This is a genomic window from Streptomyces corchorusii (assembly GCF_001514055.1).
GTDB lineage: Bacteria > Actinomycetota > Actinomycetes > Streptomycetales > Streptomycetaceae > Streptomyces > Streptomyces olivaceoviridis.
The window spans coordinates 111,369-222,671 of record NZ_KQ948364.1; the positions used below are offsets into that span (position 1 = coordinate 111,369).

The following is a 111,303-nucleotide window of genomic DNA, read 5'->3' on the forward strand; positions in this document are numbered from 1 at the left end:
CCGGCGCTGGCCGTCGGGTTGCTCACCGGGTTCGTCACGCTCCTGGTGGGCCGGGCGGCGCTCGGCGGGTCCGCTCCCGGCTGGGTCGAGGGCGTGCGCGGCGCCGTCGGCTGCGGCCTGCACCTGACGCTGATGACCCTGTTCGCCGCCGGACTCGCGGCCGTGCTGCGCAGCGCCGTCGCGACCCTCTCCGTGCTGATCCCGTTCCTGCTGATCGTCTCCTTCGTCGTCGGCGATCTCTCCGGCGGTGCCGCCGACTTCCTCCCCGACCGGGCCGGCCAGGTCGCCCTGCACAGCACCTGGGACGGCGCCCTCGGCCCGTGGAGCGGGCTCGCGGTGACCGCGCTGTGGACGGCCTCGGCCCTGGTGGCGGGCGGGTGGAGCGTGCGGCGCAGGGACGCCTGACTGACGCACCGCCAATTGTCAGTGCCCCCCGCTTTACTGGATCCCATGGACATCGCGAAGTGCCTGACCCTCGTCGACCTGCTGTGCGCCCGGGAGTTCCCGTCGGCATACGGCAGGACGGAGCACGGCGAGAGCGGGCCCGGCTATCACATAGCCGCTTTACAGACGAGCGAGGAGTTCTGGGAGGGCGACGGCAGCGAACGGGAGGAGACGCAGGCGCAGTACGAGGCCGACCGGGACGGCCTCGCGGAGCGGCTCGGGGAGCGGTGGGGCCCACCGCAGCACATCAGCCTGTACAGCGTGCTCGACCGGACGATGGGGGGCGAGGACATCGCGGAGCCCTGGGCCGGGCTCAGCGGACACGTCCCCGACGTCCACCTGTGGCGGGTGCCGGAGACGGGCCGCTGGATCGCCCTCGGGGTGTCCCAGTGGGACAAGGAACTGCCGTTTCAGCTGCTCGGGATAGTGACGGAGACCGACCCGCCGTGACCGGGCGCGCCCGCCGCCTCCCGCAGCCGGGCGAACTCCTGTGCCATCGTCGCCGCCGTCCAGTGCGCGTTCAGCCCGCTGGGGTTGGGCAGCACCCACACCCGGGTGCCCCCGATCGTCCGCTCCTGCGGACCGACCCGGGCCGTGCGGTCACCGAAGGCGGCCCGGTACGCGGTCACACCGACCACGGCCAGCCACCCCGGCCGCAGCCGCGTCACCTTCTCGGTCAGCAGCCGCCCGCCCTCGACGTACTCCTCGGCGGTCAGCTCGTCGGCCCGCGCGGTCGCCCGCGCCACCACGTTGGTGATGCCGAGGCCGTACGAGAGCAACTCCCGCTGCTCGGCCGGCTTCAGCAGCCGGGGCGTGAAGCCGGACAGGTGCAGCACCGGCCAGAACCGGTTGCCGGGACGGGCGAAGTGGTGACCGGTCGCGGCCGTCATCAGCCCCGGGTTGATACCGCAGAACAGTACCCGGAGACCGTCCGCGACCACGTCAGGGACGAGACGGTCGCGGGCGGCCTCCAGCTCCGCCTTGGTGAAGCGCGGTGAGCGCGGTGTGCGGGGCGCGCCGGTCAGAGGATCGCTCCGGGGGTGTAGCCGGCGGCCTCGGGGTGCCGCTTGACGATCTCCTCGATCCGGCCGAGGACCACACCGACCTGGTCGGCGGCGGCGCCGGTGAACGAGAGCTTGTCGGCCATCAGCGCGGCCAGCTGCGCGCGGTCGAGCGGCAGCCGCTCGTCGGCGGCGAGCTTGTCGAGCAGGTCGTTGCGCTCGGCGCCCTGCTCACGCATCGCGAGCGCGGTGGCCACGGCGTTCTCCTTGATCGCCTCGTGCGCGACCTCGCGGCCGACCCCGGCGCGCACAGCGCCCATGAGCACCTTGGTGGTGGCCAGGAACGGCAGGTAGCGGTCCAGCTCACGGGCGATGACGGCCGGGAAGGCACCGAACTCGTCGAGGACGGTCAGGAAGGTCTCCAGCAGGCCGTCCAGGGCGAAGAAGGCGTCCGGCAGCGCGACGCGGCGCACCACCGAGCAGGACACGTCGCCCTCGTTCCACTGGTCGCCCGCCAGCTCGCCGGTCATCGAGGCGTAGCCGCGCAGGATGACCATGAGGCCGTTGACGCGCTCGCAGGAGCGGGTGTTCATCTTGTGCGGCATCGCCGAGGAGCCGACCTGGCCCGGCTTGAAGCCCTCGGTGACCAGCTCGTGCCCGGCCATCAGCCGGATCGTCTTGGCCAGCGAGGAGGGCCCCGCCGCCAGCTGCACCAGCGCGGTGACGACCTCGTAGTCCAGCGAGCGCGGGTAGACCTGGCCGACGGAGGTGAACGCCTGCGAGAAGCCCAGGTGCCGTGCGATCCGGTTCTCCAGCTCGGCCAGCTTCGCCGCGTCCCCGCCCAGCAGGTCCAGCATGTCCTGCGCGGTGCCGACCGGGCCCTTGATGCCGCGCAGCGGGTAGCGGGCCAGCAGCTCCTCCACCCGGCCGAAGGCGACGAACAGCTCGTCGGCGGCGGTCGCGAACCGCTTGCCGAGGGTGGTGGCCTGCGCGGCCACGTTGTGCGAGCGGCCGGCCATGACCAGCTCGGCGTACTCGCCCGCGAGCTTGCCGAGACGCGCCAGCACGGCCACCGTACGGTCGCGCATCAGCTCCAGCGAGAGCCGGACCTGGAGCTGCTCGACGTTCTCCGTGAGGTCGCGGGAGGTCATGCCCTTGTGCACGTGCTCGTGCCCGGCGAGGGCGTTGAACTCCTCGATCCGCGCCTTCACGTCGTGCCGGGTGACCTTCTCGCGCTCGGCGATCGAGGCCAGGTCGACGGTGTCGAGCACGCGCTCGTAGTCGGCGATCGCCTCGTCGGGCACCTCGATGCCGAGGTCCTTCTGGGCCCGCAGCACGGCGAGCCAGAGCTGACGCTCCAGCTTCACCTTCTGCTCGGGGGACCAGAGCGTGGCGAGCTCGGCGGAGGCGTAGCGTCCGGCGAGGACGTTCGGGATGCGGGGTTTGGCGGGCGCAGAAGTCACGTGTCCAGAGTCTACTGGCGGTTCGTGCAGGCCAGCGCCATGGGTGGGTTCGGCGGAAGCTACGAGACCCAGGTCACCTCGCCGGTGCCGGCCCGTGTGCCGTCCCGGTTCCTTTCCGGGGAGCGGCCGACGCGGACCGCGTCGGCGGGCGCGTGTTCCGGCCGGGGACCGAGCGCCTGGATCCGGCCCCGGACACCGACGACAGACGAGGTCATGCCGGGGAGGCTACGCCTGGCCCTCGTACGGCAGCAGCTCCGCCCGCTTCGGCGGGAGGCCGTCGCCCGAGGAGCGGCCGGTCAGGCGCCGGCCTATCCACGGCAGCAGGTGCTGCCGGGCGAACCGGACGTCCGCGACCCGGCGCGTGACCCAGCCCGGCGGGGCCGTCGCCGCCATCGGCACGTGCCACTCGGTGTCCTCGGCGTCGTACCCGAGCGTCTGCCACACCGCCTCGGCGACCCGGCGGTGTCCCTCCGCCGTCAGATGCAGCCGGTCCACGTCCCACAGCCGCGGGTCGGCCAGCGCGGGCGCCCCGTACAGGTCGACCACCAGGGCGCCGTGCTTCTCGGCCAGCTCGTCCACGCAGGCGAACAGCTCCTCCATGCGCGGCCGGAACCGCTCCAGCACCGGGCCCTGGCGGCCGGGGCTGCGCATCAGCACCAGCTGCTTGCAGGACGGCGCCAGCCGTTCCACGGCCTCGGTGAGCAGGCCCCGGACCCGGCCCATGTCGCACTTGGGGCGCAGGGTGTCGTTCAGCCCGCCGACCAGGGTGACGACGTCGGCGTTCATGGCCGCGGCCACCGGCACCTGCTCGTCGACGATCTGCCCGATCAGCTTCCCGCGCACGGCCAGGTTGGCGTACCGGAACCCGGGCGTGCGGGCGGCCAACCGCGCGGCGAGCACGTCGGCCCAGCCGCGGTAGGAGCCGTCGGGCAGCAGATCCGACATGCCCTCGGTGAAGGAGTCGCCGACCGCGACGAGGCTGGTGTACGGCGGAGGTGTGGGGTTCGTCTGCATGGCGACAGAGATGGTATCCCGAGGCCAATACCTGCCGGTCGGTCGGCCCGCCCCGCCCGAACCGCCCAGCGGCCTCGGGCAGCCGCGGCACCGGCGCGCCCCGGGCCACCGCGGCCGACCCGCGTCAGCGCCCCCTCACCCCTGCACCGGCTGGCCGAACAGTTCCCGGAGGACGTCCTCCATCGTCACCAGGCCCGCCAGCCGGCCGTCCTCGCCCAGGACGGCCGCCAGGTGGGTGCGGCTGCCGCGCATCGCGGTGAGGACGTCGTCCAGCGGGGTGCTCTCGCGGACGCGGGCGATGGGCCGCATGTCGCCCAGGCGGAACGCCAGGTCTCGCGGCGAGGCGTCCAGCGCGTCCTTGACGTGCAGGTAGCCCACGATCCGGCGGCCGGTGTCGACCACCGGGAAGCGGGAGAACCCCGACTCGGCCGACAGCCGCTCCAACTGCTCCGGCGTGACGCCCACGCGCGCGTAGACGACGCGTTGCAGCGGTACGACCACGTCCCGCACCGGCCGGCTGCCCAGCTCCAGCGCGTCGTGCAACCGCTCCTGCGCCCGGTCGTCGATCAGGCCGGCCTCGCTGGCGTCCTTGACGATCTCGGCCAGCTCGGCGTCCGTGAAGGTCGCCGCGACCTCGTCCTTCGCCTCCACGCGCAGCAGTTTCAGCAGCCCGTTCGCGAAGGCGTTGATCGCGAAGATCACCGGACGCAGCGTCCGGGACAGCGCGACCAGCGGCGGGCCGAGCAGCAGCGCGCTGCGCACCGGTTCGGCGAGTGCGATGTTCTTGGGCACCATCTCGCCCAGCAGCATGTGCAGATAGGTCGCGAGGGTCAGCGCGATCACGAAGGACACGGCGTGACCCGCGCTCGCGGGCACGCCCACCGCGTGGAACACCGGTTCCAGCAGATGCGCGATGGCCGGCTCGGCGACCACGCCCAGGACCAGCGTGCACAGCGTGATGCCGAGCTGGGCGGCGGCCAGCAGCGCGGACACGTGCTCCAGACCCCACAGCACGCTCCGCGCGCGCCGGTCGCCCTCCTGGGCCAGCGGCTCGATCTGCGAGCGGCGCACGGAGATCAGCGCGAACTCGGCGCCGACGAAGAAGGCGTTGACGACGAGGGTCGCCAGACCGATCAGCAGCTGTACGGCGGTCATCGCGTCCCCTCCCGCGTCCCGCGGTGCCCCTCGGTCCCACGGCGTCCTTCGTTCCCGCGTCGCTCCTCGGTTCCGCGGCGTCCCCCGGCGCGCTCGGTCCGGTCGGGTCCGACGGGGCGTTCGTCGTCCAGCGGCGCGTGCATCAGCACGCGGGCGGCCCGGCGGCCCGAGGCGTCGACGACGTCCAGCAGCCAGCCGGCCACCTCGACGCTGTCCCCGGCGGCGGGTATCCGGCCCAGCTCTGTGGCGACCAGTCCGGCCAGGGTCTCGTACGGACCCTCGGGCACGCGCAGTCCCACGCGCGCGAGCTGGTCGGTGCGGGCGGCGCCGTCCGCCGCGTACAGGGCCCGGCCCCGCTCGTCCGCGCCGGCGGGGGCGAGGTCGGGCGTCTCGTGCGGGTCGTGCTCGTCCCGCACCTCGCCGACGACCTCCTCCACGATGTCCTCCAGGGTGGCGACCCCGGCCGTACCGCCGTACTCGTCGATGACGACGGCCATGGTGCGCTTGCCGCCGAGCCGGTCCAGCAGCCGGTCGACGGTCAGGGACTCGGGCACCAGCAGCGGCTCGCGCATCACCTGGGCGACGGTGCGGTGGCGCCGCTGGTCGGCGGGGACGGCCAGCACGTCCTTGATGTGGGCGATGCCGACGACCGAGTCCAGGCTGCCCCGGTACACCGGGAACCGGCTCAGGCCGGTCGCCCGGGTGGCGTTGGCCACGTCCTCGCAGGTCGCCTGGGTGTCCAGGGCGATGACCTGGACGCGCGGGGTCATCACGTTCTCGGCGGTGAGGCCGGCCAGGTTCAGCGTCCGGACGAACAGCTCGGCGGTGTCCGCCTCCAGGGCGCCCTCCTTGGCGGAGTGCCGGGCGAGAGCGGCCAGCTCCTGCGGCCCGCGCGCGGAGGCCAGCTCTTCGGCGGGCTCGATGCCGAGCCGGCGCACGAAGCGGTTGGCGGTGTTGTTCAGGTGGGTGATGAAGGGACGGAAGGCGGCGCTGAACAGGCGCTGGGCATTGCCGACCCGCCTGGCCATGGTCAGGGGCGAGGAGATCGCCCAGTTCTTGGGCACCAGCTCGCCGACGACCATCAGGACCACCGTCGACAGGGCCGTGCCCAGCACCAGCGCGGCCGAGCTCGCCGTGGTCCGTGACAGACCCATCGCCTGGAACGGCCCGGCGAGCAGCTTGGCGACCGACGGCTCGGCGAGCATGCCGACCACCAGGTTGGTGACGGTGATGCCGAGCTGCGCGCCGGACAGCTGGAAGGTGAGGTTCCGTACGGCCTTCAGGGCGCCGGCGGCACCCCGCTCGCCACGCGCGGCGGCCCGCTCCAGCTCGCCGCGTTCCACCGTGGTCAGCGAGAACTCCGCCGCCACGAAGGCCCCGCAGGCCAGCGACAGCAGGATCGCCACCAGAAGGAGGAGCACTTCGGTCATCGGGTCACCCCCGTCCCAGGATCGGACAGGGTTCGAAAGAACGCGCGGTATCGCGGACTGGGAGGCTCGCCCATGGGCGGACGCTCACAACCTTTCATAGAGGGCCGAGTGCTCCCTCAAGCGTAAAGGATGGGCAAAGAAGCCTTTCGGTCTCAGTCCGTGAGCGGCTTCACCCAGCGCCGCCAGTGCTCCTCCGGCCCGTACCCGGCCGCACCCCAGGCGTGCTGCGCGGTCGCGTTGCGGACCAGCACCATCGCGTCCGCGCGCCGCCCACCGAGCCGTACGAACCGCTCCTCGGCGGCGGCCAGCAGCGCCGAGGCGATGCCCTGCCGCCGCCGCTCCGGGTGCACCGCGAGCCGGTACAGATGGCACCGCCAGCCGTCGAAGCCGGCGATCACCGTGCCGACCAGCTCGCCGTCCTGTTCGGCGAGGATCAGGGCCTCCGGGTCGCGGTCGGTCAGCCGCTCCACCCCGGCGCGGTCGTCGCTGATGCTGGTGCCCTCGGCGGCCGTCCTCCAGAACGCGAGGACGGCGTCGAGATCGTCGGACCCGGCGGTGCGCAGACGCAGATCAGTCATGCGCTCATCATGATCGGGACCGTCCGCGCACCGCCCCGGATTCCGTCATGCGGACTCCGCGCGCAGCCGCTGCATCACCGGCGCGAACGCCTCCATGAAGGGCTCCAGCACGGTCAGGTACGAGAACCCGAACCGCTCCCGCTGGGCCCGCGCCTTCGCCACGACCTCCTCCAGAGGGCCGACCAGCACGAGGGGCAGCGCCAGTACCTGGTCCAGGGTCAGGTCGGGCCGCCGCTCCAGCAGCGGCCCCAGCACCGGCTCGGGGTCGTCGGTGACGGCCACGGCCTGGACCAGCAGGTTCAGCTCGGCGGGCGTTGCCCGGTCCGCCGCCAGCGCGCGGTAGCGGGCCACCCGCTCGTCCAGTTCCTCGGCACCCAGCGGATCCAGCGTGCCGGGCGTCCTGCCCGGCCGGGCCCCGGTGAAGGCCGCGATGTCCGCGTGGGCGGCGGTCAGGCGCAGCATCCGGTCGCCGTTGGCGCCGATCAGCACCGGCACCCGGGACTGCGCGGGCCGCGGCTCGTGTTCCGCGGAACCGAGCAGCCGCCCCAGCTCCGCCACCGTGCGCTCCAGGTGGTCCACCCGCTCGCGCGGGGAGCCGTACGGCAGCCCGGCCGCCTCGTGCTCCGCCTGTACGTACCCGGTGCCGAGGCCGAGTTCGAGCCGGCCGCCGGTCAGCGTGTCGGTGGTCGCCACCTCCCGGGCCAGCAGCGCCGGGTTCCAGAAGCCCGCGTTGAGCACGAACGTGCCGAGTCGCGGCCGTTCCGTCGCCTGTGCCGCCGCGACCAGCGCCGGGAAGGGCGCGACCATGCCGAGGTGGTCCGGGACGAGGATCACGTCGTACCCCAGCTCCTCGGCGCGGCGGCACTTGGCGCGCCACTCGTCGGCGGGCGCGGAGGCGAGCAGGTTGACTCCGAAGCGGAACGGACGCGGCATGAACTCTCCCAGGGCAGCGCTGACTTGAGTCGCTTCCATCATGTCCGACCCCGGCCCCCCGCCGATCGGAAACACCCCGGGCCCCGGACCGGTCGCGCGCGGCGGCCCGCGGGAGGCGCGGGCCCGGCGCCGTGCCTCCGTGCGCCCTTGCCGCCGCTAGCGTTCCGGCGCTAGCGTCGAGGCATGGCGAAGACCCAGCTGAACGTGCGCGTGGACGAGGGCACCGCCCGTGCCGCCCGCGAGCGCGCCCTGGCCCGCGGCATGAGCGTCAACCGCTACATCGAGGAGCTGGTCAGACAGGACACCGGCGAGGCGGGCCGCACCTTCGTCGAGGCCGCCGCCGACTTCATGAAGCAGTACGAGTCCGTGTTCGCCGAGGAGTTCACCGAGACCCGCGGCTCGGACGCCGGTGAAGGCCGCCGCTGATCCCTTGAACGGTCTCAGCATCGACCTCGCCTGGCTGCTCATGCTCGCCGAACAGAAGACCCCGGGGGATCCGCAGGTCACCGACTGGGGCGCCCTGGTCGCCGCCGTCGCCCGGCACCGGGCCGAGATATTCGGCGTGCCCGTGTACGACACCCCGCACGCCCGCGCCGCCTCCCTGCTCCAGCTGCTCATCCACGTCCCGGCGCTGGAACGGGCCAACGCGCTGTTCGCCTCGGCGGTCGCCTACGCCTATCTGGTCGCCAGCGGCGAGAAGGTCGCCACCACGCCCGAGCAGGTCCGGGACCTGGCACGACTGGTCAAGGACGGCTCCGCGAGCGTCGACGACATCGCGCGGGAGCTGCGCGGCTGGAGCCTGTGATCAGCGGACCTCCGGTTCGTCCGGCCGCCAGGCGACGCCGAGCGCGCAGTAGGAGGTCGGCAGCGTGGGGCCCTTCTCCGGCAGCAGTACCCGTCGGTGCGGGCCGAGGCGGAACCCCGCGGCGCGCAGCGCGGCGACCGGCTCCCGGGAGAGATGGCAGCCGCCGTTCAGCACCGGCCACAGGGTGCGGTCCAGGGCCTGCTGGGTCGCCGTCATCAGCCGGCCGCCGCCCCGCCCGTGCTCGAAGAACCGCACCTCGCCGCCGGGCCGGAGCACCCGTCGTACCTCTCCGAGCGTCCGCGCGACATCCCGCACGCTGCACAGGACCAGCGACAGTACGGCCGCGTCGAACGCCTCGCTCTTGACCGGCAGGGCCTCCGCCGCTCCCGGCACCACGTCGACCGGCACCTCGGCGCGCAGCGCGGACTCCAGTGCCATCTGCCTGAGCAGGGGTTCCGGTTCGATCGCGACGACCTCCGCGACGGTGCCGGGGTAGTGCCGGAAGTTCAGCCCGTTGCCCGCGCCGATCTCGATCACCCGCCCGGCCATCCCGGCGAGCAGCCGTTCCCGTATCGCGGCCATGCCGAGCCGGGACTCCGCGCCGACGCTGATCCGGGCGTAGTAACGGGCGAACAGCGGATGGTGGACGGGACCCCGCGCCACCTGGCCGGAACGGGTGGACAGCAGCCGCATGGCAACCTCCCTGGACAGCACGCCCCTGGGAAGAGTGTCCCCCGGCCCGCCCCGGCGCACCCACGGAGCAGCCCGCGGCACGGCCGGCCGGGCACCGGGCCGGCTACCGCGTCGTTCGTGTCACCGCGGGCAGGCCCCGCGCCCGACGCGGCGCCGATCGGCCGCCGCCGGTAAGCCGGCCGGGTCACCTGGGCGCCGCCGCCGGCGGCCCGGTACCGCTACGGTGCCTCGCGCACCCGGAACGCCTCCGCGTCCCAGGTGCCGTCCAGGCGGGGGGACAGCCAGGTCGGGGCCGCTGCGCGGAACTCGGTGGGGGACAGGGCGCCGGCGCCGGCGGGCAGCGCGCCGAGCAGGGGGGCGGCGGCGACCTCCGGCAGGTCGGCGACGTTGCAGCGGGTGGCGAGATCGGGCGCGGCGGGCCAGCTGCCGATCACCACACCGGCCGGCTCCAGGCCCCGCCGCCGTAGTTCGCGTGCCGTCAGCTCCGTCACGTTGAGCGTGCCGAGCCCGGCCTGGGCGACGACCAGCACCGGCGCCCCCAGCAGCTTGGCCGCGTCGGCCAGCGTGCCGCCGGCCGCGTCGAACCGCACGAGCAGCCCGCCCGCTCCCTCGACCAGCACCAGATCGTGCTCGGTGGCCAGCTTGGCGGCCCGCTCGGCCACCTCGTGCGGATGCACCGGCGCCATCCCGGCCCGCCGGGCCGCGGTACCCGGCGCCAACGGCTCGGGGAATCGGGCGAGTTCACCGGCCGTGACCGGCCCGGCGAGGCGCGCGACCTCGTCGGCGTCCCCGCGCTCGTCCGGCCCCACCCCCGTCTGGGCGGCCTTCAGCACGGCCACCGAACGTCCGGCCGCGAGCGCCGCGGCGGCGACGGCGGCGGTGGTGACGGTCTTGCCGATCTCCGTGCCCGTCCCCGTGATCACCAGTACCGGCATGTCATCCCTCCCGCGCGGCGGCGCACACCGCACGCGCGATCCGTGCCACGTCCTCGTCCGAGGTGACGTACGGCGGCATCGTATAGACCAGGTCGCGGAACGGGCGCAGCCACACGCCCGCCCGTACGGCGGCGTCGGTCGCGGCCTTCATGTCCACCGCGTGGTCGAGCTGGACGACCCCGATCGCGCCGAGGACGCGGACGTCCCGCACCCCGGGCACGTCGAGCGCGGGCGCCAGGCCCTCCCGCAGGCCCGTCTCGATCCGCTTGACCTCCGCGAGCCAGTCCTGTCCCCGCAGCAGCTCGACGGAGGCGCAGGCCACCGCCGCGGCCAGCGGGTTGCCCATGAACGTCGGCCCGTGCGCGAGCACCGGCACCTCGCCCCGCGAGATGCCGTCGGCGACCCGTGAGGTGCACAGGGTGGCCGCCATCGTCAGATAGCCGCCGGTCAGCGCCTTGCCCACGCACATCACGTCCGGACTGACGGACGCGTGGTCCGCCGCGAACAGCGCGCCGGTGCGGCCGAAGCCGGTGGCGATCTCGTCGAACACCAGCAGCACGTCGTGCGCGTCGCACGCCTCGCGCAGCACCCGCAGATAGGCGGGGGAGTGGAAGCGCATCCCGCCCGCCCCCTGGACCACCGGCTCCACGATCACCGCGGCCAGCTCGTCGGCGTGCCGCGCGATCAGCTCGCGCAACTGGTCCGCGTACGCCTCCTCGTACCCGACGGGCGGTGCGTCCGCGAACACCTGGCGGGGCAGCACACCGGTCCACAACCGGTGCATCCCGCCCTCGGGGTCGCACACGGACATCGGGTTCCAGGTGTCGCCGTGGTAGCCGCCGCGCCAGGTCAGGAGCCGCTGCTTGCCCGGACGGCCGAGCGAGCGCCAGTACTGGAGGCACATCTTTACCGCCACCTCGACCGACACGGACCCCGAGTCGGCCAGGAAGACATGCTCCAAACCGTCAGGCGACATGTCGACAAGGAGCTTCGCGAGCCGGACGGCGGGCTCGTGCGTGAGCCCGCCGAACATGACATGGCTCATCCGCCCGAGCTGCTCGCGCACGGCCTCGTCGAGGACCGGGTGGCGGTATCCGTGGATGGCCGACCACCACGACGACATGCCGTCGACCAGTTCGCCGGCCCCGTCCGCCAGCCGCAGCCGGACCCCGCTCGCCGCCTCCACGACGAGCGGTTCCGCGCGCCCGGGCATCGGGCCGTACGGATGCCACACATGCCGCCGGTCCAGTTCCAGCAGCTCCGGCACGCCGAGCTCAGGCATTGGGCGCGAGGTCCGTCCCGGCGCCCCGGCGGCGGACCGCGACCAGGTCGGTCCGCGGCTCGCCCGCCACCGCCACCGCCGACCCGCAGACACCGCCGCCCTCGTGGCAGCCCCCGGTGTCCCCGCAAGCCCCGGCCTGCGACCGGTGCTCCGGCAGCGTCACCTGGTCGGCGCCCTCCACCTCGAACCCGGCGTCCGCGATCATCTCCAGGTCGGCCTTGCCGGCCTGGCCCTCGCTGGTCAGGTAGTCGCCGAGGAAGATGGAGTTGGCCAGGTGCAGTGCCAGCGGCTGCATCGTGCGCAGGTGGACCTCACGGCCGCCCGCGATCCGGACCTCCACGTCCGGGCAGACGAACCGGACCATCGCGAGGATCCGCAGGCAGCGCTGCGGGGTGAGGTTCCACTCCTCGGCCAGCGGGGTGCCCTCGAACGGGATCAGGAAGTTCACCGGGACCGAGTCCGGGTCCAGCTCGCGCAGCGAGAACACCACGTCCACCAGGTCCTCGTCGCTCTCGCCCATGCCCGCGATCAGGCCCGAGCAGGCGGACAGACCGGCCGCGTGCGCCTTGCGCACCGTGTCCACCCGATCGGCGTACGTGTGGGTGGTGGTGATGTCCCCGTACGTGGACTCCGAGGTGTTGAGGTTGTGGTTGTAGGCGTCCGCGCCGGCCTCGCGCAGCCGTTCGGCCTGGCCGTCGGAGAGCAGACCGAGGCAGGCGCACACCTCGACGCCCTCGTTCTGCTCCTTGATGGCCTTGATGGTCTGCGAGACCCGGTCCACGTCCCGGTCCGTCGGGCCGCGCCCGCTGGCCACCAGGCAGACCCGCTTGGCGCCGCCCGCGAGGCCCGCCGCGGCGGCCTGCGAGGCCTCGTCCGGCTTGAGCCAGGTGTACTTCAGGATGTCGGCCTTGGAACCGAGCCGCTGGGAGCAGTACGAGCAGTCCTCCGGGCACAGGCCCGACTTGAGGTTCACCAGATAGTTGAGTTTCACCCGGCGCCCGAACCACTGCCGGCGCACCTTGCCGGCCGCGGCCACCACGTCGAGCAGGTCGTCATCGGAGGTGGCCAGCACGGCGAGCGCTTCCTCGCGGGTCGGCAGCTCGCGCCGAAGCCCCTTGTCCACCAGCGTGTTCAGCAGGTCCATGGGGCCTGATCCTGTCCTACGGGACCGCCCCGGGCCAAGGAGACTTCACACAACGGAGCACGTTCACCGTGTGGGTATTGCCACACCCTGGGCGGCTGGTCGTACCGCTAGGGTCTGTCCGCTACCTACAAAAGCACCGGAGGACCCATGGCGTTCGGCTGGATCGATGAGCAGGCCCGGGCGCGCCGCCGCGCCGGACTCGTGCGCACCCTGCGTCCGCGCCCCGCCGACACGCCGCTGCTGGATCTGGCGAGCAACGACTACCTGGGTCTGACCCGCCATCCGGAGGTCGTTGAGGGAGCGACCGAGGCCGCCCGGACCTGGGGCGGCGGCTCCACCGGCTCCCGGCTGGTCACCGGCACCACCGCCCTGCACACCGAACTGGAGCGGGCGCTGGCCGCGTTCTGCGGGTTCGAGGCGGCCCTGGTGTTCTCCTCCGGGTACGCCGCCAACCTCGCCGCGGTCACCGCGCTCGGCCCGCACGGCTCGCTGATCGTGTCCGACGCGGGCAACCACGCTTCCCTCATCGACGGCTGCCGGCTCGCCCGGGGCGAGACGCAGGTCGTCGGGCACGCCGATCCGGAGGCCGTGCGCAAGGCCCTGGCCGCGCACGCGGGCGCCGCGATCGTCGTCTCCGACACGGTGTTCTCCGTCGACGGGGACCGGGCACCGCTGACCGCGCTGGCCGAGGCGTGCCGGGAGCACGGCGCGGGACTGGTCGTGGACGACGCGCACGGGCTCGGCGTGCTGGGCGACGGCGGCCGGGGCGCGCCGTACGCGGCCGGGCTGGCGGGCGCCGAGGACGTGGTCGTCACGGCCACCCTGTCCAAGTCGCTGGGCAGCCAGGGCGGGGTGGTGCTCGGCCCGGCCCGGGTGATCGACCACCTGGTCAACGCGGCCCGGACGTTCATCTTCGACACCGGCCTGGCGCCGGCGGCGGCCGGTGCCGCGCTGGCCGCGCTGCGGCTGCTGGAGCGTGCGCCCGAACGGGCGGCGCGGGCCCGTGAGGTGGCCGCGGAACTGTACGCACGGCTGACCGCCGCGGGTCTGGACGCGGTGCGTCCGGACGCCGCGGTGGTCTCCGTGCGGGCTCCGTCCCCGGAGCGGGCGGTGCGCTGGGCGGCCGACTGCCGTACGGCAGGCCTGGCCGTGGGCTGTTTCCGTCCTCCCTCCGTGCCCGACGGCATCTCACGGCTGAGGCTGACCGCCCGGGCGGACCTCTCCGGGGCGGAGATCGAACGCGCTGTACGAGTCATCGGCGAAACGCGACCATGAGTCGGCGTACACGGCCGTGTGCCGCACGAGGGTGACGAATGGGTGAGGGGGTCCGGTCAGGGGAAGACGCCCTCTGATCAGAGTGCGGTGACGAACTCCGCCCAACTGCCGGCGGAGAAGAGGAGCGCGGGTCCGGCGGGGTTCTTCGAGTCGCGCACGGCGAGCAGTCCGGCCGCGGGGCCGGAGCGCGGCCGGGCCGTCTCCACGCAGTTGTTCGCGCCCGTGCTGTAGCTGCTGCGCAGCCAGCGCACGGCGTGCAGGTCGGTACTGGCAGGGACGTTCCGAGGCAGAGCTGACATGGTGCCTCCTTACGCGCCGTCACCTATCCCGGCGATGTAGTCCAACGATTCCTCGGGGGAAAGGGCGTGGAACTGAAGGGTGTGGAAGGCCTCGGAGTAGGCCATGAGGTCTTCTTTCCGTTCCAGGTAGAGGCTACTCGTCAACTGGTCGAGAACAACCACGTCCAGATCAGAAGTGCTCGGAAAGGAGAAGATAACGAAAGGACCGGTGAGTCCGACATGCGCCCCCGCCGCGAACGGCAGCACCTGGAGCCGTACCTGGGGCAGCCGGGCCGCCTCCATCAGCCGTTCGAGCTGCCGGGCCATCACCTTCGGACCCCCGACCTCCCGGCGCAGCACCGCCTCGTCCAGTACGGCGCTCAGCACCAGCGGCGGATCGGAACGCAGCACGTCCTGCCGCGCCAGACGCACCTCCACCAGCGTGTCCAGGCGGTCCTCGTCCAGGTCCTTCACGGCGGCCCGGGTCACCGCGCGCGCGTACTCCGGTGTCTGGAGCAGCCCCGGCACCACGGTCGTCTCCAGGGTGCGCATCGCGCTCGCCTGCGACTCCAGACTGATGAAGTCGCGGTAGGTGGGCGGCAGCACCCCGCGGTAGGCGTGCCACCAGCCGTGCCGGCCGCCCGCGTCCTCCGACCCCGCCAGCATCAGCAGCAACTCGCGCAGATGCGTGTCCCGCACCTGGTAGGCGTCGAGCAGTAACCCCAGATCGGCCGGTTTCACACCGCTGGCGCCGGTCTCGATGCGGCTCACCTTCGACTGGTGCCAGCCGACCAGCCGGGCGGCCTCACCGCTCGTGAGCCCCGCACCGGTACGCAGCATGCGCAGTTCGGCGCCCAGTTTGCGGCGGCGCACTGCCGGACCGTTCTGCATGGGCTCCTCCTTACTCCTTCCGGGCCGCCCGCATACGGTCTCGCGTCGCAGAGTTCACCGCTTCGAGCGACAGATATATGCATATCCTGGTGGATCGCCCCCCGTGACCGCCCGTTGGTGGCAGTCTGGCGAACAAGCACCAGTCCGGGACCGTACTCGAACCCTCCGCCACATGTCGGACCACGGCCCCGTGGGAAAGGGACGACGCCGCCATGGCAGACCACCTGGAAGCATCCGTCACTCTGCCGAGCGATCCGGCCTCGGTCTCGGCCGCCCGCTCCTACGTCGTGGGCACCCTGGCGGAGTGGGGCCTGCCGTCCGACACCGACGTCGCCGACACCGTGCGGCTCATCGTCTCCGAACTCGCCACGAACGCCGTACAGCACACCTTCGGCCAGTCACCCACCTTCACGGTCGACATCGCGCTGCACCATGACGAACACCTGCGCATCGGCGTCACGGACAGCCATCCCCGCTTTCCGAAGAGACTGCCCGCCGCGGTCCAGCAGGACAACGGCCGCGGCATGGTCATCATCCGCTGGCTCACCGCCGAGTGCGGCGGCAGACTCCGCATCCGCCCCACGCGAGAGGGCGGCAAGACGGTCTCCATCGAACTCCCCTGGACGCTCCCGACGGCCCCGGTAGCGGCGGGCCAGCAGGAGCCGTAGCCCTTCGGGCAGGGCGGAGGCGTTGTCAGATGGGCGCCCCCACGTCCGGTACGACGGTCACCGCGGCCCGGCACCGGCCGACGCGCACCCCGCGGCTCACCCGGCGGCCGTCGCCGTGCGCGCCGAGCGGTGCGCGCGGTGCGCGCTACGGTGGCCCGGCGGCGGGGCAGCCGACGGACACCGCCGGCACCAGCGGCGCCGGTGCGGTCCCGCCTCGGCGCGCGGGGCTCCGATCTCCCGCCGGGTCGGAGGGCACGGCGCCACGCTGATCAGCGGCTGCCCGGCGAGCTCCGCCAGGCGGCAGCCGGGACGAGATGTCGGCGAACGCGTGCCCCGGGCCGGCCGGTCCTGGTCCACGGCCGGGACGCGTACGCCGGGATGCGCCCGACGGAACGCGTTCGGCGCGGGCGGCAGCGGATGCCCTCGGCGGCCGGGAAGGCGCCGGGCCGCGACGCGTCCCCGGCGAGCCCGGTCAGCCACGTCAGTTCGTGCCGGGCCCGCTCCGGCTCGGCCGGCCGCTGGGCGAGGACGGTGGGCGTGTGACCGAGCCGGGGGATGCCCCTGTGCTCCAACTCGGGCCGCGTACCCTGCGGGCGCTTCGGGGGCACGCTCGGGCGTCGGAGGGAGCCGTGGCCGGGACCGCCCGTCCGTGTGTCGGCCCCGGGCCGCCCGCGAAGGGCCGCGGGCGGCGCTGGGAGCGGCCCTGCTGCTGGAGCCGCTCCCTGGCACGGGGCGGGTCAGCTGACCCGGCCGTACCAGACGCTCCTCGTCCAGATCTTCTCCAGCTTCACCACGTCCCCGGTCTTCGGGGCGTGCCAGATCTTGCCGTGACCCGCGTAGATGCCGACGTGGTAGACGTACGAACCCGAGTGGAAGAAGACCAGGTCGCCCGCCTTGCGGCTCCTGGAGGAGATGTGGTGCGTCTTGTTGTACTGCTGGGCGGCGGTGCGCGGCAGCTTCTTGCCGGCCTTCTTGTAGGAGTAGAGCGTCAGCCCCGAGCAGTCGAACCGGCGCGGCCCGGTGGCTCCCCAGGCGTAGGGGGCGCCCTTCTTCGAGGCCGCGACCTTGAGCGCTTTCGTCGCCATGGTCGCGGCGGAGGCGTCGGTGGCGAGGCCGGGCACCGCGATCGAGCCGCCCACGGCGGCGAGGGTCAGAGCCGAGGCCGTGCCGGCCCGGGCCATCAGCGACGGGACACGATTGAGCGCAGTCATGCGCAACCCTTCGTCAGCCGCCTGTGAAGGATGACCTGTCGGATTCGGGCTGGCGAAGTTGCCCGGCCGCGTTGCCGCGGCTTCACCCCAAGGGTTGCCCGGAGCCGACGACCGTCCGTGTCGTACGGACGAACATCTGTTCCGGCGACCCGCCTTGCTTGGGTCCTCCACTCCTGCCGATCCACTCCGTCGACCGGTCATCCGGGCGGCGGCAGGACTCGGCGTCCGCCCGGATCGCCCCGCCGCGGTGGCGGGGGCTTGTCGTCAGACACGGATCTTGGCTCACAACTGTCGGAAAATCCCAACGGAATCGGGGATTTGTGGTGTTACTCACCACTCACCCGTTCGGGTGGACACTGCTCTGTTCGAGCCTCCGTCAGATCCCGGACGTAGCCCCCGACCTGGGGCGAAGCGCCTCCCGGCGGCTCGTGCCGTGGCGCTTGGCGCAACTCGGGAGGCCCGGAAAACGATCTGGATGTACACCGGTCGGCGGTACGTCGTTCGGGCCGTTTCAAGTCCCGTCCGAACGACGCGTGTCGACGCGCGGACCCGCCGAGCCGGCGGAGCGTCCGCGTCAGCCGACGCCGTCCGGCGGGAGCGCGACGCGAGCGGCCCGGCGCTCACCGTCCAGCACCCGCAACGCCCGTGCCAGCGTGTCCCCGTGCAGCTCCGTCTCGCCCCGCTGGTGCATCAGCGCGAGCGCGTCCCGCAGCTCTGCCGCCTTGCGCACCAGGGCCTGGGCCGCGCGCAGCCCGCGGTAGGTGTCCCCGGGCCGGGCCGGGTTGATGCGGCCCAGCAGGTCGACGGCCTCCAGGTAACGGTCGATCAACTCACCCTCGGCGCGGGTCAGCGCGGGCAGTGGTGGGAGGTCCGGCAGCATGGGCGGCTCACCTCGCGTCCGGTGCGCCGGGCGTGTCCCGGCGGCTCGGCACGATGCCGTCCACCAGACCGTAGGCGACCGCCCCGGCGGCGTCCAGGATCAGGTCACGCTCCAGGTCCTCGTGGACCTGCCCGGCCGTGCGCCCCGTGTGCCGCGCGAGCATCTCCGCGAGGGTCGCGCGGATCCGGGTCAACTCCTCCGCCTGGATGAGCAGGTCGCTGGGCTGTCCGCGCACCGGCTCGGGCAGCGCGGGCTGCTCGATCGCCATGCGGGCGCCGGGCAGGGTGAACCTCTTGCCCGGGGTGCCGGCCGCGAGCAGCACCGCGGCCGAGGCGGAGGCCTGGCCCAGGCAGTAGGTCGCCACGTCGCAGCCGACGTACCGCATCACGTCGTAGATCGCCGTCATGGCGTCGAACGAGCCGCCCGGCGAGTTGACGTACAGCGTGATGTCCCGGTCCGGCGCCGCGTGCTCCAGGTACATGAGCTGCGCCGTCACGTCGTTCGCCGCCGCCGTGTTGACCGGTGTGCCGAGGAAGACGATCCGGTCCTCGAAGAGCTTGGCGTACGGATCGAGGGTGCGTACGGCGCTCCCGGTGCGCTCGGTGAACTCGGGCAGGACATGACGGGCGGACGGTCGGGACATGGACGTACCCCTCCTCATGACGAGGCCCCGATGGGCTCGGCTTCTGTAAAAAATGTACAGGATGTACGTGACGTTATGATGGGGGTATGGCCTACGAGATTCCGGTGACGCAAGCCAGGGCTGAACTCGCCGACCTGATCAACCGCGTGGTGTACGGCGGTGAGCGCGTCGTCGTCACCCGGCACGGCAAGCCGCTGGTGGCGCTGGTCTCGGCCGCCGACCTGGAACGGCTCGACGCCCTGGACGAGCCGGCCGAGGAGCAGATCATCAGCTCGGTCTCCGGGGTCCACGAGGCCGGTTCCGTCTCCCGCGAACAGCGGCGCTTCGGGATCGCGGCGGAGCACCGGAGGCCGGGCGCCTCCTGACCGCCTCGTCTCCAGGGGAGCCCATCGGCCGGTCATGGGCCGGCCAAGGTCTGGTTAACGTCGTTGAAACTCCGGCGTTCTAGCCTGCCGATCCACGCCACCAGGGGTTTTTCTGCCCGGATTGACGAAGCTCCGGGGATTTGTCTGTGTGTTACATCTGTCCCCGTCGTGGTGGCCGCGGCAACCGGACCCCGCACGGTCCGGAGCGAGGACTGTGAGGTGGGACGTGCAACTGACCCCGCATGAGCAAGAGAGGCTGCTGATCCACGTGGCGGCCGACGTGGCCGAGAAGCGCAGGGCCCGCGGTCTCAAGCTCAACCACCCGGAAGCGGTCGCCCTCATCACGTCGCACATCCTGGAGGGCGCGCGGGACGGCCGCACCGTCGCCGAGCTGATGTCCTCCGGCCGCAAGATCCTGACCAGGGACGACGTGATGGACGGGGTCGCCGAGATGATCCATGACGTCCAGGTCGAGGCCACCTTCCCGGACGGCACCAAGCTCGTCACCGTCCACGAACCGATCATCTGAGGGGCCGCGATGATTCCCGGAGAGATCCTGTTCGCGGACGACCCCGTCGTCTGCAACGCGGGCCGCGAGGTCACCCGGCTGACCGTCCTCAACGCCGCCGACCGGCCGGTCCAGGTCGGCTCCCACTACCACTTCGCCGAGGCCAACCCCGGCCTGGAGTTCGACCGCGCCGCCGCCCGCGGCAAGCGGCTGAACGTCGCCGCGGGCACCGCCGTCCGCTTCGAGCCCGGCATCCCCGTGGCGGTCGAGCTCGTGCCCCTGACCGGCGCCCGGATCGTGCCGGGGCTGCGCGGGGAGACCGGAGGTGCCCTCGATGCCTGAGATCTCCCGCGCCGCCTACGCCGACCTGTTCGGCCCCACCACCGGCGACCGGATCCGGCTCGCCGACACCGATCTGCTCGTCGAGATCGAGGAGGACCGCTCCGCCGGCCCCGGAGGCTCCGGGGACGAGGCGGTCTTCGGCGGCGGCAAGGTCATCCGCGAGTCCATGGGCCAGTCCCGCGCCACCCGCGCCGAGGGCACCCCCGACACCGTGATCACCGGCGCCGTCGTCGTCGACCACTGGGGCGTCGTCAAGGCCGACGTCGGCATCCGCGACGGACGGATCACCGCCCTCGGCAAGGCGGGCAACCCGGACACCATGGACGGGGTCCACCCCGACCTGGTCATCGGCCCCGAGACCGAGATCATCGCCGGCAACGGGCGCATCCTGACCGCCGGCGCCATCGACGCGCACGTCCACTTCATCTGCCCGCAGGTGGCCGACGAGGCGCTGGCCTCCGGCGTCACCACCCTGGTCGGCGGCGGCACCGGACCCGCCGAGGGCTCCAAGGCCACCACGGTCACCCCCGGACCCTGGCACCTGGCCCGGATGCTGGAGGCGATGGAGGCCTACCCCGTCAACGTGGGCTTCCTCGGCAAGGGCAACACCGTCAGCCACGAGGCGATGCTCTCCCAGATCCGCGGCGGCGCCGTCGGTCTCAAGCTGCACGAGGACTGGGGCTCCACGCCCGCCGTCATCGACGCGGCGCTCACGGTCGCCGACCGCACCGGCATCCAGGTCGCCATCCACACCGACACCCTGAACGAGGCCGGGTTCGTCGGCGACACCCTCGCCGCCATCGCGGGCCGGGGCATCCACTCGTACCACACCGAGGGCGCCGGCGGCGGCCACGCCCCGGACATCATGACGGTCGTCTCGCAGCCGAACGTCCTGCCCAGCTCCACCAACCCGACCCGGCCCTTCACCGTCAACACGACCGAGGAACACCTCGACATGTTGATGGTGTGCCACCACCTCAACCCGGCCGTCCCGGAGGACCTGGCGTTCGCCGAGTCCCGGATCCGCCCCTCCACCATCGGCGCGGAGGACATCCTCCACGACCTCGGCGCGATCTCGATCATCTCCTCCGACTCCCAGGCGATGGGGCGGGTGGGCGAGGTGATCCTGCGCACCTGGCAGACGGCCCACGTCATGAAGCGCCGGCGCGGTGCCCTGCCGGGCGACGGCCGCGCCGACAACCACCGGGTCCGGCGCTATGTCGCCAAGTACACGATCAACCCGGCGCTCGCCCAGGGCCTCGCCGCCGAGATCGGCTCCGTCGAGACCGGCAAGCTCGCCGACCTGGTGCTGTGGGAACCCGCGTTCTTCGGGGTCAAGCCGCTCCTCGTCATCAAGGGCGGGCAGATCGCGTACGCGCAGATGGGCGACGCCAACGCCTCCATCCCCACCCCGCAGCCGATCCTCCCCCGCCCGATGTACGGCGCCATCGGCCGGGCCCCCGCCGCCAACTCCGTCAACTTCGTCGCGGACCTGGCGATCGAGGACGGGCTGCCGGAACGGCTGGGACTCGGCAAGCGGTTCGCGGCGATCGAGTCGACGCGTGCGGTCACCAAGGCCGACATGCGCGAGAACGACGCCCGGCCGGACGTCCGGATCGACCCCGACAGCTTCGCCGTGCACATCGACGGCGAACTCGTCGAGGCCACCCCGGCCGCCGAACTGCCCATGGCCCAGCGTTACTTCCTCTTCTAGTGTCCAGGGCAGCACTGCTCGTCCTGGCCGATGGCCGCTTCCCCGCCGGAGGGCACGCGCACTCCGGCGGGGCGGAGGCCGCCGTCAAGGCGGGCCGCATCACCGACGCGCCGAGCCTGGAGGAGTTCTGCCGGGGCCGGCTGCACACCTCCGGGCTGGTCGCGGCGGCACTGGCGGCGGCGGCCGTCCTCGGCGCCGACCCGGGCGAACTGGACGCGGCGGCCGACGCGCGTACGCCGTCCCCGGCCCTGCGGGCCGCCGCGCGACGCCTCGGCCGGCAGTTGCTGCGGGCCGCGCGGGTGACCTGGCCGTCCGCCGAACTGGACGCCGTGGCACGCCGGTTCCCCAAGGGCGCCCATCAGCCCGTCGTGCTCGGCCTCGCCGCCCGGGCGGCCGGGCTCGCACCCGAGGACGCGGCCCACTGCGCGGTGTACGAGAGCGTGAGCGGGCCGGCGACGGCCACCGTGCGGTTGCTGAGCCTCGACCCGTTCGACGCGACCGGGGTCCTCGCCCGGCTGGCCCCTGAACTGGACCGCGTGGCGGACTGTGCCGTGGAGGCGGCGCGGCGGGTGGCCGACGAGGGGGTCGACGCGCTGCCCGCGGCGTCCGCGCCCCTGCTGGAGGTGGGTGCGCAGTGGCACGCCGACTGGCCCGTGCGGCTGTTCGCGTCATGAGTCCGCCCAGCCGCACACCCGACGCGCTCGGCTGAGAACCGACCGACCACAGGAGCCGTACATGCACCTCGACCACACCCACCCCGCCCCCGCCGCCCTCAGCGCGGACGCGCGCCGCCCCGACGGGACCCGCCGGGCCCTGCGGATCGGGCTCGGCGGCCCGGTCGGGTCGGGCAAGACCGCCACCGTCGCCGCCCTCTGCCGGACGCTGCGCGACGAGTTGTCCCTCGCCGTCGTCACCAACGACATCTACACCCGCGAGGACGCCGAGTTCCTGCTCCGGGAGGCCGTGCTGCCGCCCGAGCGGATCACCGCCGTCGAGACGGGCGCCTGCCCGCACACCGCGATCCGCGACGACATCTCCGCCAACCTCGAAGCCGTCGAGGACCTGGAGGACGCGGTCGGCCCCCTGGACCTGATCCTCGTCGAGTCCGGCGGCGACAACCTCACCGCCACCTTCTCCAAGGGGCTCGTGGACGCCCAGATCTTCGTGATCGACGTGGCCGGCGGTGACGACATCCCGCGCAAGGGCGGACCCGGCGTCACCACCGCCGACCTCCTCGTCGTCAACAAGACCGACCTCGCCCCGCACGTCGGCTCCGACCTCGCCCGGATGGCCGCCGACGCCAAGGCGCAGCGGGCGGAACTCCCCGTCGTCTTCCAGTCGTTGCGCGGTGAGACCGGTGTCGCCGACGTGGCCGCCTGGGTCCGGCAGCGGCTCGCCGTATGGACGGCGTGACCGTCAACGGGGTCCGGGGGAGCGCCCGGATCGTCGCCCGCGCCGACGGCCGCGGCGGTACGGCCCTGCCCGTCCTGGACGGCGAGGGCCCACTGGCGCCGCGCCGCACCCGGTCGGCCGGAGCCGAGGCGAGGGTCATGGTCGTCGGCGCCATGAGCGGGCCGCTCGGCGGTGACCGCTTCACGCTGGCCGCACGGGTGGAGGAGGGCGCCCGGCTGCACGTGGGGTCGGCCGCCGCCACCCTCGCCCTGCCGGGCCAGGCCAAGGGCGAGGCCCGGTACGACGTCCGGCTCGACGTGGCCGCCGGTGCCGAACTGCATTGGCTGCCCGAGCAGTTGATCTCCGCGAGCGGCAGCGACCTGCGCGTCACCACCCGGGCCGACCTCGCCGCCGGCGCCCGGTTCGTGTTGCGCGAGGAGCAGGTCCTGGGGCGGGCCGGGGAACCGCCCGGACGCCTCACCAGCCGGCTCACCGTGCGGGTCGCGGGCCGCACCGTACTGGACCAGGAACTGGCCTGCGGTCCCGGCGCGCCGGGCGGCTGGGACGGGCCGGCCGTGCTGTCGGGGTGTCGCGCGGTGGGGCAACTCGTCGTCGTACGGCCGGAGTTCGCCCAGGCTCCGGTGGCCGAGCGGATGCTGGGGGAGTGCGCCTCGCTGGTGCCCCTGGCGGGCCCCGCCGCCCTCGTCACCGCCGTCGCGCCGGACGCCCTGCGACTGCGCGGACTCCTGGACGAGGCACTGGCGGGGCTCGGCTGAAGCAGCCGGGCCGTCCGAGGAACCGAACATGATCGTCCGGTTATCGGATTGGTAAAGATAGGTGGCGACCCCTGTTCTCAGCCGACTCACAGCCGAGAGGATCCCCGCCTGACAACTCACAGCGAGGTACGGGGAGGGGCCCACTTGAGGGAGAACAGACCGAAGAGCCGCCTGATGGCACTCGGTTCCGCTGGAGCACTCGTCACCGCCACCCTGATCGCCGGCGCGGTCTCGGCTCCCACGGCCGGTGCCGCAGGCCGGCCCGCACAGGACCGGGAGGCCAAGGGCGTCGGGATCGCCGCCGCCCGAGCCGCCGAGGCGGGCGTCGACTGGCAGGACTGCCCGGCCGACTGGGGGCTGGAGAAGCCCATCCAGTGCGGCTGGGTCAGCGTGCCGCTCGACTACGCCCACCCCTACGGCAAGCAGATCAAACTCGCCGTGGACCGCATCGGCAACACCGGCACCAAGAAGGAGCGCCAGGGTGCGCTCGTCTACAACCCGGGCGGCCCCGGCGGCTCCGGTCTGCGCTTCCCGCGCCGGGTCACCACGAAGGCCCCGGTCTGGGCGAACGTGGCCAAGGCCTACGACTTCGTCGGCTTCGACCCGCGCGGCGTCGGCCACTCGGCGCCCATCTCCTGCATCGACCCGCAGGAGTTCGTCAAGGCGCCCAAGATGGACCCGGTGCCCGACAGCGAGGCCGACAAGACCGCTCAGCGCAAGCTGGCCCGTGAGTACGCGGAGGGCTGCGCCGAACACAGCGGCGCGATGCTGCCGCACATGACCACGCCGAACACCGCCCGCGACCTCGACGTCATCCGCGCCGCGCTGGGCGAGAAGAAGCTCAACTACCTCGGCGTCTCCTACGGCACCTACCTCGGCGCCGTCTACGGCACGCTCTTCCCGGGCCACGTCCGCCGCATGATCGTGGACAGCGTGGTCAACCCCTCCCGCGAGAAGATCTGGTACGAGGCCAACCTCGACCAGGACGTCGCCTTCGAGGGCCGCTGGAAGGACTGGCAGGACTGGGTCGCCGCCAACGACGCCGCCTTCCACCTCGGCACCACCCGCGCCGCCGTCCAGGACAAGTGGCTCCAACTGCGCGCCACCGCCAAGAAGAACCCGATCGGCGGGGTCGTCGGCCCGGCCGAGCTGATCTCCTTCTTCCAGGGCGCGCCGTACTACGACTCCTCGTGGGTGCCGGTCGCCACCGTGTTCAGCAAGTACTTCGCCGGTGACACCCAGGCGCTGGTCGACGCCGCCGCCCCCGACCTGTCGGACACGGCCGGCAACATCAGCGCGGAGAACGGCAACGCCGTCTACACGGCCGTCGAGTGCGCCGACGCCAAGTGGCCCACCAGCTGGCAGAAGTGGAACCGGGACAACACCCGGCTCAACAGGGACTACCCGTTTTTGACCTGGGCCAACGCCTGGATGAACCTGCCTTGTGCCACGTGGCCGGGCAAGCAGCACACCCCGGTCGAGGTCACGACGCACCGGGGACTGCCGAAGGTCCTGATCGTGCAGTCCACGCGTGACGCCGCCACTCCGTACGCGGGCGCCGTCGAACTGCACAAGCGCTTCAAGGGCTCCCGCCTGATCACCGAGAAGAACGCGGGCTCCCACGGCGTGACCGGCCTGGTCAACCCCTGCATCAACCAGCGCGTCGACGCCTACCTGCTCGACGGCACGCTGGACGGCAAGGACGTGACCTGCGCGCCGCACGCCACGCCCAAGCCGTGACCGTACCGGCACGGTGACGAGGGGCGGCCGGACCTTCCCGGCCGCCCCTCTCCCGTACGGCTGCTAAGCCGTGCGCCAGGCGTCCTCCGCCGCGTAGTCGAACAGGTCCGGGTAGGCCTGGGCGAGCAGCGGGAACGCCTCGCGCCAGTCCCGGCCGTGCAGCACCCCGGTCAGCCACTCCACCGTCTCCGGCAGGCTCTCGGCGTACGACACCACCGGCCGGTAGCCCAGCTCCCGCTCGGCGGCCGACATGTCGCACACCACCGGCCGCGGCACCGACCACGGCGTCTGACCCACCGATCCGGCCGGCGGCCCGTCGAGGTGCGCGGTCCGGGTCTCCACCCCCATCACGGCGTCGATCGCGGCACCGATCCCGGCGACCGTCGGCGCCTGACCGTCGCAGGCGTTGAGCACCCGGGAGCCCGGCCGGGCCGCCGCCAGCCGCACCAGTTCGGCGATGTTCCGGGCACTCGCCGGATGGAACCGGCTCTCGCCCCGGTACGCCAGCACCCGGTCGCGCCGCCCGTCCAGATTCCGCCGCACGAAGTACAGCTCGCGCGGCAGCGGGCTGTACGGCCCGTGCACCGCGCCCGCCCGCAGTACGGTGACCGGCAGCCCGGCGCCGCGAGCGAGGAGTTCCCGCTCCAGTGCGGCCTTGCGGCTGCTGTAGGTGGCCTCGCCCGGAGCGACCGTCGGCTGGGTCTCGGGGACCGGTACCGGGTAGTCGGGGAAGCCGTCCGGCTCGCCCATCGTGTCGAAGCCCCGCCCCGCGCCGTCCTCATACACGGACACACTGGAGATCACCACCGCGGAGCCGATCCGCCCCGCGAGCCCCGTCACCTGCCGGGCGTGCCCGGCGTCGTAGGCGACCACGTCGACCAGCAGGTCGCAGCCGTCACCCACCACCGCGGCCAGGGCCGTGCCGTCGGCGCGGTCCAGCCGTACCGACCGCACCCCCTCGTCCCACGCCGCGTCCCGGGCGCCGCCGCGCGAGGCGGCCGTCACCGCCCATCCGTCCCGCGCCAGCGCCTGCACCACCGGACGCCCGATCTGCCCGCCCGCCCCGATCACCACAGCTGTCTTCATGCGGCGAGCCTATGCATCCGGCCCCGGCCCGCTGTCCGCCTTCTGCCGACGGCAGAGGTCAACTGAGCGGCGCCCGCGGGAACCTGCGCTTCGCGTTCTGCTCCGCCGCCTGCCGTTCCTTGACCACGGCCGCGTACTCGTCGACGTACTCCTGCCCGGACAGCGCCAGGATGGAGTAGACGATCTCGTCGGTGACCGCCCGCAGCACGGTCTTCTCGCGCTCCATGCCGGCATAGCGCGAGAAGTCCAGGGGCTCGCCGAAGCGGATGGTCACCGGGTGGATCCTGGGCACGACCTTCCCGGGCGGCTGTGCCTCGAACGTGCCGATCATCGCGCACGGCACCACCGGGACGCCTGCCGTGAGGGCCATCACGGCGACCCCGACCTTGCCCTTGTAGAGCCTGCCGTCGTGCGAACGGGTGCCCTCCGGGTAGATGCCGAGCAGTTCCCCCCTGCGCAGCACCCCGAGCCCTTCACGGATCGCGGCCTGCCCCGCCTCCTTGCCCGAGCGGTCCACCGGGATCTGCCCGGCGCTGCGGAAGAAGAACGCGGTGAGCCGGCCCTTCACCCCGGGGCCGGTGAAGTACTCCGCCTTGGCGAGGAAGGTGATGCGGCGTTTCAGTATCGCCGGCATCAGGAAGTGGTCGGAGAACGACAGGTGGTTCCCGGCGATGATCGCCGGCCCCGACGCGGGCACGTGCTCCAGGCCTTCGATCCGGGGCCGGAAGACCACTCTGAGCAGCGGGCCCAGGACCACGTACTTGAGCAGGTAGTAGAACACGGCTCGCTCCTCACTCGTCAGCCCGGGGGCACGGCCATGGGCTGATGGGCACCTGCCGTCATCTGTAGCCATGTTCGGCCGGTCTCATGCTGACCGGGTGCTGCCCGGGCAGAACTGACGTCACCGGTGGCGGCGCGGCGTGCCGGGGCTCGAACTGTAACGGTATTGCGGTAGGCGGCGATGTCGGCAGTGCCGTGCTGTGCGCGTGGTGCACCGTACTGTCGTGGGGTCGTCTACGGGCGGGGGAGCGATGACGCGTTCGACGGTATGCCCCGGATGTGGTCAGGGCGTAGCGACATGGTCCACGCGGTGCGGCGCGTGCGGTACGCCCCTGACGGCCGCGCAGCCGGCAGCGCAGCCGGCCGCCGTGCGGGCCGGCCCTCCCGCCGCCGTGCCGCTCCCGGCCGGCGGGCCCACCACCTGGGGCGGCGGACAGCGCCGCATCCCCGCGATCCGGTGGGGTGGCGGCCAGGACGTCACCAGGTACCTGTGCGCGGCCGCGTACCTGGATCGCGCGTACGCCGAGCTGCTCATCAAGCAGGTCGCCGCGGAACCCCACCTGGGGGTGGGGGCCGCCCCGGCATGCGATGTGCCCGTGGTGCTCCGCCACGCCTACGCGGCCAACGCGCGCCGTCACCAGCGGGACCTCCTGCTCACGCCCCTGTGTGTGCTCGCCGTGCTGTTCTTCTTATGGGCTCACGACGCCGGGGTGACCACGCTGGTGCTGTTCCTGGCCTGGATCACCGTGCTGGCCTTCGAATTGTCGACCCGATACGGCGACCACTTGCAGAGTCTGCGCCCGAACCGGTTCGACCCGGCGGCCGCGCCCCCGCCGCGCAACGCCGACATCGCGGCTCGGCTCGGTCAGATCAGCGCGTACGCCGGCGGAAACACCACCGTGTACAGCGGATACTCGCCCTTCGTCGGCTACGGGGCCCCTCTCGACACATGGTCCCTGACCTTCGACGTCACCGCCCCGGGCCCGCTGGGGGGCACTCCGCAAGACTTCGACGTGACGGAGCTCTACGACCAGGTCGCCACACGCCTCGGCACCCTGGCCCTGCCCTGCCTGGAGATCGAGGAACGGCTCTTCGTCGAAGGAACGACGGTCCTGGGGGACCCCCGGTTCCTCCCCGACCCCCTCGGCCGGCCCGTCCCACGGGTGGGCCAGGACCAGATCGACCAGCTGAAGCGCGTGCCCGAGGAAGGCGCCCGCCCCTATCTGGCCGTGCACTCCACGGGGTGGGGCGGTGAACTGGTCACCTCGCTCTTCCTCCGCTTCGTCCGGTCCGACTCCAACCTGTGCGTGGAAGCGGTTCAGACGGTGTTGTTCCCGCTGGACGACCGCTACCGGATCATCGACACCCTCATGCCCCGGCCCTCCCTGCGCGAGGCGGCGAAGCTGATGTCGGCGACCCTGGCGAGCACTCCGTTCGTCCTGCTGGCCTCACCGGTACGCGCGGTCACGGGGTTCTCCCCCGACTACTGGATCACGTGGCGCGTGCGGCGGCAGAACAAGCTGATCACCTCGCTGCGCAGGTTCGACTACGGAGCCCGGTGGGGCGTACGTCAGCAGGCCGCCGCGACGCGTCATCAACGGCACTTCCAGAAGAGCGACAGCGGCCTCGCCCTCAAGATGATCGAGAGGCGTGCCCTGGACGCGCTCATCGAATTCGCCGAGGCGCGGGGTATCGACGTGAGCGAACTGGTCCAGCGCCAGCAGCTGATCGTCAACAACGGCATCATCGCGACGGGCGGGGCGCAGGTGGCGTCCAACTCGATCGCCTCGGGCAGGCAGTCCCGGATCTCCATGCGCCTGCTCAACAAGATCCCGCTGGTCAACACGGACTGATGGCACGACAGGTACGGGCGCCTCGGGCAGGAAGATACGGAGGGACGGAAATGAACAGCAACTATGGGATCACCGCGACCGGCGGTTCACATGTCGTCGGGAACGCCGTCGCCAGCGGCTCGAACGCGAAGGCCGACGTCCGGGACAGCGGCCCCGCGCAGTTTGGTGAGGACCGGCGGCTCACGCCCCGGGAGATCGGCGACCTGCTGGCCCAGCTGATCGACGAACTGCGCCGGTCCGAGCATCCCGGCTCCGCCGACCTGATCGAGGCCGCGCAGGAGGCGCGGGAGGAACTCGGCTCGGAGGAACCGCGCCTGGGCATGCTGAGGATGTTCTCGCGAGCACTCGTGGACGCGGTGCCGGGGGTCACGGCGCTGACCTCCCTGGCCGCGACGATCCAGGAGGCCATCCAGAGGCTGTAGCCGGGTCTCGCGGGTGATCCCGGAGGGCTACATGTCGCGAAGGCCGTGCTTCTTCCAGATGGCTCTCCCGCACAGCACGATTCCGTTCCCGGGTTTCCAGAGGCGGTCGCTCCCGCAGGCGTCGTCGGGGGCGCCGCCGGGGTACACGCGCGTGAGCCGGACGGTGTACTGGTACTTGTCGGGGATGCCGGCGTCGCACCGGGTGGTGGCGTTGAAGTACATCGAGAGCATCTCGCCGTCGGCCTCCGCGAACATGCACTGGCCGATCACGTAGTTGCGGTCCAGACAGAGATTGGTGTCGGAGTAGTCGCTGTTGCTGTGGTACCACGTCATGTCGTCGGAGGTGCAGCTTCCGTCCTCGATCGACACGACACGGAAATACGCGTCGGTGGCGGAGCAACTGGTCGTCGTCGGCGTCGAGGAGGACCAGGACCCGTCCTGGTAGGAGTCGCTCAGGCAGTCGCCGGTGGAGACGTCGCCGAACGCCTGGTCCTCCGCGCTGGGCGGAGTGGTGCTCGGGTCGGCTGCCGCTCCGCCGCTGTCGCTGCTGTCTCCGTCGCCGTAGGAGCCGTCGCCCGGGTCCTGCGACGTCCCGCTGGTGTCGTCCCAGGAGACAGTGGGCTGGGCGACACTGGTCGGCCCGGGGTCGGGACCGTCGCCCGAGTGCGTGGCCACGAACGCGACAATGATCACGATCACGGCGACAACGGCGGCGAGTCCCAGCAGAACGGACCCGTTGGCGCTGGTGTGCGGTCCCCCTGGAACACCCGTGGGGCGCCCCGTCGGGGCCCCGCCGCCGGAGCCGCCGGACGAGGACGCGTTGGACCTGGAGGCCCTGCCTCGGGCAGCGGCAGGGGCCCTGGCCGGGATGGTCGACGCGGTGGGGGCCGCCGCGCCGAGTTGCTCGGCCCATATGGCCGGCGTCGGCCTGCGGGCCGCGTCGGGGCTGAGGCTCATCCGGGCGAGGCCGCCGAGTTCTGGGCTGAGCGCTGCCAGGGCGGCGGGGTCGGTGGTGGTCTGATCGCGGGCGAAGAGCCGGACGGCGAGCAGCGCGAGCTTGTAGACGTCACTGGAGCGTGTGGCCTTCTCCTCGCCCGCGAGGACCTGCCAGTCGGGCGTCTCGGCCTGGGGCAGTACGGTGGCGCCCCGCACGCGCATGGCGTCACAGTCGATGAGGAAGCACCGAGGCTCGGGGTCCGTGGTGAAGAGCAGGTTCTTGGGGGAGAGGTCGCCGACCGTGATGCCGATGCGGTGCAGGCGCGTGAGGGTGGCCGCCAGGTCGGCCAGGATTTCGAGCCGGTCGCGTTCGCTGATGGTCAGGCCGATCCCCGCGACGTACGCGTCGTCGTTGAGCAGGTACTCCAGGTTCGCCAGGCGCTTGGTTGCCGTGGACGTGCCGGCCAGGCTCCGGAAGGCGAAGCGGAACTGCTCGGGCACGGCACGCATGAGGAACCCGCAGGCCCGGCCCTGGTTCTCGACCACGGCCGCGGGCCAGGCCGTCTTGTCGCACAGCCACCGGCCCTCATCGGCGCTCAACTCGCCGAGCAGGCCCACCTGGGAGGCCAGTGCCGCCGCGTCGAGGTCGGGCAGCACGGCGGCGGCGTATTCCTTGTAGGCCACGTCCCAGCCGCCGTCGTCGGCCTCGTTGATCTTCCTGTTGGTCACCTGATGGACGGTGCCCTGACCGCCCTGCCCCAACTGGCGCCCCAGGGCGAGCGTGCCGCGTTCGACCACCGGTAACGGCCTGGGGGTCATCGTGGCGCCGCCGTGTCGCGGGGCCAGACGGCCAGCAGGGTGCGGTCGTCGTCGAAGGTCTCCCGGGAGAAGTCCAGCAGGTGTGCCAGCCACAGCGGGAGCGGAGGGGCGGCGAGATGGCGGGCGAACAGAGCACCGACCTGGCCGTCGCCGTCGCCGAGCGGATCCTCGAACCCGTCGGTGCCGATGAGCAGCACCTGACCGGGGTCCAGACGGGCGGTGGTGACTTCCAGCGGGTCGGGGACATGGGGGAGCGGCGTCACCTCGTTCGACACCACCAGCGCATGGGAGCCGCTCTTCGAGCCGAACAGCGGCTGGTACCGCGAGCCGGGTGGGTCGAGGACCCAGGCACCCGAGTCCCCGATGCGGCAGACCTCGGTCACGGCACCCGATGGACGGGCGCGCACCACGCCGGCGACGAGCGTCGTCGCGTACAGGGACGCCACCTCGCTCGGCTCGGGCTCCTTGCCGTTCAGACGCCACTGGGCGAGCTCTCGCAGTCGCTCGGCGGCATGACGGGCCACCTCCTCGAAGCGCAAGCCGTCCGGATCCTGCGAGAGCTGGTGGAGCAGCATCTCGATGGAGGCCCGGCATGCCTCGACGGCGCCGAGTTCGGAGTTCGCTGCGCTGGAGACGCCATCGGCCACAGCGAAGACGACATGACCCGTGGGCTCGTGCACCGCGGCACGTGCGGCGTCCTGACGCGGCTGGCGGTAGTACCGGTGTTTGGCGCCGCGCACCGAGGCGAAGCGCAGCGACAGTGCGTCGGTCGACCAGCCGTCACATTCCGTGTCGGGGAAGTCGAAGCCGTACTGGCCGGGCGGCCGTGCCTCGAACTCGGGGCCGGGTGTCCCCACCGTGACCCGTTGCCAGGGCACGGGCCCCGGCGCGACGGCGGGAGCGGCCTGTGCCGGGGCGGGATCGCCGCCGCCCGGGAACATCACTCGCCTACCTCGTCGATCGCCATGGTGAACTGATCCGGCCGGTTCACCACCAGCTGCGGGCTGCCCGAGTTCAGCGCCTGTCCCGAGGCGACCAGGCTCGCGGTGAGCGCGTGGAAGAACTCGGCGATGGCGCGGCCGATGTCGGTCCCCGGCTTGGCGACGAAGGCGAACTCCTCGCGCGTCGCGACCTCGACCATCGTCTGGGCCTGGGCATCGCCGATCCCGCAGGCCACGATGTTCGGGGCGGCCGGCGTAACGGCCCTGTCCGTCAGCCTGGCATGGGGCCGGCGCCAGGCTCCACCGTCGGTGGGCTGCCCGTCGCTGAGGAAGAACACCACCGGACGGTGGACCTTGTACCCCTCACCGCGCAGCCACTGGACGTCGGACGGAATCCGGTCCAGCAGGTCGTCGAACACCGCCTCGTAATTGGTCAGGCCCCGGATGCTGACCCGGGGCAGGCTGGTCTCGGTGCGCATGTCGGCCACCGCGAGGCGCACCTGCACGTCATCGGAGAACCCGAGCACGGCCAGCCGGAGCTTGGCCGCGATCATCGGCTCGGCTCGAAGGCCCTCGCACAACGACACGAGGCCGTTCGACAAGTCCTGTCGGTACGGTCCCATCGACTGCGACTCGTCTGCCAGTACATAGGCCGGCAGCAGTACGCCCTTGGTCTCCGCCATTGGCTCGGTCTCCCCGTTGTCTGGTGTGGCGTGCGGTGTCGAAAGAGTGCAGGGCCGAATGAACTCCTATGAGTACCACGTGAGTTGAAGTATGTTCCGGCAATGGGTGTATAGGCTAGCGAAACGGGGTGGAGCTTCGGTGGGGAACAACTCCGGGCACTCCGGGAACAACGCATCCGACCAGCCGAAGCTGCCCACCTGGCAGCAGACCCCCCGCGCCGTGCCACCGCCCCAGGGGCAGCCCATGCCGCTGCCGCCCACCCGGTCCGGAGCAGGCGGAGCCGCCGCCCAGGGCGGATCGACCTGGACCGCCGCGGGTGCCAAGCCTCCTCCGGGCACGGGCGGATCGTCTTCCGCCGGGACGAGGGGATCGACCTGGGCGGGCCCGGCGGCGCCGCGGTCCGCACCACCGCTGCCACCGGGGCCCGGACCGGCTCCGGGACCGAACCCAGGACCACCGCTCCCGCAGGTGCACGGGACCGGCACCCCCGCGGCCACCGTGTTCCCGCACCGCACCGGCCGCTGGGTCGTGCTCCTGGCCTTCGGCGTGGTCGCCGCCGTCGTCGCCGCACTGCTGACCTGGCGCGGCTCCGGGACACCGCCCACCGACGACCGCCGGGCGCCGTTCGCCGCCGCCCTGGTGAACCTGGCTCTCCAGCAGGGCGTGCGGTACCGCACGGCGACGGACGGGGCCGGCTGGACGGAGGCACGGGTCACCACCACCGGCGAGGCGCTCGGCGAGGCACCGTACGCCGGGACCCGTGTCCAGACGCTGACCGTGGGCGGAACCACCTACGTCAAGATGCCCGACCCGCTGCCCGCCGGACCCGGTGGTTCTCAGGGCCGGTCGGATCTCGCCGGCAAGTGGGTGGCCGGGGCGACGAAGGCCGATGCCGCGAGCGGTGCGGCACCCAGCGCGGGGATGAGCCCCGCGGCGCTGGCGAACGCACTGCTCAAAGCGGTCAACAGCGCGAGCACGACCGTGCCGGACTCCGAGGCCACGCCCGTGGATGTGGCCGGAGTGCCCGCGCTGAGGGCCGGCACCGCCCAGGGCGATCTCTACGTGTCGAAGGCGCGCCCCCATCGCTTCCTGCGCTTCGTACCGCGTTCCTCCGCGCGGAGCGGGCAGGGCGGCACGCGGGCCACCGCGCAACAGGCCGCCGCGCGCGAGCCGGCCGCCGCGAGCCGCCTCGCCGCCTGGGCGAGCGCACCGTCACCCGGGGCCTTCACGGTGTCCGCGTTGTCCGCACCGGAGAGCAGAGCCCTGATGGGTGAGATCCGAGCCCGTGCCGCGCAGTTGTCCGGCGCACTGGATGCCGGCGTCACGGCACGTGTGGAGGAGAAGCCGGAGGTGAGCTGCTCCGCCACCGGATGCGAGGTGGGGAGCCACATCACCGGCGTCGTCCCCAGCCGTGAGGCCCGGAGGCGGATCACGAGCGGACGGGTGACCGTCGAACTGACGGCGACAGTGACGATCGAGGGCCGGACGGCCGGCACCTGCACCGCCACCGAGGAACTGCCGCTCGACAGCCCCGGCGACATCACCTGTAATGCCGCGGACGCCGGCCCGGTCTTCGCCGAGTGGGAGGCCGAGAAGAAGCGGGAAGCGGAAGCCGAGTCCCGGGCCCAGGGCGGCACGCCGGTTCCCTTCGACATCCATTACACGGCCGACACCTACGTCCGTGTCCTGGCGCAGGTGGACGTGGCGGCCGTGCAGCAGACCCTGGAACAGGAGGAGGAGCTGGCCCGGGACGCACCGGCCCCGGCTGACGTGGTCGAACGCGCGGCGCCGGCCCGGGACGACGACGAGGCCGGGGACTGCACCCGCACCCGCCCGGACGAGGCGGTCGACAACGGCGCCGGCTGGATACTGAACACCCTCGGCACCAACCACCGCAGCGAGACCGGTCAGGCCTGCCTGAAGAACCCGCCCAACAACAGCAGCGGAGAAACGAAGGCCGACCCGGTCGGCTATCGGGAGGCCCGGGCGAAGGTGCGCGGCCTCGGCCGCGAGCCCGAGGAGGACCTGGCGCGCTGCCACATCATCGCGGCACGCTTCGGAGGCTCCAACAAACTGGCGGCCAATCTGAGCCCGTGCGGCCAGCTCGTCACGAACAACGGCCCGCTCGGCATGTCGGCGTTCGAGAACGAGGTGGCCAAGGCACTCGCGCTCCAGCCGTCCGGCAGCGTCCGCTACCTGGTCGAGCCGTTCTTCGCATCGGCCCGGAGCCGCATCCCCAAGGGGTTCGTGATGATCGCCATCGGTTACACCCCGGCCGGGCTCCCGAACGACGTCATCTCGCGGTCGGTCCTGAACGTAGTGGAGTCGGCCGACGGCGACCTGACGAACCTGGGCGACTGAGGCCGAGGCGCCCGTCGTCCGCTGTGCACCCGCCGGTCGGAGGGCACCGGGAGGACCACGGTCACGGTGCCCCGCACGCCGGAGCGACCGCCTTCCCGGCCAGGCCGCCTCGGTGGACCGGCCGCGGCCGGCGTGCCCCCGCACGCCGGCCGTACCCGGCCCTCGTACGATGTTCGCGATGACCGGCACCCGAGCACGCGCCCCGCGACCGCCCCAGCGGCGGCACCGCGGGCTGCTCGTGCTCGCCCTGCTGGCCGGACTGCTCGGGATGCACGCGCTGGCGCCCGGCGGGGGCATGGCTCACGCCGGACACGCCGGACACTCCGGGCCCGCCCGGGCCGCGCACGGCGCGGTCGCCGTCAGCGCGCCGGACGACTGCCCGGACACCGCCGGTCACTGCGGCGGCCACCGGCTGCACCACGCCGACCCGAGCTGTGCCTCGGGCGCGCTGGACGGCGGCCCCCAGCTTCCCGTGCCGGCCCCCGACCCGGTGGCCGTCGTCGCACCGGCCGCCTGCCCGCGCCCCGGTCCGGCCACCGCGCCGGACGGCGCCCGTGCCCCGCCCGACCTGGCGGAACTCCAACTCCTGCGGATCTAGAGCCGCCTCCGGCCGCCCGCCCTGCCACGGCGCAGGTGCCGCGGTCGTGTTCACGCGTGCCCGAAATCCCTTCAGAACAGCAGGAGTTCCCCGTATGACCATCCGTACCCTGACGCGCCGTGCCGCCCTCGCCGCGGTCGCCGTGACCGGAGCCCTCGTCCTGGCCGCCTGCGGCGGCGACAACGACAGCGCCGGCGGCGGCCACACCGGACACGGCTCCTCCGCCGCCGCGGGCGCGTCGGCCACTCCGAGCGCGCCGGCCACTCCGAGCGCGTCGGCCACTCCGAGCGCGTCGGCCACCGCGCACAACGCCCAGGACGTCTCCTTCGCGCAGGGCATGATCCCGCACCACCAGCAGGCCCTGGAGATGGCGAAGCTCGCCGACGGCCGGGCCTCCTCCGCGCGGGTGAAGGACCTCGCCTCGCGCATCGAGAAGGCGCAGGACCCGGAGATCCGCACCATGACCGGCTGGCTGACCTCCTGGGGCGAGCAGGTCCCCATGGCCGGCATGGACCACTCCGCCCACTCGGGGATGTCCGGGATGTCCGGGATGATGAGTGAGGCCGACATGACGGCCCTGGAGAAGGCCACCGGCAAGGACTTCGACACCAAGTTCCTGTCGATGATGGTCGGCCACCACGAGGGCGCCGTCGAGATGGCCACCACCGAGAACGAGAAGGGCCAGTACGGCCCCGCCAAGACCATGGCGGACGCCATCGTCACCGCGCAGAACGCCGAGATCAAGGAGATGAAGCGGCTCCTCGGCACGGACTGACGGCGCGGCGGGCGGGGACCGGTGCCGTCACCGGCCCCCGCCCGTGCCTCAGGCCAGCACCTTCTCCAGGGCGGCCAGCGCCGACCGCAGCTCCTCCGCCGTGATCGTCAGCGGCGGCGCGAGCCGGATCGTGGACCCGTGGGTGTCCTTGACCAGGATCCCCTCGCGCATCAGGCGCTCGCTGATCTCGCGGCCGGTGCCGAGGGCGGGGTCGACGTCCACGCCGGCCCACAGCCCACGCGCCCGGAAACCGGTCACGCCCTTGCCGGTCAGCTCGGTCAGCCCGTCCCGCAGCACCACGCCCAGCTCGGCCGCCCGGCGCTGGAACTCACCGGTCTGAAGCAACTCGACCACGGCCGTGCCGACCGCCGCGGCGAGCGGATTGCCGCCGAACGTCGAACCGTGCTCACCGGGGTGCAGCACCCCCAGCACCTCGCGCCGGCCCACCACCGCCGACACCGGCACGATGCCGCCGCCGAGCGCCTTGCCGAGCAGCAACAGGTCCGGGACGACGTCCTCGTGCTCGACGGCGAGGGTACGGCCCGTCCGGCCGAGGCCCGACTGGATCTCGTCCGCGACGAACAGGCAGCCCCTGCGGCGGGTCAGCTCCCGCACCCCGGCGAGGTAGCCGTCGTCCGGGATGATCACCCCGGCCTCGCCCTGGATCGGCTCGATCAGCACCGCCGCCGTGGTGTCGTCGACCGCCGCCTCCAGCGCGGCCAGGTCGTTGTACGGCACGATCCGGAAGCCGGGCGTGAACGGGCCGAAGCCGGACCGGGCCGTCTCGTCCGTGGAGAAGCCGACGATGGTCGTCGTACGGCCGTGGAAGTTCTCCGCCGCGACCACGATCGTCGCCTGTCCGGCCGGGACGCCCTTCACGTCGTACGCCCACTTGCGGGCCACCTTGATGCCGCTCTCCACCGCCTCCGCGCCGGTGTTCATCGGCAGCACCATGTCCAGGCCGGTCAGCTCCGCGAGCCGCTCGGCGAAGGAGGCCAGCCGGTCGTTGTGGAACGCGCGGGAGGTGAGGGTGAGCCGGTCGAGCTGGCGGTGTGCGGCCTCGACGAGCGCCGGGTGCCGGTGGCCGAAGTTGAGGGCCGAGTAGCCGGCCAGCATGTCGAGGTAGCGGTTGCCCTCGACGTCCTCCACCCAGGTGCCCTCGGCACGGGCCACCACCACGGGCAGCGGGTGGTAGTTGTGCGCGAGAACCGGCTCCTCCGCGCGGATCAGGTCGTCGGACGTACGGGTGCGCGCGGGTGCGGTCATCAGCGGATCTCCTGGGTGCAGCACTTGATGCCGCCGCCGGCCTTGTGGAACTCGGACAGGTCGACGGGGACGGGGACATAGCCGTGGCCGGCCAGGCGTTCGGCGAGCGCTTCCGCCTGGGGTGCGATGAAGACGTTCCGGCCGTCGGAGACGGAGTTCAGGCCGAACGCCATCGCGTCCTCGCGGGTGGCGAGCACCGCGTTCGGGTACAGGCGCTTGAGGACCTCCCGGCTGCCCGGCGAGAAGGCCTCCGGGTAGTAGCAGATGTTGTCGTCGTCGAGGACGAACAGCGCCGTGTCCAGGTGGTAGAAGTACGGGTCGACCAGGGTCAGGCCGATCACCGGGTGGCCGAGGAACTCCTGCGCCTCCCGGTGCGCCTCGCGCGTCGTGCGGAACCCGGTGCCGGCGAGCACGTACCGGCCCGTCCACACCAGGTCGCCCTCGCCCTCGGTCACCGACTCGGGCCGGTGGACGTCGTAGCCGGCGGCCTTGAACCAGGTGTCGTAGTGCACCGACTCGGGGCGCCGCTGCGGGGCGTGGAACAGGGAGCCGAAGACCCGGCCGCCGACGACGAACGCCGCGTTGGCGGCGAACACCATGTCCGGCAGGCCGGGGACCGGCTCGACGGAGTCCACGGTGTGGCCGTGGGTCCGGTAGGCGCGGATCAGCTGCTGCCACTGCTCCCGGGCCAGGTCCACGTCGACGGGCTTGTCGGGATGCATCCAGGGATTGATCGCGTACTGGACGGCGAAGTGTCTGGGTTCACAGACCAGAAACCGCCGGGGACGCGGCACACGACTGTCGGTCACAGAGGGTTCCCTCCGCTTTCCTGTGCGTCACTGAGGGGTGACACCACGGTAGGAAGGGAGGAAGACGGGCGACAAGCGAGAAAAGCTGCGCGGACAGGCAGGATCGCTGCGTTGTCGCCGGGCCTCACGCACGACTCCTGCGCGCCGGTCCGGTCACTCCGGGGCCGCGTGGGTGGCGCCCGCCTCCGGGCTCTCCGGGAGCAGGTGGGACAGCACCATCACGCTGATCGTCTTCCGGATGAACGGCTCGGCGCGGATCCGCTCCAGCACCTCCTCGAAGTGCTCCACGTCCCGGGCGCGCACGTGCAGCAGCGCGTCGGCGCCACCGGTCACCGTCATGGCCGCCGCGATCTCCGGATGGTTGCGGACGACCTCCGCCAGCCGGCGGGGCGGGGCCGCGCCCTCGCAGTACACCTCGACGTACGCCTCCGTGCGCCAGCCCAGCGCGGACGGCTTGACCGTCGCCGTGAACCCGGTGATCACCCCGGTCTCCCGCAGCCGGTCCACCCGCCGTTTGACCGCGGTGGCGGACAGCCCGATCGCGGCTCCGATCTCGGCGAAGCTGGTCCGCGCGTTCGTCATGAGCGCGGTGACGATCCGGCGGTCCAGTTCGTCGAACGAGGGCGTCCTGCTGTTCATGCGGGCACTGTAGCCAGCCCCGCCCGTCCCGCGCGGCTCACGACTGGGTGACCACCAGGGCGAGCGTCAGCAGCCCCAGCACCACCCATCCGAACCACAGCCAGCCGTTGCTGCCGAGCGCGACCGTGTAGGCGGTCACGACGACCAGCCCGCCGACCGTGAGCGCCCCCATCGTCTTGGTGGAACCGTTCGTGGAACCGGGCATCGTGCCACCCTCCTCATGGTCCGTCCACGACCATGGTGCCCCGGTTCGGGCCCGGAGGGGATAGCCGCGACCGGCCCCGGGGCCCGGTGCGGCTGGGTGTGCTGTCCGGGGAGGCTGCCGATGATCACGCCATCGCCCTCCCCGCCGCGGAGTCCGGTCCGGCAGCGACGGCTCGGTACGCGCCCACTGGCGTCAGCCAACGGCACACCGGACCAGCGATCCGATGATCTGAAGGAAGCGGCCTAGCCCTCGCGCGCGTTCAGCGAGGCCAGGTAGGCGTTGTACGCCTCCAGCTCCTTGTCGCCGTCCCGGTCGGCGGCCCGGTCCTTGCGCTTGGCCTGCCGCTGTTCTGAGCGGTACCACTGGAACAGCAGCGCGATCAGCACCAGCACCGACGGGATCTCGCTGAACGCCCAGGCGATGCCGCCCGCCGCGCTCTGGTCGGACAGCGCGTCGATGCCCAGGGACGCGGGCGGGTGCTCGAAGGTCTCCACCATCGGCGTCGACGCCATCATCAGCGCGATACCGAAGAACGCGTGGAACGGCATGCCCGCGAACAGTTCCAGCATCCGCATCAGGTGGCCCGGCCGGTGCGGGCCCGGGTCGACACCGATGATCGGCCAGAAGAACACGACACCGACCGCGAGGAAGTGCACCATCATCGCGACGTGCCCGGTCTTCGAGCCCATCAGGAAGTCGAACAGCGGGGTGAAGTAGAGGGCGTACAGGCTCGCGATGAACAGCGGGATGGTGAACGCCGGGTGGGTGATGATCCGCATGTACCGGCTGTGCAGCAGCATCAGCAGCAGCTCACGCGGACCCTTGCGGCCCTTGCCGGCGGTCGGCAGCGCGCGCAGCGCCAGGGTGACCGGGGCGCCGAGCAGGATCAGGATCGGCGACAGCATGCTGATCACCATGTGCTGCACCATGTGCACGCTGAACATGACCATGCCGTAGTCGTTCAGCCTGGTGCACATCACCAGCGCGATGGTGAGCACACCGACGACGTAGGAGACGGTACGGCTCACCGGCCAGGCGTCCCCGCGCCGCCGCAGCCGTACGACACCCCAGCCGTAGAGAGCCAGACCGGCGAGGCAGGCGATGAGGAAGAAGGGGTCCGCCGACCATGCGAGCCCCCGCCCCAGCGTGAACGGCGGCAGATCCATGGTCATGCCGTGCCCGCTGTGATCCATCCTGCGGCTCCTGTTTCGGGGGGTGTGCGAATTCTGTCCCGCCCAAGGGTAGAACTCGTCCCGCCATCCCCTTCGACCGGGGTCGCGCGTGGCGAGGCCCCTACAGAACGCACTCCGCCTCGTCGTACCGCTCCGCCGGTACGGTCTTCAGCGTCTCCACGGCCTCCGCCAGCGACACCATGACGATGTCGGTCCCGCGCAGCGCCGTCATCATGCCGAACTCACCCCGGTGCACGGCCTCGACCGCGTGCCAGCCGAAGCGGGTCGCCAGCACCCGGTCGTACGGCGTCGGCGTGCCGCCCCGCTGCACATGCCCGAGGATCACCGGCCGGGCCTCCTTGCCGAGCCGCTGCTCCAGCTCGACCGACAGCTGCCGCGCGATGCCCGCGAAGCGCTCGTGGCCGTAGATGTCCTTGCCGCCCTCGTCGAACTCCATGGAGCCGGGCCGCGGCTTGGCCCCCTCGGCGGCGACCACTATGGCGAACCGCTTGCCCGCCTCGAACCGCTCGCCGACCTTCCTCGTCAACTCGTCGATGTCGAAGGGCCGCTCGGGCACGACCACGGCGTGGGCGCCGGCCGCCATGCCGGAGTGCAGCGCGATCCAGCCGGTGTGCCGGCCCATGACCTCCACGATCAGCACGCGCTGGTGGGACTCGGCGGTGGTCTTCAGCCGGTCCAGGGCCTCGGTCGCCACGGTCACCGCCGTGTCGAAACCGAAGGTGACATCGGTGACGGCGATGTCGTTGTCGATGGTCTTGGGCACGCCCACGATCGGCAGCCCGCCGTCCGACAGCAGCCGGGCCGCCTTCAGCGTGCCCTCACCGCCGATCGGGATGATCGCGTCCAGGCCGAGTTCCGCGACATGGCCCTTGGCCCGCTCCACACCGTCCCGCAGATGCTCCGGGCGGACCCGGGAGGAGCCGAGGATGGTGCCGCCGCGCGCGAGGATGCCGCCCACGGCGTCCAGGTCGAGTTTCAGGTAGTCGCATTCCAGGAGGCCCTTCCAGCCGTCCCGGAAACCGATGACCTCGTCGCCGTGGTCGGCGACGGCACGGTGCACGACGGACCGGATGACGGCGTTCAGGCCGGGGCAGTCGCCGCCGGACGTGAGGACACCAATGCGCATAGCCCGAATACCTTCTCAACGTGGGCCGGGTAACCGGACCACGATGTCCGGCGGATTCCCGGTCACCCTACCGGCGTGAGGGGGTGGCTCCGTAGCGGGCGTCCGCCTGCTGGACGCGCCCGCACATGTGAGCGGACGGACCGTCAGGCGGGCCCGCCACGAGCCTGCCGGACCACGCTGAAATCCGGCTGACGAACGGGTTACGCAGGCTGCTGCGCCGCCTCGATGCGCTCGTTGCGGAGCGCCTCGTACCAGCGGTCGTCGATCGGCGGCAGCGCGTTGACGTCGAGCGCCAGCTTCAGCAGCAGGTCGGCGATCTGCGGGTTGCGGGCGAGGACCGGCCCGTGCATGTACGTACCGAAGACGGTCCCGTTGTACGCGCCCTCCGTGCCGTCCCCGGTGCCGTTGCCCTTGCCGATCTGCACCCGGGCGAGGGGGCGGGCCGTGGGGCCCAGGTGGGTGACGCCCTGGTGGTTCTCGAAGCCGGTCAGCTGGGGGAGACCGAGCTGCGGGTCGATGTCGGCCAGCACGTCACCGACGCACCGCTCGCCCTCGCCGCGCACCGAGACCACGTCGAGCAGGCCGAGGCCCGGCTCGCGCTGGCCGAGGTCGTTGATGAACTCGTGGCCGAGGATCTGGTAGCCGGCGCAGACCGAGAAGACGATCGCGCCGTTCTCCACCGCCCGGTGCAGATGCCCGTCCCGGCGCAGCCGCTCGGCCGCGAGCCGCTGCGGACGGTCCTCGCCGCCGCCGATGAGGTAGATGTCACCGGAGGTCGGGATCGGCTGGTCGCTGCGCACGTCGAGGCGGGCCACGTCCAGGCCGCGCTGCCGGGCCCGGCGCTCCACGACGAGCGCGTTGCCCTGGTCGCCGTAGGTGCTCAGCAGGTCCGGGTAGATCCACACCAGCCGCAGTTGGTTGTCGCTCATGAGGTGATCGCCCTTCGAGGATCAGAAGATCAGTTGCCGACGCGGCGGCGCAGGTCCTGGAACGCGGTGTAGTTCGCGATGACCTCGATCCGGCCCGGCGGGCACATCTGCACGGCCTGGTCGAGGTTGTCGCAGACCTGGAAGTGCTGGTTGGCGACCTCCAGGCGGACGGCGAGGTCCAGCTTCCGGTCGCCGATGACGAAGATCGGGTGGCCGGTCAGCCGGGTGTAGTCGACGTCCCACAGCCAGGAGGTGTCGGTGCCGTCGGCCCCGCGCGCGTTCACGGACAGGATCACCGGAGCGGGCGGCGGGTCGATCAGGGAGAACGTCTCCAGCCAGCCGGCCGGGTTCTTCGCCAGCAGCAGCCTGAGATCGCGGTTCTGGAACTGGACGACGTCGTACCGGCCGGCCACCGCCTGCACCTGGTACATCCGCTCCAGGGCGACCTGCGGCGGCACCCCGAAGACGGCGGCGACGGCCGCGGAGGAGGCCGCGTTCGCCTTGTTGGCACGGCCCGGCAGCTGGAGGTGGATCGGCCAGGCGGAGCCGTGCGGGTCCAGCACGTGGTCCCCGGACAGCGCCCAGGTCGGCGTCGGCCGCCGGAACCCGCACTCACCGCAGAACCAGTCGTCACCCGGGCGCTGCATCACGCCACCGCACGACGGGCAGGACCAGGCGTCGTCCTTCCACATCTGCCCGGCCGCGACCCAGATCACATTCGGGGACGACGACGCGGCCCACACCACCAGCGGGTCGTCGCAGTTGGCGACGACGACGGCCTTGGAGCCGGCCAGACCCTCCCGCCAGTTCTCGGCGAGCATCCGGGTCTCGGCGGCGCGGTCGAGCTGGTCACGGGAGAGGTTCAGCAGGGCGATGCACTTCGGGCTGGTGTCCCGGGCCACTCCGGCCAGGTACTTCTCGTCGACCTCGATGACACCGAACTTGGCGTCCGAGCCGCCCGCCAGCGCGGAGGTGATGCCGGCCGGCATGTTGGCGCCGAGCGCGTTCGACACGACCGGGCCCGCGGCACGCAGCGCCTCGGCGATGAGCCGGGTGGTCGTGGTCTTGCCGTTGGTCGCCGACACCAGGACGACGTCCAGGTTCTGGGCGAGCCGGGCGAGCAGGTCGGGGTCGAGCTTCAGTGCGACCCGGCCGCCGATCACCGATCCACTGCCGCGCCCCGCGGCCCGCGATGCCGCAGCGACCGCCTTGCCCGCGGTCACGGCCAGCTTGGCCCGCGGCGTGAGCGGGTCCGAGTTGCCTGCCATCAGTTCTCGATCCTCCTTGCGTACGCGCCGCGCCTGGGGCCATCCGGCAACGTGGTGTGAACCTCAGCCTATCGAGATCCATTCCCACACCCGAATCCCGGCCCAGGGCTTGAGCGGCGGGCATGAGCGATACGAACCGTACCCTTGCCGCCATGCGACACGGTTCCATTCCGGGCGCCCACGGGCGCGTCCGGCCCCTCACCCTGCTCGGCGACGCGGTACTGCGCGAGCCCTGCCGGGACGTCACCGACTTCGGCCCCGGCCTCGCCGCCCTCGTGGAGGACCTGTTCGCCACGATGTACGCGGCGCAGGGGGTGGGCCTGGCCGCGAATCAGATCGGGGTCGGTCTGCGGGTGTTCGTGTACGACTGTCCGGATGACGAGGACGTGCGTCACCTGGGGCATGTGGTGAACCCCCGCCTGGTGGAGGCGGACGGTGTGGTGGTCCGGGGGCCCGAGGGCTGCCTGTCCCTGCCGGGCCTGGAGGCGGGAACCGAGCGCTACGACCACGCGGTGGTCGAGGGCCTCACGCTGACCGGCGACCCGGTCACCCTGCACGGCACCGGCTTCTTTGCCAGATGCTTGCAACACGAGTGCGACCACCTTGAGGGCCGCGTGTACGCGGACCGCCTCACGGGGTGGCGGAAGCGGAGGCTGCTGAGGCAGGTCTCCCGGGCTTCCTGGCACCGGGTGGGCACCCAGGGCTGAGGGTGCGGGGGCCGTTCAGAACCCCGGGCCCCCCACCCTGTCCCCGGCCGCGGCCAGGCGACCCCACAGCAGATCGGCGAGGGACCGCACCAACTCGGCGCGGGAACAGGGCCGTTCCCCCAGCCACCAGTCCCCGGCGGCGTGCATCATCCCGACGATCCCGTGCCCCCACACCCGCGCCAGCCGCTGGCTCTCCGGTCCGAGGTCCACCCGCTCCTCGATGACCTGGGCCAGCTCCTCGCCCATCCGCCGCAGCAGCGGAGCCGAGTGCTTGCCGACGTCGAAGCCCTGGTCGCCGCCCGTGCTCCCCTCCGCGGGATGCATGAGGAACCGATACACCTGAGGCCGCGCCTCGATCGCGGCGAGATAGGTGTCCAGCGTGGACTCGACCCGCTCGCGCCGGTCGACCGGCGCGTCCAGCGCCGCCCGCAGCGATGCCAGCAACGCGTCGGTGTGCCGCTTGGCCAAGGCCGCGTAAAGACCGCCCTTGTCGCCGAAGTGCCGGTAGAGGATCGGCTTCGTGATTCCCGCTTCCGCCGCGATCGCGTTCATCGACGCCTGCGGGCCGTCGCGCAGCACCACCCGGTCGGCGGCCTCCAGCAGCTCGCGCCGTCGGCGGTCGGCGGACCGCTGCTGATCGGTCCGCTGCGTGGTGTCCATGTGCTCTCCCCACCCGTGCTGATTCGGTGACGCCTGCGCAAACTAACACTGACCGGGCCCCCGGCATCGAACGGGCAGCCGAGGCGTCATCGGCGGTTGACTTTTCCTACCGATCAGTAACAGACTCGTGTTACCGCAAGTAACATCGCACCACCGCCGCTGGAGGGGACATGGCCGAGTTCACCATGGAGCTGAACGAGGAGCAGAGGGAAGTACGCGACTGGCTCCATGGCTTCGCCGCGGACGTGATCCGCCCCGCGGCGGCGGAGTGGGACGAGCGCGAGGAGACCCCCTGGCCGGTCATCCAGGAGGCCGCGAAGGTCGGCATCTACTCCCTCGACTTCTACGCGCAGCAGTACTTCGACCCCACCGGGCTCGGCATCCCGATGGCCATGGAGGAGCTGTTCTGGGGCGACGCGGGCATCGCCCTGTCCATTGTGGGCACCGGCCTGGCCGCCGTGGGCGTACTCGCCAACGGGACCGAGGAGCAGATCGGCACCTGGATACCCCAGATGTACGGCGACCAGAACGACGTCAAGGTCGCCGCCTTCTGCTCCTCCGAGCCCGACGCCGGCTCCGACGTCGCCTCCATGCGCACGCGTGCCGTGTACGACGAGGCCAAGGACGAGTGGGTGATCAACGGCACGAAGACCTGGGCGACCAACGGCGGCATCGCCAACGTCCACGTCGTCGTCGCCGTCGTCGACCCGGAGCTGGGCTCCAAGGGCCACGCCTCCTTCATCGTCCCGCCGGGCACGCCCGGACTGTCCCAGGGACAGAAGTTCAAGAAGCACGGCATCCGCGCCTCGCACACCGCCGAGGTCATCCTCGACAACGTCCGGGTGCCCGGGTCCTGCCTGCTCGGCGGCAAGGAGAAGCTGGACGAGCGGCTGGCCCGGGCCCGGGAGAAGGCGAAGAAGGGCGGCGAACGCGTGAAGAACGCGGCCATGGCCACGTTCGAGGCGTCCCGCCCGGCGGTCGGCGCCATGGCGGTGGGCACCGCCCGGGCCGCGTACGAGGTCGCCCTCGACTACGCCACGACCCGCGAGCAGTTCGGCCGCCCGATCATCGACAACCAGGGCGTGGCCTTCCAGCTGGCGGACATGCGCACCCAGATCGACGCCGCCCGCCTGCTGGTGTGGCGTGCCTCCTGGATGGCGGTCAACGGCAAGCCGTTCACCGCCGCCGAGGGCTCCATGTCGAAGCTGTTCGCCAGCGAGACCGCCAAGAAGGTGACGGCCCAGGCGATCCAGATCCTCGGCGGCAACGGCTACACCCGTGAGTACCCGGTCGAGCGGATGCACCGGGACGCGGCCATCTACACCATCTTCGAGGGCACGAGCGAGATCCAGCGGCTGGTCATCGCGCGGACCCTGTCGGGGATGCCCATCCGCTAGCGCTCACCGGCGCCTCACCGGTGCCTGAGCGGTGTGAGCTGCTCGATGTCGTACTTGGCCCGCAGCGCCTCGATGGCCTCCTGGTCCGGCGGTCCGCCGTTGCCGAGGATGTCCAGCAGCTCCTCGAAGTAGCGCTCGTGGTCCGGCGGGGGAGCGGCCTGGAAGAACATCTTCGCCGGTGTCTCCGTCGGGTTCGCGAACGCGTGCGGGCAGCCGGGCGGTACGACGATGACCGTGCCCGGTGTCGCCCGGACCACCCGGCTGCCCGAGGACGACTCCCACTTCCGCCAGTTGTCCGGGGTGCGCACGCGCGGCTCGAAGGCGAGCACGTCCAGTTCGCCTTCGAGGATGTAGAACAGCTCCTCGCTGCGCGTGTGCACATGGGCGCCCACGTCGAAGCCGGGCGGGACCTCCACCTCGAAGGTGGAGGCCATGCGCGAGTGCAGGCCGGTGACCTTGAAGGTCACCCGCTGGGCCGGTGTCTCGACGACCCGGCCGTGGCCCGGTGGCACGTACAGTCCCTCGGTCTCTGTCATGGGAACCTCACCAGGTCACCGGCAGGCACTCGGGCCCCCGGATCAAGGCGCCCTTCCTGAAGGGGACCTGATCCGGCGGTACGGCCAGTCTGAGGCCCGGTACCCGGTCCAGCAGGGCGTTCATCAGCAGTTCCTCCTCCAGCCGGGCCAGCATGCCGCCCGGGCAGTAGTGCGGGCCGAAACCGAACGCCACATGCGGGTTCGGACGGCGGGAGAAGTCGACGGTGTCCGGCGCGGGGAAGACGTCCGGGTCCCGGTTGGCGGCCAGGTAGGAGACGTACACCGGGTCGCCCGCGCGGATGCGGACGCCCGCGATCTCCACGTCCTCCAGGGCGATCCGGGACAGGCCGACCGCGTTGCGGTGCGGGAGGTAGCGCAGGAGTTCGTCGATCGCCCGGGGGCGGATCGCCGGCTCCGCGCGCAGCCGCGCCGTCAGACCGGGACGGGTCAGCAGCAGGTGGAACATCTGCCCGCTGTTGGCGGTGACCGCCTCGCCGCCGATCTGGAGGAGCACGGCGAGGCCCACGGCCTGCTCCAGGGTGATCTCGCGGCGGCCCACGGCGGCACCGAGCAGCGAGGTGACGTCCTCACCCGCGCTGTTCTCCCGCAGCCCGATCAGGTCGGCGAAGTAGGAGCTCATCTCCCGCTTGGCCCGCTCGCTGACCTCCTTGCCGTGCGCGGCGGACAGGATCAGCTGCGTCCAGGTGTGCATGCCGTGCCGGTCGCCGGCCGGCACGCCCATCAGCTCGCAGATCACCGCGATCGGGAACGGGCCGAGGACCGCCGCCGTGAGATCGGCGGGCGGGCCGGCCGCGAGCAGGTCGTCGACCATCTCGTCCAGCATGCCGCGTGCCCGGTCGCGGACCCGCTCCACGCCCTTCGCCGTGAAGGCGGCGGCGACCGAGCGGCGCAGCCGGGTGTGGTCGGGCGGGTCGAGGAAGCCGACCGCGCCCCGGTCGGGGATGAAGTGCGGGGCGAGCCGGGTGACCGGCCTGTCGACGACCGCCTCCCGGCTGAAGCGGGGGTCGTTGGCCACCATGCGCACGTCGTCGTACCGGGTGACCAGCCAGGCCCAGCCCTCGCCGTTGGGCAGCTGGACGCGGGTGACCGGGCCCTCGTCCATCAGCTCGGCCAGCACCGGGTCGAAGTCCGTGCCCGTGAGGTCGAGCGCCGGCCAGTGCCGGATCGGGGGCATGGCCTCGACGCCGGTGCGCGTCGCCTCCTCGATCACCGGGCGTCGCCGTCCGCGGTGACCCAGCGGCCCACCGACATCTCGGCGGTGATGCCGGGACCGAAGCCGGCGAGCAGTCCGCGGGCCTGGTCGTGGGCGCCGCCCTCGTCGAACAGCCGGCGCAGCGCGTCCAACACGACGGCGCTGGCGATGTTGCCGTACTCGGTGAGCGTGGACCGGCTGAACCGGAAGGCGTGCGGCTCGACCTCCAGGAACTTGCTGAGGTCGTCGAGTATTCGGGGACCGCCCGCGTGGATGATGTAGAAGTCCAGGTCGGACGCGTCCCAGCCGTGGTCGCCGGCCAGGTCCTTGAGCGCCGGGGCGAGCGGCTCCATGGTCGCGGGCACCCGCTTGTCCAGCAGGAAGTGGAAGCCGGTGGCCCGGACGTCGTAGGCGATCCAGTCCTCGGTCTTGGGGATCAGGTAGGAGCCGTTGCGCTCCAGACGGACGCCCGTGCCGCCCTGCCCGCGCACCACGGCGGCGGCGATGCCGTCGCCGAACAGGCCGTTGGAGAGCAGCGAGCCGACGCCGAGGTCGGTGGGCTGGTAGCACAGCGAGCAGAACTCGCAGGCCACGATGAGCGCGTTGGCGTTCGGGTAGGCCGAGCAGAAGTCGTGCGCCCGGTTGATGGCCGCTCCGCCGGCCGCGCAGCCCAGCTGGGCGATGGGGAGCTGACGGGTGGTGCTGTCGAAGTCCATCTCGTTGATCAGCCACGCCGTGAGCGAGGGCATCATGAAGCCCGTGCACGACACGTAGATGATCACGTCGATGTCGCTGGTGAGCAGCTCCGCGTCGTCCAGCGCCTGCCGGATCACGGCGGGGACGCGGGCCTTGGCCTCGGCTTCGTAGAGCTTGTTGCGGTCCTCGAAGCCCGGGTGCTTCAAGGTCTCCTCGATGGGCTGCACGATGTGCCGTGTCTTGACGCCGGTGTTCTCGATCAGCCTGAGGGCCAGTGGCAGTTGGGGGTGGTCCGCGTGGCGCGAGCGCGCCAGCTCCAGCGTCTCCTCCATCGTGATCACGTGTTCCGGGACCGACACCGAGGGCTTGCACAAAGTCGCCATGAACCGTCCCTGCTTTCCGCTCTCCGGGGGCCTTCGCCCACCGGCCAGAAGGTGGGTTCACCTCTGTGGGGTGCTACACCCACCGTCACCCGACAGGACGACGATCTCGCGCTGGGTTACTCCGAACCGGGGACCCGGGGGTCAGGCGCGCAGGGCGATTCATGCGGCCGGACGAGGGAAAACGCGGATACGGCCGTTACAACGGGAGGGCGGTGACCGGGGGCCGCCGCGGCTGCCGGCACTCCCGCGACGCAGCCGCCGCCCTGGCGACGGGCACGGTCACGGCCGGCCGTGCCGACAGGCGGGGGTACGGCTGTCAGGGCGCCCCGCTGCTGTGGGCGATGCACGCCACGTCGATACGGTCCGCCAGCTTCGCCAGTTCGATGGTCAGCGCGGCGACCGTGTCCTCGTCCAGCCCCTGCTCCCCGGCCTCGACAAGATGCAGCCACCGCGCCCCCACGGTCCGCAACAACTTACTCACGTCCACCGCGGCCACCTGCAAGGTCCCGCGGTCGTCGACGATCAGAGGCAGGGTCACTTCGCGGTTCACAAACGGGATGGTAGCCGCGCGGCGCTCACGCACCCTGCCAAACCGTGGTGATGTTGCAGAACTCCCGGATTCCGTGCCCGGACAGCTCACGCCCGTACCCCGACCGCTTCACTCCACCGAACGGGAACGCCGGGTGGGAGGCGGTCATCCCGTTGACGAACACGGCACCGGCCTCCAGGTCGCGCGCGAACCGCTCCACCTCGTTCTCGTCCCGCGTCCACACGTTCGAACTCAGCCCGAACGGCGAGTCGTTGGCGATCAGCACCGCCTCGTCCAGGTCGCCCGCCCGGTACAGCGTGGCCACCGGTCCGAACGCCTCCTCGCGGTGGATGCGCATCTCCCGGGTGATGCCGGTGAGCACGGTCGGCGGGTAGTACCAGCCGGGCCCGTCCGGCCGCTGCCCGCCGCACCGCACCTCGGCCCCGCTGCGCCGGGCGTCGTCGACGAGCTCCTCCAGGTCTTTCCTGCCCTGCTCGCTGGCGAGCGGCCCGATCTCGGTGTCCTCCGCCAGCGGGTCGCCGATCCTGAGGGCCTCCATGCCCGCGATGAACTTCTCGGCGAACGCGTCGTAGACGTCGGTGTGCACGATGAACCGCTTGGCGGCGATGCAGGACTGCCCGTTGTTCTGCACGCGGGCGGTCACCGCGACCTCGGCGGCGCGGTCCAGGTCTGCGGAGGGCATCACCACGTAGGGGTCGCTGCCGCCGAGCTCCAGCACCGTCTTCTTGATCATCTCCCCGGCGCTGGAGGCGACCGCCCGGCCGGCCGGTTCGCTGCCGGTCAGGGTGGCCGCCTTCACGCGCTCGTCGCGCAGGACGTCGTCCACCGCGGCCGAGCCGATCAGCAGCGTCTGGAAGCAGCCCTCGGGGAAGCCCGCCCGGTCGAACAGGTCCTCCAGGTACAGCGCCGTCTGGGGGACGTTGGAGGCGTGCTTGAGCAGGCCCACGTTGCCCGCCATGAGCGCGGGCGCCGCGAACCGGACGACCTGCCACAGGGGGAAGTTCCAGGGCATCACCGCGAGCACCGGGCCGAGCGGCCGGTAGCGGACCCGGACCCGGGAGGCGCCGGAGTCCGTCACGTCCGACTCGGGCGGTTCCTCGTCGGCCAGCAGCCCCTCGGCGCGTTCGGCGTACCAGCGCATCGCCTTGGCGCACTTCGCGGCCTCTGCGCGGGCCTGCCTGACCGGCTTGCCCATCTCGGTGGTCATGATCCGGCCGATCTCCCGCTGGTCCTCGTCCAGCAGGTCGGCGGCCTTGTTCAGCAGTCGGGCGCGATCGGCGAAGGAGGTCGTCCGGTACGTGCGGAAGGTGGCCTCGGCGAGTTCGAGCCGGCGCTCCAGCTCGTCCTCGTCCATGGGCTCGTACGTCTTGAGCGTCTCGCCGTTCGCCGGGTTCACCGTCGCGATGGGCATGGCTGACCTCCCTGGGAGCGGGCTTGTCTCGACCTTCGCGCGCGGCCCCGCAAGCCGCAACGCGACAGGCCCCTCGGGCGCTTTCCTCCGGTCGCCGCGGGGGGCTCCTGCTAGCCCGAGTGCTCCGCCAGCCGGTCGAGAAACGCGGCCTGTGCCGTGACGATCACCTCACGGGCCCGGTCCACACCGAACCACGCCACCCGGTCCAGCTCCGGGAACTCCTGGGTCCGCCCCGACCGCGGCGGCCACTCCATCGTGAAGGTCCCCGGGGCGATCGCCCGCGGGTCGAGGTCCGCCGCCACCGCCCACGCCGTGACGATCTTGCCGTTGCGCTGCACGACCTCGCCCAGCGGTACGGCCTCCCCGTCGGGCGGTGCCACCCCCAGTTCCTCCTGGAACTCCCGCCGGGCCGCCTCCCAGGCCGGCTCCGCCGGGTCGTACTCGCCCTTCGGCACGGTCCAGGCGCCCGCGTCCTTCTTCGCCCAGAGCGGCCCGCCCATATGGCCGAGCAATACCTCCAGCCCCTGGTCGGTGTGCCGGAACAACAGCAGTCCCGCGCTGCGCTTCGTCGTCCGTACCGTCACGGCGAGACCTCCGGGTGGGCTGCCAACAGGGCCTCCACGGTATCGGCCTCCTCGGGCCGCTTGTCCTCGCGGTAGCGGACCACGCGGGCGAAGCGGAGGGTGACGCCGGCCGGGTAGCGGGTGGAGCGCTGGAGACCGTCGTAGGCGATCTCCACCACGAGTTCGGGGCGGACCCGGACCACCCAGCCGTTGTCCTCGACCGCCAGTTCCTTCAGCCGCTCGGTCTGCCAGGCGAGCGTCGCGTCGGTCATGCCTTTGAAGGTCTTGCCGAGCATGGCGAAGCCGCCGTCCGGGGTGCGGGCGCCGAGGTGGAGGTTGGAGAGCTTGCCGGTGCGCCGGCCATGACCCCACTCGGCGGCCAGCACCACCAGGTCGAGGGTGTGCACGGGCTTGACCTTCAGCCAGGCGGCGCCGCGCCGGCCCGCGCTGTAGGGCGCGTCGAGCGCCTTGACCACCACGCCCTCGTGGCCGCGGGCCAGGGTGTCGGCGAGGAACCGTTCCGCCTCCGGGATGTCCTCCGGGCCCGAGGCCACCGTGCGCCGGACCCGCATCGGCTCCGGCACCAGCCGGGCCAGCTCCGCGTGCCGCTCGGCGAAGGGCAGGTCGAGCAGGTCACGGCCGTCGACCGAGAGGGCGTCGAAGAAGACGGGGGAGACCGGGGTCTGTCCGGCCGCCCTCGCCACGTCCGTGCGCGAGCCGACCCGGCCCGCCGTCTCCTGGAAGGACCGGGGCCGGCCCGCCGCGTCGAAGGAGATCACCTCGCCGTCCAGGATGAACCGCTCGCCCCCCAACTCCAGCGCGGCGGCGGTCACTTCGGGCAGCCGGCCGGTGATGTCGTCCAGGGTGCGGGTGTGGATCCGGACCGTGTCGCCGTCCCGGTGGACCTGGACCCGGATGCCGTCCAGCTTCTCCTCCACCGCGCACGCGCCCAGCTTCTCCACCGCCTCCGCGACCGAGGACGCGCTGTGCGCCAGCATCGGCAGCACCGGCCGGCCGACCGTGAGCCGGAAGCGGTCGAGCGATCCGGGCCCCTCGCCGAGCAGGGCCTGCGCCACCGTCTGCAACGACCCCGCCAGCATCACGGCCCGGCGCACGTCCGCCGGATCCGCGCCGGTCGCCCGGGCCAGCCCCTCCACCGCGACCGCGTCCAGCGCGCCCTGCCGCACCTCGCCGGTGAGCAGGCCGAGCAGGAAGCGCTGCTCCTCCTCGGTGGCCGCGCCCATCAGCTCCCCGACGATCCGGGTCCGCTCGGCCTGGGAGCCGGGCCCGGACACCTTGCCCAGCCCGGTGAGCCGGGCGTCGACCTCCCGCACGGTGAGGGAGGGCTCGGCGGCGGGCGGGACCGGGCGGCCCAGCACCTTCCAGCCGACGCCGAGCCGGCCCTGCGGCAGCCGGCCGGCGAGATAGGGGATGACGATCGGCACGTCGTCCGCCTCCGCGTCCCGGAACAGCTCCGCGAGCAGCGCGATCTTCCGGGACCGCGCCGCCGTCGCGGCGACCTCCCGGGACACCTGGGCCAACCGGGTCAGCAGCATGCAGTCATCGTGCCTCAGCGCATCGCCGGGTGCGCGGTTCCGTTCCGTGCGGGTGCCCGGGGGCCGATCGCGCCCGCGCGGCGGTAGCCGCACACCGGACCGCGCCCCTCACGGGGTGCCGTCGTCCAGGTCGGCCATCAGGAGCTCTCCGTTGATCGCCGCCCCGGCGCGGTAGCCACGGCTCGCCGCGTTGATCACCTGTTCCGCGAAGCCGCTCGCGTTGCCGGCCGCCCACAGGCCGGGCACGGTGGTCAGGCCCCGTTCGTCGATCACCGGGTAGCTGCCGAACGGGGTCTCGCGCAGCTCGGCGCCCAGCCGGATCAGCAGGTCGTTGCGGGGGACGGCGCGCGGGGCGGCGTACAGGACGTCGCGTTCGTGGACCGTGCCGTCCGCGAGCCGGACGCCGGTGAGGCGGTCGTCGGCGGTCACGAGTCCGGCCACCTCGCCGGGTACGACCGTGACCCCGGCGGTCGCCAGCCGGCGCAGGTCCTGGTCCGTCAGCTCCGCCTCGCCCACCTCGTGCAGGAAGAGCCGTACGTCCTTCGACCACTGGGTGGCCATGAGCGCCTGGTGCACGCTGAGCGGTGAGGTGGCGAGGACGCCGGTCGGCAGGTCGCGCACCTCCCAGCCGTGGCAGTACGGGCAGTGGACCACGTCCCGGCCGAACCGCTCGGCGAGCCCGGGGACCGGCGGCAGCTCGTCCTTCAGGCCGGTCGCGACCACCAGGTGCCGGGCCCGCACGGTCCGGCCGCTCGCGAGGACGGCGGTGAAGTCCCCTTCCCGGGCCACGTCCACCACCCGGTCCCGGACCAGTTCCACCCCGTACCGGGCGATCTCCTCGCGCCCGACGGCCAGGAACTCGGCCGGGGACATGCCGTCCCGGGACAGATACCCCTGCATGTGCGCGGACGGCGCGTTGCGCGGCTCGCCCGCGTCGACGACCAGCGTGCGGCGCCGGGACCGGCCCAGCACCAGCGCGGCGGACAGGCCGGCGGCCCCGCCGCCGACGACGACGACTTCGTACCCGTTGTTCTCGGTCATGAGGCGACGGTCGCCCGGGGGCTGCGGGATTGACAAACGGATTTGCCGTTCCTGCAATAGGGGCCATGAGCACAGACGACGTACTGGCGGACGTGGGCCCGAGGCTGCGCCGCATCCGCAAGGAGCGGGAGGTGACCCTGGCCGCGCTGTCCGAGGCCACCGGCATCTCCGTGAGCACCCTCTCCCGGCTGGAGTCGGGCCTGCGCAAGCCCAGCCTCGAACTGCTGCTGCCGATCGCCCAGGCCCACCAGGTGCCGCTGGACGAGCTGGTCGGGGCGCCGCCGGTGGGGGACCCGCGGGTGCGGTCCAGGCCGATCGTCCGCGGCGGGCGCACCCACTGGCCACTGACCCGCCAGCCCGGCGGCCTTCAGGCGTTCAAGGTGCTCGAACCCCAGCGCAGACAGGAGCCCGACCCGCGGACCCACGAGGGCTACGAGTGGCTCTACGTCCTCTCCGGCCGGCTCCGCCTGGTCCTCGGGGAGCACGACGTCGTGCTGTCCGCGGGCGAGGCGGCCGAGTTCGACACGCGGGTGCCGCACTGGTTCGGGTCGACGGGGGAGGGGCCGGTGGAGTTCCTGAGTCTGTTCGGACCACAGGGGGAGCGGATGCACGTACGGGCGCGGCCCGCTCGCACGTGACCCACGCGACTGTTCCCTGATCGGCAAGCGACCGCTTAGTATGCCGTTGGACCCGGTCAGACGAAGCAGTCCCGTGGAGGCCCCGCATGCAGGCATGGCAAGTGCACGAGAACGGCGAGCCGAGCGAGGTGATGCGCCTCCATGACGTCGAGCGGCCCACGCCCGGCGACGGCCAGGTGCTGCTGCGGGTGCGCGCCGCCAACGTCAACTTCCCGGACGCGCTGCTGTGCCGCGGCCAGTACCAGGTGCGTCCGCCGCTGCCCTTCACGCCCGGCGTGGAGATCTGCGGCGAGACCGAGGACGGCCGCCGGGTGATCGCCAACCCCGCGCTGCCCCACGGCGGCTTCGCCGAGTACGCCCTCGCCGACGCCCGCGCCCTGCTCCCCGCTCCCGACGCGCTGGACGACGCCGAGGCGGCCGCCCTGCACATCGGCTACCAGACCGGCTGGTTCGGCCTGCACCGCCGCGCCCGCCTGGAAGCCGGGGAGACCCTGCTGGTGCACGCCGCCGCCGGGGGCGTGGGCAGCGCCGCCGTGCAGCTCGGCAAGGCGGCCGGCGCCACGGTGATCGGTGTCGTGGGCGGCGCGGACAAGGCCGCCGTCGCCCGGCGGCTGGGCTGTGACGTGGTGGTCGACCGGCGCTCCGAGGACGTCGTCGCCGCCGTGAAGGAGGCCACCGGCGGCCGGGGCGCCGACGTCGTCTACGACCCCGTCGGCGGCGAGGCCTACGCCCAGTCCGCCAAGCTGGTCGCCTTCGAGGGCCGGATCGTCGTCGTCGGCTTCGCCAGTGGCACCATCCCGAGCCCGGCCCTCAACCACGCCCTGGTGAAGAACTACTCGATCGTCGGCCTGCACTGGGGCCTGTACAACACCAAGAACCCGAAGCTGGTCCAGCGCTGCCACGAGGAACTGACCGAGCTGGCCGCCCGGGGCGCGATCAAGCCGCTGGTCAGCGAGCGGGTGCCGCTCGCCGAGGCGGCCGGTGCCGTGCAGCGGGTCGCCGACGGGGTGACCACGGGCCGGATCGCCGTCGTGCTGGAGAACGGAGCTGTCGCATGACCGACGCCGCGGAACTGCGCCGCCGTACCCGGGAGCTGCTCGCGCAGCACCCGCCCGCGAGCACCGACCGCCTGGACTTCCTCCGGGCCCGCTTCGACGCCGGCCTCGCCTGGGTGCACTACCCGGAGGGCCTCGGCGGACTGGGCGCCCCGCGCACCCTCCAGGGGGTCGTGGACGCCGAGCTGGCGGCGGCCGGCGCCCCCGACAACGACCCCCGGCGCATCGGCATCGGCCTCGGCATGGCCGCGCCGACGATCCTGAAGTACGGCACGCAGGAGCAGAAGCGCCGCTATCTGCGCCCCCTGTGGACCGGCGAGGAGGTCTGGTGCCAGCTGTTCAGCGAGCCCGGCGCCGGCTCCGACCTGGCCGCGCTCGGCACCCGGGCGGTCCGTGAGGGCGACGGCTGGGTGGTCAACGGGCAGAAGGTGTGGACGTCGAGTGCGCACCTGGCCCGCTGGGCCATCCTCATCGCCCGCACCGACCCGGACGTGCCCAAGCACCAGGGCATCACCTACTTCGTCTGCGACATGACCGACCCGGGCGTCGAGGTCCGGCCGCTGCGCCAGATCACCGGCGAGGCCGAGTTCAACGAGGTCTTCCTCACCGGTGTCCGCATCCCCGACGACCGCCGCCTCGGCGAGGTCGGCGACGGCTGGCGGGTCGCCCAGACCACGCTGAACAACGAACGCGTCGCCATCGGCGGCATGGCCCTGCCCCGCGAGGGCGGCATGATCGGCCCGGTCGCGAAGACCTGGCGGGAACGCCCCGGACTGCGCACCCACGACCTGCACCAGCGCCTGCTGAAGCTGTGGGTCGAGGCCGAGGTCGCCCGGTTCACCGGCGACCGCCTGCGCCAGCAGCTCGTCGCCGGCCAGCCCGGCCCCGAGGGCGCCGGCATGAAGCTCGCATTCGCCCGGCTCAACCAGGAGATCAGCGGCCTGGAGGTCGAACTCCGCGGCGAGGAGGGCCTGCTGTACGACGACTGGACCATGCGCCGCCCCGAGCTGGTCGACTTCACCGGCCGGGACGCCGGCTACCGCTACCTGCGCTCCAAGGGCAACAGCATCGAGGGCGGGACCAGCGAGGTCCTGCTGAACATCGTCGCCGAGCGCGTCCTGGGCCTGCCCGCCGAGCCGCGCACCGACAAGGACGTCGCCTGGAAGGACCTCGCCCGATGACCGACCTGCTGTACTCCGAGGAGGAAGAGGCGCTGCGGGCCGCCGTCCGCGACCTGCTCACGGACCACTGCGCACCGGCCGACGTGATCACCCGCGGCGAGTCGGACACCCCGCACGACCGCGCCCTGTGGAAGCTGCTCGCCGACGGCATGGGCCTGGCCGGCCTGCTGGTGCCCGAGGAGCGCGGCGGCCAGGGCGCCTCCGCGCGCGAAGCCGCCGTCGTGCTGGAGGAGCTGGGGCGGGCGGTGGCTCCCGTGCCGTACCTCACCAGCGCGGTCGTGGCCACCGAGGCCCTGCTCGCCTGTGACGACGCCGAGCTGCTGGGACAACTGGCCTCGGGACGCACCATCGGCGCCCTGGCGGTCGGCCTGCACACGGCCCCGGGCGCCGGCGTCCCGGCCGTACGCGTGGAGAACGGCACCCTGCACGGAGAGCTGACGGGGATCGCGGACGCGGCCGTCGCCGACGTCCTGCTCGTCCCGGCCGACGACGGCGGCCTGTACGCCGTCGCCGCCGACGCCGTGACGGTCACCCCGCAGGTCTCCCTGGACCTGACCCGCCCCCTCGCGGGCATACGGCTGGAGGGCGCTCCCGGCCGCCGGGTCGGCGCCGCCGGACCCGCCGTACGCCGTGCCCTGCGCGCCGCCGCCGGACTGCTCGTCTCCGAGCAGCTGGGCGTGGCCGACTGGGCGTTGACGGAGACCGTCCGGTACCTGAAGGAGCGCAAGCAGTTCAACCGGCCGGTCGGCGGGTTCCAGGCGCTCAAGCACCGGCTCGCCCAGCTGTGGCTGGAGGTCGTGCACCTGCGGGCCGCCGCCCGCGCCGCCGCCGACGCGCTCGCCACCGGCGAGGACGTGGAGGTCCGGGTCGCCGTCGCGCAGGCGTACGCGGCGCCCGTCGCCGTCCGGGTCACCGAGGAGGCGTTGCAGCTCCACGGCGGGATCGGGATGACCTGGGAGCACCCGGTCCACCTGTACCTCAAGCGGGCCAAGGCGGACTCGATCGCGTACGGCACGGCGGGCGCCCACCGCGAGGCGCTGGCCGCGCTGGTCGACCTCCCGGCACCCCTCCCGGCAGCCTGACACACCCACGGTGAAGCCCGCCCCACCCGGGGCGGGCTTTCTCGTGTCCGCGCACCGGCGAAGTGAACAGAGCGCCAACTCCCCGTGCGAGGGGGCCCCTTCGGCGGCGGGTGCACGCATACTCTCCCCGGTCCCCATCACCCCCAGGGAGGCAGTGCATGGCCCTCACCACCCGTCGCAGAGCCCTCACCACCCTCGGCGCCGCCCTCGCGGGCACGCTCGCGCTGCCCGCCGGCCAGGCGCCGGCCGTTGAGCGCACGCGCCGCCCGCGCCCGCTGTGGCACGCCCACGCCCACAACGACTACGAGCACCCGCGGCCCCTGTTCGACGCCCTCGACCACCGGTTCGGCAGCGTGGAAGCCGACATCTTCCTCGTCGGCGACCAGCTCCTCATCGGCCACGAGGCATCCGACCTCGACCCGTCCCGCACCCTGGAATCCCTCTACCTGGAACCGCTCGCCGCCCGGGTCAGGGCCAACCACGGCACCGTCCACCGGGGTTCGCGCCGGCCGCTCCAGCTCCTCATCGACATCAAGACCGAGGGCTCCGCCACGTACCTCGAACTCGACCGCCACCTGCGCCGCTACCCGCACCTGTTCACCCGCTACGCGCACGGCCGCGTCCACCCCGGCCCGGTCACCGCGGTCATCTCCGGCGACCGGGCGGCCCGTACCCCGATGGAGGCGCAGAGCGAGCGCCGCGCCTTCTACGACGGCCGCCTCGCCGACCTCGGCGGCCCCGCCCCGGCCTCCTTCATCTCGCTGATCAGCGACAACTGGACGCAGAACTTCACCTGGACGGGCACCGGGACCTTCCCGGACGCCGAGCGGCAGAGGCTGCGGAGCATCACCGGGGCCGCCCACGCGCGCGGGCAGCAGGTCCGGTTGTGGGCCACCCCCGACACCGCGGGCGCCGCCCGGGACGCGCTGTGGTCGGAACTGCTCGCCGCCGGGGTCGACTACCTCAACACCGACGACCTCGCCGGCCTGGAGGCCTTCCTCGACGCCCGCCCCTCCGCGTAAGACCACACGATCGGCGGACACGTCAGCGGCCCGGACAAACCCTCCGCTACGCCACACTTGCGGCCGAACGCCGCACACGGGGCGTGGCGGAGGAGGGTTCCCGGTGGTCATTTCCATCTCTGTGGTGCTGCTGCTTCTGGTCCTGGCCGTGATCTTCATCCGGAACTGCTCGCTGAAGATCTCCCACGCCCTGGTCTGCCTGCTGCTCGGCTTCTACCTGGCCTGCACGAGCATGGCGCCCACCATCCAGAGCGGACTCACCGCGACCGCCGAGCTGGTGGGCAGCCTGCGGCCCTGAGCCGCCCGGCCTCAGCCGGAGAAGACGCCGATGCCGTTGGGCACCGGGCGTTCGGCGCCGCCGCTGGGGTGGTTGCGCACCGTCACGGCGGCGTCGTCCGTGTCGCGGGCGACCAGCTCCGTCGAGCCGCCGCCGTCGAGGTTGAAGGCGGCCGTGGCCCCCAGCGAGCGCATGGTCTCCGCCTCCTCGGCGACGGTCAGCCCGCCGCGGTACTTCGCCGAGCCGTCCAGTGCCAGCAGCAGCATCTGCTTTCCGCCGCCCTTGTACCCGACGACCGTCCGCACCGCCGAGGTGCTGTCGTCCAGTCCGGACAGCGGGCTGCCGTCGCGCAGGACCGGGAAGCCGCCGATCGCGAACGTGTACGGCACCCCGGACGAGGCCGCCACCAACGTGTGCGTGACGTCCACCGGGTCACCGACCGACAGCCCGCGCAGCCGCCGGGCGCCCTCCTCGCGCCCCAGCAGGACCGTGGTGTCCGCCGGGATCGAGCCGCTGCCCGGGGCGGCGGTGGCGGAGACCACCCGGCCCCCGCGGACCTTCACCTCGTACGTGTCGCCGCTGCACGGCGCCGCGCGCCGGGTGTCCGTGCCGCACACGGCCCGCGCCCGGGAGGCGCTGCCCCAGCGCGCGGTGAAGGCGCCGACCGAATCCACCGGCAGCGCGTACTGGTTGAGGCCCTTCAGCGGCAACTTCCCCTCCGGCGTGCCGACCGAGCCGGAGAGGGAGAGGCGGTCCAGCCGGGCCCGCCGGTCGGTGCCCACGCCGAACACGTCCCGGGTGGTCGTGCCCGGCGGCAGCGCGGGTCCGAACCGCTGCCCCTTGGGCACCGCCGCCTTGAGCACGTGCCCGCCGGCCACGGCCGGTCCGACGGCCGCGCCCGTGGCCTGCACGCCCGGGTGCTGCGTCTCGGTGATGTTGAAGAAGTCGCCGTTCACCCCGGCGACCGCGCCGGCCGAGTCCGCCAGCCGGGAGACGGTCGCCCGCGCCGCCACCGCGCCCGGGTACAGCAGGTCGACGCGGACGTGCGGGTTGGCCAGGTCCACCGTGAGCAGGTGCGCGCGGGCCTTCCCCGCCGCCCCGTCGATGTCGAACTGCCGGTAGGTGACGCCCGGCGCCAGCCGCCTGCCGGCCGGCGCGGCACCGGCCGGTGCCGCCCCCGACAGGGCCGCACCGGCCAGCACACCCAACGCCGTGACAACCGTGAGAACCGCTCTGCCCGCCGCCGAACGCCCGCGAGATCTCGTCACCGTGCCCCCTGATGTCTCGTCAACTGTCCTCGGTGCAGGGGCAGTGCAGCAGACTCGGGCGGCCGGCGGGCCGACTAGGCGTCGACGACGCGAGAACGGGTGAGAAAACGCACCCCCTCGGGTGCTTCCAGGGAGAAGCCGCTGCCTCGTCCCGGCACGACGTCCACGATCAGCCGGGTGTGGCTCCAGGCCTGGTACTGGTTGCGCGACATCCAGAACGTGACGGGCTCCGGCACGCCGTCCACCGCCAGTTCGGCCAGCAGCACGTCCGAGTCGCCGGTACGGAACTCGCCGTCCGGATAGCACATCGGGGCGCTGCCGTCACAGCAGCCGCCGGACTGGTGGAACATCAGCGGGCCGTGCTCGGCGCGCAGGCGGCGCACCAGCTCCGCGGCCTGCGGGGTCAGCACGACGCGCGGGATCTCCTCTTCCATGTCACCGTCCTGGACAGCGGGGGCGTCCGATCGTCGGCTCCAGTCTCACGCACGGTCAGGAACCCGTCCAGAACGCCTCATGGCCCCGCCGCGTCCGCTCCCGGGCGGAGTTGGGACCATGGGACGCATGCGCCCCTCCTCCCTGAGACCGCCCGAGCCGCGCTTCGTCCCCGCCGGTGAACACCCGCTGTGGGACGAGGCACTGGCGACGGTCAACCGCGACCTCGCGGCGACCCTGCCCGGGCAGCGCCCGCTGTGCCTCATCGCGTACCCGGCGGACGCACACGAGGACGAACAGGTCTACGTCGCACTGGCCGACGGCAACGCGCACGGCAACTCCCTCCAGCCGTCCGGCTCCGCCCCCTGGGCGCTGTGGACCGTCGCCGAGGCGGCCCAGGACACGATCACGGGGTGCCTGTGGCAGGCGTGGCCGGTCTGCACGCTCCACGGCCTCGGGATGCACCTGCGGGAGGAGTCCGGCCGCCCGGTCTGGAACTGCGCCGGCGGCGGCCGGCCCGGCGACCCGGCCCATGTGCGCGCGGCGGTGGGAGAGCTGGACACGCTGCACCGACCTCACCGGCCGAACCGGAAGCGCCGTAAGGACGGCAGGGGGGCGTGAGGGCGGCAGGGGGCGGGGGCGCTAGGTCGGCTTGGAGTGCCGGGGCGGCAGCCGCCGGGAAGGGGCTGGGGACGGCAGGGGGGCAGGGCGGCTGGGACCGTCAGGGCGGCAGGGATCGCGGGGCCGTACGGCGCGCCGGGGCGGCCGAGGTGAGGCCGGACGTTGCTGCGATCATCCACGGATGCGAGAGATCGACGAGCTGGTCCAGGTGACCGATCCAGCCTGGCCGGAGCTTGAGCAGGCGTTCACCGGCAGTGCCGTACCCGTCCGCGTGCTGCCCGCCGACCCCGACGAGGGCCGCCGCTGCCTCCTCCAGTTGCAGGTGACGGCGAGGTCGGTGCTCGGTGCGCTGACCCTGCACTGCGGCGGGCTGGTCCTGGACGACGGCTGGCTGCGGGTGTACGGCGCGGGCGGCGCCGGCGGCGGGCTGCCGAGCCTCGGCCGGGTCAACGGGTTTCCCGAGGAGCTGGACCCCCGCTGGCACCCGGCGGCCGGGCTCGTCGTCGGCCATGACGTGCTCGGCGGTGTCTTCTGCCTCAACGGCCACGACCCGGCGGGCAACGGCCGGCCCGGTGATCCGGGGCAGATGACCTACTTCGCGCCCGACACCCTGGAGTGGGAGGCGCTGGACATGGGCCACTCGGCGTGGATCGGCTGGCTGCTGGCCGGTGGGCCGGAGAGGTTCTACGCGGGGCTGCGCTGGCAGGGCTGGCGGGAGGAGGCGGCGGCCCTGGAGCTCTCCCAGGGCATCAGTGTCGTCCCGTTCCTGTGGTCCAAGGAGGCGCACGAGGACCTCGCCGCCACCAGCAGACGGGCCGTGGCGCTCAGGGAGGTCGTGGGCGTGTCCGCCGACTTCGCCCGGCAACTGGGCCCGGCGGATCCGGGGTTCCTGGGCGAGTTGTGACGCCGTCGCACGCCCTCGGGCCCGTCGGCAGGGCCGGGCCCGTGCCGACCGGGACGGCGGTCCCGAGGCCGGTGCGGACAGCCGGCGGGCGAGCCGTGGCGCGTTCAGCGTGCGGAGTCGCGCCGGTCCCGGCGGGCGCGGTGGGCGCGGCGGACCTCCGGCAGCAGCGGGAGCAGCGACAGGACGATGACCACGCCGACCAGCAGCAGCAGATAGTCGTCGATGTGCGGGACGGACGCGCCCAGGGTGTACCCGGCGAGCACCAGCGTCTGCGACCACAGCACACCGCCCACCGTCTGCCAGAGGGTGAAGGTCCGCGCCGGCACACCCAGGGCCCCGGCCACCGGGTGCAGGACCGTCCGCAGCAGCGGCACGAACCGGCCGATCACCAGCGCCTTGCCGTAGCCGTAGCGCGCCAGCAGCCGCTCCGCCCGCGCCGCCGCGCCCTTCACCCGCCCGCCTCTCGTGCGTGCCAGCAGGGCCCGGCCGCCGTGCCGTCCGATCAGGTACCCCACCTGGCCGCCCACCACCGCCCCGATCGCCGCGCACACCAGCACCTGCCACAGCGCCAGCCGCGGCGGCTGCTGGGCACTGCCCGCGCACAGCACACCGGCCGGGAACAGCAGCGTGTCACCGGGCAGGAAGAAGCCGACGACCAGCAGACCCGACTCGGCGAAGACCACGGCCAGGACGCCCAGCGCGCCGAAGGCGGCCAGCACCGAGGCGCTGTCCAGCGGGTTGACGGCGATCACCGGTCGCGCCTCCTGGCCTCCTCGGGGACCCTGTCCGCTCCCCAGCATCGCGTGCCCGGCGCATGTGTGCGCGCCGGTCGCGGGGATCAGCCGGACGCGCCGGCCTCGCCAGCGGTGTCAGCAATCGGAGCGCCCCGACCGGGTGAGGGCCTGGATCACCACCAGGCCATCGGTCCGCTCGAAGCCGAAGCCGAAGCCGAAGCCGAGGCCGACGTCGAGGGCGACGAGGTGTCGGCGTCGTGTGAGGGCGACGACGTGTCGGCGTCGTGCTCCGTGATGATCTGGAACCTGTCCCGCTCGGGTATGTCCAGCGCGTCCACGAGCGCCCGGTGCGCCGCGTCGGTGATCGCTGTCCGGACGAGGGGGTCAGCGGGTCAGCGGCACCCACGTGCCGTGGGGTGCGACCCGCAGCAGGGAGGACAGGCCGGCCTCGTGGAAGGCCAGTTCGATCTCGGGCAGCCCTTCGGAGAAGTGGGCCCAGCCGTCGTAGTGGGCCGGTACGACGATCTCCGCGCCCAGGACGGCGGCAGCGGCGGCGGCCCGGCGGCTGTCGAGGGACAGGGGCCGCCCGTCGAACTTCGCCGGCACGCGTGCCGCCCCCGCGTGCAGGACGGCCGCGTCGATGCCGGGCACCCGGCGGGAGATCTCCGCGACCGTGCGGATCGAGGCGTTGTCGCCGCTGACGTACACGGTGGGAAGCCCCTGCCCGGACAGCACGAACCCGATGACCTCGCAGTTGACGTTGCCGTCCGCGTCGCGTTCGCCGTCCTCGGGACCGTGGACGGCGGGAACGGCCAGCACGGTCAGGTCGCCGCCGCCGTCCGGTCGGGGCAGGCGGTGGCCGGTCCACGGGGAGAGGCCGACGGCGGGTGAGCCGAGCCGCTCCGCCGCGCGCGGCCCCGTGAGTACCAGCGGGGCTGTCTTCGCGAACGCGCGGCCCCGCCCGTCGAGGTTGTCGGGGTGGGCTTCGTGGCTGACCAGGACGAGGTCGGCCGGCCCCACCGCGTCCTCGTCGGCGGCGGGTCCGGCGGTCTTGGTGAGGTACCCCTGGGGGCCCGCCTCGTCGAAGGTCGGATCGCTGACGATCCGCAGGCCACCGATGTCGATGACGGCCGTGGGGCCGCCAAGCACGGTGACGGCGCATTCTTGCCGGGACAGCCCTGTGCTCATCGAGGCCCTCGCAGAGTGGTCGTGGTGGTTCGGTTCACAGCGCCCACGCTAACGATGTCCCGGTGCCCCGGGAAATGCCTGTGGAGACGCATCCATGCGCCGCGGGCATGGACGCCGCGCCACCTCGTCACGGCGGGTCTCACTCCGCCGTCGGAAGGGAGGCGTCCAGGACAGGTGCACCCGGGTTCCAGAGGGGCAGCCCGTCCGACGATCCGCTCGCGGGCCCGCGGGTCGGCGTCGGGAGAGGCCGCTGCCGGGGGTACGGGTACGTCCGACAGGGGCGCCTGACGGACATCCTCCTTCGCCAGGCGCCCTTCCCCGGCGTCTAGAAGAAGCCCAGCTTCTTCGGTGAGTACGACACCAGGAGGTTCTTCGTCTGCTGGTAGTGCTCCAGCATCATCTTGTGCGTCTCACGGCCGATCCCCGACTGCTTGTAGCCGCCGAACGCCGCGTGCGCGGGATAGGCGTGGTAGCAGTTGGTCCACACACGGCCGGCCTGGATCGCGCGGCCCGCGCGGTAGGCGGTGTTCATGTCCCGGGTCCACACCCCCGCGCCCAGGCCGTACAGCGTGTCGTTGGCGATTTTGATCGCGTCGTCGAAGTCGTCGAAGGAAGCCACCGAGACGACCGGGCCGAAGATCTCCTCCTGGAAGATCCGCATGCGGTTGTCGCCCTCGAAGATGGTGGGCTGGACGTAGTAACCGCCCTTCAACTCGCCCTCGTGCTCGAAGCGTTCACCGCCCGTGAGGACCTTCGCGCCCTCCTGGCGGCCGATGTCCAGGTAGGAGAGGATCTTCTCCAGCTGGTCGTTGGAGGCCTGCGCACCGATCATGGTGTCGGTGTCCAGCGGGTGGCCCGGCTTGATGCGCCGGGTGCGTTCGACGGCCGCCTCCAGGAACTCCGCGTAGTGACCGCGCTGGATCAGCGCCCGGGACGGGCACGTGCAGACCTCGCCCTGGTTGAGCGCGAACATCGTGAAGCCTTCGAGCGCCTTGTCGCGGAAGTCGTCGTCGTGCGCCCATACGTCGTCGAAGAAGATGTTCGGCGACTTCCCGCCGAGTTCCAGGGTGACCGGCTTGATGTTCTCCGAGGCGTACTGCATGATCAGCCGCCCGGTCGTGGTCTCCCCGGTGAACGCGATCTTCGCCACCCGCGGGCTCGACGCCAGCGGCTTGCCCGCCTCCACACCGAACCCGTTGACGATGTTCAGCACACCCGGCGGCAGCAGGTCCGCGACCAGGCTCAGCCAGTAGTGGATGGAGGCCGGGGTCTGCTCGGCCGGCTTGAGGACGACCGCGTTGCCCGCGGCGAGCGCCGGCGCGAGCTTCCAGGTCGCCATCAGGATCGGGAAGTTCCACGGGATGATCTGCGCGACGACACCGAGCGGCTCGTGGAAGTGGTACGCCACCGTGTCGTCGTCCAGCTCGCCCAGCGAACCCTCCTGCGCCCGGATCGCCCCGGCGAAGTAGCGGAAGTGGTCGATCGCGAGGGGGATGTCGGCGGCCAGCGTCTCCCGGACCGGCTTGCCGTTCTCCCAGCTCTCGGCCACCGCCAGCGGCTCCAGGTGGGCCTCCATCCGGTCGGCGATCTTCAGCAGGATGTCGGACCGCTCCGCGACCGGCGTACGACCCCACCCGGGCGCCGCCTCGTGCGCCGCGTCCAGCGCCCGCTCGACGTCCTCCGCGGTACCGCGCGCGATCTCCGTGAACGGCTGACCGTTGACCGGTGACGGGTTCTCGAAGTACTGCCCGCGCGCCGGCGGCACATAGGCGCCGCCGATGTAGTGGTCGTAGCGCGCCTGGTAGGAGACGATCGAGCCTTCGGTGCCCGGCGCCGCGTAACGAGTCATCCTGGTTGCCTCCCGGTGCAGCGCTGCCCGCCGTTGGACAGCTCTCGGCGCGAGGCTAGACACACGGACGTTGCAAGTACGTTGCGCCGCGGATCAGCGCCCGTGCCCGCCCGGCCGGCGCCGCCAGTTCGGCCTCCAGCGCGGCGAGCCGGGCCCGGACCGGTGCCGTCGGACGTACGGCGGCGAGCGCCCGCCACGTCTCCAGGTCGTCCTCACCCCACGGCGCGTGCGCCCAGTCCGCCAGCAGATCCGGGTCGCCGTGCGCGATCAGCGCCGTGCGCAGCCCGCCGGCGAGCCGCTCCCGCAGCCGGACGATCGCCGGGGCCTGGGAACCGGGCAGCAGCGGGCCGGTGTACGCCTCCGCCGCCGCGGTCAGCGCACCCGTCTCCAGCCGCCGCTCGACCACGGTGGCGTCCGACTCGACCGCGGCCGTCAGCCGGTACGGCCGCGAGGCGAGCAGCCCCGGCCCCAGCAGTCTGCGCAGGCGCGCCAGCTCGGCCCGCAGCGTCACCGGGGTCACCGACTCGTCCGCGTACAGCGCGCACAGCAACTCGTCGCCGCTCAGACCCTCGGGGTGCCGGGACAGCAGCACGAGGATCTCGCTGTGCCGACGGCTGAGCCTGATCCGCCGTCCGTCCAGGACGAGTTCGGCCTCGTCCCGGCCGAGCGCGCTCAGCAGCGGCCCCTCCCCGGCGGCGCGCGGCGGGGCGAGCAGGGCGAGCTGTGCCTCGGCGGCCCGCGCCACCGCCTGCACGAAGCCGAGGCTGTGCGGATGGGCGAGCCCGTCCCCGCCGGTGATGTCCACGGCCCCCAGGACCCGTCCGGTGCGTGGATCGTGCACCGGAGCGGCGGCGCAGGTCCACGGCTGCACCTGCCGTATGAAGTGCTCGGCGGCGAACACCTGCACGGGCCGGTCCACGGCGACCGCGGTGCCCGGCGCGTTGGTGCCGACCGCGCTCTCCGACCACCGGGCACCGGGCACGAAGTTCATCCGGTCCGCGCGGCGCCGGGTCGCCGCGTGCCCCTCCACCCACAGCAGTCGGCCGTGCGCGTCGCACACCGCCAGCAGATGCTCGCCATCGGCCGCGAAGGTGCCCATCAACTCCCGGAACAGGGGCATCACCCGGGACAGCGGATGCTCCGCGCGGTAGGCGCCGAGATCGCCGTCGGTCAGCTCCACCCTGGCGGCGCCGTCCGGCCCGACCCCGGCCCGCGCGCTGCGCCGCCACGACTCCGCCACCACCGACCGCACCGGGCGCGGCACCGTCCCCACCGTGGTGAACGTCTCGTGCGCCCGGCGCAGCAACCGGACGCGCTCGGCGGGGTCGGCCCCCGGCTCCAGGGCAACCCACGGATCGGTCAACTCGGCCTCCCCGGACGGTGGAACGGTGGTGATGCGGTGCGGTACGGACGGTGATGCGGGGTGCGGCGGCTCCGGGCGGTGCTGTGGCGGGCTCGGCGGTGGCACAGCGGCTGCCACGGTGGCCGGGATCATCGTCACCCAGGGTGTTCGCGCGGACAACCGGTGCGACGGCGGCTCCGCCTCCGGCTAGGCGAAGTTGACCATTCTGATGTACCGCACCCAGTCCCAGTTCGGCCCCGGGTCGGTGTGGTCGGTGCCGGGCACCTGGTAGTGGCCGATGATGTGCTCCCTGTCCCGGGGGATGCGGTACTTGGCGCAGATCGCCGCCGTGAGCCTCGCGGACTCCTCGTAGAGGGCGTCGGTGAAGTAGGCGGGCTGGTCGATCCAGCCCTCGTGCTCGATGCCGATGCTGCGCGTGTTGTAGCTCCAGTTGCCCGCGTGCCAGGCGATGTCCGCCTCGTGGACGCACTGGGCGACGTGCCCGTCCGCCGAGCGGACCACATAGTGCGCGGAGACCTTCTTCTGCGGGTCGGCGAAGATCGCCAACGTGTCGGTGTACGTCTCCTGCGTGACGTGGATGATCACTCGGTCGACGGTGTAGTCACCGGGACGGTGGGACACCGTGTAGTTGGAGCCGCTGGCCGCCTGCCACTCGGCGGGCGGGTAGTCGACGGCCGCGCTCTGCGCACCGGCCCGCCCTTCGGGAAGCAGCGGGTAGGGGACGGCGGCGAGTGCCGCGCCCTTGAGCAGCCGGCGCCGGCTGAGCCGGGGTCTGGCTCGGTCCATGTCCATGGCGGGATGCCTTTCGGGATGCCTCGGGGAATGCCGTTCGGCGTGCTTTCCGGAGTCGGGGTACGACGGGGACGTCAGCGGCGCAGAGCCCGTGCGGTCTCCCGCAGCCGGGCGTGCGCACCGCGGTACGTCTCCCGCGCGGGCAGCCACTCCTTGCGGAGCTTGGCCACGCACGTGTAGTTCGTGTCGCACACGTTGGCCAACGGTGATTCGACCGCCTGGGTTGCGAATTGGTACGCGTCCAGCTCGCTGAACCCGTAGTCGCGCACCAGCCACCGCACCAGGTCGAGCTGGGATATCCGGAACGCGTCCTCCAGCGGCCGGGCCGAGCCGGTCGAGATGATGTGCGTGTCCGACTCCAGCCGGGGCCACGGTGTGGCGACGTCCTTGAGGAGGTCGACGACCACCACCGTGTTCATCGCGCACTCCACGGCCACGCCACAGGTCTCGCCCTCGCCCTGCCGGGCATGCCCGTCGCCGAGGCTGAGCAGGGCACCGTCGACGTTGACGCCCAGGAAGCAGGTGACGCCGGCCCGCATCTCAGGGGTGTCCATGTTGCCGCCGTGGGCGTCCGGCACCAGGGCCGAGCGCACCTCCAGGCTGGCGGGCGCCACGCCCACCGTGCCGTGCATCGGGTCCATGGGCAGCTCCACCTGGAGGTCGCTGTCCCGCGCCTGGAACAGGGCCGTCCTCCGGGCCCGGTCCAGTTGCCAGATCCACACCCGCTCCGGCAGCGGTGGCTGAAGGGTGGCCGTCGTGTGCGTGGAGGTCAGCGCGCCGAAGAGGGGGACCGTCGTGGACGCCGCCCAGTCGCGGGCCGGTTCGATCGACACGAAGTGCACGGCCACGGTGTCACCGGGCTCGGCGCCCTCGATGTGGAAGGGGCCGGTCTGCGGATTGAGGTAGGGGAACTCGCAGACCTCGGACACCAGGTCCTTCTCGGACCGGACCCGGCCCGCGAAGCAGTCCTCCGTGTAGAGGTCGAGGACCGTGCCGGGCGCGATCCGCGCCAGGGGCGCAGCTCCGCCGAACGTCCAGGCGTACTGGTCCGGTTCGGGGCGCACGGTGAGGATCCGGGGGTCGGTCATCGTGGCGTGACTCCCTTCTGAGGGCGATCCCGGGACGGGGATGCGGGCGGGCGTGGCTGCGGAGCCACGTGACGCGTGGTCAGCTCGGCACGGATCCGTCCATGCGGCCGGCGCCGGGGTCGTACGCGTCGAGGTGCACGCGCGCGGTCTCGGCTATGCGCTCGGGGTGCCGTCGTATGAGCACGAGCAGCACGACCACACCCACGGCCATCCACGCGCCGACGACCGGACCGGCGTAGGACACCGGCGCCGTCAGTTCCGTCACGAAGTCGAACACCGGGAGGCCGGCGGCCGTCAGCAGGGCGGGGACGAACGCGGTGATGCCCAGCACCGGGAACAGCAGATGCCGCACCGGTTTGAAGGCAGCCCGGCCGGAGCGAAGGAAATGACCGGCGCAGGAGAGGTTCACGACGATGTAGACACCGACGACGACCGTGACGATCACCGTGGCGAGCAGCAGGAACGCGGTCACCGGGTCGTAGGCGAAGCCGAGCCCCAGCACCGCCGCGACCGCCACGACGGTTTGCAGGGCGATGCCGGCCACGGGGGAGCGGTGCCGGGGATGGAGCGTGGCGAGCAGGCCGGGCAGGACGCGGACACGGGCGAGGGCGAAGGCCGTGCGCGTCGAGACGTTCGCGCTCGCGTTGGCGTTCGCGATCGTGGAGTTGACCACCGCGAGGAACACCAGCACCCAGAAGAGGCCGAAGGAGGCCCGGGCGACGCCCTCCCAGGACGCCTCGCCCGAGGCGCCGAACTCCGCGAAGCGGTCGGGGCCGAACCAGACGGTCATCGCGTACGTCGTGAGGACGTAGAACAGGCCGATGCCCACGGCCGCTCCGAGGACCGCGCGGTGCATGGTCCGCCGCGGGTCGCGGGTCTCCTCGGCGAGCGACGCCGCCGCCTCGAACCCCGCGAAGGCCAGCACCGTGTAGACCGACCCGGCGAACACCCCGGAGGCTCCCGCGTACCCGTCGGCGGTGTGCGACGTACCGAACACCGACAGGGTGTTGGCGCTGCCCGCCCTGGCGATGAGCAGCACGGCGAACACGAGGAGGACGAGGACCTCGAAGACGCCGAGGACGGTGCCGAAGCGGGCGGAAGCGCGGACGCCGAGGTAGCCCGAGACGGCGATCACCCCGGCACCCGCCAGCGCCCACGGCCACCACAGGTCCGCCGGGTACGCCGACCACTGCTCGTGCAGCGTGCCCGCCGTCGTGAAACCCAGTTGGAGGAGCAGCAGGGGTGGCACCAGCATCTCCACGAAGACGTAGGCCCACCCGACGAGGAAGCCGACGGCCGGGTGCAGGCCCCTTGCCGCGTACGTCGCCACGGAGCCCGCCGCGGGCAGCTCCCGCGCCAGCTCGGCCACGCAGGAGGCGGTGAACAGACAGGCCACCAGGGCCACGAGCACCGCGAGCGGGAGGCTGCCGCCCGCGAAAGCGGCGCCCGACGGAATCGACGCCGCCACCGCGGCGGCCGGCGCCATCGCCGTGATGCTCTGGAACAGGACCTCGCGCAGCCCGATGGCGTCGCGCCGCAGCGTCCCCTTCGTCTCCCGGTGCATGTGTCCCCCGATGCGTGTCAGTCCGCCGCCACCACCGACCGTGCGCTCCTCATTTCGTCGCCGCCCGGCGGTCGGTGACGATCCGTCGGCTGCGCCTCGCGTGAATCACGGTACGACTCGGGCGGGTTGGGCAGAAGGGTGTGCCACGGTTCCGTGGACGAGTCACGGCTTGTGGACAACTTGCTCACTCGATCGGGTGACGTCTGGTGGTGAGCGGGGGCGCCTGGCACGTCGGACTCGGCACTGGAAGGCCGACGCCTGGCCGGCCCTGGGAGCCAGACACCCGGTCGGCGCCGGAGCCTCGGCGCACGGTCCGTCACGGTCGCTCGCGGAGGCGGATTCCGTACCGGGGGCCCTGCGGCCGCGACTCACGGGCGGCAGTAGACAACCGGTGTCACGCCCCTCGCCGCGCCACCCTCCCGCAGATCACCGCACTCCCGCAGCGCGCCGCCGACCAGGAATCCACCGTGGTCGGCATCCCGCGGGCAGCCACCCCTGCCCGGCGTCGGGCGCCCCGGCCTGCAACGCAGCAGCAGGACGCGCCCCTGCCCGTCCGGCATCAGCACGCAGGAGGCGAGCAGCGCCCGCGGCTGAGACTTGATCCATTCCTCGCGTGGCACCCGGTCCGTCACCCGACCTCCCGCGGTCGGGGCCCCGGCACGCGCCGAGCCGCGTCAGGATCGTTCCGCCACCACCGCCGGATCGTCCAGTACCGCTCGGACGACCGAGTGCGCGGCGCCCAGCAGGGGGCCCTGCGGGCCCAGTGGGGAGACCGTCACCGGGCAGGCCGGGCCGGCCGTACGGCCCTTCAGCTCCGTGTCCAGTGACGGCAGCAGCCAGGGGGACAGCTCGGCCAGGGCGCCGCCCAGGACCACCGTCTCGGGGTCGAGCAGGTTCACCGCTCCGGTCAGGGCGATACCGAGGGCCGTACCGGCGTCCCGCAGCGCGGCCCGTACCCTCTCGTCGCCCGCCTCGGCGCGCTCGGCGAGCAGGCCCACCCGGTCGTCCCGCGGCTCCAGCCCGGCCGCGCGCAGAACCGCTTCCTCGCCCGCGTACTGCTCCAGGCACCCCCGGCTGCCGCACGGGCAGGCGGGACCGTCCGGCCGTACGGGCACGTGGCCCAGCTCGCCCGCGAAGCCCCGGGTGCCGCGCAGCAGCCGGCCGTCCACGACGACCGCCGCGCCGATGCCGATCTCGGCCGACACGTGCAGGAAGTCGCCCGGCGTACCGGCACCGAGCCACAGTTCGGCCAACGCGCCGAAATTGGCCTCGTTGTCCACGGTCAGCGGCCCGTGGCCAGGCAGCAGGGGGCCGAGGTCGAGGTCGTGCCAGTCGAGGTTCGGGGCCCGTACGACCGTCCGCCCGTCCCTAGCCACCAGGCCGGGCACGGCGACCGCGAGCCCGGCGGGCCAGAGTTCCGCGCGTTCCGCCTCCGCGACGACCTGGTGGATCAGCGCCGTCAATTCCTCGATCACCGGTCCCGGCGCCCGGCCCCGGTTGGCGCCGCGCCGGACCGCCCGCGCGCGGACCTCGCCGCGCAGGTCGACCGCGCACACCGCGAGGTGGTCGACGCCGATCTCGGCCCCGATCCCCGCGGGCCCCCGACCGCTCACCGCGAGCGCCGACCCGGGCCGGCCCACCCGCCCCGGCCGCTCGGGGCCCAGTTCCTCCAGCAGACCCCAGCGGATCAGCTCGTCCACCAGGGTCGACACCGCGGCCCGCGTCAGTCCGATCCGGGAGGCGACCGCCGCCCGGGACAGCGAGCCCTCGGCGCTCACGGCGTGCAGCACCCGGGCGAGGTTGCGCCGGCGCATGCCCTGCTGGGTGTCCGGCAGGGTGCGCCCGGCGCCCGATGGGCGGGCCTCGTGCAGCGGTGCGGTCATGCCTCCGTCAATCCTTGGTGTCTGCCGCCCGGCTGGTCGCGGGCGGCTCCGGTCACTCGGTGTCCGTCCCCCGCTCCAGCAGCGGGGCCGCGTCGGAGAGTACCCCGGTGATCCGGTCCAGCGTCGTCCGGTCCCGTTCCACGGCCTCCAGGACGGGGCCCGCGGCCGTGTTCCAGCGGCGGGCGACCGCGGCGGGATCCTCGCAGGTCAGCAGTCCGGCCGCCTGTGCCGCCGCCCCCAGGGCGACCAGTTCCCGGGCCTCCGGGACCTGGACGGGCCGCCCCGAGAGCCGGCGCACGGTCTGCTGCCAGGCCGTCCCGCGGGCCCCGCCGCCGATCAGGAGCAGCGGGGTGTCGCGGTCCGCGTCCTCGTCGAGGACCAGGTCGAGCGCCCCGAGCAGCGCGTGCACCGCGCCGTCGTACGCGGCCTGGAGAAGCTGACCCGCGGTGGTGTCGTGCCGCAGACCGTGCAGCACTCCGGAGGCGTGCGGCAGGTTCGGGGTGCGCTCACCGTCCAGGTACGGCAGCAGGGTCACGGAGCCGCCGGATTCCACCGCCTCGCGGTCCAGGCCCAGCAGGGCCGCGACACGGTCCACCGCGAGGGTGCAGTTCAGGGTGCAGGCCAGGGGCAGCCAGTCCCCGCGCGCGTCGGCGAAGCCGGCCACCGTCCCGGTCGGATCGGTGGGGCGGCGCCGGGAGACGGCGTATACCGTGCCGGACGTCCCGAGGCTCAGCACCGGCGTGCCGGGCCGCAGGCCGAGGCCCAGGGCCGCCGCCGCGTTGTCGCCGGTGCCCGGGGCCACCAGCGTGCCCTTCGAGAACGGCAGATCGTGGCTGTCGCGCACGGTGCCGGCCACCTCTCCGGGCCGTACCACCCGGGGCAGCAGCGCCGGGTCCAGGCCGACGTGCGCGAGCGTCTCCTCGTCGTACGCCTCCGTCCCGGACGCCCACCAGCCGGTGCCGGAGGCGTCGCCGCGGTCGGTCGTGCCCTGCCCGGTCAGGCGCTCGGTGAGGTAGTCGTGGGGGAGCCGTACCGCCCGGGTCGCGCGGACCGCCTCCGGCTCGTGCTCGGCGAGCCACGCCCACTTGGTGACGGTGAAGGACGCCCCGGGCACGCTGCCGGTGCGCTCCGCCCAGGCCTTCGGCCCGCCCAGCTCCTCCACCAGGCGGCCGGCCTGCGGCGCCGAGCGGACGTCGTTCCAGAGCAGCGCCGGACGCACCGGCTCGCCGCGTTCGTCCAAGGTGACCAGGCCGTGCTGCTGGCCGCCGATCGACACCGCCGCCGCCTCGTGCGCCGCGTCACCGCACTGGCGCAGCGCCTCGCACAGCGCGTCCCACCACTGGCGCGGATCGCTCTCCCGGCCGGCGCCGGACGACACCGTGTGCGGTGCCTGGCCGCTCGCCACCACCTGACCGGTGGCCGCGTCGACGACCAGCGCCTTCGTGGACTGGGTGGACGTGTCCACTCCGACGACGAGCGGACCCTCGGCTGCTGACATCGGGCTCTCCCTCTTCCGCGGCTCCGCGGGACGTGCGGTGTGTGGTTTCGAAGACACCTTGCTGTCGAAGACATCTTGTCTCTTCCCAGAGGTGCGTCGGCATACTAATTTGTAAACCGCCATGACGAAATAGTCGCAACGCAGCAAGGAGCCGCGGCATGAGCTACCAGCCCACCCCCGAGGACAGGTTCACGTTCGGACTCTGGACCGTCGGCTGGCAGGGAAGGGACCCGTTCGGCGACGCCACCCGCCGCGCCCTCGACCCGGTCGAGACGGTGCAGCGCCTGGCGGAACTCGGTGCCCACGGAGTGACCTTCCACGACGACGACCTGATCCCCTTCGGTTCGTCGGACACCGAGCGCGAGTCGCACATCAAGCGGTTCCGCCAGGCCCTGGACGCCACCGGCATGACCGTCCCGATGGCCACCACGAACCTCTTCACGCACCCCGTCTTCAAGGACGGCGCGTTCACGGCCAACGACCGCGACGTGCGCCGCTACGCCCTCCGCAAGACGATCCGCAACATCGACCTGGCGGCCGAGCTGGGTGCGAAGACGTACGTCGCCTGGGGTGGCCGCGAGGGCGCCGAGTCCGGCGCCGCCAAGGACGTGCGTTCCGCCCTGGACCGCATGAAGGAGGCCTTCGACCTCCTCGGCGAGTACGTCACCTCGCAGGGCTACGACCTCCGCTTCGCGATCGAGCCCAAGCCGAACGAGCCCCGCGGCGACATCCTGCTGCCCACCGTCGGGCACGCGCTGGCCTTCATCGAGCGCCTGGAGCGGCCCGAGCTCTACGGCGTCAACCCCGAGGTCGGCCACGAGCAGATGGCCGGTCTGAACTTCCCGCACGGCATCGCGCAGGCCCTGTGGGCCGGGAAGCTCTTCCACATCGACCTCAACGGCCAGTCCGGCATCAAGTACGACCAGGACCTGCGGTTCGGCGCGGGCGACCTGCGGTCCGCCTTCTGGCTGGTCGACCTCCTGGAGAGCGCCGGTTACGAAGGACCGCGCCACTTCGACTTCAAGCCGCCGCGGACCGAGGACCTCGACGGCGTGTGGGCCTCGGCGGCGGGCTGCATGCGCAACTACCTCATCCTGAAGGAGCGCGCGGCAGCCTTCCGTGCCGACCCCGAGGTGCAGGAGGCGCTGCGCGCCTCGCGCCTGGACCAGCTGGCCCAGCCGACCGCGGCCGACGGCCTGGAGGACCTGCTCGCCGACCGCGCGGCCTTCGAGGACTTCGACGTGGAGGCCGCCGCCGCGCGCGGCATGGCCTTCGAACGCCTCGACCAGCTGGCGATGGACCACCTGCTGGGCGCGCGGGGCTGAAACGGAGGAGGGCCGGGGCGAGCGGCAGCGGCTCACCCCGGCCCCCCGGCCGCGAGGCCGGTGTCAGCGGCCCTCGGGCAGCCGGACGTACGTCACGGTCGTCTTGATGCCGCTGTCGACCAGGCGGCCCCGGGCGTCGAACGCGCCCGTCCCGTCGGTCATCCCGAAGTCGTTGTCGTTGACGAGCGCGAGCGTGTCGTGATCCACGCGCGCGATGCCCTCGATCTTCCCGGGCACCCCCGCGACCTTGCCCAGGTCGACCACCAGGCGCTTGGCCGGCACCGGCACGCCCCGCGCCGCGGGATCGTCCAGCTGCTCCAGCGACGGAGCCGTGGTGTCGTCGTCCCAGGGACCGCCGAGGATGTCCGACGTGCGCGTGAGGCTGACCAGCTGAAGCCGGGCGGTCTTGTCCGTGCGCTCCTCGACCAGCAGCCGGTCACCGCCGACCGCGACCACCGAGGAGATCTTCAGCTCGGAGGTGTCGTCCTCGCTCGGGTCCACCACGTCCACCGGGTCGAAGCGGTAGGCGTACTCGGCCGTGACGGCCTTCTCGCGGGGTGAGAAGCGCAGCAGGCGGGTGGTGCGCGAGGCGTCCCCAGCGTCCGCGTCCGGGAGCGACAACGGGCTCTGGAGGGCCATCACCAGATCACCGCCGGGAAGCTGCGCCAGCCCCTCGAACCCGCGGTTGGTCTTGCGGTGCAGCAGGATCGACGGCAGCGCCTCCACCACCGGGTAGTCCGCACCCGTCAGACCGAGCCCCTTGGGCACGTAGCGCGCGAGGACCTTCCCGCGCGCGGAGACGTGCACGAGGGACGGCCCGTACTCGTCCACGAGCCAGAAACTGCCGTCACCGGCCCGAACGATGCCCTCGGTGTCGAGGCCGTTCGGGTCGTAGGAGAGCGGCGTCTGCGCGTCGTAGGTGTACGGCGCCTCGTCCCGGCTCTTCTGGTTCGGCAGTCCGGTGACGGCCTTCCCGGAGGAGGTGGTCAGCGGCATCGCGCCGATCACCTTGATCGTGTCCCCGGAGACCCGGATCCTCACGATCGCGGGGTCGAATCCCGGCACCGGGAAGGTGCGGCGCTTCTTGCCGTCCACCTTGATCTGACCGTTGGGGCCGCGGTCGGTCACCGTCCAGTACTCACCCTTGCGGCCGGCCGGGTAGATGTCGCTGCCGATGCCGCCGAGCGTGATCCCGTGGTCGCCGGCCACGCTGCCGGGCAGCAGCGCGTTGCTGAACGAGCCGAGCGGGATCTCGCCGAGGATCGCCGTGCGGATCACGCGGGCGTCCCCGGACGGCGCCGCGGTGGCCGTCCCCGCCGCGACGAGGACGGCGCCCAGGGCCAGGGGCAGACCCGTGGCGACGGAACGGTGGACGCGGCGCGGGCCGGCGGCATGCGAGGACATCGGGCCTCCTGGAGCAAGGTCATGGGCTGCCGACACCATTGGGCCCCCGGAGGAACGCGGCGCGACCGCGCGGTGAACGGCCGGCGTCCGCCGCTCATCGGATAGCGCCGATCCCGCGATGACGGCGCGTCAGCGTCCATCCGGTGCGGGGACATCCGCGTCCGGCCGCGCGGAGGCCAGTGCCGTCGCGGGATCGGGATCGGCCCCGCCCGCCGGGACCCAGCGTCCTCCCTCGTCCCGATACGGCCACCAGTGCCCCTCGCCCCCGAGCCGCAGCTGAACGCCTTCCTCCTGGACGGTCCACCGGTTGCCGCTCCTGTGGAACACCGGCCGCTCGTCCGCCTCCCAGGCCGCTTCCAGAGCCGCACACGCGCGTGCGAGCGCCGCACCCTCCACCGCCCGGTCCTCGTCGAGCACCGCCAGCGCCGCCGGGCCACCGGTCCGCCAGGCGCGGACGGCTGTCATGAGCCCGTCGCGTCCACGCCCCGACCCCGCGGCGAGCCGCTCGGCGACGGCGGCGGGCGCCGGCCCACACGCCAGGCGTACGGCGTCCTGAGCGGCCGTCAGGTCCGCGCCGGCCCGCCTCTCACCACGCAGCGCCGCCGCCAGCAGCCGGTACGCCTCCACGGCGGTGCGACCGGCCAGGTGTTCCAGCGCCGCGGGATCCACCCCCGGTGCGGCCGGTGACCCGGTGGCGAAGGACGGTGACGCGCCGGGTGCCGAAGGGAGCCCGGGCAACTCGGGCAGCGGCGGCAGGATCTCGCCGGCCGCCCATGCCTCGGCCGCGTCCACCCCCGCGGCCGGAGGTGTCACCCCGGACGGCTCCGCGGTACTGCGGACGTGCAGCTCCGCCAGGAAGGCGTCCTCGTCCCGTCCACGCATCAGCAGGAGCAGAAACGGATCCTCGTCCAGCAGCCGCGCCACCTGGTGGCAGAGGGCGACGGTGTGCCCGCAGTGGTCCCAGGCACCGCAGTCGCAGTCCGGATCCAGATCGCCCAGGCCCGGCAGGAGTTCGATCCCCGCCACCGCCGCGTCCTCCATCAGATGCGGCGGAAGTTCCCGGTCGAGCAGCGCGGCCATGTGGCCGGCCTGCTCCACGGCGAGATCCTCGAACCGTGCCCACTCCTCGTCGGACAGCTGCGGCAGCAGGACGTCGGCCCGGTGCGCCGCACCTGAGGGGTCACGTACGACGGCGGTGACCCGGCCCGGCCGTACCGTCACCGCGCCGACGCCGCCCGCGCGCGCGAGCCGGCGCCCGGCCTTGACCGCAGCGGCTTCCAGGGCGGCGTCCTCCAGCGCCCGCAACCAGGCGCGCCCCCACCAGCTCCGGGCGAAGGCGCGCCCGCGCGCGGGCGGCAGCGCGGCGAACGTGCGCCCCGTGTCACGTCCGTCCTCGTCGTCGTAGCGGCTCATCGCGCCTCCCCGCGCAGTTCCACCAGTGCGGCCAGTTCCTCGTCCGACAGTTCCGTCAGAGCCGCCTCACCGGAACCGAGCACGGCGTCGGCCAGCTCCCGTTTGCGGCCCAGCATCTCCGCGATGCGGTCCTCCAGGGTCCCCTCGGCGATCAGCCGGTGCACCTGCACCGGACGGGTCTGCCCGATGCGGTACGCCCGGTCGGTGGCCTGCGCCTCCACCGCCGGATTCCACCAGCGGTCGTAGTGCACGACGTGCTCGGCCCGGGTGAGGTTCAGTCCCGTCCCGGCGGCCTTGAGGGACAGCAGGAACACCGGGGCCTCGCCCGCCTGGAAGCGCCGCACCAGATCCTCCCGCGCGGCGACCGGCGTCCCGCCGTGCAGCAGCAGCGAGGACACCCCGCGGGCCGCCAGGTGCCGTTCGAGCAGCCGGGCCATGCGCACGTACTGCGTGAAGACCAGCACGCCCGAGTCCGCGGCGAGGATGGTGCCGAGCAGTTCGTCCAGCAACTCCAGCTTGCCCGAGCGTCCCGCGAGCCGCGGATCGTCCTCCTTGAGGAACTGCGCCGGATGATTGCAGATCTGCTTCAGACCGGTCAGCAGCCGCATGACCAGGCCCCGGCGGGTCATGTCGTCGACGGCCGCGATGCGGTCCAGGGTCTCGCGCACCAACGCCTCGTACAGCCCCGCCTGTTCAGCCGTGAGCGGCACCGGGTGATCCGTCTCGGTCTTCGGCGGCAGCTCGGGGGCGATGCCGGGATCGGATTTGCGCCGCCGCAGCAGGAACGGTCCGACGAGCCGGGCCAGCCGTTGTGCGGCGGCGGGGTCCCGGCCGCCCTCGACGGGCTGTGCGTAGCGCGCGCGGAAGCCGCCGAGTCCGCCGAGCAGGCCGGGTGTCGTCCAGTCGAGGATCGCCCACAGTTCCGTGAGGTTGTTCTCCACCGGCGTGCCGGTGAGTGCCACGCGCGCGCGTGCGCCGACCGTGCGCAGCGCCCGCGCGGTCGCCGAGTAGGGGTTCTTCACATGCTGCGCCTCGTCGGCCACGACCATCCCCCACGGGACCCCGGCGAGCCGGGCGCCGTCCAGGCGCAGTGTGCCGTACGTGGTCAGGACGAACTCGCCGTCCCGCAAAGACGTCAGATCGCGTCCGGGTCCGTGGAACCGGCGCACCGGCACCCCGGGGGCGAACCGCTCGACCTCGCGCTGCCAGTTGCCCAGCAGCGAGGCCGGGCAGACCACGAGGGTGGGCCCGGCCGCCGCCGGATCCGTCTGCCGGTGCAGGTGCAGCGCGATCAGCGTGATCGTCTTGCCGAGCCCCATGTCGTCGGCCAGGCAGCAGCCCAGTCCGAGCGATGTCGTGCGGGCCAGCCAGTCGAGACCGCGCAGCTGGTAGTCCCGCAGGGTCGCGGCCAGGCCCGGCGGCTGTCCGACGGTGAGGGCCGGGTCCTCGGCCGTCAGCCGCTCCCGCAGCCCCTCCAGCCACCCCGTCGGCCGTACGTCGATCTGTCGGCCGTCGACCTCTGTCGTGCCCGTCAGAGCCGCGGCCAGCGCCTCGACGGGAGTGACGGAACGGTTCCGCTCGGTCCGGGCCCGCTCCGCCTCCCGCGGATCGACCAGGACCCAGCCGTCGCGCAGCCGCACCAGGGGACGCTTGGCCTCCGCCAGCCGGTCCAGCTCCTCCCGGGACAGCTCCCGCCCGCCCAGGTCGAACCAGCAGCTGAACGTGACCCTCTCGTCCGCGCCGAGGAACGACGGAACGGCGGCGGTTCCGGACGGTGCGGTGCCGTCGTCCGGCGGTCCGATGGCCGCGTGTGCGGTGAGGCCGCGTGCCATGTGCCGGGGCCAGTGCACGTCGACCCCTACGGCGGCCAGCGCCCGCGCGCCCTCGCCCAGCAGTTCGGCGATCTCGTCGTCGGCGAGGTCCACGGCGTCCGGCACGGCGGCGGAGAGCAGCGGCGTCAGCGGCGGCCAGGCCCGGGCCGCCCGGCGCAGCGCCAGCAACGCGTCCGCACGCGCGCGTGGAGCGAACGCCGCGGGCGCGGTGTCCGCACCGGTCCACAGTCCGGCGGCATCCATGACGTCCGCCAGCCCGCCCTGGCCGTGTACCTGGAGGACCGCACGAAAGCGGATCGGATCCTCGTCCTGGGAGGTGGTGCCGTCGAGACCGGACGCCTCCACGCGCAGCGACAGCCGCACCCCCGCGTCATGACCGGCGGCGATGTCGTCGGCCCACGCCCGCAGCGCGGGCAGATGCCGCGGCTCCGGCGCCGTGTACGCGGGGCCGCCGGTCACCAGAGGGGCGGCGGGGGAGCGCGGCAGCACGTCGGCGATCGCGTCGAGGAAGGCGCGCAGCAGCCGCTCCGGGTCGGGCAACAGCGGTGGCCCGTCCGCCGCAAGCGGCACGGCGTGCGCCTCCGGGGGCATGGCGGCGGCGAGTTCGCGGACCAGTTCCGCGTCGCGCGCGGACAGCGGTCCCACGCGCCAGGCGTCGTGATCGCCGGCGGACAGGCCCGGCAGGAGCAGACCGCGCGCCACGAAGCCGAGGGCCAGTTCGTACGCGGTCCGCCAGAACGCGGCGGCCCGGTCTTCCCCCGGCAGCGCACGCGCGTGTGCGAACACCGGGAGGGCGGTGCGTACGGGGAGCAGGAGAACCGGCAGCGGGACGCGTTCGACGCCGCCATCGGCTGAGGGCAGTGCGAGGTCCAGATCCTCCGGCGAGCCCTCCGCGTGTACGGGCGGAGGCCCACCGTCCGGTCGCCAGAAGCCGATGCGGCCCGCACGCGGGGGATCGGACGGCAGGAACACGACGCAGCATCGGGTCAGTTCGGCCAGGTCGGAGGGTGATGCCGTGGGGATGGTCTGCACAGCTCTGCCGCACTCCTCAAATTTGACTACTGGACCGGAGTCGCCGAGGGTACAGGACGTCCTGGGCGTTCCCGTCCTGGCGATGGCGTGACGTGAGTCACTCCACAGCTTGTTCGAAGGGCCGTGCTCGTCAAAGGGGGATCGGGGCCGGGCGGAAGGGGCCGCATGCCGTCGGATCCAACGGCTCAGCGCGTCTCGCCGCCCGCCGCCCGCCGCCCGCCGCCCGCCACCAGCCTCCGCACGTCCACGCGCCACCCACGCCCCGCCGCATCCCGCTCACTCCCCACAGCCTTTCGGTGCGCGTCGAGGACCACTAGGGGTGCGGCTCAGGGATGTCTCAGGGTCGGGGCGCGGAACCGCGGGGAGCGGGGGGCCGTTCTCAGACAGAGAGCGGCAGCGGCCGCGAAGGAGGCGACGCTCATGTCCATGAACGCGAAGATCGCCGCAGGGGGCGTGGCGGTCGGGCTGATCCTGCTCATATGGCTGCCCTGGTGGGTGGCGTTCCTGATCGTCGTGGGAGTTCCGGCAGCCGCCTACCTCGCCCTGGACCCCTCGCAGCGGCGCAGGCTGCGCAGGGTCGCCCGCAAGGAGCTCGGCCGCTGAGGCACCGGCGCACGGCAAGGCGCCACTCGCCGAGCTGCCCGGACGGACCGGCCGAGCCATGAGGAGCCGCGTCGCCCAGGCGCGGCGCGGCTCACGGGCGAGCGACCGGGAGGCCTCCTCCGGCCGCCCCGGCTCACAGGGGCCGTACGGCCATCTTGTCGAGCGCCTCCAGCAGACCGGGCAGCTCGGGCCCCCTGCCCACCGGCAGTACCTCGCCGGGCTCCTCGTCAAGCAGGACGAACGCGATGTCGTCGGTGCGGGCCACGATCGACCAGCCGGGGCCGTCGGCGCGCAGCGTACGGGCCTCACCGGGGGCGAACGACGAGCGCACGCGGCCGAGCGGCGGCGGGGAGTCGACGTAGGCGCGCGCTTCCGCGAGCACCCGGCGGACCCCGGCGTGGCCGCCGGCCCTGGCGCCCTCGCCCTCCTGCGCGGACTCCACGGCCTGCGCGGAACCACCGGGCACGGGGAAGTCGGCGTCGTTGATCTGCTCCCGCCAGGCGGCCCACTGCAACGCTATCTCGTCGGCACCCAGCCGGCGCTGGGCGGGTCCCCAGCTGCCGGTGTCCGGCGGGCACAGCGCCGGCCGTCCGGCCTCCTCGGCGGGCGGGTCGTGAGGAGCGGGCACGCCGGGTGCCGCGACGGCGACGGCCAGGGGCCATCCCGGCAGGGCGGTCACGACCGCGCGCTCGTCCGGCGACAGCTCGTACTCCATGCCGCAGTCCCAGGAGGCGATGGCCACGGCGACCAGCGAGACGTCGTCGATCACGACCGTCCAGCGAGCGCCTTGCCCGTCCTGGCCCAGCACCAGGCCGTACCCGTCGGCGCGCGGCGCGAGGTCCAGCGCCGCACACGCCTCCGCGTAGTCGTCGCCCAGCACGCTCGGAAACTGTGCCGGCGTGAGCAGTACCGCCGTCAGCACGTACAGCGCATCGTCCGCGGCGGCGACGGGCTCATCGTCCGTCCCGGCCATCCCTGCCTCCCCAGTGGTTCGTCCATCGGCGCGCACCCTAGTGCGAGCGGAAGCCGCTTGTCACGACTCCGCGCACCACGCGGAGCTGCAGGTTTCCGCCTGGACAGGGGCGAAACGACCACATGCGGAGAAGGAAGTTCCGTTCAGGCCGCGGGCAGTCCGAGGAGGTCGCGGGCCACCGCGGCGGGTGTTTCGTCGCGTTCCCGGGCCAGCGCGACGACCGCCCGGCAGGCCAGCTCGCTCACCCCGAAGGACAGGGCCTCCGGGGACACCCACGCTGCCGCTTCCTCGATCCGGTCCTGGTCGTCCTCCGCGCGGGCCGCGACATAGACGGCCGCCGCTTCGAACAAGTTGTGCGCGCGCCTCTCCCGGGCACCCTCCGGCCGCACCTGCGTGGAGCTGCCGAGCCGGCCGGCGTACCTGCGGATTCTGTCGAACACGCGGACCACCCTTCCCTGAACGGGGTCAGTTCGATCACCCATCTGCTGTTCCACAACGTAGAGTTGGAGGTTCGGCGGCAGAAGGGGGACGACGCGGTGAAGCGGTTCGAGCGGCTCGCGGAGATCCGCCGGCTGGACCCGGTGGCGGACGCGCTGGAGATCTACCGGATCAGCGTCGCGTACGAGTTTCCCTGGGACTACACCCGCGCTCTTGAGCTGGCTCTCTACCGCACCTACGCGGTGCCCGCCATCGGGCGGCTGCTCGCGCGGACGGCGGAGCTGACCGAGCGCACGCAGAAGCGGTACGACGACACCGTGCTGCTCCTGGACACCATCGTGGAACACGGCTTCGCGGCGGAGGAGGGACGCACCGCGATCCGGCGCATCAACCAGATGCACCGCAGCTACGACATCAGCGACGACGACATGCGGTACGTGCTGAGCACCTTCGTGGTGGTGCCCCGGCGCTGGATCGACGCCTACGGCTGGCGGCGGCTGTCCCGGCACGAGATCGTCGCCACCGCCGAGTATTACCGCATCCTCGGCCGGCACATGGGCATCCCGGACATCCCCCGCACCTACGAGGAGTTCGAGGCCCTTCTGGACTCCTACGAAGAGGCCCACTTCGGCTGGGACGAGGAGGCCCGCCAGGTCTCCGACGCCACCCTCGACCTGATGGCGTCCTGGTACCCACGCCCCCTGGCGCCGCTGCTGCGCACGGCCACGCTCGCGCTGCTCGACGAGCCCCTGCTGCGCGCGTTCCGCTACCCGCGACCCGGCGCCGCCACCTCCGCGCTGGTGCGCCGCGCGGTACGGACGCGCGGCCGGTTGGTCCGGCTGCTGCCGCCGCGCCGCGGCCCGCACTTCGCGCGCCAGAACTGGGAGGTCAAGGGCTACCCGAACGGCTACCGCGTCGCCGACCTGGGCACGCGGCCGGTCCCCGGTCTGCGCGGTTGCCCGGTACGGCACCAGGACGGCTCAGCGGCCGGCCCCGTCGAGTGATGCCAGGGTGTCACGCAGCCAGGCCAGTTCGGCCCGGCTCGTGGCGCGCGCGATGGTGAGAACGCCGCGCCGGAACGGGTCGTCCAGTTCCTCGGCGCGCAGCGGCCGGTCGCCGTCGTAGAAGAAGCTCGCCGGCTCCTCCAGGAAGGCCAGCCGGCGCCGCAGCACGGCCGCCTGTGCGGCGGGGTCCTCCAGGTGCCGCAGGAACGCGAGCAGCGTGAACCAGTGGTTCTCGTCGGTGATCTCACGCTGGGCGGGCTCGGCGAGCCGGCGCTTCAGCTCGCGCCCGCCTTCCTCGGTCAGTCTCAGCACATGGCGCGGCGCGGCCACGGCTCCGGGTTCGGTGGCCCGCACCAGCAGACCGGCCTTCTCCAGGCGCTTGATCGCCGGGTACAGCGTGCTCTCGGCGACGGGCCGCACATGGCCGGTGAGCGCCGCGATGTGGCGGCGCAGAACGTATCCGTGCAGGGGGGCGCCGTACAGGAATCCGAGGATGGCGAGTTCGAGCATGGCCGCATTCTCCCGCAGAGATACATCGCTGAGCCAATACCACCTTGACGGAATACATCGTCACCGATGTATTGTCCGGGTGTCGCGGAACACAGGGAGGGGCACGGTGCAGCAGGCCACGTTCGACAGCAGGGGAAGCCGGATACGGTGGACCGAGGTATCCGGGGCGGAGCCCGCCCGGGTGTATCTGCACGGACTCGGAGCGATGTCCGCCGTGTACCACGCGCACCTCGCGGCACGCCCCGAACTCGCTGGGCGCCGCAGCCTGTTCGTGGACCTGCCGGGGCACGGCACGAGCGACCGCCCCCAGGACTTCGGGTACACGCTGGAGGACCACGCCGACGCGGTGGCCGCCGCGCTGGACGCGGCGAAGGTCGCCGGCGCCGAACTGATCGCGCACAGCATGGGCGGTGCGGTAGCCGTCGTCCTCGCCCACCGGCGGCCCGACCTGGTCTCCCGGCTGGTGCTGACGGAGGCCAACCTGGACGCCTCTCCGCCGCCGACCGCCGGCAGCAGCGGAATCGCCGCCTACGGGGAGGACGAGTTCGTCGAAGGGGGGCACGCGCGCGTGCTGGAGGCGGTCGGCCCGCTGTGGGCGGCGACGATGCGGCTGGCCGACCCGCGCGCGTTGCACCGCAGTGCCGTCGGCCTGCGCAAGGGCTCCGAGCCCGTGATGCGGACGCTCCTAGAAGGGCTGCCCGTCGACCGTGTCTTCCTCCAGGGCGAGCACAGCGGCGAACTCCCGGGCCGGGAGGACCTGGAAGCCGCCGGGGTGCGCGTGGTGACGGTACCGGGCGCCGGGCACAACGTGATGTTCGACAACCCCGACGCCTTCGTGGCAGCCGTCACCGGAACGGGCTGACCCGATCTTCAGCCCTCGCGCACCGCGAGCGCCAGGAAGCGGGCGTCCTCGTCGGTGTATGACGTCATCCGCCAGCCCGCACGCGCGAGGAGCGGCCGGAGGTTGGTCTCGTCCCGCAGATCGTCGGGGGTGATCCGGCGCCCCTGGCGTGCCGCCAGGGCCGCGCGGCCGATGGGATGGAAGAGGGCGAGCGTCCCGCCGGGCCGTACCCCGCGGGCCAGCTCCCGCAGGTTGTCCACCGGGCGCGGCAGGTGGGCGATCAGGCCCGCGGCGAACACGGCGTCCAGAGAACCCGAGCGCAGCGGGAGCGCGGCGACGTCGGCGAGCACCAGCCGCCCGTCGCGGTGCCTGCCCGCTCGTACGGCGGCCTGAAGCATCGCCGGGGTCAGATCCGCCCCCAGCACCACGCCGGAGGGGCCCACGGCGGCCCGCAGCGGCGGCAGGGCCCGCCCCGTGCCGCAGCCCGCGTCCAGCACGCGGTCCCCCTCCCGCAGCCCGAGGTCGGCCACGGCCGCTGCGTAGGCCGGACCGTCGTCCGGGAACCGGCTGTCCCAGTCGGCGGCGCGGGCGGCGAAGAATTCCTGCACATGTGTGTGGTCGTCGTTCATGTTCCGCATGATTCCTCACCGTCACGAGGGAAGTCCTTGTGCGCATGTTCGAGCGGGACGCGATCGTTCCGGCACAACTGTGCGCCATATTCCGGCACCTTTCGAAATGCGCCCCCTTTGTGCGCCCTTGCCCCCGCTAGCGTCCCGAGGCCATGGGACACCTGGACCACGCCGCCTTCGGCTGGCTGACACCCGTACTGTCGTACGTGATGGCCTGCATAGGCGCCGCACTCGGACTGCGCTGCACCGTCCGCGCGCTCGCCGCCACCGGCCGCGCGCGTCGGAACTGGCTCGTCACCGCCGCCTCGTCGATCGGGACGGGCATCTGGACCATGCACTTCGTGGCCATGCTCGGCTTCCGTGTCAGCGGCAGCGACATCCGCTACGACGTGCCGCTGACCATCCTCAGCCTTCTCGTCGCCATGGTCGTCGTCTGCGCCGGCGTCTTCGCCGTCGGCTACAGCCGCGACCGCAACCGCGCGCTCGTCCTCGGCGGTCTCACCACCGGGCTGGGCGTCGCCAGCATGCACTACCTGGGCATGGCGGCCGTCCGGCTGCACGGCGACGTCACGTACGACCCCGTCCTCGTCGGACTGTCGGTACTGATCGCCGTGGTCGCGGCGACCGCGGCCCTGTGGGCCGGACTCAACATCAAGTCGCCCCTCGCGGTCACGGTCGCCTCCCTCGTCATGGGAGCGGCCGTCACCAGCATGCACTACACCGGGATGTTCTCGGTGAGCGTGCGCGTGGACCCCTCCGGCGACGCCCTGCCCGGGGCCACGGCGATGCAGTTCATCTTCCCCCTCGCCGTCGGCCTCGGGTCCTACCTGTTCATCACCTCGGCCTTCGTCGCCCTCTCGCCCACCGCCGACGAGCGCGAGGCGTCCGCCTCCGCCCAGCGGCCCGTCGAAAGCGTCGCCCGCTAGCGGGGCCCCGGCCCGAGGGCACCGACCACGTCCCGAGCGAGGAGGCCATGCGCCCACCCCGTACACCCGAGAACGCCGCCGCCCCGGCACACCGTCCACGCGGACGCCGCGCACACGCCGGACCGCCCGCCGACGAAGGCCGCGGCACGCCCGGCCCGTCGCCCGACTCCGCACGCGCGCGTGGAAGCCGCCGGCACCTGCGCCCCCGCACGGTGCGCGCCAAGGTGGTCAGCCTTCTGATGGTGCCCGTCGTGTCCCTGCTCGCCCTCTGGGCGTACGCCACCGTCAGCACCGCTCAGGACGTCGCCCGGCTGCGCCAGTCGCAACGGGTCGACGCCGAACTGCGCAGCCCGGTGGCCGCAGCCGTCACCGCGTTGCAGGCCGAGCGCACCGCGGCCGTCCGCTACGCCACGGACCCCCGCACCGGCGACGGCGGCGCCCTCGAAGACCTCGCGGCCCGCACCGGCCGAGCCGTGGACAGGCTGCGGCTCGGCCGGGACAGCACCGTCGCCGACAGCCAGGAACTGCCCGCCGGTGTCTCCAGGCGCCTCGATGCCTTCGTCACCGGCGCCGAGCACCTCCGCGCACTGAGAACAGCCGTACGGGGTCACAAGACGGGCTGGGACGAGGTGTACACGCAGTACACGAAGACCATCGGCGCCGCCTTCGCGGTCGACGGTGCCCTCACCGGCGTCCAGCAGGCCGACGTCGCATCCGACGCGCGCGTACTGCTCGAATTCTCCCGCGCCGCCGAAGCGCTGGCCCAGGAGGACGCCCTGCTGGGCAGCGCCCGGACCGCCGGCACCCTCCAGGGAGAGCGACTGCGGCTCTTCAGCGCCGCCGTCGCCACGCGCCGTGCCCTCACCGAGACCGCGGTCACCGACCTTCCCGCCGCCCAGCGCACCGCCTGGCGCAATCTGACCGCCGGCGGTTCCTACACCGCCCTGGGCACCGCCGAGAACGACCTGCTCGCCGCTGGACCGGGCGCCCAAGTCGCCGACAAGGCCCCGCAAGCCGCCTGGAACGCCGCACACGCGCGCGTACAGGACGGCATGCGAACCATCGCGGCAGCCGTCGGCCGTGCCGTCGCCGGCCGCGCCGACCCGGTCACCCGCGGCCTGCTCAGCCCCGCCGGAGCCGCCGTACTCCTGGGACTCGCCGCCGTCGCCGCCTCTCTCGTCATCTCCGTCCGCATCGGACGGGCTCTCGTGGTCGAACTCGTGAGCCTGCGCAACGACGCCCTGGAGATCGCCCGTCGCAAACTCCCGGAAGCGATGCGGAAACTGCGCGCGGGCGAGGAGATCGACATCCGGGCCGAGGCCCCCTCCGGACCGCCGGCCGAGGACGAGACCGGTCAGGTCGCGGAAGCCCTGACCACCGTGCACCGCGCCGCGCTGCGCGCCGCCGTGGAGCGCGCCGAACTCGCCAGCGGCATCTCCGGAGTCTTCGTCAACCTTGCCCGCCGCAGCCAGGTCCTGGTCCACCGTCAGCTCAGCCTCCTGGACAGCATGGAGCGGCGTTCCGATGACCCGGACGAACTCGGTGACCTGTTCCGCCTGGACCACCTCACCACCCGGATGCGGCGCCATGCCGAGAGCCTGATCATCCTGTCCGGCGCCGCGCCCGGCCGGGCCTGGCGGATGCCGGTGTCCCTGACGAACGTCGTACGCGCCGCCGTCTCGGAAATCGAGGACTACGCGCGCGTGGAGGTACGCCAGTTCCCCGAGGCGTACGTCATCGGCGCGGCGGTAGCCGACCTCACCCATCTGCTCGCCGAAGTCGTCGAGAATGCGGCCCAGTTCTCACCACCGCACACGCGCGTGCGGGTCACCGGGGAACCGGTCGGCAACGGCTACGCCCTGGAGGTCGAGGACCGGGGGCTCGGCATGGGCGCGGAGACCCTGGCCGAGGCCAACCGCCGCATCGAACAGTCGGAGGCGCTGGACCTCTTCGACAGCGACCGTCTCGGACTCTTCGTGGTCAGCAGGCTCGCCTCCCGGCACGAGATCAAGGTGCATCTGCGGACCTCACCGTACGGAGGCACCACCGCCGTGGTCCTGCTGCCGAAGGCCCTGCTGCACAGCGGCTCGACGGAATCGTCCGCCCGCCCGGGCGAACAGGCACGACCCGAGGAGGAACGCGCCTACGCGCGCGTGCCCGGCGCGACCTCGCCCCAGGAGGCCGCCGTCACCGCGTGGCCGGACCGCCCCGCCCTGGCAGCCACCGCACCCGGCCCGCACAGCGTCACGCCGACACCTGGTCCCCAGAGCACCGGGAAGGCGGCCGATGCCCACGGCACCCGGCCGGTCCCAGGCCCGGACGGCACCGGCACGGCGGCCCGTTCCCACGACACCGCCCATGAAGCCCCGCCGCCCGGCGTCACCGCCCTGAGACCGCACCGCTCGCCGGACGACCCAGAGCCCTCCGGCGACCTCCCGCGCCGTGTGCGCCAGGCGAGCCTCGCCCCGCAACTGCGCCACCAGCGCCCCGAAGAGCCGGCCCAGCAGCCCATCCGCCACGGCGACGACCGGCGCACTCCCGAACTCGTACGGGACCGTATGGCGGCCTACCGCGACGGATGGACACGTGGCGGTGGCAGGCGGCCCGGCCGCGGCACCGCACCGGAACCGGAAACGGGCAGTCACAGCAGCGAAGGAGACCCGGCATGATCCAGGACCCGACATCGAGGACCGGCCAGCGGTCCGGCGAACTGGACTGGCTGCTCGACGACCTGGTGACACGCGTGCGGGAGGTACGGCACGCCGTCGTGCTCTCCAACGACGGCCTGGCGGTCGGCGCCTCCACCGGCCTCGCGCGGGAGGACGCCGAGCACCTCGCCGCCGTGGCCTCCGGCTTCCACAGCCTCGCCAAGGGCGCGGGACGGCACTTCGGAGCGGGCGGAGTACGCCAGACGATGGTCGAGATGGACGACGCGTTCCTCTTCGTGGCCGCGGCCGGTGACGGTTCCTGCCTCGCCCTGCTCACCGCGGTCACGGCCGACATCGGGCTGGTCGCCTATGAGATGGCCCGCCTGGTCAAACAGGTCGGCGAGCATCTCTACACGGCGCCGCGCGTCGCGGCGCGACCGCCCGCCGCCGGATGAGCCGGGAAGGCGGCACCGATGACCGAGAACCCGACCGGCGAGCCCCGCGAGCCGGGCAGCCAGTGGTACGACGGCGAGGCCGGACCCCTGGTCCGCCCGTACGCCATGACGGGTGGCCGCACCCAGCCCGGGCCGACCGGAGTACGCTTCGACCTGATCGCACTCGTCACCCTCGACCCCGCGGCACCGGCGCTCGACGACGACACCGCGCTCGGCCCCGAGCACCGGACCCTGATCGACCTGTGCCGCCCGGAGACGCAGTCCGTCGCCGAACTCGCCGCGGACGCGGACCTACCGGTCGGCGTGGTCAGGGTGCTTCTCGGGGACCTCCTGGAACTCGGCTGTGTGACCATCAGCCGCCCCGTGCCACCGGCCCGCCTGCCCGACGAGCGGATCCTGCGCGAGGTCATCGAGGGATTGCGAGCACTGTAGATGAACGTCCGGACACCGCCGTACGCCTCGCCGTGTCAGCATCCGTACGCCCGACCGCGTCCCGGTGCGCCCGATCCGCTCGCATTGCGCCAACGACCGGGCCCCGACCGCTCATATCAGGTGTACTTCGGTCCCATCGCCCCGACCCGCGTCCCCGTTGTCATGATGCTGCCTTCACCCCCGGAGCACGCGGACGCCGGCCGTGGCCGGCCCTCCCGAGAGAAGTGATCATGGTCTCCGAGCACCCCGACACCGCTGGCGACACCTCCGCCCTGGCACTGAAGATACTGGTCGCCGGTGGTTTTGGCGTCGGCAAGACGACCCTGGTGGGGGCCGTCAGTGAGATCCGGCCGCTGCGCACCGAGGAACTGCTCAGCGAAGCGGGTCAACTGGTGGACGACACCGACGGCGTGGACCAGAAGGTCACCACCACCGTGGCCATGGACTTCGGCCGCATCACCATTCGCTCCGGCCTCTCGCTCTACCTCTTCGGCACACCGGGACAGGACCGCTTCTGGTTCCTGTGGGACGAACTGGCCCAGGGCGCCCTCGGCGCCGTGGTCCTCGCGGACACCCGGCGACTGGAGGACTGCTTCCCGGCCGTCGACTACTTCGAGCACCGGCGCATCCCGTTCGTGGTGGCCGTCAACTGCTTCACGACAGCCCGCTCCTACGGCGCCCACGACGTCTCCCGGGCGCTCGATCTCGACCGCGGCACACCCGTGGTGCTGTGCGACGCGCGCGACCGCGACTCCGGCAAGGAAGTGCTGATCAGGCTGGTCGAGTACGCCGGGCGGATGCACACCGCCCGGCTCCTGGACTCCGTCGGCTGAGCCCGCCGCTCAGGCCGCGATGTCCCGCACGGCCAGCACGTTGTCGATGGTCACGCGGACGAGCAGTTCACCCGGAACGCCGTTGCGGGCGCCGTACTCCTCGGCGCGGTCCTCGCCCATGTACCGGGCGGCGATCCGGGTCGCCCACAGACGTACCTCGGCCAGATCCTCCGACAGGTGGGCGCGGCCGTTCAGCACCACGAAGTGGAACGGCGGACGGTCGTCGTCCACGCACAGGGCCACCCTGCCGTCACGGGCCAGATTGCGGCCCTTCGCCGTGTTCTTGCCGGTGTTGAACACCAACTCGTCCCCGTCCAGCAGAAACCAGATCGGAGCCACATGCGGGCTTCCGTCGGCACGGACGGTGGAGAGCTTGCCGGTGCGGGTGCCGTCCAGGACGAACGCCCGCCATTCCTCATCGGTCATCTTCTCTGCCATGGGCCCATCCTCCTTGCCCGCACGCCGGTCGTGGGGAAGGCTTGCGGCAGTTCCTCCAGCCAGGGGGGAGACATCACACGGGGAGACGGACATGGCGCAGAAGCAGGGTCTCGGCTGGCTCGTGGACGACCTGACCGAACGGGTGGACCACGTACGCCACGCGCTGGTCCTGTCGAACGACGGGTTGGTCACCGCGGCGAGCACGGGGTTACGCCGCGAGGACGCGGAACATCTGGCCGCCGTGGCATCCGGGCTGCACAGCCTGGCCAAGGGCTCGGGACGCCACTTCGGCGCGGGCAGGGTGCGCCAGACGATGATCGAGTACGACGACGCCGTGCTGTTCGTGACCGCGGCCGGCAGCGGCAGCTGTTTGTGCGTACTCAGCGGGGCCCAGGCCGACATCGGCCAGATCGCCTACGAGATGACCCTGCTCGTCAACCGGGTCGGCGAACACCTCGGCATCGACGCCAGGAAACCCGAGAGTCCCTCTACCACGGACCTCTGACCTGCTGGTTTTTCTGCCCCCGTGGAGTTATCCACAGGCTCGCCACGAGTCGCGACGAACCGGCTACGGTGAGTGCACGGCGAACGCGCAAGGCGTGAGCCACCGACTCCACGGGGGAGTACGACCATGTCGGCAAGCACCTTCGGCCCAACCCGCCCCAGCACCTGCACGCCGAGCCGCGCCGCTCGCGAACTGGGGCTCAAGCGCGTCGAGTTCGACCTCGCTGTCCAACTCGGCCGCATCCGGACCGTGCCCGACGAGGGCGGGGGAGGCAGCCGGCGCGTGGAGCACGCGGAGATCGAGCGCCTCCGCGCACAGGACGGCTTCCCCGAGTCCCTGCGCGAGCGGGTGCGGGTCGTGGGTACGGCGGAGGGCGCCGCCCTCATGGAGATCCCGGCCGGCCGGTTCACCCGGCTCGCCCGCCTGGGCCTGCTCGTGCCCGTCAAGTTTTACCTCAACCGTTACCGCGCCGTGGTCTGGCTCTATCTCGTGGAAGAACTGCGCCAGTTCACGGCGAGCCCGGAGCACGCGCACCTGCTCAAGGGGCGTACGCCCGAGACCCTCCGGGGCCAGCTGGCGGCGGGAGTGGACCTGCGGGCACGCAATTGGCGCGCACGCCAGGTCGGATTCCAGCTGCGGCAGGCCGAGGACCCGTGGGCCCGTGCCGCAGCCGTGGCCGCCTTCCTCGCGCCCGTCGAGGTCGCCGACGTCGTCAAGGACCCCTACGAGCGCGCTCACCTGAACCGGTTCCGGCCCGTGTCGCCAGGGGCGGGGGTCTCCGGGTCTCCCTCCGCTCAGCTCGCCGAGCGGATCATGACGGCGCAGGACGCGGATGAGGTCGGCTGGCTGCGCAGCGAGTTGGCGCGCTCGGTCGAGGAGGCCCGGGCCATTTCGCCGGCCCCGCGCCCGGCCGCCCACCGGGTTCCGGCGATGCGAGCGGTCGCACGCCCCATTCCACCGATGGCACGGACGGTCACCCGTCCCACGGAAGAGGCGACGAGGCCGTGGGAGCCGGCCACACGGTCCCTGAAGCCGGCGGGACCGCCTCCGCGGCCGGCAGCACGGTTTCCGCGGTCGGCGCGTGGGGCGACTCCGTCCCGTGAGCCGGCGGCACCGCTCCCAGAGCCGGCGACACGGCGTCCGCAGCCGACGGGACACCCCGCGGAGTTGGGACCCCGCGTCCTGCACATGCGGACGCGGCTGCCCGAGTCGGTGGCGACACAGCTCATCAAGGCGGCGACAGCGCCCACGGATCCAGCCATGCAACACCCCGAGTCACGGGTGCGGTCCTGGCAGTTGTACGTCGTTCCCCGGGAGCCGGCCGTGCAGCCGACGGTGCCACCGGTCCCTCGCGACCACGAGCCGGCACAGCCCGCTCCGCCGCCCTCGTCCCGCGGTCTCCGGGCCTGGCTGCGGCGCAGAAGCGCACGGCCGGCACGGCCCGCGCGGGTCTAGCCGGTCCTGGGTTTCGCCGCCAGGTGCTATAGGGCCCTGAACAGGCCCTCCTGCACGACCGAGACGAGCAGCCGTCCCCGCAGGTCGTAGATGCGCCCGCGAGCCAGCCCACGGCCGCCGGTGGCGATCGGCGACTCCTGGTCGTACAGGAACCACTCGTCCGCGCGGAACGGCCGGTGGAACCACATGGCGTGGTCCAGCGAGGCCAAGTCGAAGTTCCGCGGCCCCCACAGCGGCTCCACCGGGAGGCGTACCGCGTCCAGGAGGGTCATGTCGCTGGCGTAGGTGAGCGCGCAGGTGTGGACCAGCGGGTCGTCACCGAGCGGACCGACGGCGCGCATCCACACGGCACTACGCGGCTCGGCGCCCTCGATCTCCTCGGCGTTCCAGCGCAGCCGGTCGACGTACCGGATGTCGAAGGGCTGGCGGCGCGCCATCCGCTCCAACTGCTCCGGCAAGGCCCCCAGATGCTTGCGGATCTCCTCGGAGACCGTCGGCAGCGACTCGGGGTCCGGCACCTCCCGGGCCGGCGGCAGCTGGTGCTCGAACGGTCCTTCCTCAGGCTTGTGAAAGGAGGCGGTCAGATTGAAGATCGTGCGGCCCTGCTGCACGGCCGTGACCCGGCGCGTCGTGAAGGAGCGTCCGTCGCGGACCCGCTCCACCTGGTACACGATCGGCACGCCCGGCCGGCCCGGGCGCAGGAAGTACGCGTGCAGCGAGTGCACCGGGCGCTCGCCGTCCGTGGTGCGGCCGGCGGCGACCAGTGCCTGGCCCGCGACCTGCCCGCCGAAGACCCGTTGCAGGGACTCCTGCGGGCTGCGGCCACGGAAGATGTTGACCTCTATCTGCTCCAGGTCGAGGAGGTCGACCAGTCTCTCGGCCGGATTCGTCATCGGTGGGATTCTCCTCTTGCCACTGGCCGGGGACGGTTCACAGCTGGCCGACCTGCGTGACGCGGACGACCGCACGCCCCTCGGCGTCGGAAGCCGCAAGGTCGATCTCCGCGCTGATGCCCCAGTCGTGGTCGCCGTTCGGGTCGTCGAAGATCTGGCGGACGCGCCACAGGCCGTTCTCCGGCTCCTCGTGGATGACGAGCAGCTTGGGGCCGCGGGCGTCGGGCCCGGTGCCGAGGTCGTCGTACTCGTCCCAGTACTTGTCCATCGCCTCGCCCCACGCCTCGGCGTCCCATCCGGACTCGGCGTCCAGCTCGCCCAGTTCCTCGACCTGGTCCAGGGCGGCCAGCTCCACGCGGCGGAACATGGCGTTGCGGACCAGGACGCGGAAGGCGCGGGCGTTGGTGGTCACCGGCTTGACCTCGTCCGCCTTCTCCTGGGCCTCCTCGGCGGTCATCTCCTCCGGGTTGGCGAGCTGCTCCCACTCGTCCAGCAGGCTGGAGTCCACCTGGCGCACCATCTCGCCCAGCCACTCGATCAGATCCTGCAAGTCCTCGGACTTCAGGTCGTCGGGGATGGTGTGGTCCAGGGTCTTGTAGGCGCTGGCGAGGTAGCGCAGCACGATGCCCTCGGTGCGGGCCAGCTCGTAGAAGGACACCAGCTCGGTGAAGGACAGCGCCCGCTCGTACATGTCCCGGACCACCGACTTCGGCGACAGCGGGTGGTCGCCGACCCACGGGTGGCTCTTGCGGTAGGTGTTGTAAGCGTGGAAGAGCAGCTCTTCCAGCGGCTTCGGGTACGTGACGTCCTGGAGGCGCTCCATGCGCTCCTCGTACTCGACGCCGTCCGCCTTCATCGCGGCCACGGCCTCGCCGCGCGCCTTGTTCTGCTGGGCGACGAGGATCTGCCGGGGGTCGTCCAGGGTGGATTCGACGACGGAGACCATGTCGAGCGCGTACGACGGCGACTCGGGGTCGAGGAGTTCGAACGCGGCCAGGGCGAACGTGGACAGCGGCTGGTTCAGCGCGAAGTCCTGCTGGAGGTCGACGGTGAGCCGGACGATGCGGCCCTCGGCATCCGGCTTGTCCAGCTTCTCCACGATCCCGCCGTCCAGCAGCGAGCGGTAGATCGCGATCGCCCGACGGATGTGCCGCAGCTGCTGCCGGCGCGGCTCGTGGTTGTCCTCCAGAAGATGGCGCATCGCCTCGAACGCGTTGCCCGGCCGGGCGATCACCGACAGGAGCATCGTGTGCGTCACGCGGAATCGCGAGGTCAGCGGCTCCGGATCCGACTCGATCAGCTTCTGGAAGGTGTTCTCCGTCCAGCCGACAAAGCCCTCCGGCGCCTTCTTGCGCACCACCTTGCGCCGCTTCTTCGGGTCGTCGCCCGCCTTCGCCAGCGCCTTCTCGTTCTCGACGACGTGCTCAGGCGCCTGCGCGACCACGAGCCCCGCCGTGTCGAAGCCGGCCCGGCCGGCCCGGCCCGCGATCTGGTGGAACTCACGGGCCCGCAGCGTGCGCACCCGGCTGCCGTCGTACTTGGTCAGCGCCGTGAACAGCACGGTGCGGATCGGCACGTTGACGCCCACACCGAGCGTGTCCGTGCCGCAGATGACCTTGAGCAGACCGGCCTGGGCGAGCTTCTCCACCAGGCGCCGGTACTTGGGCAGCATGCCGGCGTGGTGCACGCCGATGCCGTGCCGGACGTAACGGGAGAGGTTACGGCCGAACTTGGTCGTGAAACGGAAGTTGCCGATCAGCTCGGCGATCTTGTCCTTCTCCTCGCGCGAGCACATGTTGATGCTCATGAGCGCCTGCGCCCGCTCCACGGCCTGCGCCTGGGTGAAGTGCACGATGTACACCGGCGCCTGCTTGCTCTCCAGCAGGTCGGTGAGCGTCTCGGTGAGCGGGGTCAGCTTGTACTCGTAGGAGAGGGGCACCGGGCGGGTCGCCGAACGGACCACGGAGGTGGGGCGGCCGGTGCGGCGGGTGAGGTCCTTCTCGAAGAAGGACACATCACCCAGAGTGGCCGACATCAGGATGAACTGCGCCTGCGGCAGTTCCAGCAGCGGGATCTGCCAAGCCCAGCCGCGGTCGCCCTCCGCGTAGAAGTGGAACTCGTCCATGACGACCTGGCCGACATCCGCGTCCTTGCCGTCGCGCAGCGCGATCGATGCCAGCACCTCGGCCGTGCAGCAGATGACGGGCGCGTCGGCGTTCACGGAGGCGTCGCCGGTGAGCATGCCGACGTTCTCGGTACCGAACAGCTTGCACAGCTCGAAGAACTTCTCCGACACCAGTGCCTTGATCGGTGCCGTGTAGAAGGTGACCTCGTCCCGGGCCAGCGCGGCGAAGTGCGCACCCGCGGCGATCATGCTCTTGCCGGAGCCGGTCGGCGTCGAGACGATCACGTTCGCCCCGGAGACCACCTCGATCAGCGCCTCTTCCTGGTGGGGGTAGAGGGTGAGGCCGCGCTCCTGCGCCCACGACTCGAAGGCTTCGTACAGGGCGTCGGGGTCGGCGGTCGGCGGCAGCTGATCGATGAGGGTCACGCCCCCATCTTGCCTGGCCTTCCGCCCGAGCGGGGAATCGGCTGGGGATGCGAAGATCACGACCGCTACGCTGTGTCGCCGATGCGGCGTCACCGCACCAGGTCAACTGGTCAGCGGCACACGAGGAATGGGGCGGGAAGCGGCCATGATGGGACCAGCACACTCACTGTCGGGGGCGGCGGCCTGGCTCGGCGTCGGAGCCGCCACCGCGGCCGCCGGACACCCGATGCCCTGGCCGGTCCTCCTCGTCGGCTCCCTGATCTGCGCCGGCGCCGCACTCGCCCCGGACCTCGACCACAAGGCCGCCACCATCTCCCGGGCCTTCGGCCCGCTCTCCCGCTGGCTCTGCGAGATCGTGGACAAGCTGTCGTACGCGGTCTACAAGGCGACCAGGAAGCAGGGCGATCCGCGCCGCTCCGGCGGGCACCGCACGCTGACGCACACCTGGCTGTGGGCCGTCCTGATCGGCGCCGGCTGCTCGGCCGCCGCGATCACGGGGGGCCGCTGGGCGGTGCTGGCGATCCTGTTCGCGCACATGGTGCTCGCCATCGAAGGTCTGCTGTGGCGGGCGGCGCGGGGCTCCAGCAGCGATGTCCTGGTCTGGCTGCTGGCGGCGACCAGTGCGTGGATCCTGGCGGGCGTGCTGGACAAGCCGGGCAACGGCTCCGACTGGCTGTTCACCGCGCCCGGGCAGGAGTACCTCTGGCTGGGACTGCCGATCGTGCTGGGCGCGCTGGTGCACGACATCGGCGACGCGCTGACCGTGTCCGGCTGCCCGATCCTGTGGCCGATCCCGGTCGGCCGCAAGCGCTGGTACCCGCTGGGGCCGCCGAAGGCGATGCGGTTCCGGGCGGGCAGCTGGGTCGAGCTGAAGGTGCTGATGCCGGCGTTCATGCTGCTCGGGGGAGCGGGCTGCGCCGCCGCCCTCAATGTGATCTGAGGGGGCCCGCAGGGTTGATCGAGCCCTCCGGGTCAGGTCGCCTCGCCCGCGTCCGCCGCACCGTACCGGCGCTCGAAGCGGGCGATGCGGCCCTCGGTGTCGACCGTGCGGGCCTTGCCCGTGTAGAAGGGGTGGCTCTCCGAGGAGATCTCCACGTCGATCACCGGGTAGGTCTGGCCGTCGTCCCACTCGATGGTCTGCTCGCTCCGCGCGGTGGACCGGGTGAGGAAGGCGTAGCCGGCGGCGCGGTCACGGAAGACCACGGGGTGGTAGTCGGGGTGCTTGTCCTGCTGCATGGCGGCTCCTTGTGCGGGGCGCTCGGGGCGGGGGCGGCGATAGGGTCCGGCTCAGCCGGGGAGGGAGTCCTCGTCGACGATGTGCATCGCGGCTTCCTCGGCGGAGGCGGCGGCACCGTCGATGCCGACGTCGGTCGCGACGAGGGCGGCCTCCTCGTCCTCGTGCGCACCCTCGTCGGGGGCCACCAGGCGGCCGGAGCGGGAGTTGCCGACCTCGTTGTCCAGGAGCTCACCGTCCGTGCCGTCGCAGTCGCCGATGCCGTCGCCGTCGGGAGCGGCGAGGTCCGGCTGCTCCTCGGCGAGCCGCTGGTCGAGGGTCTCGCCCGCCTGGCGTTCGGCCGCCGTCACGCCGGTGTGCTCGACCGCCCACGGCCGCTCGGGAGGGGACCAGCCGCGGTCGAGGGGGTCGGCGACGCCGTCGAAGTCCAGTGTGTCCTCGACGTCGAGCACCCCCGAGTCCTCCCGGATCTCCGAGGGATCGGGCTGGTAGACGTCGTCCCCCCAGCCGTCCGTGTCCACGACTACCTCCAGGTGGTGAGCACGGCCCGGTGCCGTCCCAGTGGGCGGCGGGCCGTCGGCACGCAGGGCACGGGGCCACACCGTGAACCGCCTGGTTCCCGGACACACCCCGACCCGGTGCCGCTTTCCAGCCTTCCACCCCGGCTCGGCACCGCGCAACGGCACGAGTCCCTGCGGTGCCGGGCCCCCGTGCACCGGGGCCCGGCCGAACCGACCGATGCGAGCAACCGGGCCGAGCCGATCCATCGGAACGAGAGGACGGAGCCCACCGAGCCGACCGAGCCCATCGAGCCGACCAACCCGACCTGCCGACCTGCCGAGCCGCGCCGGCCCGGCGAGCCCCCGTCCACTGCGACAACTCGCCCGCCCCGACCGACCCAGCCGCCCCAGCTACCCCCGCCGTCACTCCGTCGGCTCAGTCACCCCTTCCCCCACAACCCCCGCATCCCGATCTCACCAGCATCCCGACTCACTCGCACCCCGATCTCACCCGCCCCCCGATCTCACCCGTGCCAAGACCGCCACAGCGCCGCGTACGCTCCCTCCGCCGCGACCAGCTCTTCGTGGCTGCCCAGTTCGCTGATGCGGCCGTTCTCGACGACGGCGATCACGTCGGCGTCATGGGCGGTGTGCAGACGGTGGGCGATGGCGACCACGGTACGGCCGTCGAGGACGCGCGCCAGAGAGCGTTCCAGGTGACGGGCCGCGCGCGGATCGAGCAGCGAGGTCGCCTCGTCCAGGACCAGCGTGTGCGGATCGGCCAGCACCAGCCGGGCCAGCGCGATCTGCTGGGCCTGCGCCGGGGTCAGCGCCAGACCGCCGGAGCCCACCTCGGTGTCCAGGCCGTCGTCCAGCGCCCGCGCCCATCCGTCCGCGTCGACCGCGCCCAGGGCCGCCCACAGCTCGGCGTCCGTCGCGCCGGTGCGGGCCAGCAGGAGGTTGTCGCGCAGGGAGCCCACGAAGACGTGGTGTTCCTGGTTGACGAGGGCTACGTGGGAGCGGACGCGTTCCGCGGGCATCCGGGACAGCTCCGCCCCGCCCAGGGTGACCCGGCCGTCGCGGGGCGCGTAGATCCCGGCGAGCAGCCGGCCCAGCGTGGACTTGCCCGCGCCGGACGGGCCGACCAGGGCGAGCCGGGTGCCCGGCGCGACCTCCAGGGAGACCTTCCGCAGCACGTCGACGCCCTCGCGGTAGCCGAAGTGCACCCGGTCGGCGTGCACGACCCGTCCGTCGGGGGCCAGCGCGGCCTCCCCGGCCTCCGGCTCGATGTCCCGCACGCCGACCAGCCGGGCCAGCGACACCTGGGCGACCTGCACCTCGTCGTACCAGCGCAGGATCAGGTTCACCGGATCGACCAGCATCTGGGCGATGAGCGCGCCGGTGATCAGCCGGCCCACTCCGATCCAGCCGTGCAGGACGAACACACCGCCCACCATCAGGACCGAACCGAGCACGAGGAGGTGGACGGTGTTGATGACCGGGAAGAGCACGGAGCGGAGCCAGAGGGTGTAGCGCTCCCACGCGACCCACTGGGAGATCCTGCGCTCCGACAGGGCCACGCGGCGGGCGCCGAGGCGGTGTGCCTCGACGGTGTGGCCCGCGTCCACGGTCTCGGCGAGAGCGGCGGCGACGGCGGCGTACCCGGCGGCTTCCGAGCGGTAGCCGGACGGAGCCCGTTTGAAGTACCAGCGGCAGCCGATCACCAGGACCGGGACGGCGAGCAGCACGGCGGCGGCCAGCGGCGGGGCCGTCACGACCAGTCCGCCGAGCAGCAGCAGGGCCCACACGAAACCGATGGCCAGCTGCGGCACGGCCTCGCGCATGGCGTTGGCCAGGCGGTCGATGTCGGTCGTGATGCGGGAGAGCAGGTCGCCGGTGCCCGCCCGCTCCAGCACGCCCGGCGGCAGTCCGACGGAGCGTACGAGGAAGTCCTCGCGCAGGTCGGCCAGCATCCGCTCGCCCAGCATCGCGCCCCGCAGCCGCACCTGCCGGACGAACCCGGCCTGCACGGCCAGCGCGAGCACGAACAGCCCAGCGGTGAGGCCCAGATGGAGGTCCCCGGCTCCGTCCGTCACCCGCTCGACCAGGCCGCCGAGCAGGTACGGGCCCACCATGGAGGCGACCACGGCCACCGTGTTGACGGCGATGAGCGACAGGAAGGCACGGCGGTGCCGGCGGAACAGCTCCGTGACGTAGGCGCGTACGGTCGCGGCGGCGCCGACGGGCAGGGTGGTGGCGGTCGTCGGGGCCGCCGGGTCGTACGCCGGTGGCGCAACGCCGATCATGCGCTCTCCTCGATCTCTTCCAGCTCCTGGAGCGCGTCCAGCAGCATGCCCTCGTCGGTCGCGGTCAGTTCGTCGTCGGTCTCCCGGGTCACCACGGCCCGGTACCGCGGCTCGCCGTCGACGAGTTCGCGGTGCACGCCGACCGCCACGACCTCGTCCTCGTGCACCAGGGCGACCCGGTCCGCGCGGTCGAGCAGCAGCGGGGAGGAGGTGAACACCACCGTCGTCCGTCCCGACCGCAGCCGGCGCAGCCCGTCCGCGATCCGGGCCTCGGTGTGCGAGTCGACCGCGGAGGTCGGTTCGTCCAGCACCAGCACCTCCGGATCGGTGATGAGCGACCGGGCGAGGGCGAGCCGCTGGCGCTGGCCGCCGGACAGGGAGCGTCCGCGCTCGGTGATCCGGGCGTCCATCGGGTCGGCCGCGTCGAGCGAACCCTGCACGAGCGCGTCCAGCACGTCGTCGCACTGTGCTGCCGCCAGCGCGTCCTCGGCCCGTACGGCACCGGAGGCGGGAACGTCGAGCAGTTCGCGCAGCGTGCCGGAGAGCAGCACCGGGTCCTTGTCCTGGACGAGGACGGCGGTCCGGGCGCTGTCGAGGGGGAGTTCGTCCAGGGGGATCCCGCCGAGCAGCACCGACCGGCCCGGCTCCGTGGGGTGGCCGCCCAGCCGTTCGGCGAGCCTGCCCGCCGCGTCCGGGTCACCGCAGACGACGGCGGTGAACCGGTCGGCGGGAGCGAGCAGACCGGTCGCGGGGTCGTACAGGTCGCCGCCCGGTACCTCGGCCGCGCGGGTGCCGTCGGTGGCCGTGGACCGCTCCAGCGACAGCACGCGTGCGGCGCGTTGGGCCGAGGGGCGGGAGAAGGAGTACGCCATGGCGATCTCCTCGAAGTGCCGCAGTGGGTAGTTCAGGACCATGACCGCGCTGTAGACCGTGACGAGTTCACCGACCGTGATCCGGCCCTGGCGGGCCAGGCCGATGCCGTGCCAGACGACGGCGATCAGCAGCAGGCCGGGCAGCAGTACCTGGACGGCGGAGATCAGCGACCACATCCGGGCGCTGCGCACGGCGGCGTGCCGTACCTCCTGCGAGGCCCGGCGGTAGCGGTCGAGGAACAGTTCCTCGCCGCCGATGCCGCGCAGCACCCGCAGGCCGGCGACGGTGTCGGAGGCCAGTTCGGTGGCCCGCCCCGCCTTCTCGCGCTGCACGTCGGCGCGGCGTGTCGCCCGGGGCAGCAGCGGCAGTACCGCGAGGGCCACGACCGGCAGGCCCACGGCGACGACCACGCCGAGTGCGGGCTGGTACACGAGCAGGCTGACGCAGACGATCAGGACCGTGAGCGCGGCCGCGGTGAACCGGGAGACGGCCTCGACGAACCAGCCGATCTTCTCCACGTCGCCGGTGGAGACGGCCACCACCTCACCAGCGGCCACCCGGCGGGTCAGGGCCGAGCCCAGCTGGGCGGCCTTGCGCGCCAGCAGTTGCTGGACGCGGGCGGCCGCGGTGATCCAGTTGGTGACGGCGGTCCGGTGCAGGAAGGTGTCGCCGACGGCGATGCCCGTTCCGCACAGCACCATCAGACCACCCGTCAGGGCGAGCCGGGTGCCGGAGCGGTCGACGGCCGCCTGCACGGCGAGGCCGACGCAGAAGGGGAGGGCGGAGACGGAGACGAAGTGCAGCAGGCCCCAGGCGAGCGACTTCAGCTGCCCGCCCAGCTGGTTGCGCCAGAGCCACCACAGGAATCGGGGACCCGAACGCGCGTCGGGCACGCCCGGATCGGGATACGGAAGGTCTTGGATCTGCATGACGTCCCAGTGGCTCGTGTCACGGGCAGGGAAGGAGCGGGACGCCGCGGGGAGCGGCGACAAGCCGTGAAAGGTTCGCGTCGCAGAGTGGTGAATTTCAAACGGTTTTCTCCAGGGCGCACGCAAATCGCCCATTTCCGGCCATGGTCGCAGTTCGGGCCAGGCCCGGTGTCCTGTCTGGCAGCGGCCGTGCGGCGTCCGCCTGCGGCACGACCGCCACCAGTGACGAGGCGCGCCGGCGCGGCCTCGGCTACGTCGTCGCCCTCGACCGCGACCGCCCGGAGAGCACCACGCCGCGCGACCCCGTCCGCCCCTGGGGGCAGGACGGGGACGGCGGCATCCGGTGGCACGTGGACCACGGCAGCGGCACCTCGGGCTGCGCCGGCGTCTCCGGGAAGGCCGTGAAGTGCCCGCGCACCCCATGGCCCGGTGAAGGCGTCGTGCCGCGGCTCCTTTCCCTTTCGTGCGGAAGCCGGACCGGTCCCGGCGTCCGTGACGTCAGCGCCCGCCGGGACCGGTCGCCTGCTGCCCCTGCGGCCCCGCCGCGCCGGACGAGTCCACCACGTCCACGTCGCTGGCCCGGACGTACGCGAGCCGGTGGCCGAGCTGGATCTCGTAGTACCGCTCCCGGCCCCACACCACCGGGTTGGGCGTGTCGCTGAAGGACTTGGCGGTGTAGGAACTGCCGACGCCGGCCTGGGTCACGTACCGCTGGCCCGCCAGGATCGGGTACGGGAGCGGCGACTCGCTCGGCCCGTCGATGTCCTCCGGGTAGGCGTCCTCCTCGGGGAGGGCGCGGCCGTACACCGGGATCTCGTCCAGACCCTCCTTCGGTGTGATCATGCGCCCGCTCGCACCGACGGCGGTCGGGTGCTTCTTGGGGTTCTCGAACCACGCCTTGCGGCCCTGGAACCAGATCGCCGTCCAGTCGCCGCTGCGGTCGGCGACGGCGAACGTCTGCCCGGTGGAGACGCGCGACCCCAGGTCGTTGACGTCCTTCGTGGAATCGTCGCCGTCGGGCTTGCGGCCCGGGTCCTGGATCAGCGGGGCCTTCTCGTTCGGTTCGGTGTGCAGGCGGACGGCGCTGGAGCCGTGCGGCGGGCACGGTTTGCCGCTGCCGCCGCATCCCGTGTAGTCGGGCTTGTGCCGGGCGAAGTCCGGCAGGATCGTCACCATGTCGCTGTCCGGGCCCGCCGTGGCCTTCAGCGGCGCCCCGAGGAGGTCGAAGTAGTGCCGCCAGTCCCAGAAGGGGCCGGGGTCGTCGTGCATGTCGGGGATGGTGTCGGCGGTCGGAGCGGGCACGTTGTCGTGGCCGAAGATGTGCTGCCGGTCCAGCGGGATGCTGTACTTCTGCGCCAGGTACCGCACCAGGCGCGCCGAGGCCTGGTACATCCGCTCCGTGTACCAGGTCCCGGGCTGGGTGAGGAACCCCTCGTGCTCGATGCCGATCGAGCGGGCGTTCACGAACTGGCTGCCGGAGTGCCAGGCCTCGTCCTTGGTCCTGATGTGCTGGGTGACATGGCCGTCGCTGGAGCGGATCGAGTAGTGCCACGACGACTCCGTCGGGTCCTGCACCGTCTGGAGCATGCTCGGCAGCTCGGCCTCGGTGTCGTGGATGACGATGTACTCGATCGGCTGGTCCCTGGGCCGGTCGGCCAGGTCGTGGTTGCCGTAGTCGCCGTCGTCGATCTCCTCGTACGGCGCGCCGAGCCAGTCGCAGGCCAGTTCGGCGGGGCACTCGACCTGCTTCGGCCGCTGCGGGCCCTGCGCCCGGGGGGTGTGGGGGTGCGGTTGCAGGCTGGGGGTGGCGGGGAGCGCCACGTCCTGTCCTTCGGCGGTGGTGCGGTGTGCTCCGCGCCGGATCAGGGCGAAGACGTCGTCGGCGTAGGCCGCGGCTGACGCGACGTCACGGGTGCCCGGGAAGCGCGCGACCGTCTCCCACCAGTCCGCCGGGTCGGTGCTCAGGGGCTTGCCGAGCTGTCGTTGCGTGGCCGCCAGGAGTGCCGCTCCGCCGCGGACGTTGGCGACGTCGTCCGTCCGCAGCCGTTCGGCCGGGACCTGGATCAGGCGGGCCGCGTTGCGCAGGTCCGCCGGCTGCACGGCGTGGCCCGCCGTGCTGCCCGTGGCCGGCGTTCCCGCCGCGCCCGTGAGGGGCTGATCGAGCGGCGCCTGTGGTTCGGACGGCGCTGCCGAGGCCTGGACGCGGTCGGTGTCCACCAGGTGCATGGGCCCGAAGCCGCCGGCGACGCTGGGCGCGCCCGGGTGGGAGTCCCAGCGGGACTGCATGTAGGACACGCTCATGAGCACACTGCGCGGCACGTGGAACTCGCGCGCGGCGTTCGTGAAGGCGTCCTGCAGACGCCGGTCGTCCGCGTCGTCGGCGCCGGACATCGGGAGGATCAGCAGCGGCGGCAGCAGAGCCGCCCCCGCGATCACACAAGCCGTACGGCGGCACCTCCGGATGGCACCAGGGACATGTGCAGAAACATTTCTTCTCATCGCAGAGGCTCTCCCAACCACGCTCGATCGCACCAGGACAAAGGAGTTGCCCGTAGCGCCACCCCTCGTACGTTTCCGTGCCCCGGGCGCCGTGTCGTGGCGAGCGTCACCGGGGTGGACCAGCGGTCCGGCCGAGGCCACCCGGTCGGCGGCAGTGACTCGGCTGCCTGGGGCAACCACGGCCGGACCGGGCGTGGCTCAGTCCTCGACCGGGTCCACCCGCCAGTCGGGGTGGCCGGGCATGGGCGGGGTGTGCGCGCCGTACAGCCACGGACGCAGAAACGGTGTCAGGTCCTCGCCGGCTACCCGGGAGGCGAGGGCGACGAAGTCCCGGGTGCCCGCCGTACGGCCCCGGTACTCGGTCACCCAGGCACGCTCGATCCTCTCGAAGGTCTCCGCGCCGACCTTCTCCCGCAGTGCGAACAGCACCAGCGCCGAGCCGTCGTACCGCATCACCTTGAACAGCGTCGCCTCGCCGGGCTCGGCGGGCGCCCCCTCGTCGTGCCGCCACTGGTCGTGCTGCTCGTACGCCGACCGCATCACCGACTCCAGGCTCACGCCGCCGTGCTCGTCGGAGTACAGGCGTTCGTAGAAACGGGCGTGACCCTCGCTCAGCCACAGATCGGACCAGCGCCGGATGGCGACGCTGTCGCCCGTCCAGTGGTGGGTCAGCTCGTGGACGAGGTTGCGTTCGGCGTCGACCCGGTCGCCCAGCAGGTCCTCCCGCGGCAGGACGGAGAGCGACTGGGTCTCCAGCGCGACCGGCAGATCGGTGTCCCCGACCAGCACGCCGTAGCGGCGGAACGGGTACGGGCCGAGCCGCCGTTCCAGCCAGGCCAGATGGTCCGGGGTGAGCGAGCGGTACTCCTCGGTGTCGGTGACCAGGTCGTCCGGCACCACGTCCCGGACGGGCAGCCCCCGCGGGCCGCTGCTGTCGACGAAGGTGAACCTCCCGATCGCCAGCTGGACCAGCTGCGCCGCGAGGGGATGCTCGGAGTCGTACGTCCACCGGGTCCGGCCGTCGGGCCGCCGGACGGTGCCGACGAGCCGGCCGTTGGCCACCGCGCTGAGCCCCGGCGGGGTGGTGATGTGGAACGTGACCGGTGCCCGCAGGCTCGGGTGGTCGTTCGCCGGGAAGATCATGCGGGCGCCGTCCGGCTGCGCGCAGACCACGGTGCCGTCGGCGGTGGGCACCCAGCCGTAGTCCTGGATCGCGTCGTCGCGGTGCCGTCCCTGCGTCGGGTCGGCGGTGTAGGCGACGCGGACGGTGAACGTGCTGCCGCGCGGGATCGGTCGTGCGGGAGTGACGACGAGTTCGTCGCCGTCGCGCCGCACGGTGGCGGGCACCGCGTCGACGGTGACGCGGTGCAGCGTGTTGCCCGCGAAGTCCAGGTCGAACCGGGACAGGGCCTGTGTGGCGGTGGCGCTGATGGTGGCGCCGGCCTCGAACGGGGTGCGGGGGGCCCGCCAGTCGAAGTCGAGGGTGTAACGGCGGACGGTGTAGCCGCCGTTGCCGGCGAGCGGCATGAGCGGGTCGCCGATACCCGGTGCGCCGGGGGTCGGGGGCGGACCCGACGAGGCGGCCGGACCGGGGGCCGGTGTGCTGTCGGATCCGTGCGGGAGCATGCCGGTGCAGACGGCGGTACCGGTCAACGCGCCCGCTCCGGCGAGGGCGAGGGCCAGTGCCGCGCGACGGGTGCGGAGGACATGACGGGGGCGTGTGCGCCGGGACTCCTCATGTGCGGATTCCTTGCCCGGCCCCTTGGTGATCTCCATGCCCGCACTATGCCAGTAAGATCAGTTTATATCACTAAATGGCCCTTTGATGAGTGGCTGCCGGAGTATGTGCGGTTATCGGCCTCATTGCGCGGTCTGTCCGGGGCGTCATTGCGGGGCGGCCCGTCTGCCCGTAGAACACCGGCCATGAGAAGACAGATCGTCATGTCCATGCTCGCCGGGGCGACCCTCGTGGTGAGCGCGCTCTTCGGCACGGGAACCCCGGCGGCCCAAGCGGCCGACGTACCCGCCGAGTTCGGCACCGACTGGCACGACCCGGTGACCGCGGCGCCGCCCGTCGACCGGCCGCACACCAAGTCCTGCCAGGTCACCCTCGCCGACGCCCAGTTCCGCGACTTCACGCCGTACCGGGGCGCGTACACACCCCCCAAGGGCTGCGGCGACCGCTGGAGCAAGGTGGTCCTGCGCCTCGACGGCAAGGTGAAGGGCCGTCAGTACGACCGGCTGGGCTATCTGCACGTCGGCGGTGTCGAGATCCTGCGGACCTCCACGCCGGAGCCCTCGCCCGACGGCATCGCCTGGCACGTCGAGAAGGACGTCACCCGCTACAGCGACACCTTCCGGACCGCCCAGGACGTCGAGATGTTGATCGGCAACGTCGTGGACGACACGTACACCGGTGTCATCGACGTCCACGTCACACTGACCTTCTACGCGGGACGCCCCTCGGCTCCCGCCCCCGACCGCGTCCTGACCCTCGCCGGCACGCCGGCCGGTACGACCCTCACCACCCCGCGCAACAGCGAACGCGTCGTCGCCGAGGTGTACGCGACCGGTTCCGGCGGTGGCTGCGAGGAGTTCTGGTACCTGACCGTCGCCGACCCGGCGCCGTACTCGTGCAAGGCCGACCGCGGCCCGTACCGCGAGGTGCGGATCAGCGTGGACGGCCGGCTCGCCGGCATCGCGGCGCCGTTCCCGAACGTCTGGACGGGCGGCTGGTCCAACCCCTTCCTCTGGTACGTCGTCCCGGCCCCGCGCGCCTTCGACGTGCGGCCGATCGAGTACGACCTCACGCCCTTCGCCGGCCTCCTCAACGACGGCCGCCCGCACCGCGTCGAGGTGTCCGTCGCCGGCGTGCCCGCCGGCCAGTCGGGCTGGAGCGCGCCGGTGAACGTGCTCGTCTGGCAGGACGCGCACCGCGCCCATGTGCCGGGCGCGCTCACCGAGGACAGGGCGACCGACCTCGCCGACTCCTCCACCTTCACCCCCGGTGCGGAGAACCGCGTACGCACCGAGGCGGGGCACCGGCTCACCGTCTCGGGTTACCTGGACACCTCGCACGGCCGTGTGACCACCACCGTCACCCGGACGCTCGCCCACACCTCCGTCCACCGGTGGACCGACGGCGAGGCGGTGGACGGGCTCGACGCGACCTGGACCGACGACGAGGCGGTCGGTGTCGCCGGCCGCGGCCCCGCGCGGACGACCCGCACGCACCGGACGTACACCATGAACGGCGCCACGACGCTGGGCGCGGACGACCGGCTGCGCACCGTGCTGACCCTCGGCGACCGGGCGTCGGCGGTGACACGCGAAGGCGGCCGGCGCACCGCGTGGTCACGGCTGGACGACACCTACAGCGGCGACGCCACGTACACGGCTGACGTCCCGCGCGACCAGCGGCACGCGGTCGGCACATCGGCCGAGCGTTACCGGCTGCTCGGCTCGGACGGCTGCTACGACCGTTCGCTGACCACGGTTCAGGGGGTGCTGACGGAGGACCGCAGCCGCTGCTGAGATCCGTGGCGCGGGTCGCGTCCCCCGTGGGCTGGGCCGCAGGGCCGGGCTGGACGGGGGACCACCGTCGCACCGGAGGCTGGCGAGGGGCCGTCGCCGTTCAGCAGCGCTGGGCGGCGTCCCCGTCGATCAGGGTGTCCAGCAGGACGCCGAGCACCTGGCGCTCCTTCTCCGTCAGCGGCGCCAGTATCTCCTCGGCCGCCGAGCGGCGGGCGCCGCGCAGTTCGCCCAGGGTCGCGCGCCCCTCGTCCGTCAGCTCGATCCGGGTCACGCGGCGGTTCGCCGGATCCGGCACCCGACGCACCTTGCCGCCGGCCTCCAGCCCGTCCACCAGCGTCGTCACCGCGCGGGGCACGACCTCCAGGCGCTCGGCGAGGTCCGTCATGCGCGGAGGGGAGCCGTAGTGCGCGAGGGTGCGCAGGAGCCGGGACTGCGCCGGGGTGACGCCCAGGTCGCGCTGCTCCAGATGGCGCTTCTGGATGCGGTGCACCCGGCGGGTGAGCCGCAGCAACTGCTCGGCGAGCAGGCCCTCGGGATCTGGGGTGGTCATGCGGGAACAATATCAGGATGCCGTTCATTGTGAGTATAGGTAACAATGAGCTACGATCCGTTCCGCCGCCGTCGGCCGACCTCCGGCCGGCGCCCCGCTCACCCGTAGGAGCCCATGCACCCCGACCGTGAACCTTCCTGGACCCCACCTGCCGACGCCGGCGAACAGCCCCGGCAGGTGCGCCGCATCCTGCGGCTGTTCCGTCCCTACCGCGGGCGGCTGGCCGTCGTCGGCCTGCTCGTCGGCGCCTCGTCGCTGGTCTCGGTGGCCACACCGTTCCTGCTGAGGGAGACGCTCGACGTCGCGATCCCGCAGGGCCGCACCGGCCTGCTGAGC

General features: G+C 72.6%; 109 protein-coding genes, 1 pseudogene and 1 riboswitch (2 of these 111 running past the window's edge). Of the genes and pseudogenes, 43 read left to right on the plus strand and 67 right to left on the minus strand.

The genetic code is table 11. From position 1 onward, the window contains the following. Positions 1-405, plus strand: the 3' portion of a protein-coding gene (locus AQJ11_RS31960) for an ABC transporter permease (protein WP_059265486.1). 306 nt of this gene lie to the left of the window's left edge; only the last 405 of its 711 coding nucleotides appear in the window; its start codon lies off the left edge, out of view; the stop codon is at positions 403-405. A gap of 45 nt (positions 406-450) precedes the next feature. Continuing rightward, positions 451-894 (plus strand): hypothetical protein, encoded by a 444-nt coding sequence (locus tag AQJ11_RS31965; RefSeq protein WP_059265487.1) that lies wholly within the window; start codon positions 451-453, stop codon positions 892-894. Here the strand turns inward: AQJ11_RS31965 and mug are convergent. The 8 genes from mug to AQJ11_RS32000 all read right to left on the minus strand — a co-directional run bounded on the left by mug (position 855) and on the right by AQJ11_RS32000 (position 8,018). Next, positions 855-1,385, minus strand: coding sequence for a G/U mismatch-specific DNA glycosylase (gene mug / locus AQJ11_RS31970; RefSeq protein ID WP_079082488.1), 531 nt, complete (start codon positions 1,383-1,385; stop codon positions 855-857). The genes AQJ11_RS31965 and mug overlap by 40 nt on opposite strands. 80 nt (positions 1,386-1,465) lie before the next feature. Continuing rightward, the gene (purB, locus tag AQJ11_RS31975) at positions 1,466-2,908 is read right to left on the minus strand and encodes an adenylosuccinate lyase (protein ID WP_059265488.1); all 1,443 of its coding nucleotides are present in this window, start codon (positions 2,906-2,908) and stop codon (positions 1,466-1,468) included. Positions 2,909-2,967: 59 nt separating this feature from the next. Then, positions 2,968-3,123, minus strand: coding sequence for a hypothetical protein (locus tag AQJ11_RS50020; protein WP_167360885.1), 156 nt, complete (start codon positions 3,121-3,123; stop codon positions 2,968-2,970). A 10-nt stretch (positions 3,124-3,133) separates the two neighbouring features. Further along, the gene (locus tag AQJ11_RS31980; protein WP_014671304.1) at positions 3,134-3,922 is read right to left on the minus strand and encodes an SGNH/GDSL hydrolase family protein; all 789 of its coding nucleotides are present in this window, start codon (positions 3,920-3,922) and stop codon (positions 3,134-3,136) included. Between the two features lie 135 nt (positions 3,923-4,057). Further along, complete coding sequence (locus AQJ11_RS31985) at positions 4,058-5,077, minus strand: hemolysin family protein (RefSeq protein WP_014671303.1); 1,020 nt, start codon at positions 5,075-5,077, stop codon at positions 4,058-4,060. Then, positions 5,074-6,507: a hemolysin family protein gene (locus AQJ11_RS31990; RefSeq protein WP_059265489.1), complete on the minus strand. Its 1,434-nt coding sequence runs from the start codon at positions 6,505-6,507 to the stop codon at positions 5,074-5,076. The genes AQJ11_RS31985 and AQJ11_RS31990 overlap by 4 nt, the downstream gene beginning before the upstream one ends. 152 nt (positions 6,508-6,659) lie before the next feature. Then, entirely contained in the window at positions 6,660-7,085 is a 426-nt protein-coding gene (locus AQJ11_RS31995; protein ID WP_059265490.1) for a GNAT family N-acetyltransferase, read from the minus strand. A gap of 45 nt (positions 7,086-7,130) precedes the next feature. Beyond that, the gene (locus tag AQJ11_RS32000) at positions 7,131-8,018 is read right to left on the minus strand and encodes an LLM class F420-dependent oxidoreductase (RefSeq protein ID WP_059265491.1); all 888 of its coding nucleotides are present in this window, start codon (positions 8,016-8,018) and stop codon (positions 7,131-7,133) included. A 183-nt stretch (positions 8,019-8,201) separates the two neighbouring features. Between AQJ11_RS32000 and AQJ11_RS32005 the strand changes: the two genes are divergently transcribed. Then, positions 8,202-8,444 carry a hypothetical protein gene (locus AQJ11_RS32005; protein ID WP_059265492.1) on the plus strand — a complete coding sequence of 81 codons (243 nt, stop codon included), beginning with the start codon at positions 8,202-8,204 and terminating at the stop codon, positions 8,442-8,444. 4 nt (positions 8,445-8,448) lie between these two features. After that, the gene (locus AQJ11_RS32010; RefSeq protein ID WP_059265571.1) at positions 8,449-8,823 is read left to right on the plus strand and encodes a hypothetical protein; all 375 of its coding nucleotides are present in this window, start codon (positions 8,449-8,451) and stop codon (positions 8,821-8,823) included. Here AQJ11_RS32010 and AQJ11_RS32015 read toward each other — a convergent pair whose 3' ends face one another. The 4 genes from AQJ11_RS32015 to bioB form a co-directional block, all read right to left on the minus strand. After that, positions 8,824-9,516, minus strand: a complete 693-nt coding sequence (locus AQJ11_RS32015) for a class I SAM-dependent methyltransferase (protein WP_059265493.1) — start codon at positions 9,514-9,516, stop codon at positions 8,824-8,826. It lies immediately after the preceding gene. 218 nt (positions 9,517-9,734) lie between these two features. Continuing rightward, a complete protein-coding gene (gene bioD / locus AQJ11_RS32020) occupies positions 9,735-10,451 on the minus strand; it encodes a dethiobiotin synthase (protein ID WP_014671295.1) in 717 nt (238 codons plus the stop codon). Position 10,452: 1 nt separating this feature from the next. After that, positions 10,453-11,733, minus strand: coding sequence for an adenosylmethionine--8-amino-7-oxononanoate transaminase (locus AQJ11_RS32025; RefSeq protein WP_041665006.1), 1,281 nt, complete (start codon positions 11,731-11,733; stop codon positions 10,453-10,455). After that, complete coding sequence (gene bioB / locus AQJ11_RS32030; protein WP_059265494.1) at positions 11,726-12,877, minus strand: biotin synthase BioB; 1,152 nt, start codon at positions 12,875-12,877, stop codon at positions 11,726-11,728. The genes AQJ11_RS32025 and bioB overlap by 8 nt, the downstream gene beginning before the upstream one ends. A gap of 147 nt (positions 12,878-13,024) precedes the next feature. Between bioB and AQJ11_RS32035 the strand changes: the two genes are divergently transcribed. Beyond that, positions 13,025-14,152, plus strand: coding sequence for an 8-amino-7-oxononanoate synthase (locus AQJ11_RS32035; protein ID WP_059265495.1), 1,128 nt, complete (start codon positions 13,025-13,027; stop codon positions 14,150-14,152). Between the two features lie 77 nt (positions 14,153-14,229). On the opposite strand, the gene AQJ11_RS32040 is transcribed toward AQJ11_RS32035, so the two are convergent. Continuing rightward, positions 14,230-14,451, minus strand: coding sequence for a DUF397 domain-containing protein (locus AQJ11_RS32040; protein ID WP_041665005.1), 222 nt, complete (start codon positions 14,449-14,451; stop codon positions 14,230-14,232). A 9-nt stretch (positions 14,452-14,460) separates the two neighbouring features. Continuing rightward, complete coding sequence (locus tag AQJ11_RS32045) at positions 14,461-15,321, minus strand: helix-turn-helix domain-containing protein (protein WP_014671290.1); 861 nt, start codon at positions 15,319-15,321, stop codon at positions 14,461-14,463. Positions 15,322-15,533: 212 nt separating this feature from the next. Here AQJ11_RS32045 and AQJ11_RS32050 point away from each other — a divergent pair, with 212 nt between their 5' ends. Further along, on the plus strand, positions 15,534-15,989 hold the full coding sequence (locus AQJ11_RS32050) for an ATP-binding protein (RefSeq protein ID WP_014671289.1): 456 nt from the start codon (positions 15,534-15,536) through the stop codon (positions 15,987-15,989). Positions 15,990-16,726: 737 nt separating this feature from the next. Here the strand turns inward: AQJ11_RS32050 and AQJ11_RS32055 are convergent. The 3 genes from AQJ11_RS32055 to AQJ11_RS32065 all read right to left on the minus strand — a co-directional run bounded on the left by AQJ11_RS32055 (position 16,727) and on the right by AQJ11_RS32065 (position 18,723). After that, on the minus strand, positions 16,727-17,200 hold the full coding sequence (locus AQJ11_RS32055; protein ID WP_014671288.1) for a C40 family peptidase: 474 nt from the start codon (positions 17,198-17,200) through the stop codon (positions 16,727-16,729). A gap of 3 nt (positions 17,201-17,203) precedes the next feature. Continuing rightward, positions 17,204-17,402: riboswitch (cyclic di-AMP (ydaO/yuaA leader) on the minus strand. A gap of 372 nt (positions 17,403-17,774) precedes the next feature. Continuing rightward, positions 17,775-18,080: a hypothetical protein gene (locus AQJ11_RS32060; RefSeq protein WP_014671287.1), complete on the minus strand. Its 306-nt coding sequence runs from the start codon at positions 18,078-18,080 to the stop codon at positions 17,775-17,777. A gap of 7 nt (positions 18,081-18,087) precedes the next feature. Continuing rightward, positions 18,088-18,723, minus strand: coding sequence for an ATP-dependent Clp protease proteolytic subunit (locus AQJ11_RS32065; RefSeq protein ID WP_059265496.1), 636 nt, complete (start codon positions 18,721-18,723; stop codon positions 18,088-18,090). An 86-nt stretch (positions 18,724-18,809) separates the two neighbouring features. On the opposite strand from AQJ11_RS32065, the gene AQJ11_RS32070 reads away from it, so the two are divergent. From AQJ11_RS32070 to AQJ11_RS32105, 8 genes are all read left to right on the plus strand, one after another. Then, positions 18,810-19,088: a type II toxin-antitoxin system Phd/YefM family antitoxin gene (locus AQJ11_RS32070; protein WP_014671285.1), complete on the plus strand. Its 279-nt coding sequence runs from the start codon at positions 18,810-18,812 to the stop codon at positions 19,086-19,088. A 226-nt stretch (positions 19,089-19,314) separates the two neighbouring features. Further along, a complete protein-coding gene (locus AQJ11_RS32075; protein WP_014671284.1) occupies positions 19,315-19,617 on the plus strand; it encodes an urease subunit gamma in 303 nt (100 codons plus the stop codon). 9 nt (positions 19,618-19,626) lie between these two features. After that, positions 19,627-19,938, plus strand: a complete 312-nt coding sequence (locus AQJ11_RS32080; RefSeq protein ID WP_014671283.1) for an urease subunit beta — start codon at positions 19,627-19,629, stop codon at positions 19,936-19,938. Next, positions 19,931-21,652 (plus strand): urease subunit alpha, encoded by a 1,722-nt coding sequence (locus tag AQJ11_RS32085; RefSeq protein WP_041665004.1) that lies wholly within the window; start codon positions 19,931-19,933, stop codon positions 21,650-21,652. The genes AQJ11_RS32080 and AQJ11_RS32085 overlap by 8 nt, the downstream gene beginning before the upstream one ends. Next, positions 21,652-22,326: an urease accessory protein UreF gene (locus AQJ11_RS32090; RefSeq protein ID WP_058079631.1), complete on the plus strand. Its 675-nt coding sequence runs from the start codon at positions 21,652-21,654 to the stop codon at positions 22,324-22,326. Before AQJ11_RS32085 ends, AQJ11_RS32090 begins: the two co-directional genes overlap by 1 nt. A 61-nt stretch (positions 22,327-22,387) precedes the next feature. Continuing rightward, entirely contained in the window at positions 22,388-23,065 is a 678-nt protein-coding gene (ureG, locus tag AQJ11_RS32095; RefSeq protein WP_059265497.1) for an urease accessory protein UreG, read from the plus strand. Further along, a complete protein-coding gene (locus AQJ11_RS32100) occupies positions 23,053-23,820 on the plus strand; it encodes an urease accessory protein UreD (RefSeq protein WP_208616661.1) in 768 nt (255 codons plus the stop codon). The genes ureG and AQJ11_RS32100 overlap by 13 nt, the downstream gene beginning before the upstream one ends. 174 nt (positions 23,821-23,994) lie before the next feature. Continuing rightward, positions 23,995-25,560: an alpha/beta hydrolase gene (locus tag AQJ11_RS32105; protein WP_059265498.1), complete on the plus strand. Its 1,566-nt coding sequence runs from the start codon at positions 23,995-23,997 to the stop codon at positions 25,558-25,560. A 63-nt stretch (positions 25,561-25,623) separates the two neighbouring features. Here AQJ11_RS32105 and AQJ11_RS32110 read toward each other — a convergent pair whose 3' ends face one another. Together AQJ11_RS32110 and AQJ11_RS32115 are read right to left on the minus strand one after the other, a co-directional pair. Further along, positions 25,624-26,646 (minus strand): NAD-dependent epimerase/dehydratase family protein, encoded by a 1,023-nt coding sequence (locus tag AQJ11_RS32110; protein ID WP_244218438.1) that lies wholly within the window; start codon positions 26,644-26,646, stop codon positions 25,624-25,626. 58 nt (positions 26,647-26,704) lie between these two features. Next, a complete protein-coding gene (locus AQJ11_RS32115) occupies positions 26,705-27,427 on the minus strand; it encodes a lysophospholipid acyltransferase family protein (protein WP_059265500.1) in 723 nt (240 codons plus the stop codon). Between the two features lie 367 nt (positions 27,428-27,794). On the opposite strand from AQJ11_RS32115, the gene AQJ11_RS32120 reads away from it, so the two are divergent. Together AQJ11_RS32120 and AQJ11_RS32125 are read left to right on the plus strand one after the other, a co-directional pair. Continuing rightward, positions 27,795-29,279 (plus strand): hypothetical protein, encoded by a 1,485-nt coding sequence (locus AQJ11_RS32120; protein WP_059265501.1) that lies wholly within the window; start codon positions 27,795-27,797, stop codon positions 29,277-29,279. A 50-nt stretch (positions 29,280-29,329) separates the two neighbouring features. Then, positions 29,330-29,701 (plus strand): hypothetical protein, encoded by a 372-nt coding sequence (locus AQJ11_RS32125; protein WP_059265502.1) that lies wholly within the window; start codon positions 29,330-29,332, stop codon positions 29,699-29,701. 27 nt (positions 29,702-29,728) lie between these two features. On the opposite strand, the gene AQJ11_RS32130 is transcribed toward AQJ11_RS32125, so the two are convergent. Genes AQJ11_RS32130 through AQJ11_RS32140 form a run of 3 tightly spaced genes read right to left on the minus strand, consistent with a single transcriptional unit; the run spans position 29,729 to position 33,080 of the window. Then, positions 29,729-31,456: an LppU/SCO3897 family protein gene (locus AQJ11_RS32130; RefSeq protein WP_159061708.1), complete on the minus strand. Its 1,728-nt coding sequence runs from the start codon at positions 31,454-31,456 to the stop codon at positions 29,729-29,731. Then, a complete protein-coding gene (locus AQJ11_RS32135; protein WP_059265504.1) occupies positions 31,453-32,397 on the minus strand; it encodes a protein phosphatase 2C domain-containing protein in 945 nt (314 codons plus the stop codon). Before AQJ11_RS32135 ends, AQJ11_RS32130 begins: the two co-directional genes overlap by 4 nt. Beyond that, positions 32,397-33,080 carry a vWA domain-containing protein gene (locus tag AQJ11_RS32140; RefSeq protein ID WP_058079623.1) on the minus strand — a complete coding sequence of 228 codons (684 nt, stop codon included), beginning with the start codon at positions 33,078-33,080 and terminating at the stop codon, positions 32,397-32,399. Before AQJ11_RS32140 ends, AQJ11_RS32135 begins: the two co-directional genes overlap by 1 nt. A 469-nt stretch (positions 33,081-33,549) precedes the next feature. Here AQJ11_RS32140 and AQJ11_RS51460 point away from each other — a divergent pair, with 469 nt between their 5' ends. From AQJ11_RS51460 to AQJ11_RS32155, 3 genes are all read left to right on the plus strand, one after another. Beyond that, entirely contained in the window at positions 33,550-35,442 is a 1,893-nt protein-coding gene (locus tag AQJ11_RS51460) for a DNA/RNA non-specific endonuclease (protein ID WP_244218439.1), read from the plus strand. Between the two features lie 178 nt (positions 35,443-35,620). After that, complete coding sequence (locus AQJ11_RS32150) at positions 35,621-36,040, plus strand: DUF6153 family protein (protein WP_175252085.1); 420 nt, start codon at positions 35,621-35,623, stop codon at positions 36,038-36,040. Between the two features lie 94 nt (positions 36,041-36,134). Further along, positions 36,135-36,815, plus strand: a complete 681-nt coding sequence (locus AQJ11_RS32155; RefSeq protein WP_059265505.1) for a DUF305 domain-containing protein — start codon at positions 36,135-36,137, stop codon at positions 36,813-36,815. A 48-nt stretch (positions 36,816-36,863) separates the two neighbouring features. Here the strand turns inward: AQJ11_RS32155 and rocD are convergent, their stop codons facing one another. The 8 genes from rocD to AQJ11_RS32190 form a co-directional block, all read right to left on the minus strand. Next, a complete protein-coding gene (rocD, locus tag AQJ11_RS32160; protein ID WP_059265506.1) occupies positions 36,864-38,081 on the minus strand; it encodes an ornithine--oxo-acid transaminase in 1,218 nt (405 codons plus the stop codon). Continuing rightward, a complete protein-coding gene (gene ddaH, locus AQJ11_RS32165) occupies positions 38,081-38,890 on the minus strand; it encodes a dimethylargininase (RefSeq protein ID WP_014671271.1) in 810 nt (269 codons plus the stop codon). Before ddaH ends, rocD begins: the two co-directional genes overlap by 1 nt. A gap of 153 nt (positions 38,891-39,043) precedes the next feature. Then, positions 39,044-39,529 (minus strand): Lrp/AsnC family transcriptional regulator, encoded by a 486-nt coding sequence (locus tag AQJ11_RS32170; RefSeq protein ID WP_014671270.1) that lies wholly within the window; start codon positions 39,527-39,529, stop codon positions 39,044-39,046. Positions 39,530-39,566: 37 nt separating this feature from the next. After that, a complete protein-coding gene (locus tag AQJ11_RS48510) occupies positions 39,567-39,734 on the minus strand; it encodes a hypothetical protein (protein WP_014671269.1) in 168 nt (55 codons plus the stop codon). A 242-nt stretch (positions 39,735-39,976) separates the two neighbouring features. Beyond that, complete coding sequence (locus tag AQJ11_RS32175) at positions 39,977-40,927, minus strand: cytochrome c oxidase assembly protein (protein WP_058079619.1); 951 nt, start codon at positions 40,925-40,927, stop codon at positions 39,977-39,979. A gap of 100 nt (positions 40,928-41,027) precedes the next feature. Then, on the minus strand, positions 41,028-42,053 hold the full coding sequence (locus AQJ11_RS32180) for a 6-phosphofructokinase (protein ID WP_059265507.1): 1,026 nt from the start codon (positions 42,051-42,053) through the stop codon (positions 41,028-41,030). 200 nt (positions 42,054-42,253) lie between these two features. Further along, positions 42,254-42,982 (minus strand): type 1 glutamine amidotransferase, encoded by a 729-nt coding sequence (locus AQJ11_RS32185; RefSeq protein ID WP_014671266.1) that lies wholly within the window; start codon positions 42,980-42,982, stop codon positions 42,254-42,256. Positions 42,983-43,011: 29 nt separating this feature from the next. Beyond that, positions 43,012-44,250, minus strand: coding sequence for a MurT ligase domain-containing protein (locus AQJ11_RS32190; RefSeq protein ID WP_014671265.1), 1,239 nt, complete (start codon positions 44,248-44,250; stop codon positions 43,012-43,014). Positions 44,251-44,402: 152 nt separating this feature from the next. Between AQJ11_RS32190 and def the strand changes: the two genes are divergently transcribed. Continuing rightward, on the plus strand, positions 44,403-44,957 hold the full coding sequence (gene def, locus AQJ11_RS32195) for a peptide deformylase (RefSeq protein ID WP_175252084.1): 555 nt from the start codon (positions 44,403-44,405) through the stop codon (positions 44,955-44,957). 15 nt (positions 44,958-44,972) lie between these two features. Here the strand turns inward: def and AQJ11_RS32200 are convergent, their stop codons facing one another. Beyond that, positions 44,973-45,617, minus strand: a complete 645-nt coding sequence (locus tag AQJ11_RS32200) for a TetR/AcrR family transcriptional regulator (protein ID WP_014671263.1) — start codon at positions 45,615-45,617, stop codon at positions 44,973-44,975. A 170-nt stretch (positions 45,618-45,787) separates the two neighbouring features. Between AQJ11_RS32200 and AQJ11_RS32205 the strand changes: the two genes are divergently transcribed. After that, complete coding sequence (locus AQJ11_RS32205) at positions 45,788-47,014, plus strand: acyl-CoA dehydrogenase family protein (RefSeq protein WP_014671262.1); 1,227 nt, start codon at positions 45,788-45,790, stop codon at positions 47,012-47,014. Positions 47,015-47,028: 14 nt separating this feature from the next. Here AQJ11_RS32205 and AQJ11_RS32210 read toward each other — a convergent pair whose 3' ends face one another. The 8 genes from AQJ11_RS32210 to AQJ11_RS32245 all read right to left on the minus strand — a co-directional run bounded on the left by AQJ11_RS32210 (position 47,029) and on the right by AQJ11_RS32245 (position 54,963). Further along, complete coding sequence (locus AQJ11_RS32210) at positions 47,029-47,550, minus strand: cupin domain-containing protein (RefSeq protein ID WP_014671261.1); 522 nt, start codon at positions 47,548-47,550, stop codon at positions 47,029-47,031. Between the two features lie 7 nt (positions 47,551-47,557). Beyond that, on the minus strand, positions 47,558-48,745 hold the full coding sequence (locus tag AQJ11_RS32215) for a cytochrome P450 (RefSeq protein WP_079082496.1): 1,188 nt from the start codon (positions 48,743-48,745) through the stop codon (positions 47,558-47,560). Between the two features lie 32 nt (positions 48,746-48,777). After that, on the minus strand, positions 48,778-49,842 hold the full coding sequence (locus tag AQJ11_RS32220) for a type III polyketide synthase (RefSeq protein WP_059265508.1): 1,065 nt from the start codon (positions 49,840-49,842) through the stop codon (positions 48,778-48,780). Between the two features lie 316 nt (positions 49,843-50,158). After that, positions 50,159-50,392: a DUF6213 family protein gene (locus tag AQJ11_RS32225; RefSeq protein WP_030655224.1), complete on the minus strand. Its 234-nt coding sequence runs from the start codon at positions 50,390-50,392 to the stop codon at positions 50,159-50,161. A 25-nt stretch (positions 50,393-50,417) separates the two neighbouring features. Further along, entirely contained in the window at positions 50,418-51,803 is a 1,386-nt protein-coding gene (locus AQJ11_RS32230; protein ID WP_059265509.1) for an NADP-dependent succinic semialdehyde dehydrogenase, read from the minus strand. A gap of 110 nt (positions 51,804-51,913) precedes the next feature. Next, positions 51,914-52,387: an NUDIX hydrolase gene (locus AQJ11_RS32235; protein ID WP_059265510.1), complete on the minus strand. Its 474-nt coding sequence runs from the start codon at positions 52,385-52,387 to the stop codon at positions 51,914-51,916. Next, positions 52,384-53,922: an ATP-dependent DNA ligase gene (locus tag AQJ11_RS32240; protein ID WP_059265511.1), complete on the minus strand. Its 1,539-nt coding sequence runs from the start codon at positions 53,920-53,922 to the stop codon at positions 52,384-52,386. The genes AQJ11_RS32235 and AQJ11_RS32240 overlap by 4 nt, the downstream gene beginning before the upstream one ends. 108 nt (positions 53,923-54,030) lie before the next feature. Then, positions 54,031-54,963: an NAD(P)/FAD-dependent oxidoreductase gene (locus tag AQJ11_RS32245; protein WP_059265512.1), complete on the minus strand. Its 933-nt coding sequence runs from the start codon at positions 54,961-54,963 to the stop codon at positions 54,031-54,033. 65 nt (positions 54,964-55,028) lie between these two features. Here AQJ11_RS32245 and AQJ11_RS32250 point away from each other — a divergent pair, with 65 nt between their 5' ends. The 6 genes from AQJ11_RS32250 (at position 55,029) to AQJ11_RS32275 (ending at position 60,239) form a co-directional block, all read left to right on the plus strand. After that, entirely contained in the window at positions 55,029-55,601 is a 573-nt protein-coding gene (locus tag AQJ11_RS32250) for a helix-turn-helix domain-containing protein (RefSeq protein ID WP_059265513.1), read from the plus strand. Positions 55,602-55,687: 86 nt separating this feature from the next. Next, positions 55,688-56,659: an NADPH:quinone oxidoreductase family protein gene (locus AQJ11_RS32255; protein WP_059265514.1), complete on the plus strand. Its 972-nt coding sequence runs from the start codon at positions 55,688-55,690 to the stop codon at positions 56,657-56,659. Continuing rightward, on the plus strand, positions 56,656-57,837 hold the full coding sequence (locus tag AQJ11_RS32260) for an acyl-CoA dehydrogenase family protein (RefSeq protein ID WP_059265515.1): 1,182 nt from the start codon (positions 56,656-56,658) through the stop codon (positions 57,835-57,837). The genes AQJ11_RS32255 and AQJ11_RS32260 overlap by 4 nt, the downstream gene beginning before the upstream one ends. Next, a complete protein-coding gene (locus AQJ11_RS32265) occupies positions 57,834-58,919 on the plus strand; it encodes an acyl-CoA dehydrogenase family protein (RefSeq protein WP_014671250.1) in 1,086 nt (361 codons plus the stop codon). The genes AQJ11_RS32260 and AQJ11_RS32265 overlap by 4 nt, the downstream gene beginning before the upstream one ends. 158 nt (positions 58,920-59,077) lie before the next feature. Continuing rightward, positions 59,078-59,941, plus strand: a complete 864-nt coding sequence (locus tag AQJ11_RS32270; RefSeq protein WP_059265516.1) for a phosphatidylinositol-specific phospholipase C/glycerophosphodiester phosphodiesterase family protein — start codon at positions 59,078-59,080, stop codon at positions 59,939-59,941. 103 nt (positions 59,942-60,044) lie between these two features. Continuing rightward, a complete protein-coding gene (locus AQJ11_RS32275) occupies positions 60,045-60,239 on the plus strand; it encodes a hypothetical protein (RefSeq protein WP_014671248.1) in 195 nt (64 codons plus the stop codon). An 11-nt stretch (positions 60,240-60,250) separates the two neighbouring features. On the opposite strand, the gene AQJ11_RS32280 is transcribed toward AQJ11_RS32275, so the two are convergent. Together AQJ11_RS32280 and AQJ11_RS32285 are read right to left on the minus strand one after the other, a co-directional pair. After that, positions 60,251-61,420: a phosphodiester glycosidase family protein gene (locus tag AQJ11_RS32280; RefSeq protein WP_059265517.1), complete on the minus strand. Its 1,170-nt coding sequence runs from the start codon at positions 61,418-61,420 to the stop codon at positions 60,251-60,253. A 140-nt stretch (positions 61,421-61,560) separates the two neighbouring features. Next, a complete protein-coding gene (locus AQJ11_RS32285; protein ID WP_014671246.1) occupies positions 61,561-61,920 on the minus strand; it encodes a DUF779 domain-containing protein in 360 nt (119 codons plus the stop codon). Positions 61,921-62,038: 118 nt separating this feature from the next. On the opposite strand from AQJ11_RS32285, the gene AQJ11_RS32290 reads away from it, so the two are divergent. Together AQJ11_RS32290 and AQJ11_RS32295 are read left to right on the plus strand one after the other, a co-directional pair. Beyond that, positions 62,039-62,539 (plus strand): hypothetical protein, encoded by a 501-nt coding sequence (locus tag AQJ11_RS32290; protein ID WP_014671245.1) that lies wholly within the window; start codon positions 62,039-62,041, stop codon positions 62,537-62,539. Positions 62,540-62,720: 181 nt separating this feature from the next. After that, positions 62,721-63,443: a DUF2625 family protein gene (locus AQJ11_RS32295; protein WP_059265518.1), complete on the plus strand. Its 723-nt coding sequence runs from the start codon at positions 62,721-62,723 to the stop codon at positions 63,441-63,443. 104 nt (positions 63,444-63,547) lie between these two features. Here the strand turns inward: AQJ11_RS32295 and AQJ11_RS32300 are convergent, their stop codons facing one another. The 9 genes from AQJ11_RS32300 to xylB form a co-directional block, all read right to left on the minus strand. Continuing rightward, complete coding sequence (locus AQJ11_RS32300; protein ID WP_059265519.1) at positions 63,548-64,195, minus strand: DedA family protein; 648 nt, start codon at positions 64,193-64,195, stop codon at positions 63,548-63,550. A gap of 366 nt (positions 64,196-64,561) precedes the next feature. Beyond that, a complete protein-coding gene (locus AQJ11_RS32310) occupies positions 64,562-65,365 on the minus strand; it encodes an MBL fold metallo-hydrolase (RefSeq protein ID WP_059265520.1) in 804 nt (267 codons plus the stop codon). A 325-nt stretch (positions 65,366-65,690) separates the two neighbouring features. Continuing rightward, positions 65,691-67,214: an acetaldehyde dehydrogenase ExaC gene (gene exaC / locus AQJ11_RS32315; RefSeq protein ID WP_014671240.1), complete on the minus strand. Its 1,524-nt coding sequence runs from the start codon at positions 67,212-67,214 to the stop codon at positions 65,691-65,693. Between the two features lie 55 nt (positions 67,215-67,269). Continuing rightward, positions 67,270-68,577 (minus strand): GAF domain-containing protein, encoded by a 1,308-nt coding sequence (locus AQJ11_RS32320; protein WP_059265521.1) that lies wholly within the window; start codon positions 68,575-68,577, stop codon positions 67,270-67,272. Between the two features lie 186 nt (positions 68,578-68,763). Further along, complete coding sequence (locus AQJ11_RS32325; protein ID WP_208616667.1) at positions 68,764-69,363, minus strand: N-acetylmuramoyl-L-alanine amidase; 600 nt, start codon at positions 69,361-69,363, stop codon at positions 68,764-68,766. 80 nt (positions 69,364-69,443) lie between these two features. Continuing rightward, the gene (locus AQJ11_RS32330; protein WP_059265523.1) at positions 69,444-70,457 is read right to left on the minus strand and encodes an acetamidase/formamidase family protein; all 1,014 of its coding nucleotides are present in this window, start codon (positions 70,455-70,457) and stop codon (positions 69,444-69,446) included. Positions 70,458-70,536: 79 nt separating this feature from the next. Beyond that, entirely contained in the window at positions 70,537-72,021 is a 1,485-nt protein-coding gene (locus AQJ11_RS32335) for an APC family permease (RefSeq protein ID WP_059265524.1), read from the minus strand. Between the two features lie 674 nt (positions 72,022-72,695). Further along, positions 72,696-73,904, minus strand: coding sequence for an ROK family transcriptional regulator (locus tag AQJ11_RS32340; RefSeq protein WP_059265525.1), 1,209 nt, complete (start codon positions 73,902-73,904; stop codon positions 72,696-72,698). A gap of 52 nt (positions 73,905-73,956) precedes the next feature. Beyond that, positions 73,957-75,402, minus strand: a complete 1,446-nt coding sequence (gene xylB, locus AQJ11_RS32345) for a xylulokinase (protein ID WP_059265526.1) — start codon at positions 75,400-75,402, stop codon at positions 73,957-73,959. A 158-nt stretch (positions 75,403-75,560) separates the two neighbouring features. On the opposite strand from xylB, the gene xylA reads away from it, so the two are divergent. Further along, entirely contained in the window at positions 75,561-76,727 is a 1,167-nt protein-coding gene (xylA, locus tag AQJ11_RS32350; protein ID WP_058079594.1) for a xylose isomerase, read from the plus strand. A gap of 63 nt (positions 76,728-76,790) precedes the next feature. On the opposite strand, the gene AQJ11_RS32355 is transcribed toward xylA, so the two are convergent. From AQJ11_RS32355 to AQJ11_RS32365, 3 genes are all read right to left on the minus strand, one after another. Next, positions 76,791-78,131, minus strand: a complete 1,341-nt coding sequence (locus tag AQJ11_RS32355) for an esterase-like activity of phytase family protein (protein WP_059265527.1) — start codon at positions 78,129-78,131, stop codon at positions 76,791-76,793. A 129-nt stretch (positions 78,132-78,260) separates the two neighbouring features. Further along, entirely contained in the window at positions 78,261-79,544 is a 1,284-nt protein-coding gene (locus tag AQJ11_RS32360; RefSeq protein WP_059265528.1) for a hypothetical protein, read from the minus strand. Further along, positions 79,541-82,408, minus strand: coding sequence for a DEAD/DEAH box helicase (locus tag AQJ11_RS32365; protein ID WP_208616662.1), 2,868 nt, complete (start codon positions 82,406-82,408; stop codon positions 79,541-79,543). The genes AQJ11_RS32360 and AQJ11_RS32365 overlap by 4 nt, the downstream gene beginning before the upstream one ends. A gap of 420 nt (positions 82,409-82,828) precedes the next feature. Between AQJ11_RS32365 and AQJ11_RS32370 the strand changes: the two genes are divergently transcribed. Then, the gene (locus tag AQJ11_RS32370) at positions 82,829-83,011 is read left to right on the plus strand and encodes a hypothetical protein (RefSeq protein ID WP_014671229.1); all 183 of its coding nucleotides are present in this window, start codon (positions 82,829-82,831) and stop codon (positions 83,009-83,011) included. 133 nt (positions 83,012-83,144) lie between these two features. Here AQJ11_RS32370 and AQJ11_RS32375 read toward each other — a convergent pair whose 3' ends face one another. Next, entirely contained in the window at positions 83,145-83,984 is an 840-nt protein-coding gene (locus AQJ11_RS32375; protein ID WP_059265529.1) for a hypothetical protein, read from the minus strand. Positions 83,985-84,127: 143 nt separating this feature from the next. Then, positions 84,128-84,424: a hypothetical protein gene (locus AQJ11_RS32380; RefSeq protein ID WP_059265576.1), complete on the minus strand. Its 297-nt coding sequence runs from the start codon at positions 84,422-84,424 to the stop codon at positions 84,128-84,130. 96 nt (positions 84,425-84,520) lie between these two features. Between AQJ11_RS32380 and AQJ11_RS32385 the strand changes: the two genes are divergently transcribed. Beyond that, the gene (locus tag AQJ11_RS32385) at positions 84,521-85,426 is read left to right on the plus strand and encodes an oxygenase MpaB family protein (RefSeq protein WP_059265530.1); all 906 of its coding nucleotides are present in this window, start codon (positions 84,521-84,523) and stop codon (positions 85,424-85,426) included. On the opposite strand, the gene AQJ11_RS32390 is transcribed toward AQJ11_RS32385, so the two are convergent. Continuing rightward, the gene (locus AQJ11_RS32390; protein ID WP_059265531.1) at positions 85,403-85,936 is read right to left on the minus strand and encodes a PadR family transcriptional regulator; all 534 of its coding nucleotides are present in this window, start codon (positions 85,934-85,936) and stop codon (positions 85,403-85,405) included. The genes AQJ11_RS32385 and AQJ11_RS32390 overlap by 24 nt on opposite strands. A 106-nt stretch (positions 85,937-86,042) precedes the next feature. On the opposite strand from AQJ11_RS32390, the gene AQJ11_RS32395 reads away from it, so the two are divergent. Continuing rightward, positions 86,043-86,798 (plus strand): alpha/beta fold hydrolase, encoded by a 756-nt coding sequence (locus AQJ11_RS32395; RefSeq protein WP_079082490.1) that lies wholly within the window; start codon positions 86,043-86,045, stop codon positions 86,796-86,798. A gap of 8 nt (positions 86,799-86,806) precedes the next feature. Here the strand turns inward: AQJ11_RS32395 and AQJ11_RS32400 are convergent, their stop codons facing one another. Next, the gene (locus AQJ11_RS32400) at positions 86,807-87,406 is read right to left on the minus strand and encodes a class I SAM-dependent methyltransferase (RefSeq protein WP_058083738.1); all 600 of its coding nucleotides are present in this window, start codon (positions 87,404-87,406) and stop codon (positions 86,807-86,809) included. Positions 87,407-87,558: 152 nt separating this feature from the next. Between AQJ11_RS32400 and AQJ11_RS32405 the strand changes: the two genes are divergently transcribed. From AQJ11_RS32405 to AQJ11_RS32425, 5 genes are all read left to right on the plus strand, one after another. After that, complete coding sequence (locus AQJ11_RS32405) at positions 87,559-88,332, plus strand: MHYT domain-containing protein (protein ID WP_059265532.1); 774 nt, start codon at positions 87,559-87,561, stop codon at positions 88,330-88,332. Between the two features lie 47 nt (positions 88,333-88,379). Beyond that, complete coding sequence (locus tag AQJ11_RS32410) at positions 88,380-91,001, plus strand: sensor histidine kinase (protein ID WP_208616663.1); 2,622 nt, start codon at positions 88,380-88,382, stop codon at positions 90,999-91,001. Then, on the plus strand, positions 90,998-91,435 hold the full coding sequence (locus tag AQJ11_RS32415; RefSeq protein WP_014671219.1) for a roadblock/LC7 domain-containing protein: 438 nt from the start codon (positions 90,998-91,000) through the stop codon (positions 91,433-91,435). The genes AQJ11_RS32410 and AQJ11_RS32415 overlap by 4 nt, the downstream gene beginning before the upstream one ends. A gap of 18 nt (positions 91,436-91,453) precedes the next feature. Beyond that, positions 91,454-91,867 carry a DUF742 domain-containing protein gene (locus AQJ11_RS32420; protein ID WP_014671218.1) on the plus strand — a complete coding sequence of 138 codons (414 nt, stop codon included), beginning with the start codon at positions 91,454-91,456 and terminating at the stop codon, positions 91,865-91,867. A gap of 230 nt (positions 91,868-92,097) precedes the next feature. After that, entirely contained in the window at positions 92,098-92,700 is a 603-nt protein-coding gene (locus AQJ11_RS32425; RefSeq protein WP_059265579.1) for a GTP-binding protein, read from the plus strand. A 9-nt stretch (positions 92,701-92,709) separates the two neighbouring features. On the opposite strand, the gene AQJ11_RS32430 is transcribed toward AQJ11_RS32425, so the two are convergent. Then, positions 92,710-93,138 carry a PPOX class F420-dependent oxidoreductase gene (locus AQJ11_RS32430; RefSeq protein ID WP_014671216.1) on the minus strand — a complete coding sequence of 143 codons (429 nt, stop codon included), beginning with the start codon at positions 93,136-93,138 and terminating at the stop codon, positions 92,710-92,712. A 91-nt stretch (positions 93,139-93,229) separates the two neighbouring features. On the opposite strand from AQJ11_RS32430, the gene AQJ11_RS32435 reads away from it, so the two are divergent. Both AQJ11_RS32435 and AQJ11_RS51465 read left to right on the plus strand, forming a co-directional pair. Continuing rightward, on the plus strand, positions 93,230-93,643 hold the full coding sequence (locus AQJ11_RS32435; RefSeq protein ID WP_059265533.1) for a roadblock/LC7 domain-containing protein: 414 nt from the start codon (positions 93,230-93,232) through the stop codon (positions 93,641-93,643). 126 nt (positions 93,644-93,769) lie between these two features. Then, positions 93,770-94,603, plus strand: a pseudogene (locus tag AQJ11_RS51465) (DUF6397 family protein); the annotation flags it as partial. 521 nt (positions 94,604-95,124) lie between these two features. Here the strand turns inward: AQJ11_RS51465 and AQJ11_RS32445 are convergent. Both AQJ11_RS32445 and AQJ11_RS32450 read right to left on the minus strand, forming a co-directional pair. Next, positions 95,125-95,991 (minus strand): acyl-CoA thioesterase, encoded by an 867-nt coding sequence (locus tag AQJ11_RS32445; protein WP_014671213.1) that lies wholly within the window; start codon positions 95,989-95,991, stop codon positions 95,125-95,127. A 37-nt stretch (positions 95,992-96,028) separates the two neighbouring features. After that, a complete protein-coding gene (locus AQJ11_RS32450; RefSeq protein WP_014671212.1) occupies positions 96,029-98,542 on the minus strand; it encodes a DEAD/DEAH box helicase in 2,514 nt (837 codons plus the stop codon). A 145-nt stretch (positions 98,543-98,687) separates the two neighbouring features. Here AQJ11_RS32450 and AQJ11_RS32455 point away from each other — a divergent pair, with 145 nt between their 5' ends. Further along, positions 98,688-99,482 carry a metal-dependent hydrolase gene (locus AQJ11_RS32455; protein WP_041665000.1) on the plus strand — a complete coding sequence of 265 codons (795 nt, stop codon included), beginning with the start codon at positions 98,688-98,690 and terminating at the stop codon, positions 99,480-99,482. Positions 99,483-99,514: 32 nt separating this feature from the next. On the opposite strand, the gene AQJ11_RS32460 is transcribed toward AQJ11_RS32455, so the two are convergent. The 6 genes from AQJ11_RS32460 to AQJ11_RS32485 form a co-directional block, all read right to left on the minus strand. Beyond that, entirely contained in the window at positions 99,515-99,778 is a 264-nt protein-coding gene (locus AQJ11_RS32460; protein WP_014671210.1) for a type B 50S ribosomal protein L31, read from the minus strand. Between the two features lie 51 nt (positions 99,779-99,829). After that, positions 99,830-100,297, minus strand: a complete 468-nt coding sequence (locus tag AQJ11_RS32465) for a DUF5709 domain-containing protein (RefSeq protein ID WP_014671209.1) — start codon at positions 100,295-100,297, stop codon at positions 99,830-99,832. 503 nt (positions 100,298-100,800) lie between these two features. After that, positions 100,801-102,582 carry an ABC transporter ATP-binding protein gene (locus tag AQJ11_RS32470; RefSeq protein WP_059265534.1) on the minus strand — a complete coding sequence of 594 codons (1,782 nt, stop codon included), beginning with the start codon at positions 102,580-102,582 and terminating at the stop codon, positions 100,801-100,803. Next, positions 102,579-104,384 carry an ABC transporter transmembrane domain-containing protein gene (locus AQJ11_RS32475; protein ID WP_059265535.1) on the minus strand — a complete coding sequence of 602 codons (1,806 nt, stop codon included), beginning with the start codon at positions 104,382-104,384 and terminating at the stop codon, positions 102,579-102,581. Before AQJ11_RS32475 ends, AQJ11_RS32470 begins: the two co-directional genes overlap by 4 nt. Positions 104,385-104,882: 498 nt before the next feature. Further along, the gene (locus AQJ11_RS32480; protein ID WP_014671205.1) at positions 104,883-106,820 is read right to left on the minus strand and encodes an N-acetylmuramoyl-L-alanine amidase; all 1,938 of its coding nucleotides are present in this window, start codon (positions 106,818-106,820) and stop codon (positions 104,883-104,885) included. 261 nt (positions 106,821-107,081) lie between these two features. Next, the gene (locus AQJ11_RS32485; RefSeq protein ID WP_244218441.1) at positions 107,082-108,659 is read right to left on the minus strand and encodes a M1 family metallopeptidase; all 1,578 of its coding nucleotides are present in this window, start codon (positions 108,657-108,659) and stop codon (positions 107,082-107,084) included. Between the two features lie 147 nt (positions 108,660-108,806). Between AQJ11_RS32485 and AQJ11_RS32490 the strand changes: the two genes are divergently transcribed. Beyond that, positions 108,807-110,417 carry a peptide-N4-asparagine amidase gene (locus tag AQJ11_RS32490; protein ID WP_244218442.1) on the plus strand — a complete coding sequence of 537 codons (1,611 nt, stop codon included), beginning with the start codon at positions 108,807-108,809 and terminating at the stop codon, positions 110,415-110,417. A 100-nt stretch (positions 110,418-110,517) separates the two neighbouring features. Here AQJ11_RS32490 and AQJ11_RS32495 read toward each other — a convergent pair whose 3' ends face one another. Then, positions 110,518-110,967 (minus strand): MarR family winged helix-turn-helix transcriptional regulator, encoded by a 450-nt coding sequence (locus AQJ11_RS32495; protein ID WP_014671202.1) that lies wholly within the window; start codon positions 110,965-110,967, stop codon positions 110,518-110,520. Between the two features lie 114 nt (positions 110,968-111,081). Here AQJ11_RS32495 and AQJ11_RS32500 point away from each other — a divergent pair, with 114 nt between their 5' ends. Further along, positions 111,082-111,303, plus strand: partial view of an ABC transporter ATP-binding protein gene (locus AQJ11_RS32500; protein WP_041664999.1) — the 5' end (the start) only. Its footprint extends 1,584 nt past the window's final position; the window shows 222 of its 1,806 coding nt (coding positions 1-222); the start codon lies at positions 111,082-111,084; its stop codon lies beyond the right edge, outside the window.

Bases quoted from the DNA above. Each gene is read 5' to 3' on its own strand.
- AQJ11_RS32100 (WP_208616661.1), top strand. From the start codon at position 23,053: ATGGACGGCGTGACCGTCAACGGGGTCCGGGGGAGCGCCCGGATCGTC.
- AQJ11_RS32445 (WP_014671213.1), bottom strand. From the start codon at position 95,991: ATGACGAATCCGGCCGAGAGACTGGTCGACCTCCTCGACCTGGAGCAG.
- AQJ11_RS32005 (WP_059265492.1), top strand. From the start codon at position 8,202: ATGGCGAAGACCCAGCTGAACGTGCGCGTGGACGAGGGCACCGCCCGT.
- AQJ11_RS32415 (WP_014671219.1), top strand. From the start codon at position 90,998: ATGATCCAGGACCCGACATCGAGGACCGGCCAGCGGTCCGGCGAACTG.
- AQJ11_RS32015 (WP_059265493.1), bottom strand. From the start codon at position 9,516: ATGCGGCTGCTGTCCACCCGTTCCGGCCAGGTGGCGCGGGGTCCCGTC.
- AQJ11_RS32425 (WP_059265579.1), top strand. From the start codon at position 92,098: ATGGTCTCCGAGCACCCCGACACCGCTGGCGACACCTCCGCCCTGGCA.
- AQJ11_RS32260 (WP_059265515.1), top strand. From the start codon at position 56,656: ATGACCGACGCCGCGGAACTGCGCCGCCGTACCCGGGAGCTGCTCGCG.
- AQJ11_RS32045 (WP_014671290.1), bottom strand. From the start codon at position 15,321: ATGCAGAACGGTCCGGCAGTGCGCCGCCGCAAACTGGGCGCCGAACTG.
- AQJ11_RS32405 (WP_059265532.1), top strand. From the start codon at position 87,559: ATGGGACACCTGGACCACGCCGCCTTCGGCTGGCTGACACCCGTACTG.
- AQJ11_RS32390 (WP_059265531.1), bottom strand. From the start codon at position 85,936: ATGCTCGAACTCGCCATCCTCGGATTCCTGTACGGCGCCCCCCTGCAC.
- AQJ11_RS32035 (WP_059265495.1), top strand. From the start codon at position 13,025: ATGGCGTTCGGCTGGATCGATGAGCAGGCCCGGGCGCGCCGCCGCGCC.
- AQJ11_RS50020 (WP_167360885.1), bottom strand. From the start codon at position 3,123: ATGACCTCGTCTGTCGTCGGTGTCCGGGGCCGGATCCAGGCGCTCGGT.
- AQJ11_RS32255 (WP_059265514.1), top strand. From the start codon at position 55,688: ATGCAGGCATGGCAAGTGCACGAGAACGGCGAGCCGAGCGAGGTGATG.
- AQJ11_RS32360 (WP_059265528.1), bottom strand. From the start codon at position 79,544: ATGAGCCGCTACGACGACGAGGACGGACGTGACACGGGGCGCACGTTC.
- AQJ11_RS32310 (WP_059265520.1), bottom strand. From the start codon at position 65,365: ATGAGCACAGGGCTGTCCCGGCAAGAATGCGCCGTCACCGTGCTTGGC.
- AQJ11_RS32105 (WP_059265498.1), top strand. From the start codon at position 23,995: ATGGCACTCGGTTCCGCTGGAGCACTCGTCACCGCCACCCTGATCGCC.
- AQJ11_RS31965 (WP_059265487.1), top strand. From the start codon at position 451: ATGGACATCGCGAAGTGCCTGACCCTCGTCGACCTGCTGTGCGCCCGG.
- AQJ11_RS32065 (WP_059265496.1), bottom strand. From the start codon at position 18,723: ATGTCCCGACCGTCCGCCCGTCATGTCCTGCCCGAGTTCACCGAGCGC.
- AQJ11_RS32085 (WP_041665004.1), top strand. From the start codon at position 19,931: ATGCCTGAGATCTCCCGCGCCGCCTACGCCGACCTGTTCGGCCCCACC.
- AQJ11_RS32270 (WP_059265516.1), top strand. From the start codon at position 59,078: ATGGCCCTCACCACCCGTCGCAGAGCCCTCACCACCCTCGGCGCCGCC.
- AQJ11_RS32110 (WP_244218438.1), bottom strand. From the start codon at position 26,646: ATGAAGACAGCTGTGGTGATCGGGGCGGGCGGGCAGATCGGGCGTCCG.
- AQJ11_RS32490 (WP_244218442.1), top strand. From the start codon at position 108,807: ATGAGAAGACAGATCGTCATGTCCATGCTCGCCGGGGCGACCCTCGTG.
- AQJ11_RS32070 (WP_014671285.1), top strand. From the start codon at position 18,810: ATGGCCTACGAGATTCCGGTGACGCAAGCCAGGGCTGAACTCGCCGAC.
- AQJ11_RS32420 (WP_014671218.1), top strand. From the start codon at position 91,454: ATGACCGAGAACCCGACCGGCGAGCCCCGCGAGCCGGGCAGCCAGTGG.
- AQJ11_RS32435 (WP_059265533.1), top strand. From the start codon at position 93,230: ATGGCGCAGAAGCAGGGTCTCGGCTGGCTCGTGGACGACCTGACCGAA.
- AQJ11_RS32230 (WP_059265509.1), bottom strand. From the start codon at position 51,803: ATGCCCATCGCGACGGTGAACCCGGCGAACGGCGAGACGCTCAAGACG.
- AQJ11_RS32080 (WP_014671283.1), top strand. From the start codon at position 19,627: ATGATTCCCGGAGAGATCCTGTTCGCGGACGACCCCGTCGTCTGCAAC.
- AQJ11_RS32495 (WP_014671202.1), bottom strand. From the start codon at position 110,967: ATGACCACCCCAGATCCCGAGGGCCTGCTCGCCGAGCAGTTGCTGCGG.
- ureG (WP_059265497.1), top strand. From the start codon at position 22,388: ATGCACCTCGACCACACCCACCCCGCCCCCGCCGCCCTCAGCGCGGAC.
- AQJ11_RS32290 (WP_014671245.1), top strand. From the start codon at position 62,039: ATGGGACGCATGCGCCCCTCCTCCCTGAGACCGCCCGAGCCGCGCTTC.
- AQJ11_RS48510 (WP_014671269.1), bottom strand. From the start codon at position 39,734: ATGCCCGGTTCCACGAACGGTTCCACCAAGACGATGGGGGCGCTCACG.
- AQJ11_RS31980 (WP_014671304.1), bottom strand. From the start codon at position 3,922: ATGCAGACGAACCCCACACCTCCGCCGTACACCAGCCTCGTCGCGGTC.
- AQJ11_RS32215 (WP_079082496.1), bottom strand. From the start codon at position 48,745: ATGCCCCCGATCCGGCACTGGCCGGCGCTCGACCTCACGGGCACGGAC.
- AQJ11_RS32135 (WP_059265504.1), bottom strand. From the start codon at position 32,397: ATGTTCCCGGGCGGCGGCGATCCCGCCCCGGCACAGGCCGCTCCCGCC.
- AQJ11_RS32335 (WP_059265524.1), bottom strand. From the start codon at position 72,021: ATGCACCGGGAGACGAAGGGGACGCTGCGGCGCGACGCCATCGGGCTG.
- AQJ11_RS32410 (WP_208616663.1), top strand. From the start codon at position 88,380: ATGCGCCCACCCCGTACACCCGAGAACGCCGCCGCCCCGGCACACCGT.
- AQJ11_RS32170 (WP_014671270.1), bottom strand. From the start codon at position 39,529: ATGAACAGCAGGACGCCCTCGTTCGACGAACTGGACCGCCGGATCGTC.
- AQJ11_RS32375 (WP_059265529.1), bottom strand. From the start codon at position 83,984: ATGGCCGGGACGGACGATGAGCCCGTCGCCGCCGCGGACGATGCGCTG.
- AQJ11_RS32185 (WP_014671266.1), bottom strand. From the start codon at position 42,982: ATGAGCGACAACCAACTGCGGCTGGTGTGGATCTACCCGGACCTGCTG.
- AQJ11_RS32370 (WP_014671229.1), top strand. From the start codon at position 82,829: ATGTCCATGAACGCGAAGATCGCCGCAGGGGGCGTGGCGGTCGGGCTG.
- AQJ11_RS32140 (WP_058079623.1), bottom strand. From the start codon at position 33,080: ATGGCGGAGACCAAGGGCGTACTGCTGCCGGCCTATGTACTGGCAGAC.
- AQJ11_RS32325 (WP_208616667.1), bottom strand. From the start codon at position 69,363: ATGGACCGAGCCAGACCCCGGCTCAGCCGGCGCCGGCTGCTCAAGGGC.
- rocD (WP_059265506.1), bottom strand. From the start codon at position 38,081: ATGACCGCACCCGCGCGCACCCGTACGTCCGACGACCTGATCCGCGCG.
- AQJ11_RS32485 (WP_244218441.1), bottom strand. From the start codon at position 108,659: ATGGAGATCACCAAGGGGCCGGGCAAGGAATCCGCACATGAGGAGTCC.
- AQJ11_RS32060 (WP_014671287.1), bottom strand. From the start codon at position 18,080: ATGCTGCCGGACCTCCCACCACTGCCCGCGCTGACCCGCGCCGAGGGT.
- AQJ11_RS32000 (WP_059265491.1), bottom strand. From the start codon at position 8,018: ATGCCGCGTCCGTTCCGCTTCGGAGTCAACCTGCTCGCCTCCGCGCCC.
- AQJ11_RS32295 (WP_059265518.1), top strand. From the start codon at position 62,721: ATGCGAGAGATCGACGAGCTGGTCCAGGTGACCGATCCAGCCTGGCCG.
- AQJ11_RS32460 (WP_014671210.1), bottom strand. From the start codon at position 99,778: ATGCAGCAGGACAAGCACCCCGACTACCACCCCGTGGTCTTCCGTGAC.
- xylA (WP_058079594.1), top strand. From the start codon at position 75,561: ATGAGCTACCAGCCCACCCCCGAGGACAGGTTCACGTTCGGACTCTGG.
- xylB (WP_059265526.1), bottom strand. From the start codon at position 75,402: ATGTCAGCAGCCGAGGGTCCGCTCGTCGTCGGAGTGGACACGTCCACC.
- AQJ11_RS32200 (WP_014671263.1), bottom strand. From the start codon at position 45,617: ATGGACACCACGCAGCGGACCGATCAGCAGCGGTCCGCCGACCGCCGA.
- AQJ11_RS32470 (WP_059265534.1), bottom strand. From the start codon at position 102,582: ATGATCGGCGTTGCGCCACCGGCGTACGACCCGGCGGCCCCGACGACC.
- AQJ11_RS32155 (WP_059265505.1), top strand. From the start codon at position 36,135: ATGACCATCCGTACCCTGACGCGCCGTGCCGCCCTCGCCGCGGTCGCC.
- bioB (WP_059265494.1), bottom strand. From the start codon at position 12,877: ATGGACCTGCTGAACACGCTGGTGGACAAGGGGCTTCGGCGCGAGCTG.
- AQJ11_RS32175 (WP_058079619.1), bottom strand. From the start codon at position 40,927: ATGGATCACAGCGGGCACGGCATGACCATGGATCTGCCGCCGTTCACG.
- AQJ11_RS32040 (WP_041665005.1), bottom strand. From the start codon at position 14,451: ATGTCAGCTCTGCCTCGGAACGTCCCTGCCAGTACCGACCTGCACGCC.
- AQJ11_RS32250 (WP_059265513.1), top strand. From the start codon at position 55,029: ATGAGCACAGACGACGTACTGGCGGACGTGGGCCCGAGGCTGCGCCGC.
- AQJ11_RS31990 (WP_059265489.1), bottom strand. From the start codon at position 6,507: ATGACCGAAGTGCTCCTCCTTCTGGTGGCGATCCTGCTGTCGCTGGCC.
- AQJ11_RS32210 (WP_014671261.1), bottom strand. From the start codon at position 47,550: ATGACAGAGACCGAGGGACTGTACGTGCCACCGGGCCACGGCCGGGTC.
- AQJ11_RS32430 (WP_014671216.1), bottom strand. From the start codon at position 93,138: ATGGCAGAGAAGATGACCGATGAGGAATGGCGGGCGTTCGTCCTGGAC.
- AQJ11_RS32400 (WP_058083738.1), bottom strand. From the start codon at position 87,406: ATGAACGACGACCACACACATGTGCAGGAATTCTTCGCCGCCCGCGCC.
- AQJ11_RS32245 (WP_059265512.1), bottom strand. From the start codon at position 54,963: ATGACCGAGAACAACGGGTACGAAGTCGTCGTCGTCGGCGGCGGGGCC.
- AQJ11_RS32025 (WP_041665006.1), bottom strand. From the start codon at position 11,733: ATGCCTGAGCTCGGCGTGCCGGAGCTGCTGGAACTGGACCGGCGGCAT.
- AQJ11_RS32125 (WP_059265502.1), top strand. From the start codon at position 29,330: ATGAACAGCAACTATGGGATCACCGCGACCGGCGGTTCACATGTCGTC.
- AQJ11_RS32150 (WP_175252085.1), top strand. From the start codon at position 35,621: ATGACCGGCACCCGAGCACGCGCCCCGCGACCGCCCCAGCGGCGGCAC.
- AQJ11_RS31985 (WP_014671303.1), bottom strand. From the start codon at position 5,077: ATGACCGCCGTACAGCTGCTGATCGGTCTGGCGACCCTCGTCGTCAAC.
- def (WP_175252084.1), top strand. From the start codon at position 44,403: ATGCGACACGGTTCCATTCCGGGCGCCCACGGGCGCGTCCGGCCCCTC.
- AQJ11_RS32220 (WP_059265508.1), bottom strand. From the start codon at position 49,842: ATGGCGACTTTGTGCAAGCCCTCGGTGTCGGTCCCGGAACACGTGATC.
- AQJ11_RS32265 (WP_014671250.1), top strand. From the start codon at position 57,834: ATGACCGACCTGCTGTACTCCGAGGAGGAAGAGGCGCTGCGGGCCGCC.
- AQJ11_RS32475 (WP_059265535.1), bottom strand. From the start codon at position 104,384: ATGCAGATCCAAGACCTTCCGTATCCCGATCCGGGCGTGCCCGACGCG.
- AQJ11_RS32130 (WP_159061708.1), bottom strand. From the start codon at position 31,456: ATGACCCCCAGGCCGTTACCGGTGGTCGAACGCGGCACGCTCGCCCTG.
- AQJ11_RS31995 (WP_059265490.1), bottom strand. From the start codon at position 7,085: ATGACTGATCTGCGTCTGCGCACCGCCGGGTCCGACGATCTCGACGCC.
- AQJ11_RS32240 (WP_059265511.1), bottom strand. From the start codon at position 53,922: ATGCTGCTGACCCGGTTGGCCCAGGTGTCCCGGGAGGTCGCCGCGACG.
- AQJ11_RS32355 (WP_059265527.1), bottom strand. From the start codon at position 78,131: ATGTCCTCGCATGCCGCCGGCCCGCGCCGCGTCCACCGTTCCGTCGCC.
- bioD (WP_014671295.1), bottom strand. From the start codon at position 10,451: ATGCCGGTACTGGTGATCACGGGGACGGGCACGGAGATCGGCAAGACC.
- AQJ11_RS32205 (WP_014671262.1), top strand. From the start codon at position 45,788: ATGGCCGAGTTCACCATGGAGCTGAACGAGGAGCAGAGGGAAGTACGC.
- exaC (WP_014671240.1), bottom strand. From the start codon at position 67,214: ATGACTCGTTACGCGGCGCCGGGCACCGAAGGCTCGATCGTCTCCTAC.
- AQJ11_RS32050 (WP_014671289.1), top strand. From the start codon at position 15,534: ATGGCAGACCACCTGGAAGCATCCGTCACTCTGCCGAGCGATCCGGCC.
- AQJ11_RS32055 (WP_014671288.1), bottom strand. From the start codon at position 17,200: ATGACTGCGCTCAATCGTGTCCCGTCGCTGATGGCCCGGGCCGGCACG.
- AQJ11_RS32285 (WP_014671246.1), bottom strand. From the start codon at position 61,920: ATGGAAGAGGAGATCCCGCGCGTCGTGCTGACCCCGCAGGCCGCGGAG.
- AQJ11_RS32180 (WP_059265507.1), bottom strand. From the start codon at position 42,053: ATGCGCATTGGTGTCCTCACGTCCGGCGGCGACTGCCCCGGCCTGAAC.
- AQJ11_RS32190 (WP_014671265.1), bottom strand. From the start codon at position 44,250: ATGGCAGGCAACTCGGACCCGCTCACGCCGCGGGCCAAGCTGGCCGTG.
- AQJ11_RS32455 (WP_041665000.1), top strand. From the start codon at position 98,688: ATGATGGGACCAGCACACTCACTGTCGGGGGCGGCGGCCTGGCTCGGC.
- AQJ11_RS32340 (WP_059265525.1), bottom strand. From the start codon at position 73,904: ATGACCGCACCGCTGCACGAGGCCCGCCCATCGGGCGCCGGGCGCACC.
- AQJ11_RS32330 (WP_059265523.1), bottom strand. From the start codon at position 70,457: ATGACCGACCCCCGGATCCTCACCGTGCGCCCCGAACCGGACCAGTAC.